The sequence below is a fragment of the Clostridium brassicae genome (assembly GCF_026738875.1).
In the GTDB taxonomy this organism is placed as follows: Bacteria; Bacillota; Clostridia; order Clostridiales; family Clostridiaceae; genus Clostridium_H; species Clostridium_H brassicae.
Map to the genome: position 1 here is coordinate 1 of NZ_JAPQFJ010000016.1, position 99,740 is coordinate 99,740.

Annotated in this window: 96 protein-coding genes, 1 pseudogene and 1 riboswitch; of the genes and pseudogenes, 33 read left to right on the forward strand and 64 right to left on the reverse strand. The window is 26.8% G+C overall.

What is annotated here, in order from left to right:
* The first annotated feature begins 457 nt into the window (after positions 1-457).
* Entirely contained in the window at positions 458-871 is a 414-nt protein-coding gene (locus tag OW729_RS14190) for a DUF2935 domain-containing protein (protein ID WP_268062204.1), read from the forward strand.
* A gap of 432 nt (positions 872-1,303) precedes the next feature.
* Here the strand turns inward: OW729_RS14190 and OW729_RS14195 are convergent, their stop codons facing one another.
* Positions 1,304-1,507, reverse strand: coding sequence for a helix-turn-helix transcriptional regulator (locus tag OW729_RS14195; RefSeq protein WP_268062205.1), 204 nt, complete (start codon positions 1,505-1,507; stop codon positions 1,304-1,306).
* Between the two features lie 778 nt (positions 1,508-2,285).
* Between OW729_RS14195 and OW729_RS14200 the strand changes: the two genes are divergently transcribed.
* The 3 genes from OW729_RS14200 to OW729_RS14210 all read left to right on the forward strand — a co-directional run bounded on the left by OW729_RS14200 (position 2,286) and on the right by OW729_RS14210 (position 5,530).
* A complete protein-coding gene (locus OW729_RS14200; RefSeq protein WP_268062206.1) occupies positions 2,286-2,657 on the forward strand; it encodes a BlaI/MecI/CopY family transcriptional regulator in 372 nt (123 codons plus the stop codon).
* Position 2,658: 1 nt separating this feature from the next.
* Positions 2,659-4,143, forward strand: coding sequence for a M56 family metallopeptidase (locus OW729_RS14205; protein ID WP_268062207.1), 1,485 nt, complete (start codon positions 2,659-2,661; stop codon positions 4,141-4,143).
* A 109-nt stretch (positions 4,144-4,252) separates the two neighbouring features.
* Positions 4,253-5,530, forward strand: a complete 1,278-nt coding sequence (locus tag OW729_RS14210; protein WP_268062208.1) for a S8/S53 family peptidase — start codon at positions 4,253-4,255, stop codon at positions 5,528-5,530.
* A 290-nt stretch (positions 5,531-5,820) separates the two neighbouring features.
* On the opposite strand, the gene OW729_RS14215 is transcribed toward OW729_RS14210, so the two are convergent.
* The 14 genes from OW729_RS14215 to OW729_RS14280 all read right to left on the reverse strand — a co-directional run bounded on the left by OW729_RS14215 (position 5,821) and on the right by OW729_RS14280 (position 22,079).
* Entirely contained in the window at positions 5,821-7,395 is a 1,575-nt protein-coding gene (locus OW729_RS14215) for an ABC-F family ATP-binding cassette domain-containing protein (RefSeq protein WP_268062209.1), read from the reverse strand.
* 187 nt (positions 7,396-7,582) lie between these two features.
* A complete protein-coding gene (locus OW729_RS14220) occupies positions 7,583-7,816 on the reverse strand; it encodes a hypothetical protein (RefSeq protein ID WP_268062210.1) in 234 nt (77 codons plus the stop codon).
* A 71-nt stretch (positions 7,817-7,887) separates the two neighbouring features.
* Entirely contained in the window at positions 7,888-9,063 is a 1,176-nt protein-coding gene (locus OW729_RS14225) for an alanyl-tRNA editing protein (protein ID WP_268062211.1), read from the reverse strand.
* A 329-nt stretch (positions 9,064-9,392) separates the two neighbouring features.
* Complete coding sequence (locus OW729_RS14230; protein WP_268062212.1) at positions 9,393-10,760, reverse strand: MATE family efflux transporter; 1,368 nt, start codon at positions 10,758-10,760, stop codon at positions 9,393-9,395.
* 137 nt (positions 10,761-10,897) lie between these two features.
* Complete coding sequence (locus OW729_RS14235; protein ID WP_268062213.1) at positions 10,898-11,332, reverse strand: MarR family winged helix-turn-helix transcriptional regulator; 435 nt, start codon at positions 11,330-11,332, stop codon at positions 10,898-10,900.
* 168 nt (positions 11,333-11,500) lie between these two features.
* Complete coding sequence (locus tag OW729_RS14240; protein ID WP_268062214.1) at positions 11,501-13,636, reverse strand: HAMP domain-containing sensor histidine kinase; 2,136 nt, start codon at positions 13,634-13,636, stop codon at positions 11,501-11,503.
* Positions 13,614-14,306 carry a response regulator transcription factor gene (locus OW729_RS14245; RefSeq protein WP_268062215.1) on the reverse strand — a complete coding sequence of 231 codons (693 nt, stop codon included), beginning with the start codon at positions 14,304-14,306 and terminating at the stop codon, positions 13,614-13,616. Before OW729_RS14245 ends, OW729_RS14240 begins: the two co-directional genes overlap by 23 nt.
* Before the next feature lie 367 nt (positions 14,307-14,673).
* Positions 14,674-15,894: a hypothetical protein gene (locus OW729_RS14250; RefSeq protein WP_268062216.1), complete on the reverse strand. Its 1,221-nt coding sequence runs from the start codon at positions 15,892-15,894 to the stop codon at positions 14,674-14,676.
* An 81-nt stretch (positions 15,895-15,975) separates the two neighbouring features.
* A complete protein-coding gene (locus tag OW729_RS14255; protein WP_268062217.1) occupies positions 15,976-17,172 on the reverse strand; it encodes a hypothetical protein in 1,197 nt (398 codons plus the stop codon).
* A complete protein-coding gene (locus OW729_RS14260; RefSeq protein WP_268062218.1) occupies positions 17,162-18,034 on the reverse strand; it encodes an ATP-binding cassette domain-containing protein in 873 nt (290 codons plus the stop codon). The genes OW729_RS14255 and OW729_RS14260 overlap by 11 nt, the downstream gene beginning before the upstream one ends.
* Positions 18,035-18,147: 113 nt before the next feature.
* Positions 18,148-18,708, reverse strand: a complete 561-nt coding sequence (locus OW729_RS14265) for a hypothetical protein (protein WP_268062219.1) — start codon at positions 18,706-18,708, stop codon at positions 18,148-18,150.
* A gap of 388 nt (positions 18,709-19,096) precedes the next feature.
* Positions 19,097-20,245 (reverse strand): HD domain-containing phosphohydrolase, encoded by a 1,149-nt coding sequence (locus OW729_RS14270; RefSeq protein WP_268062220.1) that lies wholly within the window; start codon positions 20,243-20,245, stop codon positions 19,097-19,099.
* Positions 20,246-20,770: 525 nt separating this feature from the next.
* Positions 20,771-21,688 carry a glucosaminidase domain-containing protein gene (locus OW729_RS14275; RefSeq protein ID WP_268062221.1) on the reverse strand — a complete coding sequence of 306 codons (918 nt, stop codon included), beginning with the start codon at positions 21,686-21,688 and terminating at the stop codon, positions 20,771-20,773.
* Between the two features lie 85 nt (positions 21,689-21,773).
* Entirely contained in the window at positions 21,774-22,079 is a 306-nt protein-coding gene (locus OW729_RS14280; protein ID WP_268062222.1) for a DUF4491 family protein, read from the reverse strand.
* Positions 22,080-22,424: 345 nt separating this feature from the next.
* Between OW729_RS14280 and OW729_RS14285 the strand changes: the two genes are divergently transcribed.
* Positions 22,425-23,783 (forward strand): YjiH family protein, encoded by a 1,359-nt coding sequence (locus OW729_RS14285; protein WP_268062223.1) that lies wholly within the window; start codon positions 22,425-22,427, stop codon positions 23,781-23,783.
* A gap of 135 nt (positions 23,784-23,918) precedes the next feature.
* On the opposite strand, the gene OW729_RS14290 is transcribed toward OW729_RS14285, so the two are convergent.
* The 5 genes from OW729_RS14290 to OW729_RS14310 form a co-directional block, all read right to left on the reverse strand.
* Positions 23,919-24,257 (reverse strand): arsenate reductase family protein, encoded by a 339-nt coding sequence (locus tag OW729_RS14290; protein ID WP_268062224.1) that lies wholly within the window; start codon positions 24,255-24,257, stop codon positions 23,919-23,921.
* Between the two features lie 236 nt (positions 24,258-24,493).
* A complete protein-coding gene (locus OW729_RS14295) occupies positions 24,494-24,742 on the reverse strand; it encodes a GIY-YIG nuclease family protein (RefSeq protein ID WP_268062225.1) in 249 nt (82 codons plus the stop codon).
* 252 nt (positions 24,743-24,994) lie between these two features.
* Positions 24,995-26,719, reverse strand: coding sequence for a methyl-accepting chemotaxis protein (locus OW729_RS14300; protein ID WP_268062226.1), 1,725 nt, complete (start codon positions 26,717-26,719; stop codon positions 24,995-24,997).
* A gap of 262 nt (positions 26,720-26,981) precedes the next feature.
* Positions 26,982-28,031 (reverse strand): YncE family protein, encoded by a 1,050-nt coding sequence (locus OW729_RS14305; RefSeq protein ID WP_268062227.1) that lies wholly within the window; start codon positions 28,029-28,031, stop codon positions 26,982-26,984.
* A 149-nt stretch (positions 28,032-28,180) separates the two neighbouring features.
* Positions 28,181-28,951, reverse strand: coding sequence for a hypothetical protein (locus tag OW729_RS14310; protein ID WP_268062228.1), 771 nt, complete (start codon positions 28,949-28,951; stop codon positions 28,181-28,183).
* Positions 28,952-29,124: 173 nt separating this feature from the next.
* Between OW729_RS14310 and OW729_RS14315 the strand changes: the two genes are divergently transcribed.
* Together OW729_RS14315 and OW729_RS14320 are read left to right on the forward strand one after the other, a co-directional pair.
* The gene (locus OW729_RS14315) at positions 29,125-29,712 is read left to right on the forward strand and encodes a 3'-5' exonuclease (RefSeq protein ID WP_268062229.1); all 588 of its coding nucleotides are present in this window, start codon (positions 29,125-29,127) and stop codon (positions 29,710-29,712) included.
* An 87-nt stretch (positions 29,713-29,799) separates the two neighbouring features.
* Positions 29,800-29,925: riboswitch (cyclic di-AMP (ydaO/yuaA leader) on the forward strand.
* A 4-nt stretch (positions 29,926-29,929) separates the two neighbouring features.
* Positions 29,930-30,715 (forward strand): cell wall hydrolase, encoded by a 786-nt coding sequence (locus OW729_RS14320; protein ID WP_268062230.1) that lies wholly within the window; start codon positions 29,930-29,932, stop codon positions 30,713-30,715.
* Between the two features lie 173 nt (positions 30,716-30,888).
* Here OW729_RS14320 and OW729_RS14325 read toward each other — a convergent pair whose 3' ends face one another.
* Positions 30,889-32,334 carry a serine protease gene (locus OW729_RS14325; protein ID WP_268062231.1) on the reverse strand — a complete coding sequence of 482 codons (1,446 nt, stop codon included), beginning with the start codon at positions 32,332-32,334 and terminating at the stop codon, positions 30,889-30,891.
* A gap of 343 nt (positions 32,335-32,677) precedes the next feature.
* Here OW729_RS14325 and OW729_RS14330 point away from each other — a divergent pair, with 343 nt between their 5' ends.
* A complete protein-coding gene (locus OW729_RS14330) occupies positions 32,678-33,466 on the forward strand; it encodes a response regulator (protein WP_268062232.1) in 789 nt (262 codons plus the stop codon).
* Between the two features lie 202 nt (positions 33,467-33,668).
* On the forward strand, positions 33,669-34,955 hold the full coding sequence (locus OW729_RS14335) for a methyl-accepting chemotaxis protein (protein WP_268062233.1): 1,287 nt from the start codon (positions 33,669-33,671) through the stop codon (positions 34,953-34,955).
* Positions 34,956-34,982: 27 nt separating this feature from the next.
* Here the strand turns inward: OW729_RS14335 and OW729_RS14340 are convergent, their stop codons facing one another.
* The 5 genes from OW729_RS14340 to OW729_RS14360 all read right to left on the reverse strand — a co-directional run bounded on the left by OW729_RS14340 (position 34,983) and on the right by OW729_RS14360 (position 40,809).
* Entirely contained in the window at positions 34,983-36,170 is a 1,188-nt protein-coding gene (locus tag OW729_RS14340; RefSeq protein ID WP_268062234.1) for a coenzyme F420-0:L-glutamate ligase, read from the reverse strand.
* Positions 36,171-36,515: 345 nt separating this feature from the next.
* On the reverse strand, positions 36,516-37,064 hold the full coding sequence (locus OW729_RS14345) for a TetR/AcrR family transcriptional regulator (RefSeq protein WP_268062235.1): 549 nt from the start codon (positions 37,062-37,064) through the stop codon (positions 36,516-36,518).
* A 21-nt stretch (positions 37,065-37,085) separates the two neighbouring features.
* Positions 37,086-38,258 carry an MFS transporter gene (locus tag OW729_RS14350; protein ID WP_268062236.1) on the reverse strand — a complete coding sequence of 391 codons (1,173 nt, stop codon included), beginning with the start codon at positions 38,256-38,258 and terminating at the stop codon, positions 37,086-37,088.
* Positions 38,259-38,503: 245 nt separating this feature from the next.
* Positions 38,504-39,385, reverse strand: a complete 882-nt coding sequence (locus OW729_RS14355) for a M23 family metallopeptidase (protein ID WP_268062237.1) — start codon at positions 39,383-39,385, stop codon at positions 38,504-38,506.
* 206 nt (positions 39,386-39,591) lie between these two features.
* Positions 39,592-40,809: an MFS transporter gene (locus OW729_RS14360; protein WP_268062238.1), complete on the reverse strand. Its 1,218-nt coding sequence runs from the start codon at positions 40,807-40,809 to the stop codon at positions 39,592-39,594.
* A gap of 146 nt (positions 40,810-40,955) precedes the next feature.
* Between OW729_RS14360 and OW729_RS14365 the strand changes: the two genes are divergently transcribed.
* Positions 40,956-41,645: a Crp/Fnr family transcriptional regulator gene (locus OW729_RS14365; RefSeq protein ID WP_268062239.1), complete on the forward strand. Its 690-nt coding sequence runs from the start codon at positions 40,956-40,958 to the stop codon at positions 41,643-41,645.
* Between the two features lie 253 nt (positions 41,646-41,898).
* Here OW729_RS14365 and OW729_RS14370 read toward each other — a convergent pair whose 3' ends face one another.
* Together OW729_RS14370 and OW729_RS14375 are read right to left on the reverse strand one after the other, a co-directional pair.
* The gene (locus OW729_RS14370) at positions 41,899-42,639 is read right to left on the reverse strand and encodes a FlxA-like family protein (protein WP_268062240.1); all 741 of its coding nucleotides are present in this window, start codon (positions 42,637-42,639) and stop codon (positions 41,899-41,901) included.
* A gap of 121 nt (positions 42,640-42,760) precedes the next feature.
* The gene (locus tag OW729_RS14375) at positions 42,761-43,204 is read right to left on the reverse strand and encodes a GNAT family N-acetyltransferase (RefSeq protein ID WP_268062241.1); all 444 of its coding nucleotides are present in this window, start codon (positions 43,202-43,204) and stop codon (positions 42,761-42,763) included.
* A 273-nt stretch (positions 43,205-43,477) separates the two neighbouring features.
* Between OW729_RS14375 and OW729_RS14380 the strand changes: the two genes are divergently transcribed.
* The 9 genes from OW729_RS14380 (at position 43,478) to OW729_RS14420 (ending at position 50,473) form a co-directional block, all read left to right on the forward strand.
* A complete protein-coding gene (locus OW729_RS14380; protein ID WP_268062242.1) occupies positions 43,478-44,392 on the forward strand; it encodes a class I SAM-dependent methyltransferase in 915 nt (304 codons plus the stop codon).
* 167 nt (positions 44,393-44,559) lie between these two features.
* On the forward strand, positions 44,560-45,543 hold the full coding sequence (locus tag OW729_RS14385; protein WP_268062243.1) for a radical SAM/SPASM domain-containing protein: 984 nt from the start codon (positions 44,560-44,562) through the stop codon (positions 45,541-45,543).
* A gap of 15 nt (positions 45,544-45,558) precedes the next feature.
* Positions 45,559-46,092, forward strand: a complete 534-nt coding sequence (locus tag OW729_RS14390; protein ID WP_268062244.1) for an MptD family putative ECF transporter S component — start codon at positions 45,559-45,561, stop codon at positions 46,090-46,092.
* The gene (locus OW729_RS14395; protein ID WP_268062245.1) at positions 46,085-46,507 is read left to right on the forward strand and encodes a staygreen family protein; all 423 of its coding nucleotides are present in this window, start codon (positions 46,085-46,087) and stop codon (positions 46,505-46,507) included. The genes OW729_RS14390 and OW729_RS14395 overlap by 8 nt, the downstream gene beginning before the upstream one ends.
* Positions 46,508-46,810: 303 nt before the next feature.
* Complete coding sequence (locus OW729_RS14400; protein ID WP_268062246.1) at positions 46,811-47,254, forward strand: GNAT family N-acetyltransferase; 444 nt, start codon at positions 46,811-46,813, stop codon at positions 47,252-47,254.
* Between the two features lie 302 nt (positions 47,255-47,556).
* Positions 47,557-48,633, forward strand: a complete 1,077-nt coding sequence (locus OW729_RS14405) for a VanZ family protein (protein WP_268062247.1) — start codon at positions 47,557-47,559, stop codon at positions 48,631-48,633.
* Between the two features lie 239 nt (positions 48,634-48,872).
* Positions 48,873-49,076, forward strand: coding sequence for a hypothetical protein (locus OW729_RS14410; protein ID WP_326498382.1), 204 nt, complete (start codon positions 48,873-48,875; stop codon positions 49,074-49,076).
* Positions 49,077-49,236: 160 nt separating this feature from the next.
* A complete protein-coding gene (locus OW729_RS14415; protein ID WP_268062249.1) occupies positions 49,237-49,581 on the forward strand; it encodes a YxeA family protein in 345 nt (114 codons plus the stop codon).
* 295 nt (positions 49,582-49,876) lie between these two features.
* Complete coding sequence (locus tag OW729_RS14420; RefSeq protein ID WP_268062250.1) at positions 49,877-50,473, forward strand: sugar O-acetyltransferase; 597 nt, start codon at positions 49,877-49,879, stop codon at positions 50,471-50,473.
* A 139-nt stretch (positions 50,474-50,612) separates the two neighbouring features.
* Here the strand turns inward: OW729_RS14420 and OW729_RS14425 are convergent, their stop codons facing one another.
* Positions 50,613-51,926 (reverse strand): esterase/lipase family protein, encoded by a 1,314-nt coding sequence (locus OW729_RS14425; protein WP_268062251.1) that lies wholly within the window; start codon positions 51,924-51,926, stop codon positions 50,613-50,615.
* Positions 51,927-53,017: 1,091 nt separating this feature from the next.
* Between OW729_RS14425 and OW729_RS14430 the strand changes: the two genes are divergently transcribed.
* Positions 53,018-53,659: a lactate utilization protein gene (locus OW729_RS14430; protein WP_268062252.1), complete on the forward strand. Its 642-nt coding sequence runs from the start codon at positions 53,018-53,020 to the stop codon at positions 53,657-53,659.
* Between the two features lie 156 nt (positions 53,660-53,815).
* On the opposite strand, the gene OW729_RS14435 is transcribed toward OW729_RS14430, so the two are convergent.
* From OW729_RS14435 to OW729_RS14445, 3 genes are read right to left on the reverse strand one after another with little or no spacing between them, the layout of a single operon-like run.
* Positions 53,816-54,877, reverse strand: coding sequence for an ABC transporter permease (locus tag OW729_RS14435; RefSeq protein WP_268062253.1), 1,062 nt, complete (start codon positions 54,875-54,877; stop codon positions 53,816-53,818).
* Positions 54,861-55,757, reverse strand: coding sequence for an ABC transporter ATP-binding protein (locus OW729_RS14440; protein ID WP_268062254.1), 897 nt, complete (start codon positions 55,755-55,757; stop codon positions 54,861-54,863). The genes OW729_RS14435 and OW729_RS14440 overlap by 17 nt, the downstream gene beginning before the upstream one ends.
* Before the next feature lie 5 nt (positions 55,758-55,762).
* Positions 55,763-56,143 (reverse strand): GntR family transcriptional regulator, encoded by a 381-nt coding sequence (locus OW729_RS14445; protein WP_268062255.1) that lies wholly within the window; start codon positions 56,141-56,143, stop codon positions 55,763-55,765.
* A gap of 581 nt (positions 56,144-56,724) precedes the next feature.
* Between OW729_RS14445 and OW729_RS14450 the strand changes: the two genes are divergently transcribed.
* Positions 56,725-57,141 carry a YjdF family protein gene (locus OW729_RS14450; protein WP_268062256.1) on the forward strand — a complete coding sequence of 139 codons (417 nt, stop codon included), beginning with the start codon at positions 56,725-56,727 and terminating at the stop codon, positions 57,139-57,141.
* A 204-nt stretch (positions 57,142-57,345) separates the two neighbouring features.
* Here OW729_RS14450 and nagB read toward each other — a convergent pair whose 3' ends face one another.
* The 4 genes from nagB to OW729_RS14470 all read right to left on the reverse strand — a co-directional run bounded on the left by nagB (position 57,346) and on the right by OW729_RS14470 (position 60,990).
* Positions 57,346-58,080 carry a glucosamine-6-phosphate deaminase gene (nagB, locus tag OW729_RS14455; RefSeq protein ID WP_268062257.1) on the reverse strand — a complete coding sequence of 245 codons (735 nt, stop codon included), beginning with the start codon at positions 58,078-58,080 and terminating at the stop codon, positions 57,346-57,348.
* An 81-nt stretch (positions 58,081-58,161) separates the two neighbouring features.
* Positions 58,162-59,304 carry an N-acetylglucosamine-6-phosphate deacetylase gene (gene nagA, locus OW729_RS14460; RefSeq protein WP_268062258.1) on the reverse strand — a complete coding sequence of 381 codons (1,143 nt, stop codon included), beginning with the start codon at positions 59,302-59,304 and terminating at the stop codon, positions 58,162-58,164.
* Between the two features lie 22 nt (positions 59,305-59,326).
* Complete coding sequence (gene murQ / locus OW729_RS14465; RefSeq protein ID WP_268062259.1) at positions 59,327-60,199, reverse strand: N-acetylmuramic acid 6-phosphate etherase; 873 nt, start codon at positions 60,197-60,199, stop codon at positions 59,327-59,329.
* A 56-nt stretch (positions 60,200-60,255) separates the two neighbouring features.
* Complete coding sequence (locus OW729_RS14470; RefSeq protein ID WP_268062260.1) at positions 60,256-60,990, reverse strand: GntR family transcriptional regulator; 735 nt, start codon at positions 60,988-60,990, stop codon at positions 60,256-60,258.
* Between the two features lie 332 nt (positions 60,991-61,322).
* Here OW729_RS14470 and glcT point away from each other — a divergent pair, with 332 nt between their 5' ends.
* Positions 61,323-62,180, forward strand: a complete 858-nt coding sequence (glcT, locus tag OW729_RS14475; RefSeq protein ID WP_268062261.1) for a glucose PTS transporter transcription antiterminator GlcT — start codon at positions 61,323-61,325, stop codon at positions 62,178-62,180.
* Positions 62,181-62,475: 295 nt separating this feature from the next.
* Here the strand turns inward: glcT and OW729_RS14480 are convergent, their stop codons facing one another.
* The gene (locus OW729_RS14480; RefSeq protein ID WP_268062262.1) at positions 62,476-62,967 is read right to left on the reverse strand and encodes a PTS sugar transporter subunit IIA; all 492 of its coding nucleotides are present in this window, start codon (positions 62,965-62,967) and stop codon (positions 62,476-62,478) included.
* A gap of 531 nt (positions 62,968-63,498) precedes the next feature.
* Here OW729_RS14480 and OW729_RS14485 point away from each other — a divergent pair.
* Both OW729_RS14485 and OW729_RS14490 read left to right on the forward strand, forming a co-directional pair.
* The gene (locus OW729_RS14485; RefSeq protein ID WP_268062263.1) at positions 63,499-64,050 is read left to right on the forward strand and encodes a PTS transporter subunit EIIC; all 552 of its coding nucleotides are present in this window, start codon (positions 63,499-63,501) and stop codon (positions 64,048-64,050) included.
* 56 nt (positions 64,051-64,106) lie between these two features.
* Positions 64,107-65,561 (forward strand): PTS transporter subunit EIIC, encoded by a 1,455-nt coding sequence (locus OW729_RS14490; RefSeq protein WP_268062264.1) that lies wholly within the window; start codon positions 64,107-64,109, stop codon positions 65,559-65,561.
* A 188-nt stretch (positions 65,562-65,749) separates the two neighbouring features.
* On the opposite strand, the gene queC is transcribed toward OW729_RS14490, so the two are convergent.
* The 6 genes from queC to OW729_RS14520 all read right to left on the reverse strand — a co-directional run bounded on the left by queC (position 65,750) and on the right by OW729_RS14520 (position 70,092).
* Positions 65,750-66,406: a 7-cyano-7-deazaguanine synthase QueC gene (gene queC, locus OW729_RS14495; protein WP_268062265.1), complete on the reverse strand. Its 657-nt coding sequence runs from the start codon at positions 66,404-66,406 to the stop codon at positions 65,750-65,752.
* 222 nt (positions 66,407-66,628) lie between these two features.
* Entirely contained in the window at positions 66,629-67,216 is a 588-nt protein-coding gene (gene folE / locus OW729_RS14500; protein WP_268062266.1) for a GTP cyclohydrolase I FolE, read from the reverse strand.
* A 1-nt stretch (position 67,217) separates the two neighbouring features.
* On the reverse strand, positions 67,218-67,883 hold the full coding sequence (queE, locus tag OW729_RS14505) for a putative 7-carboxy-7-deazaguanine synthase QueE (RefSeq protein ID WP_268062267.1): 666 nt from the start codon (positions 67,881-67,883) through the stop codon (positions 67,218-67,220).
* Between the two features lies 1 nt (position 67,884).
* Positions 67,885-68,316, reverse strand: a complete 432-nt coding sequence (queD, locus tag OW729_RS14510) for a 6-carboxytetrahydropterin synthase QueD (protein WP_268062268.1) — start codon at positions 68,314-68,316, stop codon at positions 67,885-67,887.
* Positions 68,317-68,332: 16 nt separating this feature from the next.
* Complete coding sequence (locus OW729_RS14515; protein ID WP_268062269.1) at positions 68,333-69,094, reverse strand: acyl-CoA dehydratase activase; 762 nt, start codon at positions 69,092-69,094, stop codon at positions 68,333-68,335.
* Positions 69,088-70,092: a 2-hydroxyacyl-CoA dehydratase family protein gene (locus tag OW729_RS14520; protein WP_268062270.1), complete on the reverse strand. Its 1,005-nt coding sequence runs from the start codon at positions 70,090-70,092 to the stop codon at positions 69,088-69,090. Before OW729_RS14520 ends, OW729_RS14515 begins: the two co-directional genes overlap by 7 nt.
* Positions 70,093-70,607: 515 nt before the next feature.
* On the opposite strand from OW729_RS14520, the gene OW729_RS14525 reads away from it, so the two are divergent.
* Together OW729_RS14525 and OW729_RS14530 are read left to right on the forward strand one after the other, a co-directional pair.
* A complete protein-coding gene (locus OW729_RS14525) occupies positions 70,608-71,591 on the forward strand; it encodes a DUF5050 domain-containing protein (protein ID WP_268062271.1) in 984 nt (327 codons plus the stop codon).
* A gap of 106 nt (positions 71,592-71,697) precedes the next feature.
* Positions 71,698-72,102, forward strand: coding sequence for a secondary thiamine-phosphate synthase enzyme YjbQ (locus OW729_RS14530; RefSeq protein ID WP_268062272.1), 405 nt, complete (start codon positions 71,698-71,700; stop codon positions 72,100-72,102).
* Between the two features lie 9 nt (positions 72,103-72,111).
* Here OW729_RS14530 and OW729_RS14535 read toward each other — a convergent pair whose 3' ends face one another.
* Entirely contained in the window at positions 72,112-72,504 is a 393-nt protein-coding gene (locus OW729_RS14535; RefSeq protein WP_268062273.1) for a zinc ribbon domain-containing protein, read from the reverse strand.
* A 453-nt stretch (positions 72,505-72,957) separates the two neighbouring features.
* Between OW729_RS14535 and OW729_RS14540 the strand changes: the two genes are divergently transcribed.
* The 5 genes from OW729_RS14540 (at position 72,958) to OW729_RS14560 (ending at position 78,136) form a co-directional block, all read left to right on the forward strand.
* Positions 72,958-74,202, forward strand: a complete 1,245-nt coding sequence (locus OW729_RS14540; protein ID WP_268062274.1) for a hypothetical protein — start codon at positions 72,958-72,960, stop codon at positions 74,200-74,202.
* A 176-nt stretch (positions 74,203-74,378) separates the two neighbouring features.
* Entirely contained in the window at positions 74,379-75,104 is a 726-nt protein-coding gene (locus OW729_RS14545; RefSeq protein ID WP_268062275.1) for an ABC transporter ATP-binding protein, read from the forward strand.
* Entirely contained in the window at positions 75,091-75,843 is a 753-nt protein-coding gene (locus OW729_RS14550) for an ABC transporter permease (protein ID WP_268062276.1), read from the forward strand. The genes OW729_RS14545 and OW729_RS14550 overlap by 14 nt, the downstream gene beginning before the upstream one ends.
* 8 nt (positions 75,844-75,851) lie before the next feature.
* Positions 75,852-77,279, forward strand: a complete 1,428-nt coding sequence (locus tag OW729_RS14555; RefSeq protein WP_268062277.1) for a sensor histidine kinase — start codon at positions 75,852-75,854, stop codon at positions 77,277-77,279.
* A 161-nt stretch (positions 77,280-77,440) separates the two neighbouring features.
* Positions 77,441-78,136: a response regulator transcription factor gene (locus OW729_RS14560; protein WP_268062278.1), complete on the forward strand. Its 696-nt coding sequence runs from the start codon at positions 77,441-77,443 to the stop codon at positions 78,134-78,136.
* A 185-nt stretch (positions 78,137-78,321) separates the two neighbouring features.
* Here the strand turns inward: OW729_RS14560 and OW729_RS19500 are convergent, their stop codons facing one another.
* Positions 78,322-78,879, reverse strand: a complete 558-nt coding sequence (locus OW729_RS19500) for a CZB domain-containing protein (RefSeq protein WP_407647688.1) — start codon at positions 78,877-78,879, stop codon at positions 78,322-78,324.
* Positions 78,880-79,626 (reverse strand): annotated as a pseudogene (locus tag OW729_RS19505) (methyl-accepting chemotaxis protein); the annotation flags it as partial.
* A gap of 665 nt (positions 79,627-80,291) precedes the next feature.
* Here OW729_RS19505 and OW729_RS14570 point away from each other — a divergent pair.
* Positions 80,292-81,308 carry a lysylphosphatidylglycerol synthase transmembrane domain-containing protein gene (locus tag OW729_RS14570; protein WP_268062280.1) on the forward strand — a complete coding sequence of 339 codons (1,017 nt, stop codon included), beginning with the start codon at positions 80,292-80,294 and terminating at the stop codon, positions 81,306-81,308.
* Positions 81,309-81,523: 215 nt separating this feature from the next.
* Here OW729_RS14570 and OW729_RS14575 read toward each other — a convergent pair whose 3' ends face one another.
* From OW729_RS14575 to OW729_RS14615, 9 genes are all read right to left on the reverse strand, one after another.
* The gene (locus tag OW729_RS14575; RefSeq protein WP_268062281.1) at positions 81,524-82,438 is read right to left on the reverse strand and encodes an AEC family transporter; all 915 of its coding nucleotides are present in this window, start codon (positions 82,436-82,438) and stop codon (positions 81,524-81,526) included.
* 311 nt (positions 82,439-82,749) lie between these two features.
* Positions 82,750-83,172 (reverse strand): GNAT family N-acetyltransferase, encoded by a 423-nt coding sequence (locus OW729_RS14580; protein ID WP_268062282.1) that lies wholly within the window; start codon positions 83,170-83,172, stop codon positions 82,750-82,752.
* A 76-nt stretch (positions 83,173-83,248) separates the two neighbouring features.
* Entirely contained in the window at positions 83,249-83,458 is a 210-nt protein-coding gene (locus OW729_RS14585; protein ID WP_268062283.1) for a hypothetical protein, read from the reverse strand.
* A gap of 278 nt (positions 83,459-83,736) precedes the next feature.
* Entirely contained in the window at positions 83,737-85,656 is a 1,920-nt protein-coding gene (locus OW729_RS14590) for a CotH kinase family protein (protein WP_407647686.1), read from the reverse strand.
* A gap of 29 nt (positions 85,657-85,685) precedes the next feature.
* Positions 85,686-86,375 (reverse strand): DUF4956 domain-containing protein, encoded by a 690-nt coding sequence (locus OW729_RS14595; RefSeq protein ID WP_268062285.1) that lies wholly within the window; start codon positions 86,373-86,375, stop codon positions 85,686-85,688.
* Between the two features lie 15 nt (positions 86,376-86,390).
* A complete protein-coding gene (locus OW729_RS14600; RefSeq protein ID WP_268062286.1) occupies positions 86,391-87,077 on the reverse strand; it encodes a polyphosphate polymerase domain-containing protein in 687 nt (228 codons plus the stop codon).
* 384 nt (positions 87,078-87,461) lie between these two features.
* Positions 87,462-88,724, reverse strand: coding sequence for a sensor histidine kinase (locus tag OW729_RS14605; RefSeq protein WP_268062287.1), 1,263 nt, complete (start codon positions 88,722-88,724; stop codon positions 87,462-87,464).
* 3 nt (positions 88,725-88,727) lie between these two features.
* The gene (locus tag OW729_RS14610; RefSeq protein ID WP_268062288.1) at positions 88,728-89,411 is read right to left on the reverse strand and encodes a response regulator transcription factor; all 684 of its coding nucleotides are present in this window, start codon (positions 89,409-89,411) and stop codon (positions 88,728-88,730) included.
* 503 nt (positions 89,412-89,914) lie between these two features.
* A complete protein-coding gene (locus OW729_RS14615; protein ID WP_268062289.1) occupies positions 89,915-90,259 on the reverse strand; it encodes a hypothetical protein in 345 nt (114 codons plus the stop codon).
* Positions 90,260-90,349: 90 nt separating this feature from the next.
* Between OW729_RS14615 and OW729_RS14620 the strand changes: the two genes are divergently transcribed.
* Complete coding sequence (locus tag OW729_RS14620; protein WP_268062290.1) at positions 90,350-91,000, forward strand: hypothetical protein; 651 nt, start codon at positions 90,350-90,352, stop codon at positions 90,998-91,000.
* A gap of 120 nt (positions 91,001-91,120) precedes the next feature.
* On the opposite strand, the gene OW729_RS14625 is transcribed toward OW729_RS14620, so the two are convergent.
* The 9 genes from OW729_RS14625 to OW729_RS14665 form a co-directional block, all read right to left on the reverse strand.
* Positions 91,121-91,807, reverse strand: a complete 687-nt coding sequence (locus tag OW729_RS14625; protein WP_268062291.1) for a DUF1287 domain-containing protein — start codon at positions 91,805-91,807, stop codon at positions 91,121-91,123.
* 226 nt (positions 91,808-92,033) lie between these two features.
* A complete protein-coding gene (locus OW729_RS14630) occupies positions 92,034-92,621 on the reverse strand; it encodes an undecaprenyl-diphosphatase (protein ID WP_268062292.1) in 588 nt (195 codons plus the stop codon).
* Between the two features lie 446 nt (positions 92,622-93,067).
* A complete protein-coding gene (locus tag OW729_RS14635) occupies positions 93,068-94,348 on the reverse strand; it encodes a hypothetical protein (protein ID WP_268062293.1) in 1,281 nt (426 codons plus the stop codon).
* A gap of 224 nt (positions 94,349-94,572) precedes the next feature.
* Complete coding sequence (locus tag OW729_RS14640) at positions 94,573-95,733, reverse strand: amidohydrolase (RefSeq protein WP_268062294.1); 1,161 nt, start codon at positions 95,731-95,733, stop codon at positions 94,573-94,575.
* A 243-nt stretch (positions 95,734-95,976) separates the two neighbouring features.
* Positions 95,977-96,969 carry a helix-turn-helix domain-containing protein gene (locus OW729_RS14645; protein ID WP_268062295.1) on the reverse strand — a complete coding sequence of 331 codons (993 nt, stop codon included), beginning with the start codon at positions 96,967-96,969 and terminating at the stop codon, positions 95,977-95,979.
* A gap of 311 nt (positions 96,970-97,280) precedes the next feature.
* Positions 97,281-98,207: an MBL fold metallo-hydrolase gene (locus OW729_RS14650; protein WP_268062296.1), complete on the reverse strand. Its 927-nt coding sequence runs from the start codon at positions 98,205-98,207 to the stop codon at positions 97,281-97,283.
* Between the two features lie 43 nt (positions 98,208-98,250).
* On the reverse strand, positions 98,251-98,457 hold the full coding sequence (locus OW729_RS14655) for a helix-turn-helix transcriptional regulator (protein WP_268062297.1): 207 nt from the start codon (positions 98,455-98,457) through the stop codon (positions 98,251-98,253).
* A gap of 2 nt (positions 98,458-98,459) precedes the next feature.
* The gene (locus tag OW729_RS14660; protein ID WP_268062298.1) at positions 98,460-98,780 is read right to left on the reverse strand and encodes a DUF6442 family protein; all 321 of its coding nucleotides are present in this window, start codon (positions 98,778-98,780) and stop codon (positions 98,460-98,462) included.
* 249 nt (positions 98,781-99,029) lie between these two features.
* The gene (locus OW729_RS14665; RefSeq protein WP_268062299.1) at positions 99,030-99,335 is read right to left on the reverse strand and encodes a hypothetical protein; all 306 of its coding nucleotides are present in this window, start codon (positions 99,333-99,335) and stop codon (positions 99,030-99,032) included.
* Positions 99,336-99,740: the final 405 nt, after the last annotated feature.

The following is a 99,740-nucleotide window of genomic DNA, read 5'->3' on the forward strand; positions in this document are numbered from 1 at the left end:
TTGAGAAACATTGTAAAATGCAGGCTCATCGCCTTAAAACCGATGTTGCGTAGCAATAAAAAAGCACCAGATTTTTCTGGTGCTAATAATTAAACTATTTTAGGACATTTTCAAAAACAGTTGACATTAAAATAAAATAGGTCTTTTTTCTTTAATTTTAATAAAAACTGAATCCATTTTAAATCTTGCTCAAAATATTTTCTATTTCCACTTTTATCCCGTTCAATATTTTTTATAAGCCCTATTTTTCATAATATCTAAGCGTATCAGAACTAATACCTAACACTTGTAATCTTTGCAAAATGTTCATTAATATCCTTTCTTTAAATTTAATATATCACTTGGAATTAACTCCAAGTCAATAATTTTTATATGTTTTATTTATTATTTTTATTAGTATCAAATCCAAACAAGAAATCATAACTTATAATTGTAGAACTTTTAGGAGGATTAATATATGTATTGTTTTACTTGTGCCAATAGCATGACTTGTATTTTTAATGAGCTTCTGCTTTGGAGTGAAATCTCTAGCGAACATCCTATTTTTATTAAAACAGTTGGAGAACTTACTAAAAAAAATCTTTCCAAAAGTACATTAAATAAATTAATGGATATTAATAAGATGTTCTCAGACTTAAGGAATAAAGCAGAGATATTAAGTAATGAACAATTTAATTATATGACTTATTTTAAAACAAAACAGCTTTTAAGTGAATTTCTCTTACATGACAAACATTTCTTAGAATTACTTCCTGAAATTCAATCCTATGGCAAAGAGGATAAAGTATGGCAAACGTTGTTAGAACATATTACTCATGAGCAAAAATTTATGTATCAATTAATAAGTAATCTTAATTTACAATTGAGATAAACTTATAGACAATATAAAAATATGTGACTTAATGAATAACGGCAGAGGTATTGCTTTTCTAAATATATGTAGTTATCCATTAAACCTTCAATACGTAAAGAAGTACTAAAGACGTATTCTTCTAAAAATGCTACTCTCATTATGGAACGTCCATGTCCCAGTTCGGCTGTCGGAGTCCATTTCAACAATTGCACACTTTTAGAATTCTACTTCTTAAGTACTTCTAATTGCTACTTCAAAGTTTAACTGCATAACTACATATGTAAGGAAAGCTTATTCCTCTACTTTAGTTCTTTATAAGTAATCTAATTAAAAATGTATATTAGTGAGAGTTAAAAAGACTCTATTACATCTGCATATAAGGTATATTTCTGACCTTTATACAAATGATAATTAGAGGTATATTCAATTACATATACTTCTTCTATAATATTAATCTTCGAATTCAAATAACTCCTCTATCGTTGCGTGAAACACTTTTGCAATATCCATTCCCATTTTTAGTGATGGATTATATCTTCCATTTTCCAAATGAACTATGGTTTCTCGCCTTACTCCTATTAATTCAGCTAATTCACTTTGTTTCATTCCTACATTTTCTCTATATTCTTTTATTTTAGTTTTTAATTTTGCCATTTTCACATCACCCTAGCATTAAGGGTACAAAATATAATACTCCTCAAAATAGTAAGAATAGCTAATTCACCAACTATACCATATCATATAACTCTAAGAATTTCTTGATCACATTCATCAAATATATCTCGTTTCTTTTTAATAATAATTAAGCAGACAAAAATATATCCCAGTATAGCATATTGCAAATATGTATATGTAGGTTTATAATCTTCCCTTACACACATCCAATAAAAACTACTAATAATAATGCTGGTACAATTTTTGCCAACATCCAAACTTTCAAACTAATTTTTTTTACTTTTCGTAGTTAAATTTTTTACTTTTAATCTATTGCTAAATTTAAATATTATGATTTAATATAAAAAAGCTCGAACCCCTAATAATTAAAGGATTGAATCTTTATCTAATTTAGTATTCTTTTTTTTGTGGAACCACATATTTTAGTTGTCCACTCTTCCCATACCTTTCCACAAAAATTTTTTCACTATCAAACAAAAGTAATTTATATATTTTATCTCATTTTTTTAATGGCTCATTAAGTTGTGAATAAAAATCAATCCTTAATTTTCTTAGATATGTATCTAATATTTCTAAATGTTTTTCCGTATCCTATACCTCTCCCATATAATCTAATAATCTTTAAAATATTATATAATTAAATTGGATAAGATTACAATAAATATCACTTCCTTAATTTACAAAAATTATTGACAAACATATATTATATATGTAATATTAAACTATAAATTACGATTGTAATCTAAGGAGTGTTAATATGGTAAATATACCCAAGATATCTGAAGCAGAATGGGAAGTTATGAAAGTGATATGGAATAACAGTCCTTGTAGCGCCAATTATGTTATAGAAAATTTAGAAAGCAAAATGGATTGGAAACCAAAAACTATAAAAACATTAATAAGCAGATTAGTAAAAAAAGAAGTATTAGCCTTTGAAATAGAAGGAAGATCATATAATTATTATCCTTTAGTAAAAAAAGAAGATTGCATAAAAGAAGAAAGTAAGTCTTTTTTGCACAGAGTATTTAACGGAGTAACTAAAGATATGGTGTTAAATTTTATAGAAGATGATGACCTTACAGATGAAGATATAGAGGATTTGAAAAAGATTTTAGAAAAGAGAAAATAATATGGATAAATTAGTATTTTATATGTTTTTAGCTTTTAAACTAATTATAGAACTATCAATTTTCTCTATTATACCTATAATATTTATAATTATAATAAACAAACTTTTAAATAAAAAAATTCCTGTAAAATTTCAATACATACTTTATATTTTCATATTAATAAGATTAGCTTTGCCCATAATGCCTAAAAGCTCTTTAAGCCTATATAATGGTGCAGAAGTACTGTCCACATTAAGTCATAAAAATACTGTAGTGGATATGATAAAAAATGAAAATAACTCCAAAAGTTATTATAGCAGCTTAAGTTATTATAGAAACATAGATGGAAGCTTTAAACAACCTAATAATATGAGCTTTTCTTATACTATAAAGAATTCTCGCTCTTATGTAAAATACCTATTTATATTATGGTATTTAGTGGTATCCACTTTAATAGCACATAATATATTAAACCATATAAAGTTTTATAAAAAAATAAAGTATATTAAAAGAGTAGATGATCAAAAGGTAATATCAACTTTATTAGAATGCAGTAATTTTCTTAAAATTAAATCAAACTTTAAACTACTAGAATTAAGCTTTATAAGCAGTCCTGCTATACTTGGATTAAAAAATCCTATAATATTAATTCCAAAAGGATTGTTATCAAAAGTTACAAAAAAAGATTTAAGAAATATATTGCTTCATGAATTATGCCACTATAAAAGAAAAGATATTATAATTTTATATTTAGCTAAAATCATTTGTGTATTGTACTGGTTTAATCCTTTAATTTGGTATACTATGGGTAAATTAAAGAAAACCTTAGAATTAAGTTGCGACGAAATGGTACTTTCCTATATAAATGCCGAAGAAAAATTAAGCTATGGATATACTATAATAAATCTTTTATCTTATTCAAAAAATAATTTAAAAGTATCTTTACCATTAAATATGGTAGAAAATAAAAAAGAAATTGCTAAAAGAATATCTTTTATACGTGATTTTAAAAAGAAGGGATTATACGCTACAGCCATATCTTTAATTATAGTGATTTTAACTGGTGCTATTATGTTAACGGAACGCAATGAAACAGTTTCTGCAGCTATAGACAAAGATATATCTTCTAATTATGTAATAGATGAAGAAGGAAAAATTAGAAAAATAGATAATATAAATATTCCATTTATTAAAGATGACAATATCTTAGGTAAATGGATCCCCGTGGATTTCATAGAAGATATTGGGGATTTTATCCCATATAAGAGAAGTTGCAAAGCCAACTTACACCTTAAGGATTTAGAGTTTTTCCAAAATGGAAAAACAAGCATAACTCACTGGAATTGGTCAAAAGATTTACTTATAGATTCCTATGATAAAACGGCTAGTAAGTATTGTATAAAAAATATAAATAATAATGAATATATGTTTTTACAATGGAAAAGTGGAGATTATACATTTAGAAATATGCAACCATTTTATTATGTATTAAAAAAAGTTAAGTAATATTTTTCTTATTAGAGCTATCACCTTTAGTAGCTCTAATAAGAAATTTTATATCTTAAAGATTACATTTGTAATCTCATTGTAAAGTTAAATTTTAAGGAGGATTATTATGTGGAATCGCATTAAAAAATTTAGTGTTAAAAAGAAAGTGTGTTTTTCAATTATTATTATTTTAGCTTTATTTTTAGTATTTGCTTTTACTTTCCCACTAGCGAAATATAAGGATTGTAAAGTAAACGGAAATAGTGGACTAGCTAGAGTACCTAAAGCTGATGATTACAAAAGAGGAAAACTTAAAGAACTTCCAAAATATGATGGAAACCCGAGAAAAATGTTTCAAGTTGATTTAAGAGGTTATGATTTATCTGAACTAGACATTAAAAATAATTTAAAAGATTTAATGTATGCAAGTTTTGATAGTAAAACAAAGTGGCCTTCTACCCTTCCAAAAGGATTTGATACAAATACTATTATGGAATATGGAAAAAATCCTGGCTTGAATTTAAGAAAACTTCACCAAAAAGGCATTACAGGTAAAGGAGTTAGCATAGCTATTATTGATGGAACTCTTTTAACTGGCCATAAAGAATATAAGGATAGATTAAAATTTTATGAAGAAAGCCATCACGATGTGGAAAGTAGTGCCGATATGCATGGAGTAGCTGTTAGCTCTATTGCAGTAGGAAAAACTGTAGGCGTTGCGCCGGAAGCAGATTTATACTACATTGCAGAAACCGATTATTCTAAATATACTCTAAGTAGCTTTGTAACTGGATTATCTTTTGATTTTACTTATTTGGCAAGATCTATAGATAGAATTATAGAAGTAAATAAAACTTTACCTAAAGAAAAAAAGATAAGAGCTATTTCCATGTCTATAGGATGGGGCAAAGGGCAAAAGGGCTTTAAAGAAGTAGATGCAGCAGTAAAAAGAGCTAAAGATGAAGGTATATTAGTGGTTTCTACGGTTTTTGAACAATATTATAATATTGATTTTCGAGGTCTTGGAAGAAATAGCATGAAAAATCCAGAGGACTTTAAAAACTATGAACCAGGTATGTGCTGGAGTGATTTATTTTTTAAACATAATGAAAAATTTAATCCATCGGAATTTATTATGGTGCCAATGGATAGTAGATGCATTGCTTCCCCTACAGGAACATCAGATTATGTATTCTATAAACAGGGTGGAATAAGCTGGACTGCTCCTTATATAGCAGCTTTATATGCTTTGTGCTGCCAAGTAAATCCTGATATAACTCCAGATGAATTTTTAAATGCCGTAGTAGATACAGGTAACGTAGTACAAATAAAAAAAGATAATAAAAAATATAATTTAGGCACAATAGTAAACCCAGAAAAACTTATAGAAAAGGTTCGTAAATAGGTAATTGATATTTATTTATGTATAATGCTATTATTGCATTAATATAATGAGGATTATTATGTGGAAGTAAAGTAAATGGTACTAGTGGAATAGCTATAGTACTATCTATATTAGATTAAGCTTATTAAAAAATAAAACAAATCTATACTGTTTTGAATTCAGAACCCACCCTAAACTTACTCAATAAGGAGATATACAAAATATAAATCAGTTAACTCTAAATCTACCTCTTCTAATCTTATTTTAAAAGAAAAGTCGCTTATAAGTGCGACTTTTCCTTTAAATACTATTTATATATTTTTTGTGGAACCACATATTTTAGTTGTCCACTCTTCGCAATTCCAAATATCAGTTACAACGTCTCTATAGAATTCTGGTTCGTGGCATACCAATAAGATACTTCCTTTATATTCTTTTAAAGCTCTTTTTAATTCTTCCTTAGCTTCAACATCTAAATGATTAGTAGGCTCATCTAATATTAGTATATTAGTTTCTCTATTCATAAGCTTACATAATCTAACCTTAGCTTGCTCTCCACCACTTAAAACACAAACTTTACTTTCAATATGTTTTGTAGTCAGTCCACACTTAGCTAATGCTGCCCTTACCTCATATTGGGCTGCTGAAGGAAATTCTGTCCAATATTCTTCAATACAAGTATTATAATTTGTTTCTTTTATTTCTTGCTCAAAATATCCTATAAGCTGATATTCACCAAGTTCTACGTCCCCACTTAACGGAGTTATATCCCCCATCAAACTTTTTAAAAGTGTTGTCTTTCCAAGTCCATTAGCTCCGACTAAAGCAATTTTTTGCCCTCTTTCCATAGTTAAGTTTAATGGTTTAGAAAGTGGTTCATCATATCCTATAACTAAACCTCTAGCTTCAAATATAAGTTTACTAGATGTTCTACCTTTTTTAAATTCAAATTCTGGTTTTGGCTTCTCAGCTGAGAGTTCTATTATATCCATTTTGTCTAATTTTTTTTGTCTAGCCCGAGCCATTCCAGTAGTTGCAACTCTTGCCTTATTTCTTGCTATAAAATCTTCAAGTTTTGCTATTTCTTGTTGTTGTCTTTCATAAGCAGCTTCAAGTTGTTTTTTATTAGCCTCATAAATTCTCATAAAATTGTTATAATCACCAACATATCTTGTAAGCTGTCTATCTTCTACATGATAAATTAAATTTATAACACTATTTAAAAAAGGTATATCATGAGATATTAATATAAAAGCATTATCATAATTTTGAAGAAATCTTTTAAGCCATTCGATATGCTGCTCATCTAAATAGTTAGTAGGCTCATCTAATAATAAAATATCTGGTTTTTGCAAAAGTAATTTTGCAAGTAATACCTTTGTTCTTTGACCACCACTTAAGTCAGTTACATCTTTATCTAAGCCTATATCTTTAAGCCCTAATCCTCCTGCAATTTCTTCAACTTTCGCATCTATAATATAAAAGTCATTATTATCAAGGATATCTTGAATATTTCCCATTTCATCTAATAGTTTCTCTAATTCTTCTGGTGATGCTTCAGCCATTTTATCTGTTATATCCAACATTTCTTTTTCTAAATCAAATAGATATTTAAATGCTTCTCTTAATATATCTCTTATAGTCTTTCCTTTTTCCAACTGAGTATGCTGATCCATATATCCAACATTTACTCTATTACTCCATTCAATCTTTCCTTCATCTGGCATAAGTTTTCCTGTTATTATATTCATAAAGGTAGATTTACCTTCTCCATTTGCACCTATTAATCCAATATGTTCTCCTTTTAGAAGTCTAAAAGAAACATCTTCAAATATAGCCCTATCTCCAAATCCATGGCTCATATTCTTAACAGTTAGTATACTCATATGGTTTTCTTCCCCCTAGTAAAAAATACTGCTTTAATAAAAACGCACCATTAATTATACAATGTTTTCGAACTTTATACCATATGAAATTTGTTATTTATTTTTATATAGTTAGTCTATTTTTATTTTAAGTCTATTTTAAATAAGTATTAGCCTTAATATTGATTCTATGTTTTTTTACACAATCTTATTTTTTTGAATTTTTGTTTTTTGAATTTCCATTTGTTGTATTGCCATTTTGCATATTAGATTGTTCAGATGATAATTGAGCTGCTATTACTAATAAAGCAGCGCCTATAGATGTTATAAAATTTCCTAAAACATTTATTTCATTTGCAGAAAGATTTTCAGCTAATGCTGCAGCAATTAATCCAGATGCAATAGCCAGTTGTTGTGCGCTAGATGAATTTTTACAAGACATAGCACCATCCCACTTCAAAATTCTTCTATTACATATTAGTATATGAATTTTTTATGTATTGTGATAATTATCTAATGTATGCCTTTTATCATTTTATATAGAAATGTTGAAAATTCCTCTAAGTCTTTTATATCACAAAAAGACCCTTGGGCTTTTTCATTTCTTCCTCCACCTTTACCGTTAAACTTCTTAATATGTTCTTTAAAAACTTTTCCACAGCTTAATTCAATATCACTATTATTAATAAATAATATGTTTTTTTCCTTTAGTGAACTTAATACAACGATATAGGGCTCATTTTGTAAAGCTTCTCCTATATATTTTACTTCCTCAAAACTTTTGTCTTCATAGCTTTTAAAAATATATCCTTCTTTTGAAGACTCCATTAATTTTAAAGCTTCTTCTTGTGCTAACTTATTATTTAGATAAGATACCCCTCTTTTTAAATTAAATATCTCTTCAAATTGTTTATCTATATTTTTTATTACACTTTTTTCGTCTGTAGAAAATTTTCTGCATAATATATCTACTATATTATGCTTAAATTTAAAATCCTCATATGCTCTTTTCCCACATTTTAAGTATAATCTACTCATTCCTTTATACTTTTCTACTTTAAGTATTTTTACAATACCTATTTCTCCAGTTCTTAATACATGAGTTCCGCAACAAGGGCAACAGTCCATATTTTTTGCTTCTACTATCCTTATATCCCCTTCTACATCTATTTTCTTTCTTGAAGGTACTTTATCTAAACTTTCTTTATCTACAAAATAAGTTAAAAAGGGCTCATTCATATATATATAATTATTAACTTCTTTTTCTATTTCTTCTACCATACTATCTTTAAAAGGATATATATCTATGTCTATAGTTACATAATCTTCTCCCAAGTGGAACCCTTTATTATTACCCCTGTATAGTTTATGTATAACCCCTGATAAAAGATGTTCTCCAGAATGTTGCTGCATAAAATCAAATCTTCTTTCAAAATCTATACTACATTCTACATTTCTACCTTTAACTTCTTCTTCAACTACATGATATATTACATCATTTTTTTCATAGACATATGTAACCTTAACCCCATCTATATATCCTATATCTGAAGGCTGACCTCCTCCCTCTGGATAAAATGGTGTTTTATCTAAAACCACTAATAATCTATCATCTTCTCTTATTACATCTACTACCTGAGCTTCACATTCCTTTAAATAAGGATCTACATAATAAAGCTTTTCTGTCATATCTTCGAACCCCTCTCTAATTAAAAATTTATATTAAAATATATAACCACTTTAGCCTAAATTACCCTATTTAATATAATAACATAAATTTAAATGCCATTGGACAATCTAATATCTACTAATAAAATAACTCCGCTAACAAATATCATTTTATACTTTATACTTTTCACTTATATTCTCTCCCAAAAAGCAACTTTATCATGTTTGCTAAATTACTTATTCTACAGCCTATATTTTTCTTTTAAATTCTATTATTATCCTTTTAAAAAATAAAAAAGAGATAAACTCTTATTTTTAAAGAATTTATCTCTTTTTTAAATGTATTTACCTTAAGCTCCCATACAGGGTGCATTATCTAATTCACTAACATCTAACTTTTTAACTTCCTTTTTAAACATAAATGCTGTTATAAAAAATGCAATAGTATCTGATATTGGAGCAGCTATCCAAACGCCAGTTATTCCTAAATGTTTAGGTAAAATTAGTAGTAATGGAATTAAAACTAACACTTGTCTCAACATAGCAAGAAGCATAGAAATCTTAGCTTTCCCTATTGCTTGGAAATAGTTAGATCCTATTATTTGATATCCTATAATAGGAAGCATACATAAGAATACTTTAATTCCATGAGATCCTATAGCTATCAAATTAGGTTCCTTATTAAATATTGAAATTATATTTTCAGGAAATAGTTGAATTATAACATCTGATACTATTCCAATAATTACAGCTCCACTAACAGCCAATTTTAGAGTCTTTTTAACTCTAGAATACAATTTAGCTCCATAATTATATCCTATAATAGGTTGAGCTGCTTGTGTTACAGATATTATAGACATTATTATGAGCATAGAAATACTATTTATAACCCCCATTGCTCCTATAGCAGAATCTCCACTATATGTTATAAGCTGCTTGTTTAATAAAATATTCACAGCACCACCAGCAACTTGAATAGCAAAAGGTGCCATACCAATTGACACAATTCCTTTTACTATTTTTAAATCTAATTTTAAATTTTCTTTTTTTAGTTTTAATACACTTTTCTTGCTTCTAAAATGGGAAATTACCCATATGGTATTTGCTGTTTGTGAAATAACAGTAGCTATAGCCGCCCCTTTTACACCCATGTGAAAAACAAATATAAATATTGGATCTAAAATTATATTTAAAGCAGCACCTATTATCATAGTAATCATAGCAATATTAGCATTTCCTTCAGAACGAATAGAGTTATTTAATCCAAATCCTAAATTCTGAACAATAGTACCCAATAAAATGATAGATAAATACTCATCTGCGTATTGAATCGTGTTTTTACTAGCTCCAAAAGCCTTGAGCAATGGATTTTTTATTATAAAGCATAAAATACTTACTACTATTGATGAAATAATAATCAATACAAATGTATTTCCCAAAACTTTATCCGCATTTTCTTTATTTTTTTTCCCTAAATTTAGAGATTCTAAAACGCTACCTCCAATACCCATAAGCATTCCAAAGCCAGCAATAACTATCATAATAGGAAATGTAATACTAAGCCCAGCTAATGCTAAGTCTCCCACTCCTCTTCCTATATATACTCTATCTACAATATTGTATAAGGCATTTACTAAATTTCCTATAACAGCAGGAATAAAAAATTTTAATAATAACTTTCCTATCTTCTCTTCTCTCAATTGTATTGTTTTATCCATACACAAACCCCTTTCTCTTACAATCTAAATTAACAGAATGTTGTTTTTACATTCTATTAAATCATCTTTTAGTAACTTTAATCTGTTTTTAAATGTTTAGCTATCTAAATATATATGCATAGCTATGTAATTCTGTGTTATTTTTCAAGATTGTTTAACATTCTTATTAAAAAAGATATCAATGTATTTTTTTCATCTTCTGAGAATCCCTCTGTCAATTCTTGCTCCATGTCAAGTACAATACCCCAGGTCTCTTTTTCTATTTCCCTCCCTTTTGAAGTTAAAAAAATCAGATTGTTTCTAGCATCCTTCTCATCTGTCCTTTTTTCAACTAACCCTTTTTCAGATAAAATCCCAATAAGTTTAGTTAAAGATGAAGGCTTAATATCAACTTGATTTAGTATTTCATTTTGTATAATTCCATCCTTATCCCACAAACACCTCATTGCCTTTATTTGAGAACATGTTATATTATAGTTGTCTAATTTTTTATCATATTTAACACGGAACTTATGCGCTATTTGATGCATTAAATAGCCTGGTAGTTTATTTTTGTCTAAACCTGATTTCAATTTCATCACCTCATATCTATAAAACAAATTATGTAGCTATCTAATTATTAATTAACAATCTGTATCATACACCATATTAAAAAAAAATTCAACACCTCTTATATATTTTTTTAACTAATATAAGGGATGTTGTTAAAATATAAAAAACAAATTAAATCTATTTTTTTACTAACTCTTATTAAATTCTAAACTTACTTTAAATAGGTCACCATCTACTTCAATGTTCATATTTCCTCCTTGAAGTTCAACAATGCTTTTCGCAATTGCAAGGCCTAAACCAGAACCCTCTGTGTTTCTAGATTTATCTCCTCTTTTAAATCTTTCAAAAATTTCTTCTACATCAAAATCCATTTCATATGCAGAAATATTTTTCATAACAATTCTTACTTTATTATCTTCTTCCTCTAGGTTAATGTATACTCTGGTATTATCCATTGAATATTTCAAAATATTTCCTATTAAATTTTCAAACACTCTCCAAGTTCTTTTACCATCTAAATTCATATATATATTCTTCTTAGGAAGCTTAATTCTAAATTTTAAAGAAGAATTATTAATCTTATCATTAAATTCTCCCATAGCTTGTCTTAGTATAGCAACTATATCTACTCTTTGTATGTTAAGTTCTACTGAACCACTTGCTATTTTGGATGCCTCAAAAAGATCATCTATAAGTGTCTTAAGTCTTTGAGATTTTTTATCTAATACTTTAATATAAGCTTCTCTATCTTCATTAGATAATTCCTCTTTTCTCAATAAATCTATATAATTTATTATAGATGTAAGAGGTGTCTTTAAATCATGCGATACATTAGTAATTAGTTCTGATTTAAGTCTTTCACTTTTCACTTGACTTTCAACAGATTTTTTAAATCCATCTTTCATATTATTAATATTATCAGCTAATTTTGAAAGTTCTCCTTTTGCTTTATTATCTATTGTATAATCTAAATTTCCTAAAACTATTTCATTAGTTCCTTTTATTATTTTATTTAGCAATGCTACTTTTTTTAGGATATATTGAGGTACAAAAAAAATATATATTATTATATATACTATAGATACTAAAAATATAAATCCTGGCCCTTTATAAAAATTAATTGCAGCTATGCATAAAAAAAATCCCATTAATATAGTCATAATAAATATCTTACTTACTTTAATCATTACATTTTTAACTAAAAAACATTCTTTAATAACTATCCCAAATTTACAAATCAAACTTTCTTGTAACTGAACCTTTCTTTCTTTTGGATATCTTATCAATATTAACACTGTTTTTATATTGATTAATAAATAAAAAATATAGATTGCCACTATAGTAAGTTTTTTAACATGATCTATACCTATAGGCAAATAAAAAAAGTTAATATTCCTTTGATAAGCTAACAGTATAAATGAAAAAATTACCAATATAAAGATTTTCAAATCAAATGGCACCTTTTTATATAAATTTTCCAATTTATCTATAATTGGCATTTCATATTTCTTGTTTTTTATTAAGTATGCTAATATAGTTGCACCAATAACAAATGAAAAAACACATATTATTCCTTCTTTAATTAACCTTTGTCTAATAGCATTATAATATCTATAATCCTTCTCTATCTGACTATTCCCATTTATATCCTTTAAAATTATAAAATCCCCTTCAAGGTTACTACTTTTAAACCATTCATTAATAGATAACATGTACTCATCTTTAATGTTATTAATTGGAAAGCTTATATTATATAAAGCCTTATCCTTTATATAGTTTTGTATATTATATCCACTTGGCAAGTTAGTATATATTTTTCCATTTCTTCTATCTTTAATATAGTATCTTATAAAATTCTGTGAATCTATATACTTTTTTATTTTTTCATAACTATCACTAGCTTTTGTTTTAATATTCTTTATATTTTCTAGTTTAGTTTCTTCTAATTTCTTATTCTTTTCATTAATTAATGTATCTATATCATTACCTTGTTTTTGAGCTTGTTCTATTTTGTTTTGATATTGTTTTTCAATTTCATGTAATTTGTTTTGAAGTTCAATTTCATGATTTTCTGCTATTACCTGTATTTCTTTATTATCACTTTTAATATCAAAGTTTTGCAGATAATCAATAGAGTATTTCACATTTTCTGAATACTTTTCTAGCTGATATTTAAAATTATAACTATCAAAATATGCATTTTTTTCAAGAAAATGTTTCTTTCCTATGAAATCAATAGTTGATATAAATGAAAGCGAAAGAATATATATCCCAGCAACAAAAATTGTTATATATAAATATTTACTTTTCGATTTTATATCCAATTCCCCACACCACCTTTAAGTATTCTGGTTCCTTGGGGTTAATCTCTATCTTTTCTCTTATTCTTCTTATGTGAACTGCAATAGTATTTTCCCCATTATAAAAAGGCTCTTTCCACACTTTTTCATATATTTCTTCTATAGAAAATACTCTTCCCTTATTCTCCATTAGAAGTTTTAATATCTTATATTCTGTATGTGTAAGACTCACCTCTTCTCCATCTATTATTACCGTCTTAGTATTTTTGTTTAAAACAAGACCTCTTACAACTATTTCATCTTCACTTTCTTTATAATTTCCTAATCTCACATATCTTCTTAACTGTGACTTAACTCTTGCTACTAATTCTAATGGGTTAAACGGCTTTGTAATATAGTCATCTGCCCCTATATTAAGACCAAGTATTTTGTCTGTATCTTCTGATTTAGCTGAAAGCATTATTATTGGAATATTTTTATTTTCCCTTATTTTAAAAGTAGCTTTAATTCCATCCATTCTTGGCATCATAATATCCATTAGTATAAGGTGGATTTCTTCTTCTTCTAAGATACTTAGTGCCTCTATACCATCTTTTGACTTAAATACTTTTACGCCTTCATTTTTTAAATATATTTCTATAGCTTCTCTTATTTCTTCCTCATCATCTACCACTAAAACATTATATTTTGTCACTCCCGCCACTTCCTTTCTGTAATATTATATCATTTTTTTTTAGGACTAAAAAAATAATTGTTTGTGAAATTAAAAATAAAATAGGAATTATAATAATGCATAGGTTTAATCAGGTAATATCAAATGTAAATAAAATAGTCGTATTTAAAGACGGCTATATAGACGATATAGGGACCCTTGATGAATTACTAAAACATAAAGGTATATATTATGAGTTATATTCAATCCAAAATAAGATATAAGGAATAGGGTTAAAACTTATAAAAAGTATAAAACATTTATAACGTCAAATGGAAAATGGCTAGAGTTAATTACAAACCCAACATTTTTAATATACATAGATGCTGGGTTTGTTTTTGATATAATGCTAACTAGTTAGTTGAATTTTTTTGTTTATTCTTCTTGAAAATAGAATAGGAGAAAATATTATACCAATAATGAAATAGATTATTGCAATAACCATAATTATACATGAACTAAGTACTTTACTAGATCCCAATTGATAAATAAATAGGTTGTCTATAAAATAAAGAGGACTAATTCCATTTATAGGCTGAACATATATATATCTTTGAATAGCTATCGATACTAATGAACTACTTCTTAAAAATATTGGGGAAATCATCAAGAATGAAGATATTATCAATGACGTATATGTTTCTTGTATCATAGAATTGATAAGGGCTCCAATAAAAGCTATAGATAATATACATATCCATGCAATTATCAAATAATAAATAAACATTTCTCCAATAGACCAATTATATATAAATGTAAAAAATTGTGGCAAAATTTGTATTTGAGAGTTCCAACCAGTAATACCAATCGTTCCAAATACAATAGATGTAGTAATAGCAGTGCATAGTATAAATTCTAAAGACAAATAGGTTATCATTGCCAAGTTCTTTTGAAATCCTATGCTTATAAGTTTTTTTCTGCCTGCAGAATTTAATATAATGTCCATATTATTTTCTTTTTCGAATGAGAAAAGCCTGTTAGATATTAGAATTGCAGACAATATTATTACTATATATACAAATAGTAAGGATTTAATCAAAATCGTCCACTGATCAACAAATTCAAGACTATATGGTTTACTTATATTATCTGCTTTATTTAGTACTTCTTCTCTTTCGTTTGTTGAAATAAATCCATTACCCAATAAATCCATTTTTTCTTTTACTCTTTCTATATTTCTAGTATAAAAGTCATTAGCATTTGATATCCTAGTAACATCAAATGTATTTTCTCCATAAGGCGTATAGGCATCTGTTAAAAGTGAAAGAATTTTCGGATATTTATCCTCCATCTTAAAATATGCTTTGTTCCCTTTCGGTTGTTCTTTATAAAAAGTAAGAGCTTTATTTAATTTATCTGTACTTAAATTTCCAGAAACTTTTTCTAACTGTTTTTTTTGGTATTTAAGCCCCTTTAAGCCGCTTATTATAACTTCTTCTCCAGTTGAATAGTCGCAACTTGTATACTGATGTATAAATAAAATAGGCATACATATTGCAAATAATAGAGCTAAAACAAAAGAAATTAATACAGCTGTAGTTTTATAAAACTTCTTCATTTCATAAAACATAATTTACCTCCTTTTTAAGTCAAGTATAATTTTATTAGTACCTGTATTTAATTGATTATGTTTCAATGATAAGGAATATATTTATGTGTTTTTTATTCTCTTGCTGAATAAACGAGGGGATATGAATATACAGATACCTAAAATTATTATAGAGATAATAATAATAGCTGTTATGGTAAGTGTATGGAAAAATAAAAACTTAAATACTTGAAGGGATATTAAATTCCTACGTATAAAAAATCCATTTATTGGTTGTATTTTAAAAAACTTTGTTATAATAACTGGGAACATATTCAATCTCACAATAATAGTTGGAATAAACGTCACAAGAAATCCAATCACTAATGTGATATAAGATTTTTGAGTAAAGGCATTTAACGCTGCAACGAAAGTTCCTATTGCTATAATACTAATCCAACCAGTGAATACAGACAATAAGTATGCTTGGCCAAAAGTTAAATGATATATAGAAGTAAAATATTTAATTTGAATTTGACTATTCCAAGCACTGATCCCAGTGTTTGAAAATACTACAATGGATATTATAAGTACACTTACTAAAAATTCAACTGTTAAAAAAGTAAGTAATGCTTTTATCTTGTTTGTTCCAATATTTCTAAGAGTTCTATCCCCAAGAGAAACCAATAAAATATCCATATTTTTGTCTTTTTCATAAGAAAATAGGCGGGAACCTATGACAATGGCGGAAATTGCAATTATCATAAAGCAAATTGTCAAAGATGGATATACTTTAACCCATTGATTGCTAAAATCAATAATAAATGGTTTGTCAATAGTTTTTGCTTTTTCAAAAATAATATTTTTTTCCCAAGTTTCATAGGTATTTTCTGAATCATTTAATTTTTTAGTAATTAATTTTATATTTCTATTGTAAAAATCATTTGCATTATTCAGTTTATGAAATTTATCTCCTTCTTTTGTATCACTAACTGTATAGGCAGTATCAATCAAAGAAAAAATTCCTGGATACTTAATATCTGTTTTTATATATGCTGCATTACCTGCTGGCATTGACTTATAGTATTTTAAAACTTTATTAAGTTTATCTGTTGTAAGAATTCCTTTAGAATTATTATATCGTTCTTTTGTTAAATGAATTGCAGCTTTACCTTGAATATAATTTGTATTGTCTATAGATTTCATTTCAGAAAAGCTCTTAATTGGCGCAATTGATACAGCTATTGACACTAAAATAACCACCAAAATTAAAATTTTTATATAAAATTCACTTGTAAATTTTTTAAGTTCATTTAACATTGGATTGTGCCTCCTTTTTAAAATTAAAAAGATATATGTCATTTAAAGTAGGAACTACATTAATAGCATTAGAAACAGGAGGCTCCCCACCAATAACACGTGCTTTTATTTTCCCACCATCATCATAAATCATTGAAATAGTACAATTCTTTAAGTGTTTATGTAACTCCATTTCATTTTGAAAGCTTACTTCCCACACTAGGTTATTACAGCGATTAACTAATTCTTTTTCAGTTCCACTCATTACAAAGTTACCATCTTTCAAGATAAATATTTCTTTTGCTATAAATTCCAAATCACTAACAATATGAGTAGAAATTAATATGGTTTGTTCATGACTAAGCTCTGAAATATAGTTTTTAAATCTTATTCTTTCTGTTGGATCCAAACCTGTTGTAGGTTCATCAAGCATTACAATTTTGGGATTTAGCAAAAAGGCTTGAGCAAGACCTACTCTTCTTAGTTGACCTCCAGATAAAGTTTTCAATTTCTTATGTTTTAAATCTGTCAAACCGAACAAATCTAGTTTTTTATCAATTTCTTTATTAATGAGATGTTGTGCAAGATTAGATTTGATATGTCCTAAATATGCCAAAAATTCCTGTACAGTCATATGTGGATAACCGCTAAAACTTTGTGGTAAAAACCCTAATAAAATTTCATTTATATCCTCAAGATTGGGATAGAGTACCTTGCCTTTATAATCTGTTAAAAAACCGCTAATTACTTTAAATAGAGTGGTTTTTCCAACACCATTAGCTCCTAAAAATCCATAAATACCATTTTCTAATTCAAGGTTAATATTATCCAGTACTACATTTTTTCCATAATATTTTGTAACATTCAGTAATTTTAAACCCATTATCATATCCTCCTTGTATACTGATATTTTTTGTTTTTCAGCGAAAACATTATATTACAAAGTGATGACTTATTTAATTTTACAATTATTGTTATTTAACAAACTATTTACTATTATACTGGTCTCATAAAAAAGCTAAAAGCATCCTTTCTATTTCCGTTAGCTTCATCTATAATATTCATGTTTCTAATATGATATATTTTATTTTTGTAATCTTTTGCTTGATTATCACATATATAGGCATAATCATAATTCCCCTCTTTTACCCATCCCATAAATATATATGTGTGAGTAGGAAGACCGTATTTATTACCTCGATTATCTGTTGAAAAACATATATCTCCTGGTTTTAATTTTTTATAATTTCTTTCTTTTACCCACCCTTTTCCTTTTAAAAAAGGAATAAAATTAGCTACACTAGCCATATTTTTGGGGATTTCATAATTATTTTTTCTTAATACTTCTGATACAAAATAAACACAAGAATTTTCAGATTTCCCATTATGGAGTTTTATTGCATCTGAGAATGCTATAGTTCTATTTTTTTTATCACTTAAAAAAGTATGGACACTTTTTCTTAAATGTGAGTTTTCTTCTCCTGGAGTTGGTAAAATCTCAATTAAAATAAACACTGCTAAAATAACTATTATTATAAATGAAATCCTCTTCTTCACATGTATACCTCCCTTATAAAATTAGATTTAATTTTCTAAAATAATGAACATCTATGCCTTATATTGCCTATCTATAAAAGATTATACAAAAAAATATTTACAAATAACTTACCATAATTCTTACAAATTTCTTAAGATAGTAGTGAAACTTAAATATATAATTTTTAAAACAAATATAAATACATAATAAAAAATTTATATTAAACTAACATAAAAAACACACTGAATAAGTTTATTCAGTGCTCAGACTTGTAGACAAAAGGTGCTGTCAAATTAAAAAATTTACATACATATACTGTTTTGAAAGTTTAAATTCAACACAATATATTGTAGAATTTATTATTAATTCGTCAGCACCTAATCATATCTAACCTACTAAGTTTTGAAACTAGATTTCTTCTTTAAATTTGTCATAAGTTTCTAAAATATCTTTTTTCCCAATTATCAAAGCCTCTACTACATCAGAATCAAAATGTTTTCCACTTTCTTCAACTACTATATTTATAGCTTCTTCCACATCCATAGCCATTTTATAAGGTCTTTTAGATGAAAGAGCATCAAGAACATCAGCTACTGATACAATTCTAGCTGCTAAAGGTATATATTGTCCATATAAGCCATAAGGGTACCCAGTTCCATCAAATTTTTCATGATGAGCTATTGCAATATCAATAGCCATTTTGAAAAAATCTTTAGCTCTTCCAGATAAAGACGTACTTGCTTTATATAATACATCTGCTCCTATAATTGTGTGTGTTTTTATAACATCAAATTCTTCTGGTGTCAGCTTGCCTTGCTTCAATAATATTCCATCTGGTATTCCAACTTTACCTATATCATGCATAGCACTCGAATGGTATATATCAATAATATATTTATTGTTAATAATGTTTTTATATTTCTCATTGTTACTTAAGTTTAGTGCAAGTATTTTAGAGATTTCTTGAATTCTTTCAATATGCTTCCCAGTAACGTTGTCTTTTGATTCTACAAGTTTTGCAAAGCCTTTTACACAAGCTATTATCAACCCATCATCTAAAATACATTTTTCCAGGGATACCACAATACAATTTGCAATAATCTCACCAAGCACTATATCTTTTTCAGAATAAGCATTAGAGTGACTACTATAAAAAATAATGACTCCCTTACATATTTCATTACTAATAATTGGAATATATAGATTTGATTGTACTTTATCTAAATCATCTTCAAAATTTGATTCCCTCATATTAAAACTAATATCATTTTTTATATCCATGTTAATTATCTTAGATTTTTTGTTTTTTATTATATCTTTTAAATAAGATTTATATAAATTTGACTTAAACCCATACTCAACTGTGGATTTATTTTTACATATAACATAATTTGAATAATCATCTTTGTTGTCGGTAAATAAAATCACACATATCTTATCAAAGGAAATGCAATCATCAAATGTGTTGTATATAATTTCTACTATATTCTTCATATCCTGTTCCATATTAGCTTTTTCAATTAGAAAAGAGATCTTTTTTAGTAATATTTCAACCATCTATAAACACTTCCTACTTTAAATACTTTATATCTTATCATTTGTATGTATTAAGAAAGTTTATTATAGATAGATATTATTCTAAATGTATTCTATTTTGTAGTCATAGTCATAGTTATAGTTTAATATACATTATGAATAGCTTGTCCCTATAAAATCACATTCAATTGTGATAAAGAATACTTTTTATATACTTTTAAACTTCGTATATCAACTGTATATTCCCACTAACATTTTACTTATGAATAGATTGAAACTACTCTCTACATAATGTTTTCTTTACTTCGTATGCAAACTGAAGTCAAAAATCCTATTTGCCCTATATATAATATGCATGTTTTAATAAATTAGTTCCTTATATTTTTATTTCTATTGCGTACTTGTTCGTACTTATACTATTGTTTATTTTCTCATAATAAATTTCAATGTACTATTTATAATAAAAAACCCCATGAAATAGATTTTTTAATCATCTACTCCATAGGGTGCACTTTAGAATTTTAAAACTTAAGAAGTTTTTTATTACTACTTAATTTGCTTAATTATATCATATATTTTTATGATCTCTTGCCCGTAATTATTCCCAGGAACAGCCCATCTGCCATTTAAATCTTCCCAGTTAGGAGCAACACCTAACAATCCACATTCTTTTAATATAAAATATCTAGGGTCTACACATTCACTTTTTAATTCTTCTGTGGTTGCATAACCTTTTAAGTGTTGTATTTGAGCTTTCACACCTTCTCTCGCTTCTTTAAACCAAGCCCCCTTTCCTACAGGACTATTATTAAGAGCACCTATTCCTGCATAATTATTCTGTTCTGGAAGAACTTGTCCACCGTATTTAAAGTAACCAGTTTCTTTAATACTTTGACAAAAAGCTATATCTCCTCTTACTCCCTCAATTTCACCTTCTTCTAAGAAGATTTTAGCTAGCTGATATATATCAACAGATAATTTTGGAGTAGGATTATGGTTTAATACAAACTTGGCCATCTGTTCTGCTGATAACTCTTCTTTTCCTATAATTGAATTTATTATTTTACTTTCTTCTGAGAATTTTTTTATTTTAAATTTCATCATTTTTAAATCTTTCATTTTTTTACCTTTTACCGAAGCTATATTATTACTTATTATTAATAAATAACTTTCGTTATTTTTATATCCATCTAGGGGTGCTTTTATTTTAACAGTTTGTCCATTGTCTAATAACACAAACTCCAATCCACCTACTAAATTATCATTAGAATCTTTTACTACTATATTTTCATTATTAATTGTTTCTGGATCAACTGGCTGATTAAATTTAATTACCCATTCTTTTTTATAATCTATATCTTCACTTATTTCATCTGCATAACAATAAGTGTTTTTAAATATAAATATTGCTGTAAATAATAGTGAATAAATTATGATTTTTTTTAGTTTAAAGTGTTTCTTCATTTTTCCACTCCTAAAGTATAATATTTTTAGTCTATATATTAAATTTTAAATTAAAATAAATAGTTATATTAAATTTAAAATAATTTTACAAATTACTTTTGTCTATATCGCTTTTATCATTTTTTTTAGGAAACCATCCTTTCTTTACTCTTTCTTCCTGTTCAAATATTTCATGAATACTCCAAAGCCATGAAAATCCTGCTACTCCTAATGCAGCAGATATTAATTGGTTGTTTACATATAGTGATGCTAAAATAAATGTAATTCCTAGGATCAAAAAAACTGGCCATATTTTTTTACTAAAATAGTACTCACCTTTGATAACTATAGGATGAAATATTCCTATTATTAAAAATGAAATAACCCCTATCATAATTCCATGAAAATTCAAAACGTATCCTCTCCTCTTCTATAGCTGAAAATTACTATAAGATATATTCTTCTATTATGTTAAAAATCCTTCTTTAATACTAAAAATAAACTATAAAATTAAAATTTTCCTCTTCATTTTATAGTTTATTTTAAAATTTACACCTTGATAAGGTTATATTTATACATTATAATCAATAATGTTGCATAAAAAGGATTCTTGCTTTTAAGTGGAGTTTTTACTTTATCTGAAAGCTATTAACAAAATTCTAAGAAGTGTTACTCCTTAGAATGTGGTATCCTTTAGAGAAAATCGTTATCCAGAGTATATTGGATAAATATTTACTATGTTAAAAGGAGCTTTAATATGAGAAAACGGACATTATTTAAATATTCATGGAAAAATTTACTTAAATTTTTACTTCCTTCTTTATTAGGAATTTTATTTTTTATAACCCCTATTTCATACCAAGGAGAAATCACTATACCTATTGCAGTCCTTGCAAAATCTGTTCAGAATCTCCTTTTAAAAAATTTACCAGGAATTATGACAATTATTATATCTATTACTTTTTTAGGTACAACAATAACTAAATTATTTAAACCTAAAACAATTTTAGATAATAAATTTTTATATACATTATTTAATGTATCATCAATGTGGTTTATTAGTAGAATTGTGGGCTTTGTATTTGCAATTTCTACATTTTTTAAGATAGGTCCAGAATTTATTTGGTCACAAGATACAGGTGGTTTATTATTAAATGATCTTCTACCAATATTATTTTCAGTATTTCTTTTTGCAGGAATGCTTCTTCCACTGCTTTTAGACTTTGGTTTATTAGAATTTTTTGGAGCAATATTTACAAAAATAATGAGACCTATTTTTTCATTACCTGGACGTTCTTCGATAGATTGTATAGCCTCATGGCTTGGTGATGGAACAATTGGAGTAATGCTTACTAGCAAGCAATATGAAGAAGGATATTATACTAAAAGAGAAGCAGCGGTTATTGGGACAACCTTCTCAGCAGTTTCAATAACCTTTAGCCTTGTGGTTATATCCCAAGTGAATCTAGCGCACCTTTTTATACCTTTTTATTTAACTATAACTATTGCAGGATTATGTGCTGCTATAATAATTCCACGTATTCCTCCTCTTTCTAGAAAGCCAGACACATATTATAATGGTATAAAAAAGGAATCTTCAGAAATAATTCCGGATGGTTATACTCCTTTTCAATGGGGATTAACTAAAGCTATGGAAAGAGCTAGTGAGAATAATAGTCTTCGTAACTTTATAACACAAGGAGTTCAAAATATACTTGATATGTGGTTAGGAGTTGCACCTGTTGTTATGGCTATGGGAACAACTGCCCTTATATTGGCTAAATATACCCCTGTATTTCAATGGATGGGATTGCCTTTTATACCTATATTAAAACTTTTACAGATACCAGAAGCAAGAGAAGCTTCCCAAACTCTTATTGTTGGTTTTGCAGACATGTTTCTTCCATCTGTTATTGGAGCTACAATAAAAAGTGAACTAACAAGATTTGTAATAGCTTGCGTTTCTGTTACACAGCTAATTTATATGTCAGAGGTAGGCGGTCTTTTACTTGGATCGAAAATAGATGTTTCTATAAAGGATTTACTAATAATATTTCTTCAACGAACAATTGTCACATTACCTATAGTAGCATTTATAGCTCATATAATATTCTAAAAAGTTAGGTTGTTGAATAATCCATAAGTAAAAATGAATTATTCAACAACCTTTTTATTTACTGATAAAGCTATAATTTAAATTTATAATATACTTATAATGAAACATCATACTAAGACAAATATATTATTTTAATTACTCCCATTCTTTCCAAACTTCAGGCTTATATCCTACAGTAGCTTGTTTACCGTTTCTTACTATAGGAGTATTATATAATTTAGAATTTTCTAAAAGCAAATCCTCTTTTATGCTGGCCTCTCTAATATGTTGAAGATTTAGCTTTGTGTATTCTTTAGATTTATTATTTATTAGTTCAGACAAACCTACTGAAGATTTAACGCTTTGTAATTCTCTTTTACTTAATCCCTTTTCATTTAAATCAATAAATTGGTATTTAATTCGTCTCTCTTTAAAATATCTTTCAGCTTTTTTTGTATCAAAGCATTTTTTAATTCCGAAAATTTGAATATTCATTATTATATTTTCTCCTTTTATTAACTACTTTAATGGACAATTCTTATTATAACATTGTAGTTGTTTAAATAAAAATATTCAAATTTAAAATAGTATACTATTTTCCTCTTCAAATACAACCTTAATATATAGGCAAGGAACTTGCATGAAGTTATGTACTTATTAAATTATGCAACCTTCTAAAGTATAAGAAATGCTTTTATAGGTTAACTAAAAGTGAAAAAAGCTAAAACTTTTTAAATTCCTAAGGTTTCAATAAGTTTTAGCTTTTGTATTCTGGATAATTTTTTAATTTGATATTCTCTTTGCATAGCCTCTTCTTTTGTTTTAAATTTTTCAAAATATTTTAATACTACAGGGCGTCTACATCTTGTATATTTAGCACCTTTTCCTTCATTATGTTGTTTAATTCTTCTTTCAATATCTGTTGTCCATCCCGTATAAAGAGTTCCATCTTTACATTTTACAATATAAATATAAGCCATATGTAGTACCTTCCCCCACCTTATATGTATCTGTAACTTTAAAACTGTATAATTATGTCCAAATTTACTATTACATATTTTATTATACTTAGCATCTTAAAAATTCTCTTCTACTATATTTTGTAGCATATTATTCCGATTCTATTTAAAAAACTTCAAAACAATAAAGAATAAAATTTCTTAATGTGTTCCAAATTAAGAGGTTCTATTCTTTATTAATTTTAGCATATATTTAAAATTTAGTGTAATTTATTAAATTTTAGACGACTCATTAATATTCATTAATTTAAAATTATTAACCTTGTTCATCATTTCTTTAGACATATCACTTAAAGAATGTACTGTTGCTGCCAACTCTTCTGCCGATGCCCCCATTTCTTCAGATGATGCTGCTATCTCCTCCGCTGATGCTGATACTTCTTCAGATACTGAAGATATATCTTCTACTTTTTGCAAAATAACATTCTTTTCTTCATTTATATTATTAGCCAAGTAGTTTATCTCCTTAACTTCTGGTACAATATTGTCAATTGCTTTAGTTATATTTTTAAATGAGCTTATAGTAGTATCAATTACTTTAATTTGAGTATTCAATTCTAAATTCATAGTATTTGAGTTATCTATAATAATATTTGTATCTTGTGATATATTATTTATTAAAACATTTATGTTTTCCGCTGAAACCTTGCTCTGCTCTGCAAGTTTTCTAATTTCCTCAGCAACTACAGCAAACCCTTTTCCAGATTCCCCTGCTCTTGCAGCTTCAATAGCTGCATTTAATGCTAATAAATTAGTTTGGTCTGCAATACTATCTATGAGGCCTGTTATTTCATTAATTTTATCTATATTTTCTCCAAAACTATTTATTTTATCTCCAAAATTTTTAGAAGAATTACTTACTTCTGTTATAGATTGAATCAGGTGATGCATTTTTTCATTACCTTCACCTGTCATAGAATTAATACCATCAAAAGTTGAATAAACATCTTCTATTGACTTAACCATCTTCTCTAAATTATCTCCAAATTTATTTAACACTTCTGTAATATCAAATAGATTTTCTGACTGTGTCCCTACCCCTGTAGCAACATCTTGAATAGCAGTAGCTACACCTTGTGAAGAATTAGCTGTTTCTTCTGAAGCAGTAGAAACATTTTCAGAGGTATCCTCAATATTTTCAGCCATTTCTTTAACACTTAGAAGCATTATATTAAAAGATTCTTGCATTAATTTTACCGAATGTGATAACTCACCTATTTCATCATGCCTTTTTACTAGGTTATCTGGAATCTGTAAAGATAAGTTTCCTTCAGCCATAAAGCCTAAATATTTTATAGCCTCTCCAAGATGTTTTGTTATATTGGTTGTAATTAATGATGCAATTATAAATACTAAAACCCCTATTACTAAAGTAACTCCTAAAATTGTATACATCATTGTACTTATCTGTTTATTTACATCACTTTGATTAATTCCAACAAAAAACATTCCTATATTTTTACCATTATTATCTTTTATTGGAATATATATAACTTCATATGGCTGGTCTAAAACTTTAGCTTGTCCTGTGTATTCTTGTCCATCTTTTAATACCTTTTGTGCAACTTCTTCAGAAACTTTAGTGCCTACCGCTCTTTTACCTTCATTTTGTACAGTTGTAGATATTCTCACATCATTTAAAAATATGGTTACCTCATTATTTGTCTTTTCTTTTATCATATCTACAAATTCAGTATCATTATTAAATAATTTTTCACCTTTATATAAATTTCCTTCTTCTATTCTCCAATCACCTTTGTATTTTTCATTAATTAAGTTTAATGCCAATTCTCCATTAGAATTTAAACTCTTATTATTGGTATTTTTAACTAATTTGTTAACGTTATAAAGTGTAGCTATAAGTATAGCTATAAGTAAGAATATAATTGTAAATATTGACATTAACGATATCTTACCTTTTATTTTTAATTTTCTCACACAACCACTCCCCTGTTGTCTAATTTTTTGTTATTATATTTATTTATCGACATTTTTTTATGTTTATAAATAATGTTTTCTAAGAAAATATAATATATTTAAAATTAATTTTCCTTAAAATGTAATTAAATCAATTTTACAACATTATAATAAACTAAATTATTCTATAGATACAATTAATTATATTCTAATTTTATTAAAATAAATATTCTACTTTTTGTCTATAAAAATTAGGTAGAGCCTAAATTTTTAGGCTCTAAATTTAATTTCTGTTTATTACAACAGAAATTGGTTTATTTATTGGTATTTCATTACATATTACATTATTATTAATAATGTATATCCTTCCATCCCTCCAATTTGAAACTACCATTTTTTCTTCATATAAATCAATATCTTCAGGACACTCTACCTGAGCAAGTTGAGTAACGATTTTATTACTTGAAGAATCAATTATAGATATTCCCTTACCCTGTAATGAGTCAAAATCTTGATGTAAAACATAAATGTATTCTTTTTCGGCTTTGTTACTTATAAAAATTTTATATGGATACTCATATGGAAGCTTAATTTTCTTTATCACTTTTCCTTTATTTAAGTCAATAACAAATAAAATATTATCTTTAGATTTTTGATTCACAGCATAAATTAAGTTGTTTTTTCCACATTTTATAGAAGAAAACTTAATTGGTGTTGGTATCGTCTTTATAATTGAATTGGTCTTTAAATTAAATATATCTAACTTATGCGCTTTTTCTTTTAAAGAATAAGAACTAACAACCATATTATTATTTGTAGTAAATGTAATATCTTCAACATGGTTATTATACATAATAGTATTTTCTTCTTTATCTAACAATGTGTTAATAACAGTTATACAATTCTCCTTTTGTTTGGTTACTTTTGTTTTATGAGTAACATAAGCTTTATTGTTATATTTATTATATCTTATTAAAAGAGGAAGATCATAACTTAATTTTATGTACTTACTAAATTCTCCATTATGTAACACAGCTATTTCTTCTTTATGCTCCCCATAACAAATTGGCACATATACCTTATTATTACTTACTTCCTTCATATCTAGTGCACCTTCAACATTATATTTTTTTACTGTGGTAGATTTCTCATTGGATAAATAATAAACAGTGTCACCACTAGAAAGAATATATATCCCCTTATTTAGATTTGAACTTTCACTTGTACTATTTAAATTAGTTTTTTTGCAGTTTAAAAAATACCTTCCTCCTAGTATCACACATAAAATAATACATAATATGCTTAAGATTACAAGAAATTTTTTCTTATTCATATTTTTCCCTCTTTATATATTTCATTATATATGAGCTTTCAATACTTTAGGTATTTAAATATACTCTACAAACAGTCTCTATTCCATTTTATCTAAAATTTTGGATTCCAAGTTTTATATAAATCTTGGAATCCCTTATCACTATCTGCTTAATCAGCTTCAACAAATACTTCTACATTGTTAGAATTAGATATATCATCTGGAGAACACATTGGACCTTTATCTGCATCAATATCTAAATCAAAGAATTTTTTATACCCTTTCCATGGCAACAATGTGCAATACCATGTATCATTATCATCTAAATTCTTAGGTGATAAAAATGAATATTTACATTTTCCAACGAATTGTCTTAGCCAAACTATCATATCGCTTTTTTTAGTTTCAATGTTGCCCCCGGTAATTTTTGCTTTCACTCCTTTAGCTTTGTCATATTTATTTCTATACCAAGATTTAGGTTCATATATAACTCCTTCTCCATTTCCAGAATCCTTTCTTTGTGCTGATATAAAACTTCCTACCTCTTCATCAAATATTGCTCCATGTCTCCAATAACCATAATAACAAAAACCATCATGTACCAAAATAATATCTCCATTTCTAAAATTATCATAACTTATATCATTAGTTCCACGTTCATGCTTTGACCCACTACTTCGCAGAATATCTGCTTCATCTAATTGTTTAATATCTTCAACTTCTTTTTCATTACCTTTTGATTCATTTAAATTAGCAAACTCTTCAAAACTCATCAGTTTATCTGCATATTTTTTATAATACTCATCCATATCTCTTTGTATTGATTCATGTATTTCTTTTTGAGATTTTTTTAGATTTTGATTACTTTCTTTGGCGACTACAAATTGAGTACTTGACATAAACAATAAGCATGACACTGCCACTGCTACTGTTTTTCTCATATTTAATTTGCACTCCTTATAAAATTATATATATATCATATATATGTATTTTTTACACTCTAAATTACATAATTCTCATCACATAAATTGATCAATGTAGACTTTAAACAAGTAAATATACTATAATATAGGTATATTGTATAAATGATGTAATAAAGGAGACGCTATTTTTTATGAAAAAAATTTTTATAGATACGGAAACTACTGGTATAGAACCTGGAGAAATCGTACAATTAACTTATTGCGTTTGTGATACAAATTCACAAGGAGAAGAAAAAGTTTGTTTTTCAAAAAACTTCTTTTTTAATGTGGATTATATTGAACCCTCTGCTCAACGGGTTCATGGTTTTAGTGTGGAAAAACTAAAAAATTTATCTAATGGAAAAACCTTTAAAGATGTAGCTCTAGAGGTAAGTAACGATTTAAAAGATGGAGTTTTTATTGCTCATAATGTAAATTTTGATAAAAAGTTTGTTGTTGCTGAATTCAATAAATTAAATAATATAGATTGGAATCCTAAAGATTTCTTTTGTACCATGGAGTATTTTAAACCCATAGTAAAAGCTAAAACTAAAACAGGTAGGATAAAAAATCCTAGACTGGAAGAAACAATTGATTTTCTAGAAATAAATAAAAAAACTGTATTAAATGGTGCTAAAAGACTTTTTAATTGTGATGATGTAGACTTCCATGACGCTAGATATGATGTAGCCGCACTTGTATCTTGCTATTATAGAGCTAAAAAACTAGGATATAAATAATATTAATTTAACCATATTTAATCTATATATCCATAAATATTATATGGACAAGCTTTTAATTCCTCTGTTAAAATGGCACTAAATTGCAAATAAATTATGCCGAATCTTCTTAAGAAGTACCGGGGATATTTTTTTGGGGTGAATCTCTTTTAGAGTAGGGTACCTCTAACCCAAACCCGTCAACTAACCTGGGAGGCAAAATGGAGGAATTAAACTAATGACAAAATTTAAATATTTAAAAACATTTTTATCTGCACTAAGTTTATGTGCAGCTCTATCTACCACAGCCTTTGCAGGAGACTATACTGTAGTTTCTGGAGACTCTCTGTATAAAATAGGAACTCTTTTCAATACCTCAGCGAATAATATAATGGGATCTAATAATCTTAAAGGAACTACTATTTATCCTGGACAAATTTTAAAAGTTCCTTGCGATACCTATACTGTAAAAAGTGGTGATAGTCTATATTTAATTGCTAAAAGATATGGTATAAATTTAAGTGATCTAAGAAAGGCCAATAATAAATGGAATAATATCATTTATATTGGACAAAAACTAAACTTACCAAAAATAAATTCTACTGCTGGGACAAGCTCAAATTCTAAACAACCTACAGAATCAAAACCTATTGTAAATTATACTGAAGCTGATTTAGATCTATTATCAAGACTTGTAACAGCGGAGGCACAAGGTCAACCTTACAATGCTCAAGTCGCTGTGGCATCGGTAGTATTAAATAGGGTGAAGAGTTCTCAATTTCCTAACACTATTTCATCTGTAATTTATCAGAAAATCAATGGATACTATCAATTTACCCCTGTTAAAAATGGTTGGATAAACAAAGCAGCTACTTCTACTGCTAAAAAAGCAGCTAAAGAAGCTTTGTATGGTGCTGACCCAAGTAAAACTGCATTATTTTACTTTGATGATAGTGCTACTAACGAATGGCTATGGTCAAAGCCTATAACAGCTAGAATTGGCAACATGGTTTTTGTAAAATAATCTCTAAAAAACAATAATAGTTATGTTTAAAAAATCAAGAGTTAATATAATTTCAAACTACAATTCTAAATGAGAATTGTAGTTTGTTACTATAATAAGCTAACAAATTAAAATATATCCTTAAATTTATTAATTAAGATATAACATTATAACTACTAAAAGCAGTATTACAACTATCCTAGCTTTTCCTTATTCAATATGTTTCCACAAAAATTTTTTATATGCTTTGCTGTAACAGCCATATTCAAATTTTGACCATCTAGTCCAGATGTTGTTATTCCTACTAAGTTACCATATAAATCAATTAATGCTCCTCCTGAACTTCCTGGAGAAATAGGAGCAGTTATTTGTACCATTTCCATGAAATCAAATTTACGGAATCCTGATACTATGCCATCAGAAATTGTATTGAATAGCCCTAATGGACTTCCTATTGCTATAATTTTCTGACCTCTTACTAAATCTTTTATATTTAATTTAATAGGCTTTTCTATCTTATCTACTTTTATTAAAGCTAGATCATAATCTGAATGACATTTTATAATATTGTATGACATATATTCATTAGTATCATTTTCAAAAACTACTCCATAAAATACTCCTTTATTTAGAACATGAAAATTTGTTATGATAAATCCATTGTGATTTATTACAACTCCCGAGCCTTTACCTACTAATTCTTCATTCTCATTATATACATTTATCATTACTACTGATTGAGCCAAATTAGCAAGCTCTTGATAACTTTTTTCTATCTTTTCTTCTATGTTTTTTTTAGATATTTTTGTTTCTTTCTTAATATTGTCATGTTTATCTTTTGGTTTAATTATACTATTTTCTTTTAAAATACAATTTTTTTTAATTTCAATATTATCAAATGATATTTCTATTAAACTACTGCTTGTCTTGCTATTTCTTATGACATTTGAAAAGTTATTTATTTGAGGAACTTTATAATCTATATCTTCTTTAGGATTTATATATACGATATCACATCCTAATTTAGAAAGTAAAATTAGAAAATATATTTCATGTTCTTTTATATCCCCATAGAACATAACCTTATTTCTTATATTAACATCACATTTATTTTCAAAAAAATGTTTAAGATATTTATTCATCCATAATAATAATTTTATTCCAAAATTTTTTCTTGCAGTTTTGCTTTTGTCTTTATTGTTTACATCATACAAATCCATTATTTCTTTAAAAGCAAGTTTTTTAGTAAATTCTAAACACTCATTTTTTATTTCATATCCCATATTAAATTGAAATAATTTATATAGTTTTATGTAATTTTCATTTTCTAATTCATCATATTTTTCCATGATTTTTTTTGCACTTTCTATCTCATTTATTTCTAAAATTTGCTTTATCCCTTTTGTAAAATTAATATAACTTGCTTCAGTTGATTGTAAATGCATATCTAATTCTTTTAACTTATCAATATAATCACATTTTTCACAATCTATTCCTATATATCTACAAAAAATAATATCCTTAGTAAAACTTCCTTTTGCAGTATTCATTCTTTTAACATTAAAAATATCTTCTATATTCTCAAAAATATTTTTTGTTCTTATCACATTGGTTTTTAGTGATTTTATTTTCACAATCATCTTACTCACTCCGAAAATATCTTTATTTTTGATTTATTTTAAATAAATACTTTCTTATATATTCATTTAAGTTTTTTATTTGCTCTATTTTAATATTTATTGAAAACACTTATAAATATTATTCTATTAAATCAGATAATTCTTTTATCGTAATTTTTGTATAAAAGTTGAATTTCTTAGTACTTCAGCCTACTTTATTATTATAAAAAACAAAATTATATAAATAACATTCCACAAATAATATTTATTTAGTTTTATAAAGACATAGAAAATAAATCCGATAATATATGAAATTGGTATAAATAAACCAATGTAAAAATCAATATTTTTAGGGGGAATCCACATGTATACAGTTCTTCACATAGAACAAAGCGACTTTTTTTGTAAAATGATAAAAAACATATTAAAAGAAAAAGATTATGATTATATATCTACAGACAGCTTTAGTGAGGCTTACCAATTACTAAATGAATACAAAATAGATCTTATAATAACTTCTCTTTATGGAAAAGGAGATAGTATAGAGGATTTTATAAAAAATGTAAATTATACTACTGACGCTGAAATCCCTATATTTGTAGTTACTAGCAATAATGTTGATGATCAAAAAAAGAATCTTCTTAATTTAGGAATAAGTGATTATATACTAAAAGACGACCTAGAAAAAGAAATAACTAAACATATAGATACAGTATTTAGAGATGATTTATATATGCAAACCTTAAAAAAAATGAAAGTAGCCATTATAGATGATAATGCTTTTGAGTCTACCATTGAAAAAGACATACTTACAAAATATGGTGTAGAGCATATAGATTCTTATAAATCAGGCAAACAACTATTTCAAAGCAATAAAAAATATGATATATATTTGATTGATATGGTTTTAGAAAATGAATTCGGTAAAAATTTAATAAGGCAAATTAGAAGAAATAACATTAATTCCTCCATAATAGCGGTTACAGTATTAAATAATCCTAAAACTTTATCTAGTATTTTAGATTGTGGAGCAGACGATTTTATAACTAAACCTGTAGAAGAACACTTATTTGTGTCAAAGCTAAAGTCTAATATTAGAATTTATACTTTGAATAAAAAGATAAAAGATGTTTTAAAAGAAATGAAGAAATAATTTCGTAAAGGATTTTATTTTTCTAATATTATTTTTGATTTTATAGAAAAATCGTATATTTTACATAAAATAACTCTATTTACTAGGTACTTAGAGTTATTTTATATCTACAGAAAATTATAAAATTATTTTTTTATATTTCGATAATTAATATGTGGCAAATAAATTTTACTATACTAATTTTAAAAGAAAGGATCATACTATGGAACAATCTTACAACCAACTAAAGAAAGAAAATAAAGTAAAAAAATATGTACTCACTACAATGCTCACTGTAATTCCCTCAACTCTCATCATAGGTATAATTACTGGATATTTATTATCTATTGATGGATATAAATTTGCTTTAAATGTAACTTTCTATGTATTATCAGGTATTATTATTGGATTTTCATCTGTAACCAAAAACGTAAAAAAATTCATAAAACCATCTATTTTAGTAAGTGAATTTGCTGAAAATCTGGATAAAAATGATTTTACATATAGAATTGAAACCCTTAATAAATCAACTGAAGCAGAATACTTATTAAGCTTAAATAATATAATGGAAAAATTACAATTTTTGATTACTGAAATAAAAGAATTAAGTAAAACTGTATACAATGTATCTGAAGATAATGTGCATCTTTTTAATAACTCACTAGAAGTTACAAATAATCTTACATCATCTGTATCAAATTTATCTAATAGTTCTGTAGAACAAACCTCTTCAATAAAACATTGTAATGACTTATTATCTGATATAGATGAGGGACTACGTAATATTTCGAAAAATATGAATGACTCTAAAGAACTGACAGAAAAAACAATACTTACAATTAACACTACAGAAGAAAATATGCAAATTCAAAGTAAAAATATGAATGAAACTAAATTAAAATCTATTAATGCTACTAAATCTATTAAAAGTCTTGAGGCAAAATCAAACGAAATAGGAAAAATAGTAGAAGTTATAAGTGCCATTGCAAATCAAACAAATTTACTAGCACTAAATGCTTCTATTGAAGCCGCTAGAGCAGGAGAACATGGTAAAGGATTTGCTGTTGTAGCTGATGAAGTACGAAAATTGGCTGAACAATCATCTGAGTCAGCTCAGAAAATAGATGAATTAATTTTGCATGTTCAATTAGGTATCAATGAAACCGCCAAAGAAATAAATAGCGTAGAAAAAGTAGTTGATGAGCAAGGTTATTCTTTAAATGAAACATTAGATGCATTTAAAAAAATATCGGATGTTGTAAATATTCTAATATCAAATGTAAACAATGTTGCTAATTCATCTTCTAAATTAAGTACTAATTGTGCTAAAACTGTTAGCGAAATGGGTAATATATCCCTTATTTCTGAAACTTACGCTGATAGCATTCAAGAAGTATGTTCTACAATGGAAGAACAATGTACAATAATAAAAAAAGTAAAAGAATCCGAAGATACATTAATTGATTTGGTAAAAAATTTAGATGAAACTATAGAAAAATATAAAATATAAATTATAATAGAACAGAGTAGCAAATTGCTACTCTGTTGCATAATTATCAAAATATCCTTGAATTAATACTATTGGTGTTCCTTTATCTCCACTTCCACTAGTTAAATCACATAAGCTTCCTAAAAGATCTGTAAGTTGTCTTGGAGTTGTTCCTAATTTTTCTCCTTCAGAAACTTGATTGTTTTCCTTCTCCATTATCTTTTTCTTCATAGCTTCTGCTCTTTTCTCACCTTTTAAATCTTTAAGTTCATTGTCTGCAATGTACTTTAATTTTATTTCATTAGGTGTTCCAGATAGTCCTGATGTGTACCCTGGAGATACTACTGGATCTGCAAGTTCCCATATTTTACCCACAGGATCTTTAAAAGCACCATCACCATAAACCATTACTTCTACATGTTTACCTGTTTTTTCTTGCATTTTCTTTTGAATCTTTTCTACAAATTTATCGCAATCCCTAGGAAATAATTTTAATTTGGTATCAGTAGCCATATTAGATCCTAAAAGACCATATTGTGGATTAAATCCACTTCCATTTATAGATTCATTTAGTACCTCGTCTATTCCATATACATTTTCAGCTCCAGCATTCTTTAATAATCTTTTTGTTCTATGTCTTTCATGGATATTAGCCACTAAAACGTTCTTAGTATAATTTAATGCTACTCTTGGATCATTAGCAAGGATTATTTCTATATTATCATTAATTGCAATATCTTTATACATTTGAACATAGTCTATTCCTGTAAATGGATGTAGTACCTTTTCCCCAAATATTTTTCTATACTCTTTTTCAGTTAAAACATCTGTATATGGGTTAATTCCAGCTTCATCCATTTTATCTATATCTATTAAATGATTTCCAACTTCATCAGATGGATAATTTAATAATAAATATATTTTCTTACCTGTTTTAGCTAAGCCTTTTAAGATTAAAGAAAATCTATTTCTACTTAATATAGGAAACACTACTGCAAAATCATCTTGGAATTTTTTATTAACATCTATTGCAATATCATCAATAGAAATATAATTTCCTTGTGATCTTGCAACTAAAGATTCTGTTATACCTATTACATCTCTATCATTAATTGTAAATTTTTCAGAATTCATTGATTTTAAAACTGACTCTACTACAATATCAACTAAATTGTCTCCTTCTTTTACTATAGGAGCTCTTACTCCTCTAACTGTAGTACCTACTGTTCTTGGCATCTATACATCTCTCCTTTTAAATATCCATACATTTGAACCTTTAATTTATTTTATATTATCAGAAAATAAATACAAATATTTTTAATAAAGTAGGCATTAATGTACGCTTTTTTCATAACTCCAAAGTTATTATAGCACTTACAGTTTACGTTTGGTAGATTTATTCAAAAAAAATTCTTAAATTATCCATATATTCTTCATACAAGTAAAAAATGAAGATACATCTATATAACAAATGTATCTTTATAAATTTAAAATTTAAAATTCCTAAATCATACAATTTCCTAACCTATATAAGTATTGAATAATTTATGATATTATTTTTGATAATAGAGACTCTTTAAATTATAATATAATCCCATAAAGTATTATATTTATAACTTCATTAATTGCTTCTTTGAAAGTAATTTTATTGTCACTTAAAAATTTATAATCTAAAAATGTATCACAAACACTATCGAGAACCCTACTTAAAATCAAGAAATTTACATCTGCTTTAATAACACCATCTGATGCTCCTTCTTTTAAAAGCCTATATAAAATATCCAATTTAAATTTCTTCAATTCTTCTACTTTAACCCATTGTTCAGGGTAAAATTTGCGTGTTTCATCTATTATACTAACAGGCAATTTAAACTTATGATATGAATAAATTATTGAATTTAAATTATCTAAAAGACTATTTTCTTTTTTTAACTGCTTTAAAACATTCTTTTTATCACTTTCAATTATGCTATTAAAAAATTGGTTAATAATTTCATCCTTGCTAGAAAAATATTTATATATAGTTTTTTTGCTAATTTTAAGTTCTATTGCAATTTCATCAAGAGTAAATTTTTTCAAACCATATAATTGTATTTTTTGTGAAGCAGTTTCTAATATTTTATCTTTCATTTTTAATTTTCTCCTCGTTATTTATTGAACATGTTTAAAGTTACAATTGAAAATAGTGATTATACCTAAAATGGAAATTAAAATCATTAATATTAATGTAATAAATTCAGATTTACACCATAATACTCCTGTCATTACAGAACCTATAAAAGAACCGATATACTGGAAGCTGTTAATTATTCCATTAGCAGTCCCCCTATTACTTTCTTCCGCAATATTATTTGCATTTGATGAGATTATGGTACTTAAACATATATATCCTATCATAAAAAGTATACTTCCAATCAAAATAAAAACAAATGATGATTTTTTAAAATAAAAACATATTCCAATTAAAGTTGTAGTAAAAGATGTTATAAGTATTTGACGACTATATCCTCTTTCAACAAACTTTACAGATATCCTCATACAAATCACAGCAATAATTACAGCAGGTAAAAATACTTTCCACATCCCATTTATTCCTGTTATTTTGTCAAGATATATTGGTACAAAATAAAAAACTGATACCATGATAAAGTTATTAAAAAAAGCTGCTAAGTTTAATTTCACAAAATCTTTGTTCTTTAATAATATTTTTATTCCTTTCTTTATGTCTGATTTGCTTGCTAATACCGTATTAGATCTTTCCTCCTTTATAAAAAATAAAATATAAATTAAGCATAAAAAAATTAAAATAGCACAAATCAAAAACATTTGTTTTAATGATAAAAATTTATGAATTATTGGACCTACTCCAAAAGAAACTACTGCTGAAAAACCAATTATAACTCCCAAAACACTTAATGCTCTTACTCTTTTTGTTTCTGGTACTGCTCCTCCAATCCATGAATATCCTACACCAATTATAGCCCCACTTCCTTGCAATGCTCTTGCAAATATAAAAGTATAAATATCTTTAGAAAAATACGCTATAATCAAGCCTAATATTACTTGTAAAAGCCCTACTAACATTACTTTTTTATTACCGATTTTATCACTTAAAATACCATAAGGTATTTGAAACATTGCTTGCGTAAGCCCAAATATCCCCAAGGCTACTCCTGCTAATGCAGGGGTGTTGTTAATAAGTGTTTTACTATATGTAGAAATAAAAGGCATAACTAGTGTCATAGCCATTTGTCTTATACCAAGCGCTAAGCTTAACATTATTATTAAAAAATACTCTTCTTTTGTAAACACATTTTTTTTCATTTTCAACCTCCATTCTTATACTCAAGAAACTAAAATAGTTTTTTTAGTTTCCATTGTAGTTAACTATTTTGTTTTTGTCAATATAAAAAACGTAAATAGATTTATTATTTGATATAAATCTATTTACGCTCTCTAAATTATAAACTCGTTAAAATTTTTTTAAATATGCAATATAAAACTTTCCAAAATTAAAAGATGTAATTCTTATAGAAAATTAGTATTAACTACATTTGTGTTTATAATCTTTACTTTTTAGGAGTTATAACTGTTCCCTTCTCTGGCATTGCTTTACCATTAATATCTTTAAAATAAAGAGGCAATCCTTCTGCAAAAGTTGGATGAATAGTTTTTGTAGGGTCTTGACGTTGATGATGAATATGCAAATGAGGTTCGGATGTAGAACCTGAGTTTCCAACTTTTCCAATAACATCTCCCTCTTTTACATGGTCACCCACTTTTACAGGTACACTATCCTTCTTTAGATGATTTAATAACAAAAATGTTCCTGTTTCATCTATCTTTATATAAACGTGGTTTCCTTCCATAGATATAAAATTCTCTGTATTAGGTAATATATCATTTTCCTCATCATAAGCAGCAATAATAGTTCCTGAAACTGGTGCTACAACCTCTTTATCATAGATTCCAAAATCATTAAGATTTTTACTGTCTATATTTGATGGTTCCATAACTAAATCATATGCCCATCTTTCAGATGCCCATATAACATGAGGGACGTTGATTTCTATGGTATCTCCTCCCCAACCAACAGTTGCTTTTTCATTTAATGGCCATCTTACTGTAATTGAAGGTGTTACCTTGTTAATATCAGCAGGGTATCTCACCTTTAAAACATTAAATAACATAAGTATAGGAAATGCTAACAATACAGATAATATTAGAGAAATTATTTTTTGTGTGACTTTTTTCTTTTTTACTAAACATATACATAATAAAATTAGATTAACCAATATCAATATAGCACCAATTGGTGCCATAAAAAGTTTTACTAATACCCAAGATATAGCTCCTGATATACCATGAATAAAGAATATACATCCCCATAAAGCAATTAAAATGACAATCATTATATAATTCAGTATTTTATTAAATTTTTCAGCTTTCATGTTAACCCCTTTCATTCTTCTTAATGTTTATTTGTTTCTTCTTTTGTTTGGTAAGTATTACAATAACTTATTTATGTAATTAAAGCTCTTTTATAGTAGCACAATCTTCATATATTTTCTTTAAAATTTTCTTAATTTTTTCATAATAAAATTTTCTTATTACATTTTTAATAATATATATTTAGTTAAAAAAATAATATCAACCATCATTGGTTGATATTATTTGTAGTACTATTACCCTTTTTTAAGACAATAGTTTTATTGTAAACTATATTTAATTTAAATATAAGAAAAGCTATTCCTAATGCAATACCTGCACAAGTATATATAGTTCTATATCCGAATTTCACAACAATAAATCCCCACAATATTGAACCTATTCCGTAACCACTATCCAGTAGAGCATAATAAATGGCATTTGCTACTCCCCTTTTGTCTTTACTTACTGTATTTAAAATCATTAAATTAATTATAGGTAATAGCGATCCCATCATGATACCACATAAAAATCCCAATATAATTAATACACGCATTGCCTTTACCATAGCCATTCCCCAAATAGAAACTGCAAATATTAACAATCCAACTGAAACTACAATATTAAATCCAAATCTATCAACTATTTGATTTATAAACAATCTTGATGCTAATATGCCTAGTGCATTTATTGTAAAAAAGAGTCCTATATTACTAAATCCAAGTTCTATTCCATATAAAGCTGTAAAAGATAATATTGTACTTTCTGCAACTGCCGCTAAAAAAAGAATTAAAGCTGGTACTACTATCTCTTTACTAATGCCACTACTTACATTACTCTTCTCAGTTTTATCTTTTTTTGAATCTATATCAATATTTTTCTCATATGATAAGAAAAAGGCTATTATCATAGTAACTATAGCAACTGCAAATGTTGTAATGAATAGCAAGTTAAACTTATCATATTCTTTTCCAACTATATTAAGTGCCATAGAAGGTCCTATTGCCGTAGTAATTGTTATACCAACTCCTGAATACCCTATACCTTCAAGCATTCTTGATTGTGGAGTAACATCAGTAACAATTGTAGCTACAGCAGTAGAAGAAATACCAAATCCGAATCCTTGAATCACCCTAAATATCACAAGTAAAGATATTTCATTTGTAAAAGCATATGCTATAGTTGATAAAGCAGTAATAACTACACCTAATATCAATATTTTTTTTCTTCCCAGTTTATCTAATAACTTTCCTGCAAACAGTCTTATTATTAAAGCCGCTAGTGTAAATGCTCCTGTCATTATTCCTGCATATGTGTCAGTACCTGTAATTTTCTTAGCATATATAGATATAGTAGATAATAATAAATTACAAGTTAAATTTACTCCTATAGTAATAATTAGTGCCAATATAAAATATCTGTTCCATAGTTTTTCCTTAGCTGCCATTATTCAATTTCCTCCTATTAAATAATTCTTGGCTCTTAATAAAGTTTGCTTAAATTATTTAGATTAAATTTTACATTTAACCTTGAAAACAAATTGTAGTTTAGGCTACAATCTATTTATAAAGTTTTAATGAGAGGAAATTTTATATGTTTAAAACTCATAAATATTTGCCCAGTTCTTCAATAAGTATTAATTCTGATTTTTATAAAATATTTGAAGAGGCTGGTATAATACAAAGATATAGTAAAAATGAAATGATATATTTTCAAGAAGATGTGGCTGAAAGTTTTTATTTAATTAAATCCGGTCGTGTTAGAATTTTTCTCATTTCACCAGAAGGAACAGAACTTACTATTGAAATATTGAGAAAAGGAAAATTATTTGGAGAATCCTCCTACTTTAGTTATGGCTCAAGATTAACATCCGTTAGTGCTGCAACAGATGTAGAGTTAATTTCAGTGAGTTTAGAAAATTTGTACCCTTATCTAACTAAATATCCAGAATTAATGATTCAAATGTTTCATCTTATGTCATTAACAATGAAGAACTTATCAACCCAAGTTAATAGTATGGCCTTCTTACCAGCTGATAAAAAACTTGCTGAATTACTCTTAAGATTAGGCGTACATTTTAAGAAAAATAAAAATGATGAATCTTATATTATTGATTATTCTCACGAAGAAATTGCACAACTTATTGGCAGCTGTAGAGTAACCGTTACTAAAATACTAAATTCTTTTCAAGAAAAAGGATTAGTCTCTTTAGGATATAAAAAAGTTAAAGTTATAGATGAGAAAAATTTAAAGCGAATATATATAGATGATTTTCCAATATAAGTAATATGAAGCTAAACTCCACTTTAAAATTAATATCTAGTATTCAGCGTAATAACATCATTTACTTGATCATATTAAAAACTCAAGTTTTACTAGCAATAAACATTGGGAAAAGTACAATACTAATAAGTATTCATTATATAACAATATAATAAAAAATACCGTAAAATTCACTACTGAATACTACGGTATTTTTATAAGTTCCACACTTATAATTACAAAATTAATTTTTAATATACTTAGATATAAATTTTTAAGCAAAAGTATTTATTGAAATTCTTTTATTTTGTTTAGATGTATTTTGAGATGTTAAATCATTTATAGCAGTTTTTTGCTCTCTTATCTTCTTATTTTCCTCATATTGTTTTTTTATTTTATCAGTATCTTTAGATATTTCATTATTCTCATTTTTAATACTACTTGATTGTTTAACGTTTTTATTTATCTTAGTTGATTGTTTATGAAGTTCTGAATCTATAGCATTAGCACGTGCATCACATTCACTTGCTTTGCTTCTCTTCTTTTCTATTATTTTTTGCGCATTATTAAATTTATCTCTTTCGGCATCTAATTTTGCTTCACCTCTTAGAGTATTAGCTGATGATCTAAGTGATGATTTCAAACTAACTGACTTCTTAATATTGTTATATGCATTTGCATTATCTAATATTAAAGAATCACTATTTGCATTATTAGTATTGTTATTAATTGATTGATCAGGTACTTTATTAGTATTGTTATTGGAAATTTTATTAACTTGTTCCATTTGCTTTTGTTGGATTTGTGAATCAATTTGTTCCATTTGCTCTTGTAGTGGTTTAATTAGCTCATCTTTAGCCTTTTGTGACATATTCCCCCCTTTTATCTTCTCAATTTGTTCTACAATTTGTGATTTCTGTTTTTCAAGCGCTTTAACCTCATTATTAACAGCACTATTATTTTGTTGATTTATATTATTGTTCCTTACTCCATTAGAATAAATAGAATTTACCATAATTTCACACCTCCTCTTTAGTATATCGTCTATTAAATTACGAACTTAATAAATAGTAATTTTTTCCTTTAATAATACCACATAATACCTTTTTTAATAATACTACAGCTATTCCATTCATTTAAAAATGTTTTTTTAGGTAGATCATATCAACAAGTTGTACACCACATTCATAAATTGGATGATCATAATTATCTGTAAAGAAATTTTTGATACGATGAGAGATTGTAAATCCACACCTCTCATAAAAGGGAACTGTTAGTGGACTATCGCCGGTACCAACAATCATAGTCTTACACTTGTCCTTGTAATATTTAAAAATGTATTCTATCAGTTGCTTACCATAGCCTTGTCCTTGATATTCTTCGTATGTGGCTATATTTTTTAATTCATAGACACTGTCATGCTCTTGCGTAACAACACAAATAGCTTTCAAATCATTGTCATATAGAGCAAACATCTCTCCGCGTTCTAAGTATCTATCAATCATATCTTCTTGTTCATCTGCTAACAAAAGCAAATCAAGAAATTGTTTTTTTTCAGTCATAATCTGTTTAACTTTCATTAACTCACCACCTAAACTAATATAAACAATCTTAATTATACATTATAAACAAGCAAAAACTTAAACTGGAAACCACCAAAAGCATTAAGCAGTTTTCGAGAACCACCTAATGCTTTATTTTTTTATTTATATTAACTATATTATTTTTCTCATTCATCATTGACAAGATTAAAAGTAAATCGTATAATATATAAACAAATCCTAATTAAATATTATATCATATATTTATATATTTGTCAATAGAATTTTAAAATTTTTAAGGAGGAATTTATAATGAAAAATAATAAACCAAGTACTACAGCTTTAATAACAGCCTATGGAAGGGCCTATCACTCTATAAATGAATCACCAAAAATCTTTGATGATTTTCTTGCAAAACAGCTAATAACAAATGATGAATATGAAACTATTAGTAATATTTTAGCGGGAAGTATAAACTTTTCTGATTCAGACAAAGCAACATTTTGTAAGGATAAAGACTCTGCTTTAAAAGCCGTTATTCAAAATCAAATAGCACCTATTTCATTGTCACGTAGCAGATATACAGAAGATATGTTAAAACTTTCGATTAAACTTGGAGTAAAACAATATGTCATCTTAGGTGCAGGTTTTGATACTTTTGCCTTTCGTAATCCAAATTTATTAAATTATATTGATATTTTTGAATTGGATCATCCTTCTACACAAAATCTTAAATTAGAAAGAATCAAAATGGCTGGATGGGAAATTCCCAAAAATTTGCATTTTATACCTGTTGACTTCTCAAAAAATAATTTTGAAGAAACAATAAAAAATTCAGCTTTTAATGAAACTAAATTAAGTTTTTATAGTTGGCTTGGAGTAACTTACTATTTAAGTAAAGGTGAAATATTAAATACATTAAAAGGTATATCTAATATTTCACCAAATGGCAGCTCTCTTGCCTTTGACTATGCAGATTCTGATATATTTCAACCTAAAAAAACAACAAAACGTGTTCAAACCATGGTACATGCAGCTATTCAAAATGGAGAACCTATGAAAAGTTGCTATTCATGTAGTGAATTAGTTTTAGATTTAGAAAGGACAGGCTTTCAACTTTACGAACATTTGACACCTTTAGAAATTAATAATCGTTATTTTAAAGAAAGAAATGACGATTATCGTGCTTTTGAAAATATAAATTTTGCATTAGCAGTAAAAAAATAACTCACTCATCTCTTTATTATATAAAAATGTTATATAATAGTAATTATATAATTCACTCGTAAAACCAGTTATTATTTTGCTAACTAAATACAATAAAAAATTTACTTTTTAATTCTGTGTAGAAAAGCTTTGAATATACTATAAACAAAGAAAGGAAATGATATACAATGAATCATATATCATGGAATACAACTAAAAGATGCAATCTGTATTGTAAACATTGCTATAGAGAATGTGGCCCCAATGAATTAGATAGTGATGAACTATCCACTAAAGAAGGGAAAACACTTTTAGAAGAAATATATAAGGCTGGTTTTAGAATTATAGTATTCAGTGGTGGAGAGCCACTAATGAGAAACGATATTTTTGAATTAATTGAATATGCATCTTCTCTAGGAATGACTACTCTCATGGGTAGTAATGGTACATTGATAACAAAGGAATGTGCAGAAAAACTAAAAAATTATGGGCTAAAGTCTATTGCTATTAGCATAGATAGTTTAAACCCTATTAAGCATAACAATTTTAGAGGTTCATCGACTGCTTTCCAAAAAGCTTTAGAAGGAGCTCAAAATTGTATAGATGTTGGAATTAATGTTCAAATAAACTGCACTATTACTAAAGAAAATCTAAATGAACTAGATAAAATAATGAACTTTGCTTCTACTTTTGGTGCTTCTTCTTGTCATATGCTTTTTCTTGTACAAGTAGGTAGAGGAAAAAATTTAGGTGAAACATATCTAAATAAAGATGAGTATAAAAAAGCTATTCATACTATAATTGATAAAAACTTAGATATTCGGATTAAACCAACTTGCGCTCCCCAATATAAAGTTGAGTCATTGCTTAAAGGAATTAAGTCATATGGTGGAATAAGAGGATGTATTGCTGGAATAAGTTACTGTTCTATCCTTCCGAATGGTGATATCCATATATGCCCTTACGCTCCAGTTAAGGTAGCTAGTGTTCGTGAAGAATCTTTTGATAGTATATGGCATAATAATGATATTTTTTGTAAACTAAGAGATTTCAAAAATTATAAAGGTAAATGTGGAAACTGTAAATATATAAATATCTGTGGAGGCTGTAGAGCTAGAGCCTTTAATCACTCAGGGGATTGGCTAGATGAAGACCCATATTGTTTATTATAAAGGAGGTTAAAAAACATGAAGTGGAATATGACAATAAAAGATTTGACTACAATAGGTATATGCATTGCTATAGCTGTTGTACTTGGAAAAGTATTGGGGGTGTTACATAGCATACTTCCTCTTTCAAGAGGCATTATAAATGCACCATTCTATAGTTTCCTTATAACAGTTATGATATATAAAATAAGAAAGCCTGGCATAATGACAATGTTTGCTTTAGGTTATGGACTTATAATGATTCGTATATCTATTTTTATGAGTATAGCTATAATAATTGGCGGAATTTTAGCGGATATTGTAAATCTCTTGATTTTAAAAAATTATGATTCCAAGATTAAAATAGCCCTGTGTGCACCAATATATTCAGTAGGTGGTATCATAGGTACATTTTTTGTAGTTACATTCATGGTAAATAGTGCCAGATACCTATTTCAAGGTAACCTTGCACTATTAATAAGCATCATTTCTGTTTATATTGCTGGTTTAATTGGTTCATTTACTGCTATAAAAATAATGCCAGAAAGGTTAAGGGGTGTTAATAATGCATAAGTTAGAAGTTACTATAATAAATAATATACAAGATCCTTTGAAAAGAAAATATACACTTACACATTCTGATGAAACTGGAATAAGATATTTGTTTATAAACAACAAATTTACAGAAGAAAAATGCGATGTTTTAATGGATCAAGTTGTTGGTGAATGGAATTTAGTAAATAACAAATTTATATTCAAGGCCTCTTGTCCACTTAGTTGCGAAGCTAGTAAATATAGTGCAGATGAAAGGTATAAAATATTTAAAAGCCATATAACAAGAGCCCTTAAAGCAATCATTTGTGGAGACAAACCATATATTTTAGCTAATGACTATTTAACAGAATCAAAAATATATGTATTTTACATGTATAGTACAGAAAATTATATAGTTGAAGATTTAGGATTAGTATCTGAATACCTATATTGAACTAGATTTTTATAATCACAACATTTTTGTTTGAATTTTTAATTATATAAATTAATTTCAAATTTAGAAAAGACATGCTTTAAACGATAACTTTAGAAATTAATAACCGCTATTTTAAAGAAAGGAATGACGATTATCGTGCTTTTGAAAACATAAATTTTGCATTAGCGGTAAAACAGTAATACTCAATAGAATTATTATACACAAGCCAAGAATAGAGTTGATGTCCTTGGCTTAATTTACTTGTTTAATTATAATGTTATAATTATGATAATAAAACTTTAAAATTTGGAGGAATACATAGTGAACTGGAAACTAAAAAAATTTACAGATTTAAAACTTGAGGAAATATATAACATTTTACAGTTAAGAAATGAGGTATTTATTGTAGAACAAGAGTGTGCTTTTCAAGATTGTGATGGCAAAGACCAAGATGCATATCACCTATTTCTTGAAGACAATAGCAATGTTGTTGCATGCCTAAGAATCTTAAAAAAAGGTGTTTCATATGATCAAGTATCTATTGGTCGAGTAGTAGTGAGTAAAAACTATCGTGGTAAAAGTATTGCAAGAAAGATGATGTTAAAAGCAATTGATTTTATAAGACAAAACTTAAATGAAACAGAAATTAAAATTCAAGCACAATCATATTTATTCGATTTTTATGGAAGTCTTGGTTTCAAAAAAGTTTCAGAGGAATACTTAGAAGATAACATTCCTCATATAGATATGTTGTATAAAAGGTAATACATAATAATTTGAGTTAATACTATGCTTTTACTTTAGTAAATTCTTGAATTTAGTATATTTTTTTAAACAATTCTATATTTAGTATAAAAAACAAGATTAAATACGGTTACATTTTATTAAAAAATGGTTTCCAGTATCGTATTTTAATCTTGTTTTTTATTATACGATAATTTTTAATATATTTATTGAATTAGTATGAATTATAAATATGCTAATATAACAAATAATAAAGATATAGTATTCAAATACGATATATCTATTATGTAAACTTAACAATCATTTTAGTAAAGGAGCATTTTATGAAAACTTATCTATTTCCAATAAAAGTAGCACTAATATTTTTTCCTCTTTTAGCAGCTGCTCTATGTATTCCTTACGCTGTCTACAATTATAGAAAATATGGTAATATCAATAAATTAAAGACCTTTATTTTTTATACCTTTATATTTTATAGTATTACCGCGTTTTTTATGACAATACTCCCTTTACCACGTGTTGATAAACCTAGATTTTCTAAAGAAAATTATATTCAACTAATTCCATTTAATTTTATAAACGATTTTTTAAGTAAAACTAAAGTTGTCTGGAATAATCCTAAAACCTATTTACATGTTTTTTCAGAACCTGCTTTTATGCAAGCATTTTTTAACGCTATTTTACTATTGCCTTTAGGAATATATCTTAGATATTACTTTAAAAAAACTATAAAACAAACAATAATTATATCTTTCTTAGTTTCACTATTTTTTGAAATTACTCAGTTAACTGGTATATATGGAATTTATAAATATCCATACAGACTATTCGATGTAGATGATCTTATTCTAAATACATTTGGTGGATTAATCGGATATCTCATAGAACCTTTGTTTAGTATCATACTACCTGATATAAATAAACTTAAGATAAAAACTTTTACAACTGACAAATATTCTGCTTATCCTAAACGTATCCTAGCATTTTTTATAGATTGGACGCTGTGCTTTTTATTTTTTGATCCTGAAAATATATTTATATTTGTAATAGTAACTTTTTTATATTTTATATTAATCCCTTACCTAACAAATGGGTTTACTATAGCTAAAAAATTATTAAAAATGAGATTAAGAGGAGAACATGATAAATTAACGTTTATTGAAATTTTCAAACGTTATGGTATATTAATGTATTGCTATTTTATGCCGAATTACATATTAAATTCAGCTCAAAATTACTTACAATCTTTAGAAAAATATGATTTTCTAATAATAGTTTTTATATTACAGATTTTTTTAGTTCTATTTGGTTTTATACATTTATTAAGCCACATAATAAAAAAAGATCCTATACTTCTTCATGACAAAATAAGTGGTGTTAAAAATATAGATATATCTTAAAATAAAGCTACAGTTTAGTAATTTATTGATAAGGAAAAGGAAGCTTACACTAGCTTGTTTACATTCTTTTAAAACAAAGCCTAAAATAAAGAAGAGATTTTCTAATGGTAATTTTTATTGTAGGAAATCTCTTTTGTTTATCTTACAAAAATGTAAGCACAATGTAAGATGAATGAATGGAACCGTATATGACTTTATGATATATTAATTACATCAATCGACTATTGGAGGTTCTTATGATGCAAAATAGTTTATTTTTAATTAGTATAGGTATTTTATTTATTGGTTTTCTTTTTTTAGGAATGAGTGGTTTTAGCTTTAAATGGAGGGCTTTTACAAATAAACCTGCTTGGAATGGAAATACTCTACCATTTCTAGTTATAGGATCTATATTTTCTGTAACAGGCTTAATATTGGTATATGTATTTTACCCATTTAAGTAAAACTTAAATAATTATAAAATTACATAGCTAAGTGCTATTTTAATAAATGAGAAGATTGTATAATTAGAATTTTAAAATTTACATGAAACTATATAATTTTGTCATTATGCAATTTTCTAAAATAATAAATTAATAATCAACTAAAAAAGGAGTATATAATATGAAAAAAATTATTGGATTTATAGTAGCTTTATTAATAATAGGGGGAGGATTTTTTGCCCTTAGAACTAATAAAATAACAACCTTTGGTTCTACCAAATATTATGTTAAAACCACAGATCAGTATACAACTGAACATGTAGTAGATTTTGATAGATATCGTTACAAAATAAATGGCTATGACAAAAATGGAAATGAAAAACTCTTAGAGGTTACTACTAATAAGGTTCTTAAAGTAGATAGATACCTAAAAGTATATGTAAAAGATAATGTAGTAAAAAGTTATGAAGAAGTACAAAAAGATGATCTACCTGAAAAAGTAAAAGAAATATATAAGATAAAATAAAGAAAGAATTCTCCAATTTACTTATTTGTATTATTGGAGATTTTTTATTATTTTCATAAATTTTATAATATAATAGTTATCGTTTCTCTATCTAAATATACTGTTTATACAATAATAGCCTATTAATTCTATCACTTTGTAAGTTATAGAATTAATAGGCTATTATATTTTAATAAATATTATGTATAAAACCTCCAATATCTACTTTATATGTATTATAATATAAATAACTTTAATTTAGCACACACTCATTAATATAAGTAAATTTAATTATATAGCAGAGAGGAGATAACTTATGACAGAAAAAGAAAAAATGTTAAATGGAAAACCATATAAATCATTTGGTGAAGAGCTATTTAAAGAACGTCAGTATGCAAAAGATTTGATATTTGAATTCAACTCTTTACATCCTAGTAAAATAGAAAAACGAAATGAAATCATAAAAAAATTATTTGGTAGTACTAGAGATGATTTTTTTATAGAACCACCATTTAGATGTGACTATGGTTACAATATTTCCATTGGGGAAAATTTTTATACCAATTACAATTGCACCATATTAGATTGTGCTAAAGTTACAATTGGTGACAATGTTATGTTCGCACCAAACGTAAGTCTTTTTACTGCAGGCCACCCTATTCATTTTGAACCACGTAATGAAGGAATTGAATATGCTTTTCCAATTACTATAGGCAATAACGTATGGCTAGGTGGTGGCGTTATAGTAAATCCAGGTATTACTATTGGAGATAATGTAGTAATTGGTTCTGGTAGTGTTATAACAAAAGATATCCCTTCTAATTCAATAGCTGTAGGTAATCCTTGTAAAGTAATAAGCAAAATTACTGATGAAGATAAACAATACTACTTTAAAAATTTTAAAATTGAATAATTAGTACAAAAGAACCTGTGCAAGAATAAGGCACAAGTTCTTTATTATTACTTTAATTTTGTTATTAAGATATTTGTCAAACTACAATATACAACAATAACTTAAATAATTATTTTAAGAAAATATATAAAAGTTATAATTATTTTTCTAGTGAATTTAATTGCTTACAAAGATTTAAATACCATCCTTGAACATTAGCAAAACGTCCTATTATATCTTCATGATCCATATTCATAAGTGTAGGCATTGCATTCCACTTACCTTTTTCAGGAGTACCATCATAATCAATAATAACATCATTTGACCCTAATTTAGGTCCATTTTCGCTTATAGAATTTACATAGCCATCATTTGGCCACCAACTTTTATCTATAACAGGTTTCCCTGCTTCATTACGAGTATATTTGCCCATTGTAAAAGCATTTGGGTAAAACATCTTATTCATTACTCCTGGTTGTGGGATATGATGTCCAGTAAGAATTGCTTCTTTTGTTGCACAAACTGTCCAAGAGAAATAATAAACATCTGGTTGAGCTTTTACCCATTTATTAAGTTCTTCTGATCCATATGTTGTTAAATCATATGATGAAATATCTTTTGTATGTGTCCATATATCACTATTTAAAACACGTGATACATATTTTAAATTAGATTCATTTTTTTTCTTTTGTAATCCCCATTGATCTAATTTAAAATCAAATATAGATTTTGTAAGTGAGCTACTACCTGTTGTTGATGCTAATACTCCAAAGGCAGAACTTGCAAAATCAACCATAGGATTTCCATCAGCAGCTGTTGTTCCATTATTTGGTGTTGCAATAGTTGTTACACTGTGAATCCAGTGTTTTCCTCCTTTAAATAATGGCGAAAGATTATTTTGTGCATAATCTCTTTCTTCTTTACAACCTTCACTTAATAACTGTGTAAGCGTACGAATAGTTTGTCCACCCATACTATGTCCAACTAAGTGAATTTTATTAGTATCACTTATTTTTTTATATAACCCTGGATACATTCTACCATATCGTGCATGTCCATATTTTTCTGCATGAGCTGCACCATAATCTACTCTTCCACCTACTATATAGGCATAGAGTTCACAAGCTCTATCCCAATTACTAGATACAGGGCCTACTGTTGCTGTATAAACTTCGTATCCTGCATCACGCATCTTTTCTTGAAGGTCATTAGTACCTCCCCAATACTTAAATCCTGCTACTTCATCTCTTCCCCAACCCATAAATCCATGAACTAGCACTATTGGATAATTATTAGATTCTAAAGTTGCATGTAAATTAGATGATTTTAATGTCTTTATAGTATCTGATGATTTTGATAAAACTGGTGAATTTTTTGTAATATCAGCAGCATTAGCCCTTATCGGAAAAGTGGTTATAATCATAGCTACTGCTAATAATGGAATTCCTAATAATTTAGTTAAATATTTTTTCATCTCCACACCCCTATATAATATTTTTGACATAATAATTCTTATTTGAGAAAATTGCATATTTTTAGCCATTGAATGCTTAGTAAGAAGAGTTAAATCAGCATCAAAGATGTGATTGTAATTTAAAATAACATTCAAATGCAAATAATTTGCGTTCAGAAGGCATATGTAAAACTAAAACAATTGCTCTTTTAATATTATAGTATCTAGCTGTACTATGAACTTTTAATAAAAATCGATAAATCTTATCCCTAATTTTAGATAATGGTACAATTTTCTCATTTATTAAATACATTAAAAATTAAAATATAGTTATTCTGATAAAATCTCTTTAACACTTTAAAATTTAAATCTCTTTTATTATCAATAAATTTTGAATTCCCCCCCTTTTTATAAAGTATTAACTATTTAATATGATAAATTTTAACATTAATAAAACATCTTTAAGACTTAGTTAAACGTTTACTTATCAGCATACTTATTTCTCATATGTTTATAAATTATTAACTGTTTAATATGATAAACTTTAACATTAATAAAACGTCGTTAAATCTCAGTTAAACGTTTACTTATAAGCACACTTATCTCACCATGTTTATTAATTGTTTGATTTATCAATTATCAATAGAATAGTTAACTTAATTTTTTTAGAATAATTATATTTAATTTTTAAATATATTTTAATCGGTGATTAATTTAATTCAAAATTTATATATTATAAATTACATATAAAAACTTAAAATTTATTTAATTATATTCCTATTTTTCTTAATTTTCAATATTTTTTGTATATTTTTTAAAACGTGGATATTTTTCCATGTATAATACAACTTTCAAGGCTTTAACAGTTTTAGATATATAACTTGCCTTACCATTACATCCACGACTTATGGTGACAAAAATAAATTCACTAAGGTTCTTTCGCTAAGGAGTTGTTAAATATAGAATATATTTTTCAATATTTAACTTACTAGTTAACATTTTATAAATAAATTATATATGTATGTAATTAATTGTGATATTTTATAAGCTAATATATAATTTATAATGTAAAAATATTAATCGAAAATTTTTGTTGGAAAGGATAAATTTATATGACTAAAAACGTTTTATGGTATATAGAAAAACAATTGGATCGAACTATAGCTAATCTAAGAAAACGTAATATAGCAGGCTTTTTTGTCAAAGATACTAATGATTTAATAAAACTCTTGAAAGAACTTATAGATGAAAAATCTATAGTAGGTGTAGGGGATTCTATGACACTTTTTGAAACAGGAGTTATAGATTTTCTTCGTGAAGGGAATTATACTTTTTTAGATAAGTATAAAAATGGTATCACAAGTGAAGAAAAAAAACAAATTTACATACAGAACTTCTCTTGTGATACTTTTATGTGTAGTACAAATGCATTAACTGAAAATGGAGAACTTTATAATATTGATGGTAATGGAAGTAGAGTTGCCCCTATGATATATGGTCCTAAACAAGTTATCTTAGTAGCTGGAATAAATAAGATTGTTAAAGATATAGAAGAGGCAGAAAAAAGAGTTCGAAATTATTCTGCTCCAATCGATGCAAAAAGATTAGGTAAAAATACCCCATGTACTACTTTAGGCTATTGTATCGACTGCCAAAGCCCCAATAGAATATGTAATGACTTTACAATTATTAAAGGACAGTTTGTTAAAGACAGAATCAAAGTAATAATTGTAGGAAAACAGCTAGGTTATTAATTTTTTATTTTGTAATATTTTTAAAGCATAATACTTAACTATCTTATAATATAAATATTTTGTTTATTTTATATTGAATTTTAAAAGCAACTAACAGCATAATTAAACAAAAGGAATTAATAAGTTTATATCATAACCTATTAATTCCTTAAATCACTATCTGCTAAACAATTTTATCATTAATTTTGATATATAATATCCTATAGCTGCACCTAAAAATAATGTTATATATATTCTTAGTCTGTTTCCTGTATAAACATCTCCGAATATCACTGAGACCACTATACCACACCATATTGCTACTCCTAAATTAAATATCTTTTCAGCTGGTTTAAATATTATTAATTGATTTATTTTCTCTACCTTAAGCCTATTATATATTATAACTGATAAAAGACTAAATACCATTATTAAGAATATCATCACTAAAATTTTAACACCGAAACTCTCATATCCATATTTATAATTAGAATATGTCCATTCTCCATTTTTGAAAACTTTATCCATTGGTATGTTTTGGTAATTAGCTATATCATATATATTTAAGTTAGGATAGAAATTTGTTAATTTCCAAAGCTTAGGATATATGCTATATCTTAATGTTGATTCTACTAACTCTAACAAATATTTTACTAATACATATGGAGTGATAAGAATTATTGGTGCTGTTATAGTTGCTATCAAGTATTGTCCTACTATAGTTTGAATAAAAACTAAAAATATAAAAAATAACAAACACATTAGTAGATTTATGAAATAAAATTTAGGTATATCTGAATAATTGCTTCCTATATATGCTTTATTTTTAATATAAAACAAAGTCATTATTATAAAGTTAACTAAGAATGGTATAATTATTGATAAAAAACCTACTTTAATTTTAGATAATATCATTTCTTTTCTTTTAAACGGCATGGAGTATAATAACTCAAAGGTAGAATTTTGCTTTTCCCCTTTAAATAATAGTACTGTAAGCAATGCTACTAAAATTAAACTAATCATATATCCATCTTTATTATGTCCTATCAAATATCCATTAAACCACATTTTATTAGGTACAAATTTTTCGTCTATAGCCATACGATATTTTTGCAAACTAATTAAAGTAAAGGCTTCCATTGTTTTAAAGTAAAATAAATTTATAGTCATAATAATACTAATCCACTTACTAGTTCTCCAATCTTTATAAAATAAAGCATTATTATATAGCTTTTTCATCTTCTTTTCCTCCTTCTATGGAGTATATAAACATATCTTCTAAGCTTAAATCTATTTCTTCTATAAACGTTGCTTCTAAATTTAGTAGTTTTTCTTGTAATTCTTCTGAATAATTATTTGTTATTAAATAGTTTATTCTCCCGATTTTCTCAACTGCAATTATTTCACACCAATTTTTTATTTCTTCTGCCTTATTTTCATCTTTAAATAACACTTGCAGCTTTTTTATATGTTCTTTCATATCATCTATCTTATTTATATATTTTATTTCGCCTTTTTCCATAATAGCTACTGAATCACATATTCTCTCTAAGTCATCTAAATTATGACTAGCCATAAATATTGTCATTTCTCTTTGTGATACTTCTTCTACTAAAATATTCATTAATTTTCTTTTTATTATAGGATCTAATCCTGAAGTAGGTTCATCTAATATTAGTATTTCTGGATATATACTTAAATTTAACATTAATGAAACTCTCATCTTCATACCCTTCGAAAGTTCTCTTCCCCTCTTGTTTTCTGGTATCTTAAATATTTTATTAAGTTCTTTAAATCTTTCATAGGAAAATCTATCATAAGTTAGGCTATAAAATTTCTCAAGTTCTTTTACTTTAAATGATGAATAATACTGTGTTTCAGCTGCTACATAACCTATTTTTTGCTTCACTTCAGGATTTTCAAAAATAGATTGTCCATCCACTGTTATTTCTCCTTCATCTTGTTTGTATATACCTAACATACATTTTATAAGTGTAGTTTTTCCTACCCCGTTTTCTCCTATAACACCAAATATACTACCTTTTTCTATGTCTATATTGATATTATTTAAAATTTTTTTATTTCCTAATGTTTTTGAAACATTATTTATAGTTATCACATAAATCACCTCTTCCCATCTAAATCTTCATAAATCTCATCTATTAATTTTATAAAATTTTCTTTGTCTACTCCCATATACTGTGCTTCTATCAAGAGTTGCTTTAATTCCTTCTTTAAAAAGTTCATCTTTTCCTCATCCTTTCTAGGGCTAAAATCTGATATATAAGTTCCCTTCCCCCTTAAAACTTCTATAACTCTTGCTCTTTCCAATTCTTTATATGCTTTACTAACTGTATTAGGATTTGTAGTTAGCATCACTGCTAATTCCCTTACAGATGGCAATTTATCTCCAGGTTTTAATATTCCTCTTATAACATTTTCTTTTATTCCATCTATTATTTGCTCATATATTGGCTTGCTACTTCTACTATCTATATTTATCATTTTTTCACCACCTTTTTTAGAATTTTTAGTAAAAATACTTTTCTTTGATTGATATAAATATAGTTTTTGGTTTTATGTAAAAATGTTTACTAATACTTTTTAACTTTAATATTGTGTCTAGCGTTACTAATACTAAGTACTCAATAGATTAGAGATAAATATCACCGCATTCTTAGATAAAAACAAAATGTGTATCATGTGTATTATGTGTACTACAATAAATAGTACACATATAATATACTAAAATTACCACCTTATGTCAATACAATTATTTCAATATTTTGTATTTAGCTCATAGTTTTTCTCATAATGGATTTTTATTTCACTATGTTTCTAAAAAAGAATTTTTTAATATTAACTAATAAAACTTTTATACATCACTATAATTTAAAATTGATATAATGTTAGACCCTACAATATATTATACAAATGCTCTTTTTTTATGTATAATACATAATGAAGATAAAAACACAGTTTCGGTTGGTAGTCCGAACCTATCTATTTTTATAGATAGCAGTAACCTTCCCTCCTGGGGTCGTCCGTTCTTAATTTACATTTTTACAAAACAGGAGGAAACAAATATGTATGTAAGTGTTAAATTAACTGTATTTTTTGAAAAGCCATTTTGGGTAGGTGTTTTCGAACGATATGAAGATGATCTTTTATCTGTTTGTAAAGTAGTTTTTGGTTCAGAGCCAAAGGATTATGAGGTATATGAATTTTTATTAAAAGAATATTATTGTCTAAACTTCAGTAATCCTATACTCAATGAGGAATCTAAAAAAACAAAATTAAATCCTAAAAAACTTCAAAGAAATATAAAAAAAGAGACTCAGAATAAGAAAATTGGAACCAAATCACAACTAGCTATGAAACTACAACAGGAAACAAATAAAACAGAGAGAAAAAAGAAATCAAAAGAACAAAAATACCAAGAAAAAGAAAAACAATTTGAACTAAAACAACAAAAGAAAAAACAAAAACATAGAGGTCATTAATGGATTTTTTATAAATAGCTAAAATAATTTTAAACGTAAGTCTATTTATTTACAACAATTATGAACTCGAACAATAAAAATAAGGAGGATAACCTCCTTATTTTTATAATGACAGCTTTAAAGATTTATATAAGACAACAAATCAGTCATAAATTTACTTATTTGTTGTTTTATTAATAATTTTGATTATATATTAAATCATAGTTACTCTAAATTTAATTTGCTAGCAGCTTCCTTATCTACAATAACGACAACATCTCTGTGTAATTGAAGAATAGATGCTGGCATATTAGGATTGATTTTTCCATTTATAGTTTCAAAAATAGCGTTAGCCTTCGAATTGCCACAAGCCAACAAAATTATTTTTTTTGAATGCATTATAGTCTTAATTCCCATACTAATAGCTTTTGTCGGAACTTCTTCTTTTGAATTAAAGAATCTTGAATTAGACTCTATAGTCTTTTCGTCTAAATTAACTAAATGAGTTTCTGATTCAAAACTTATATCGGGCTCATTAAACCCAATGTGTCCATTAACTCCAATACCAAGAACTTGTAAATCAATTCCACCAACTTCTACTATTCTTTTATCATAATTTTTACACTCTGATTCTATATTATCAACCATTCCATTAGGAATATTTATATTATTTTCATCAATATTTACATGATTAAATAAGTGATTCATCATATAATAATAATAACTTTGTGGGTTTTCTTTACTTAAACCATAGTATTCATCTAAATTAAAAGTTTTAACCTTAGAAAAATCTACTTCTTCGTTTTTATAAAGACTTATAATTTCCTCATACATTCCTACAGGAGTATCTCCAGTTGCCAATCCAAGAACACTATTTGGTTTTAAAATAACTTGACTTGCAACCATATTTGCTGCTTTCTTACTCATTTCTTCGTAATTATCTACTACTATAATTCTCATTAAAATACACCTCATCTAAATTAAATTTTCTTTTAACTAAATTAATAACAGATTATGTCTAGTAATCTAAATTAACATTGTCTATTTTTCATAAATAATATTTCCTTCAACAATTGTCATATTAATGTCAATATTGTCGTCGAAAATAACAATATCAGCATCTTTTCCTTTATCAAGACTTCCTTTTTTGTCATATATATTTATGTCTTTAGCTGGATTAATTGTTACCATAGATACAATTTCATACAAAGGAGCATTTATATTATCTTTCATATTTTTAATAGCATTATTTAAAGTTAAAATACTTCCTGCTAAAGTGTTATCTTCTAATCTAGCAGATCCATTCTTTACAATAACTTTATAACCACCTAGTTCCCATATGCCATCTTTCATACATCCTGCTCTCATAGAATCTGTAATCAGTATAACTTTATCTATACCCTTACCATTAACAAGAAGATTGATAGCACCTTTATGAACATGAATATTATCAGCTATAAGCTCACAAGATATATCGGTATTTAAAATAGCCCCTATTATTCCTGGTTTTCTATGATTTAAAGGAGTCATAGCATTGAAAGTATGAGTAGCACGACTTACTCCATTCTCTATAGCTTCTATAGCCTGTTCATATGTGGCATCTGAATGACCTATAGACAAAACTATATTTGTATTTTCCTTAACATCCTTTAAAAACTTAAAATCTTCATCTCTTTCTGGTGCAAAAGTAATAATTTTAATTACCTCTTCATATCCCTTAATAAAATCAAGGCTTGGCTTTATCATAAATTCTTCGTTTTGAGCACCTTTATATTTGGGATTGATAAAAGGTCCTTCTAAATGTGCGCCCAAAACCTTAGCTCCACCTAAATCCATATTCATAGCTTGTTTTATAACATCCAAAGCGGTATATATATTTTTTTTATCCATAGTCATGGTAGTTGGTAAAAATGATGTTACTCCTTTTTTTGCTATAGTATTACTTATAACCTTTATAGCATCTAATTCTCCATCCATAGTATCCTTTCCACCTGAACCATGTATGTGAAGATCTATAAACCCTGGTGAAACATACAATCCCTTAGCATCAATCACTTGATCGGCTTTATTTAAATTAGCGTCATCTACATCCAATATATCAACTATTTTTTTATCAAAAAATAAAATTTTATTTTCTAAAATTTTATTTTCTACTATAATCTTTCCATTAATTATAGCTTTCATATTTAATCCCCCCGTATTAAAATTAACCTTTTAAAGTCTCATAAACTCTACCACCATGTAATTTTAGTTTTTCTTGTGCTTCCTTAGTTGAAATTCCTATTTTAATCATAACTATAGCAGTTTTTGGATCATAGTTACATTCCATAAGAGTTCTTTCAACTTCTTCTAAGCTCTTATCAGTTGCTAACATAACTATTTCTCTAACCCTTTCTTTTAATTTGTTATTTATAGGTTTCACATTAACCATAAGGTTAGAATAAGTTTTTCCAAGCTTAATCATAGTAGTAGTACTTAACATATTCAAAATCATTTTTTGTGCAGTTCCTGCTTTCATTCTTGTAGATCCCATTATAACCTCCGGGCCAACATCTACAGCTATAGTTAGATCACATATATTTTTAAGACTTCCTTTTTTACTACACATAATACCTATAGTTCTACAACCCAACTCTTTTGCATATCTTATAGCACTATTTACATAAGGAGTATTACCACTTGCACTTATTCCAATTAAAACATCCTTATTGGTTATTTTTCTTATCTTTAGGTCCTCTATAGCCAATTCCTCATTATCTTCAGTATGTTCAAGCCATCCACTTATAGCTGCATCTCCACCTGATATAATACCTTGTACTAAAGAATCATCAACACCAAAAGTTGGTGGACACTCTGAAGCATCTATGACTCCAAGCTTTCCACTGGTTCCACTACCGATGTAGAACATTTTTCCACCTTCTCTTAATACATTAAAAATAATATTAACAGCAATAGCTATATTTTTTTCTTCTTCTTTTATAGCCTTTGATACTTTTTCATCTTCTTCATTTATTTTTCTTATTATCTCTAATGTAGTTAAACTATCTAAATCCATAGTATTTATATTTCTTCCACTCATAAGTTACCTTCTTTCCTTAAGATTAATATAATTCATCTTTAATAGAGATTAATCCTCTACTTTAAAATTATCTCGTATTTATATATATCACTTCTATAAATTGCTTTTGTGTGTTCTATAGGAACTCCATCTTTCATGTAAGTAGTTCTTCTAAACATCAACGCTAAAGCATTTTCATTTTGATTTAAAAGTTTAGATTCATATTCATTTAACATTATAGGTTCTATAGTTTGCTTAGCCTTTTCAGGAAAATAATTATACTTATTTTTAAAAGTTTCATACAATGATTTGCCTTCTATAGTTTCTCTATCCATATCTTCACATAAATTATGTGGTATCCATACAGTTTCTATAGCCACCGGCTCATCTTCACTCATTCTAAGTCTACTAATCTCGATAACTTCATTATCAACATCAATCATATTTAAAATGGATTTTATTCTCTTCGTGGCTTGTTTTATTTTAAAAGATAAAATTTTAGTTTCTGTCTTTACTCCCTTATCTTTCATTTCTTCAGTAAAGCTCTTTAGACCTGCTATTTCTTTATTTTCCTTGGGTTTAGCAACAAAAGTCCCCTTTCCTTGCTCTCTATACAATAATCCTTCATTGACTAAAGCCATTATTGCCTTATTTACTGTCATTCTACTGACACCTTGAATTTCACAAAGTTCTCTTTCTGTAGGAACAGCATCTCCAGGCTTTAATTCTTCATTTTCTATCATCTCTTGTAATATTTCTTTAATTTGATAATGGAGAGGTATCGGACTTTTTTTTGAAACAGTTTTCATCATATCACTAATCCCTTCTTGATTTATATAAAACCTATATCTTTAGTTTTTGTATTTTTAATATAAAAATTTTGTTTTATTTTTGCATTTAAATGGGAATTTTATTAGAATGTAGCTTTATTTGCAAAAGCTTAAACTTAATAATAAATATAACTTTCACTTCTATTCTTGACAATATTATATCATTATGTTGTTATGTTGTATATACCAATTTTTCTTGAAAAATACTCTGATTGATTTTATACTATATTATAAAGAGATTTTTAAACGTTAACAAAACTATAATATTTTATCGTTTTTAAATTAAAAAAATCGTATATTTTGGAGGAATTTCAATGAATAACTTACAAACAGATTGCTATCATGTTATAAAAGTATTTAATAATAATGTTTTATTAGTACATCAAAACGGAGAAGAAAAGATTCTGTTTAGTAAAGGAATTGGTTTTGGAAAACATCAAGGAGACATGCTTCCTACTGACACAAAAGCTGATAAAGTATTTACTATGCAAAACCAAAATAACTTTAATAGCTTTAAAAATTTAATTTCAAGTGTGGACAGTAATATTATTGGTTTATGTGAAGAAGTAATTTCCATGATTTCTGATGAGTTAAAAGAACCATTAAATGAAAAAATACATGTATCTTTAACTGATCATATATCTTATACTATAAAACGCCTTATGGAGAATAACATTATAGAAAATCCATTTTTAGTAGAAACAGAAACTCTATATAAGAGAGAATTTTCTATAGCAAAAAAAGCAGTAATGATGTTAGAAGAAAGACTTAATATAATGATTCCTGATGAAGAGGTGGGCTTTATAACTCTACACATCCATTCTGCAAGAAATGAAGGGAAACTATCTAATACAATAAAATATGCTTTTCTATCAAATACAATTATAGAATTTCTTGAAGATGAACTTAATATAGAAATAGACAAACAATCTTTAGATTATGCTAGATTTTTAACCCATATAAGATTTGCTATAGAAAGAATTTTAAACAATAATCCAATAAAAAATGACCTTATAGCTGCTATCAAAAAACAATATAAAGTTTCGTATAATTTAGCTGAAAGAGTAAGTGAAATAATAGAAAATGAGCTTTTCTTAAACGTTGTTGAAGACGAAACAGCCTACATTGCTATCCACATAGAAAAATTTAGAAATGCTCCTAAGAAAAATTAAATTTCTAATAAATTTTTTGGACTTTTTAAACAGTTAATTATTGATATACTTAATACTAATGATATATTACAAATTATTTATTCTGGTATAATTTTAAAATATAAATTTAACGATAAAAACTCCTCTTATAATAATAGGCGTAATATAACCATCTCTACAAATGGTTATATTACGCCTTCTTAATAAAATTCTATTTATATACTAAAAACAACCTTTCAAATTAAGGTTTCTTAATTTATTCTGTGCCTAAGCATTTCATATGGAGTAAAAACTCCACCTGATACCAAAATACTATTTATTTAAGCGTATACGTAAGTAAAGTGTCTTCCCCACTCTTAGCATTAAAACCTGTTTTATATTCAATGATTTTAACATCTTCAGGATTTGTTATTAAAACAGGAGTAATCAAAGAATATCCTTGAGATTTTATAAATTCTTCATCAATCTTAATAATAGGATCCCCTACTTTAACTTTATCTCCTTGTTCTGCTACTCTTTCGAATCCCTCACCTTGCAATTTAACAGTATCAATACCGATATGGACTAAAAGTTCAGTTCCATCGTCTAGGGTAATAGCAAAAGCGTGATTAGTTTTGAATATTAAAGTCAATATTCCATCTGCTGGAGCCAAAATAGCATTACCTTCACATTCTATAGCAACACCATCTCCTGCCAATTTAGTTGCAAATACTTTATCTGGTACTTCTGATAAATCTAATACTTTTCCTGCTACTGGAGCAACAATCTTATTTTCCTTGTTATTTTCCTTTTTAAAAAAACCAAACATTTTCAAACCTCCTAAGTATAAATAGTAGCTAATTTAAGTGCCATTTATATTTTTATAAAAACAAATAAAAAAAAGGCACAAGTTATAACTAACTTATGCCTGATTTAACAGTTACACGTTTAATACTTCTATTAGTATATAATTTAAATTAGCTCATGTCAATAATTAATATTTGTATATTTTTCAAAAATTAATAAAATTTTAAAAATACATTGACATTTGTATTTTAATCGATTACAATTAACTCATCGGCGTGCAACCAACGTTGGGCAAAAGCTGAAAAGGTTACTTATACCTTTTCGGCTTTTTTTATTGCACTTTTTTAACTAAATCCATATTAATGAGTATATTTATTTTTAAGAAATGCACTTTTGTTATAAATTCAAAAAATTTTTTATCAACTTCTATTCTTTTTGCACTACTTTTACTTAATAATAAATAGAAATTAATGCTAAAGGTGCATTTTCGTAAAAAATATCTATACAATTTAAATGGAAAAAATATCATCAAATATGTACAGGAGGTATGAACATGTCAAATAATAGTAATGTATCATCAAAATTTCAAGGACTAGGCAAAATGATTTTGGCTCCTATAGCTGTATTACTAATAGCTGCCTTACTTTTTATATTAGGCAAGCCTAATACTTTGGCTTCAAATGGTATTCCTTGGATATCTGCCGCAAGTTCTGCTGTTTTTGAGAACTTATCACTTATAATAGCTATAGCTATTTCTATAGGAATAGCAGAAGAAAACAATGGTGTTGCTGGATTATCTGCTACTGTTGGACACTTGGTAATTACAAAGGTTGCTTTAAGTTTTAATGAAAAAATTAATATGTTTATTTTACCTGGTATAATTGTAGGAATATTAGCCGGATTACTTTACAATAAGTATAAAGCTATTAAAGTTCCAGATTTTCTAGGTTTCTTTGGTGGAAAACGTTTTGTCCCAATTATAACTTCTTTAATCTGTTTGATTTTGGGTATTTTATTTGGATTTATATGGCCACCAATTCAAAATCTTGTAATGAATTTTGGTAATATGGCTGCATCCGTAAGTACTATTGGAGTATTTTTCTAAAAATATATATAAGTTAAATTGAAATATGTTATTAAATGTATTTAGGAGGTATAAACATGGCAAGTAACAGTAAAATTTTATCAAAACTTCAGAAGTTAGGAAAATCACTCATGACTCCTATAGCTGTATTGCCCGCAGCTGGCTTACTTCTTAGATTAGGACAGCCTGATGTTTGGGCTTGGCTTGGTACTTTACCAAAGGGTATTCCTTGGATGTCTTCAGCAGGTAGTGCTGTTTTTGATAACTTAGCAATTATATTCGCTATAGGTATTGCTGTAGGACTATCAGAAAAAAACAATGGTATCGCTGCATTATCTGCTACCATTGGTCACTTGATATTAGTAAAAGTTGCTGTAAGCTTTAATGATACAATCAATATGGGAGTTCTGTCTGGTATAATTGTGGGTATATTAACCGGATTATTATATAATAAATATAAAGATGTTAAAGTTCCAGATTATTTAAAAATCTTTGGAGATGAACGATTTGTCCCACTTATAACTTCTTTAATGTGTTTAGTTTTAGGTGTTTTATTTGGATTTATATGGCCACCAATCCAAGATGTTATAAACAACTTTGGTAACATGGTTGCAGCAGCAGGTGCTATTGGCGCATTTTTCTTTGCTTTATTTAACCGATTATTAATTCCATTTGGATTACATCATGTTCTAAATACAATATTTTGGTTTCAATTTGGTACATTTAAAAATCCAGCAGGTAAAGTTGTTAATGGTGATATATCTAGATTTTTCGCTGGAGACCCTACTGCCGGTACTTATATGACTGGATTCTTTGTAATAATGATGTTTGCACTTCCAGCAGCATGTTTAGCTATGATTAGCGCTGCTAGAAAAGAAAATAAAAAGGCCGTTTCAGGAATGTTATTAGGATTAGCTTTTACGTCATTCCTTACAGGTATTACTGAGCCAATAGAATTTTCATTTATGTTTATCGCACCTGTACTTTATGCATTCCATGCTTTGTTTACTGGTATAGCTCTAGCTGTCACTTCAATCTTAGGAATAAAATGTGGTTTTACTTTTTCCGCAGGTTTTATAGATTATGGACTTAACTTTGGTATATCAACTAAACCAATACTTATAATTCCATTAGGTTTAATATTTGCAGTAATCTATTATTTCTTATTCTTATTCTTTATAAAAAAATTCAACTTACCTACACCAGGAAGAGAATTAGATTCAGAGATTAATTCAAATATTAATTCACATACTAATGCTTCAACTTCTAAAAAAAGCGGAAGTTCTAAATTAGAAACTAAAGCTAAGGGTATACTTGAAGCTATAGGTAATTCAGAAAATATTCAATTTATAGATGCATGTGTAACTAGAATAAGACTTACTGTTTTTGATGGCAATAAAATAGATGAAACTAAGCTTAAACAGTTAGGTGCTAATGGAGTTATGAAACTTGACGATAAAAACTTCCAAATAGTAGTTGGTACCTCAGCTGATCCTTTAGTATCTCAAATGAAATCATTGATGAAACAATAAAATTTAAAATAAAATTCTAAAAACACCGTGCTAAAGCTTCGGAAATAATTTTTTCGAAGCTTTAGTACTTTAATACTTTATCGTATATTAAAAAACTAATTTTGTATTTTTAAAATGCAATATAAATAATCAATTTTTAAAATTTAAAAAAAGTATACCATCACTAGCAAACTGTATATCAGCATGTTTTATAAATAGGCCTTTTTAAACTCTAAATATCCATTTCTTCTTAGCTTACAAGCAGGACATTCTCCACACCCATTCCCTTTTATACCATTGTAACAAGTTAATGTTTCTTCTTTAATTATAGAAAGAACCCCTAAATCATGTGCCATTTTCCAAGTTTCAGCTTTATCAATCCACATTAAAGGAGTAAGAATTTCAAATTGGTAATCCATGGCTAAGTTTAATGTAACATTCAAAGATTTTATGAATACATCTCTACAATCGGGATATCCACTAAAATCACTTTGGGATACACCAGTTATAATAGCATTTATTTCTCTTTGCTTTGCAAATACTGCAACAAAAGTTAAAAACAGCATGTTTCTACCATCTACAAAAGAATTCGGCACACCATCTGTAGGAGAATCTTTATCCACTTTTATGTCTTGTCTAGTTAATGAATTAGGTGCTAGTTGGTTCAATAAATTCAAATCTAAAATATGATGTTCTATATTATATTTTAAACATATATCCTTTGCACACTGTAATTCTAATTTATGTTTTTGATTATAATCAAAAGATACTGCTATAACTTCTTTATATCTTCTCTTTGCCCAAAATAAACAAGTTGTACTATCTTGGCCACCACTAAAAACTACTATTGCTTTTTCTTTATTCATAACTATTTACCATCCTTTATCTATTTAAGTTGTTTATAATTTATAAATAAAATAAATTTCTTATTAAAAATATTGTATTTAAACAGCATTAAACTTAAATATTAGTAAAATTTGCTTTTAAAATGGCTTATACAATTACCTCAAATATGATTTTTTATATTTATCCGATGTTTAACCATCCTAATACTACATTCCAAATAGTTAGAGTTAAATATTACTATATTATTTATAAAGCATCATTAACTTATTATTTAAAATTGCATCAGTATTAAATCTACCTCTTAAAGTAGTTGATATTGTTTTACTCCCTGGCTTTTTTATTCCTCTGGTAGTCATACATCCATGTTCTCCTTCTATAATAACAGCTACATCATCAGATCCTGTTATTTTTTGCATGATTTCAGCTATATCCGTTCCTATTCTCTCTTGAAGCTGAAGTCTCCTCCCCACCATATCAGCTATTCTGGCAATTTTACTTAAACCAATGATTTTTTCCTTAGGAATATACGCTACTGCCACCTTCATGTTATACATTAATGCCAAATGGTGTTCACAATGACTAAATATTTCTATGTCTTTCATTAATACTATATCATTAGAGCTTTCTTCTACCGATAAATCATCTTCAAAAGTTTTATTAAACATCTCTGCAATTTCATCATTGGTATAGCACATTCCTTTAAATATTTCTTCATACATTTTCGCTACACGCTTAGGCGTATCTTTAAGTCCTTCCCTACTAGGATCATCTCCTAAAGCTATTAAAATCCCTTTTATATGTTCTTCAATTAATTTTGTGTCAATTGTCATACTATACCCCTCTCTTATTTGGATCCCAAATAACTTTGTGAAGTTGAATTTGAATATTAACATTATTCATTTTATTATCTTCCATAAATTCTACGATATTATCCATATTAATCTTTCCAAACACTGGACTAATATATAAATTAGTTTTATCTGCAAGTTTATATTTATCTATTATATATTTAGCTTTTTGTAAATCTTCCATAGTTCCTGATACAAATTTAACTGTATCTTTTTTAGTTAAATATTTGAAATTATCTAAGTTCATCTTATCTTCCATATTGCTTGAAGGTAACTTGTAATCCATAGTAAAGCTAGGTGGATTATCTAAATTTAAAAATCTATTTAATGAAACGCTGCCATTAGTTTCTACTTCCACATGAATCTCCTTATCTTTGGAAAGCATTTTTAATAACTCCATTATTCCCTCTTGTAAAAGAGGTTCTCCACCAGTTAAAGTTACATTTTTAATTTCTGTAGACTTTATATATTGGTATATATCTTCAGAAATCATCGATCTATAAAATACATCTTTTTTATTTGCCCAGCTTGTATCACAATAGCTACAATTCAAGTTACATCCTGCAAACCTTATAAACACTGCTAATTGCCCTGAAAGAGAACCTTCTCCATTTATACTTGTAAACTTTTCAACTACTTTAAATTCCATTTTACACTACCCCACTTTCCTCATATATAGCACTATTAGTAGGAGTTTCATAAACGGTAGCTCTTTTTACGTTATATCCCTTATTTTTCATAGCCTTAAAGAAAAATTTTGCAAAATTTTCAGCTGTTGGTCTAAAATTAACATTAATAACTTTAAATCCATCTTCAATAATACATTTTAAGGTTTCTCTACGCATAGTTCCCTCTTGTATGATTAATGCATGGTCATAGTAATCTACCATTTCTTTAAGATCTCTTTTTAAATCACCAAAATCTATTACCATTCCCTCAAGTTGTCCATTTTCTATAAGCTTTTCTGATTGTACTTCAATTTCTACCTTCCACCTATGCCCATGGATATTATTACATTTTCCTTCATATCCAGCAAGAAAATGAGCACTATCAAAGCTATGTTCTGATTTTAAAATGTACATGTAACTCCTCCTAAAATTACTTTAAAATATTACTTCCATAATAACAACATCCAATTGCTCCATTAAATTGAGGCTCTTCAATGGACACTATATCTTCATAATCATTTCTTAAATATTTTTTTATTGCTTGATTATTAGCAACTCCGCCAGTTAAAACTAGTTTTTTACCTTTAAATTTACTTAAAAGAGGTTGTAACCTTTTATATAAAGAATAATTTACCCCAGCACATAATTCTTTTATAGTTACACCTTCAGCTATTTTCCCAATTAACTCTGATTCAGAAAATACTGCACAAGTTGAATTTAGCTCTATAGGATTTTCATAATATTTACTCATTTCATAAAGAGGTATTTCAAGGACATTTGCCATATTTTCTAAATATCTACCACAGGAAGCAGCACATTTCTCATTGAGTTCTAAATCTGTAGTTATACCTTTTTCTACTTTAACAATTTTAACATCTTGTCCACCTACATCTAGAAGTATAAAATCCTTTAAACCAGTTTGGTACATTCCCCCATATACATGAGCTTTTATCTCATTTATTGGAGTGAACAGCTTTAAATCAGTATTGTTCCTCCCATAACCTGTAGATATAGCCTTATGCACTTTTCCTATATTAATCTTTTCTAAATCCACAATAACTTTGCCATCAAACTTGCAATAATCTCTATAAAAACTCATAGTACTTACTTTTTTCTTTTGTATTATCTTATTATTTTTCATTAAAACAATCTTTACTTCTCTACTCCCTAAATCTATACCTAAAACTAACATTTCGTACTCTCCTTTACATCCAATAACATATCAAGAAAAGCTTCTAACCTAAGTTTAGTTCTTGCATCCAAAGTATTTAATTTATCTCCCTCTATATTTAATATTGGAATATCCAAACTTTGTTTTAAAACTATATCTTCTACTGCTCTGTAACAAAAAGCTTGAGTGTAGTGAATTATAGCATCTAAATTTCTTTCTTCAATTTGCTTCTTTAGTTCTTTAATTCTAAATTCAATATTATAGGGATAAGTGTAATCATAATACTGGTGAAATATATTTATCCCCTCATCTACTCTAGGAAATGTAAATTCTCTTTGAACCTCATTGTATACAAAATGAGCATCAAATTTTTCTACAAATTGGTATATATCACTAGTCATAGGAGGAACTCCTATGTAACCTAATCTAAGTTTTTTATTTACTGGTTGTCTTTTCTTTATATTATTAATAACTTTTATTAATTCTGCTTCAAAGGAATCTATATCTCCATTAAAATCACTTAGACTCACTTGATATAGATGATTTTCAAAACCAGTAGCTTTGTTTTCTATATATGTTAACTCATCGATTTCCTTGGCTAATTTTCTAATTTCACTTAATCTTTCTCTAATAACTTCTACTTCTTCAAAAGTTACATTGAACATATTCATAAACTTTTTAATTTCATTTTCTACATCTCTTTTATCATGACTATGAGGAAAAGAAAAAGGATAAACTTTAATTCCTTTTAATTGAAGCACTTCAATAAGAGCCTTTGTATTAGAACAATCTCCTTCTATAACTCCAACTATTTCCTCAATATCATTTTCTAAACATGCTCCATATATCCCCTTTATCCAAGCACATAAACTTTTAGGAAAACCATCTCTTTCAGCTATATCTATATATTTTAAATAATCATCACAAGTTATAAAAATATTATTTAAATCTACTGGTGTATATCCAGCTGCAATTAGAACTTCTATTGGCACCGTAGTTGTTAATCCTATTTTTTTCATTATGTTTCCTCCTGATATTTTTATAAAAGTCTATGTTTTGATAAATTGTTGATTTCGCATAATTTAAAAACAACATTCTTTAAAAATAAAGCCTTATAAAATAAAAAAGGGCAAAATCTGCCCTTAAACAAAAAAACTACCTAAGCCGGTAGTTACGTCCTAGTTTTGTTTATAGACAGGATGGTTACGAACTGTCTTTATTCTATTATTTTATATTTTTATAGTTTACTATACATTGTTCACTAAGTCAAATCAGATATGAATATAAATAATTTATAAAATACTTAATTCAAACTAAAAATTGCAAAACAAATTTATACTTTTATTATTGCTAATAGTGTAAAAATTGATGTTTTATTTAATTTTCTGTAAAAACTTACGATTAATATAATAATACAATATAAATATTAGACTATATTGTAAAAATTTCATTTTTATAATAAAAAATAACTATTAATTTAATATAATTTATAACTACTACATATTAATTATTAATGGAAATGTGAGGGATTGTTATGGAGAGTTTAAATAAAGCAAATACAAAAATAAATAATTTACATAATTTAATTTCTACTTACGATAAAATAAATATAAATGTTTATATACAGACAGGGGAATATATCTATTATATTGATACCTCACAAGACTGTAAGCTATATAGAATTTTCAAATATGATGAAAAAAAGGAATTAATAGTAGATTACAAAGTAGAAAATATTGTAATAGTAAAAGATAATATATTTTATACTATAAAGCATCAAAAAAAGATTACACTAATTAAATGCAATCTAGAGGGAAAAGACACTTATATTGTATGTAAAGATTTATCTTCTACTAATGCATATTGTGTTTTTAATAAAACTATATACTATTGTGAAAATCATAATTTCAGAAGTTATATAAAATCTGTCCCATTGGATGGTGGCAATAGTTCTACAATACATGAATCTGTAGGATATATTTCTGACTTGTATTATTTTAAAAGTCATATATATTATAAAAGAAAGGATTACCCTTATGTAGGATCAGAAGTTTTAAAAAAAGTTAATTTAAACGATAAAATGAAAGATTCTGTTGTAGCAGCTTTCTATTCAAAAGTATATTTTTATAAAAATTATATGATATATAAAAATAAAAATTCTAGTTCAGTAATTATAAAAGATTTAGAAACAGGAAAAAAAATTTATGAAACAAGTCAATGTAATACTATATTAGGAGTATTTAATAATTATATGTTGTTCACTTATGAGGGCTTTACCGATATAGATGCTAAGTATGTGAAAAACATGCTATACATGCTTAATATAGAAACATTTAATGTTAACAAATTAACTGACTGCAATGTTTCTAAAGCTCAAATGATAGATGATTATGTATATTATAAAATTAAAGAAAAGGATTCTAAAATACATCGTCAAAACATAGATGGTGAAGATAGAAAAACTATTAACGTCTCAAATAAATATTTTCCTATAAAAGTATTTAGTAAGTTGTTTTAATTACTCTGTATTATTTATATCTTTTTAAATTAATACTATATTAATAGATATTACTAAAGCTATAGTAATATCTTTAAGAATTTAGTATGGAAAGAAGGAGTTTCTTGTGAATACTAATATTGCATATAAAATTAAAACTACAAAAACAGAAGAGTTTATAAACATAACACATCTTGTTAAAAAAACAGTTCAAGAAAGTGGAATTAAAAACGGAATGGCTATAGTGTTTTGTCCCCATACTACTGCTGGCATAACTATAAACGAAAATGCTGATCCTGATGTAGTAAGAGATATTATTGTTACATTGGATGGACTTATACCACCCAAAGGAAATTATAAACATTTCGAAGGAAATTCTCATGCTCATTTAAAAGCTTCATATATGGGCTCTAGTGCTACCATTATAATTGAAAAAGGTACTCTACTTACAGGAACGTGGCAAGGAATTTATTTTTGTGAGTTTGATGGACCTAGAAATAGAAATGTATATATAAAAATTATAGAAGGATAATTAATCCTTCTATTTAATCTTTGTGCCACAATAAGGACAATATTCAAATTTAGGTTCTACAACTTCACCGCAATGTTTACACCTAGTTTCTACTAAATAATCCTCTTTATTAGATTCTGTTTCAATAGGTTTCAAATCCCAATAAGTAACTTCTACATCTTCTCCCCTCTCAATTCTTTTCCCCTTCTCTTTATTAATTTCATATATTGAATTGCAACTACTACATAATACATAATATTTTTCATTCCACCTAAAAAGAGGTATAAAAAAGAAGTGAAAAAAGTTGAAAGTCTTTATAAGCTTTCCCCCTAATCCTTTGTCGCAATTTCTACAGTGTACATTATTTAAAACCTTTATCTCTTTTTGTTTATTATCTACACCAAATATTCCTATAAAAAACATAACTTCCTCCATTAATTACGTTAATTATACATTCAGGGAATTGAGTAATTTACAAACTTCATAGCTATATTCAAGTTTCTCCATTAGTTTTATTATATCATTTATTAAATAAAATTTCTCTTCCTCTCAACATTCTTTATGTTTTTCTAATCCCCTCTTGTTTAAAATATACATCTTCCATTAAAAGTAACTTCACTTTTTTTATTTAACATGAATATATAAAATTTAAAATTGTTATTTTAGGAGCAACTCCAAACATATTTTCCATAGTTTAACTAATATCAAGTAGTAATTTTTTTAAAAATAAATTATCATAGTACTATGCCTCTTGCTCAAAAGTTTAGAATTTGTTAAGAATTACTTTAGAAAAACTATAGCTAATTGATTTAATATAAGATTAAGGAAAGCTTTCCTATTAATGTTTAAATAAAATAATGAAGGAGTGATTATAAATTGAAACTAAAAAAGAAAACTGCCATGGCTATAAGTTTTACTGTTGGTATGTTGATGTTTGCCACAACTGTTCTAGCTGAGGTATCTTCTAAAAGTGGTTACGAACAAGGAAAAGATGCTTTGAAATATTCAGCAGCAAGTTTTGAAAATAAATACTCAAATTATACTATAGATTTCTCTATTACTTTAAAGGATAATGGGAAAATCATTATGTCCGAAAACAGATTAGGTAAATATGATGTCTCAAAGCATGCTAGTGAAAACACTGATACAGAAACTATAGGAAATAAAAAATCAAAATTCCATTGTTATTCAGATAAAAACACTAGAATTATTAAGAATTCTGATAAAGATATTTATAATGTAACTGAATTTAAAGTACCTGATTCTGGATATACTTTTGAAAATCCTTTTAAACGTGAAGGAGCATCTGATATTGAAAAAATCGCTGATGCTTTAGTAGGAAATTTAAAAGATTATGTTGTTGTTACAAATAAACCTGATGGAAGCAAAGAGTTATCTGGTTCAGTTAGCCAAACTCAAATACCTGCTCTTATTAATGCAGTAAGTTCTTATATGCTAAAAAATAAAGTTATATCAATTAACCGAAGAGATCCTTCTGAAAAAAATATTATGCCTTCAATTACTAAAGATATATATTTAAAAGAAGTTAAAGGTAAAATGCTTGTAGGTAAGAATGGCTTAATACAAAATGTTTTGGGTATAGGAACCCTTAATGGTAAGGATGATAAGGGTAAAGAACATAACTTAACTTTTGAACTACTTGTTAAAATATCTAATATAAATTCTACTGTTGTTAATAAACCTAATCTTTCAGGATCAAAAATTAAAAAAGTTATTCAAAATAATGAAGATGAATTTGCAAACCCTGAAAAATATATAGGTAAGTACAAAAATAATATAATTATAGAAAAAGACGGTAAGTTCCAAAAGATAGGCGAAAGATTATTAACCATTACTCATTCTGATACTAATTCTATTAAAGGGACATACCATGAACAATATTTAAAGGGCTATGAAAATTATGCTGAAAAAATGTCAGATATAAAATTTGATGCTAAATACGGAAGTAAAGAAAATGGTTTAAATGCAAACTTTAAAATAGAAGGTTTATCTCAGGGTGGCAATATAAGTATAGATATTCGTGGAACAAATATATCTTTCAATATACCACAAGATTCATATGAGACATATGATAGTCATTTTGTTAGAGTATTTGATTAACAAATAGTTTTTCGATTTTTTAAAACCACAGTTAATACTCTATCAATGTTATAGTATTAACTGTGGTAAACATGATTTAAAGTATAGTTATCTTAAGCTTCAGATAAAATTTTTAATATTTATCTGAAGCTTAAGTGTATTACATAATATATGTTTTTGTATAGGGGGAGTTTCTGTTGGACAAAGTTATTGAAATAAGTAATTTAAATAAAATGTACAAAAATGGTAGAGGTATAGTAGATATTAACCTAGAAATATATAAAGGTGATATTTTCGGATTTTTAGGTCCTAATGGAGCTGGGAAAACTACAACTATGAAAATCATGACAGGACTTATTAAACCAAATAGCGGAGATGTTAAAATTCTTGGACACAGTGTTATAGAAGAATTTGAAAAAGCTATGTCAAAGGTAGGATGTATTATTGAAACTGCAGAATCATATCAATACTTAACAGCCTATGAAAACCTTAAACAGTTTTCAAGATATTATAAAAATATTGATGATAAAAGAATCGAAGAAGTTTTAGAAATTACAGATATGATAAAATTTAAAAATGAAAAAACAAGAAAATTTTCTCTTGGAATGAAACAAAGACTGGGAATTGCAGCAGCAATTTTGTCTAAACCTGAGGTGGTCATTTTAGATGAACCCTTTAACGGATTAGATGTTGAAGGAATGATTGATATGAGAAATATCATAAAAAATTTAGCAGAAAAAGAAAAAACTACATTTTTTATATCAAGCCATCTTATTCATGATGTAGAACTTACTTGTAACAAAATAGGAATTTTATATAATGGAAAAATTCTCAATGTGGACACTACTAAAAATATATTAAATAATTATGCTTCACTTGAAAATTACTTTGTAAGCGAGGTGGGACGAAATGACAGAATTTAAAGCAGCTATAATTAACGAAATGGAAAAATTATATAAAAAGAAAAAAATTTTAGTTTCGGTAATAATATCCTTAATTTTTATTGTACTAGGTCAATTCGCTATTGTTGCATTGAGAAGTGGTTTTGGAATAAGAGGTACTTCTAGCTTAGAGTTTCCAATACTGGTACTTTCATTAGTAGTAAATACTATTTTGCCTTTGTTTACTGCCCTTGTTACTATAGATAGCTTCTCAGGTGAATTTTCTCATAATACAATGAAGATTGTAATTACAAGACCTGTTTCAAGATTAAAATTTTTTACTGCTAAATTAATCTCTATAATGACCTTTGTATTAGCTAACCTTTTATTTGTAATGATTATTTCAACTATTACAGGAGCTATTTTTAATGCAAATTCATTTACTTTTCAAGGAATACTTAAAATATTCTTATGTTATATAGTCACTATATTACCTATGCTAATTTTAGCACTTATGATTACTGTTTTTGCTAATATTTTAAGAAGTGGCACTAGCGTGTTTTTTCTATCCATACTTGTTTTTATTATCTTTAAAGGAATGGAAATTGTGTTTGTAAAATATTCTGGAATACTATTTACGTCAATGTTTAACTGGTATAATTTATGGATAATAGATGGTTTTCCATTTATGAAAATTTTTCGTGAATTTACGATGATGTTCAGTTATGGTATATTGTTTTTCACACTTGGATATTATTTATTTGATAAAAAGGAGTTTTAAAATAAAAAATGGACATAAAAAAAAGACTTATAATATCTAATACTATAATTGTTGTAGTCCCAATCGTTATTACAATAATAACGATACTGGGAATTTTGTTTGTTTCATTTAAAATTTCTGGAAATAAGACAAACTACGATATATATAAAGAACGTGTACTATTACAATCTGAACTTGTAACAATTAAAACTAATATATTAAAACAAAATATTGATGATGATAAACTTAATGATATCTTGTCACAACAACTTTCAAAAATAAATGGTAAATTTGTTATTATAAAACCATATAAAATTCTCTCTAATCCTTATGATATTAATAAAATTGAGATAGAAAAATGTATAGAATTATCAAAAGAAAATACCTTAGATAAAAAAATTTCAATTAATAATACTCCTTATATAATTGAAACTATAGAGTTAAATTCAAAAGAAGAATTGAGTAAAATTATAATATTGTTAGCGCCTATAGAAAAAGAAGTGAACTTCTTTAATAAATTTATTATTGCTACAATTTTGGTCTTTATAATATGTTTCATAATAACTAATATAATTATGTCTTATATTATTTCAAAAAGAATAATACAACCTATAAAACTTTTGAAAAAAGCTACATGTGAAATTAGTAATGGTAATTTAAACTGTAGTATTGCTGACGAAGGAGATCAAGAGATACAGGAATTGTGCCAAGGCTTCGAAGCTATGAGAGTACAACTTAAGGATTCTATAATTATGAAAATGAAGTATGATAATAATCGGAAAGAACTTGTATCTAGTATTTCACATGATTTGAAGACACCAATAACCTCAATAAAAGGCTATGTGGAAGGTATTTTAGATGGAGTTGCAAATACTCCAGAAAAAAAAGAACACTATTTAAAAACTATTTATTCTAAAGCAGAACATGTTGACCACATGATTGATGATTTACTTTTATATTCAAAACTTGACTTAAAACAAATTCCTTTTAATTTTACAAAAGTAAATATTGTGGAATATTTCAACTATTGTGTATCTGAAAACGAACATGAATTAAAAAAAGATAATATAACAATTTCCTTAAATAATGAACTGATAACATCTAAACTTGTCATACTAGATACAGAAAGAATGAGAAGGGTTATATTAAATATTATAGGGAATTCTCGAAAATACATGAATAAAACAAATGGTAAAATAGTTATAAACTTAAGAGAAACAACTTCAAGTATTATTATAGAAATAAGAGATAATGGTTCGGGTATAGACAAAAATGATGTAAACAAAATTTTTAATAGATTCTATAGAACCGATGCTGCAAGAAGTGGCGCAAAAGGCAGTGGCCTAGGACTTGCTATTGCAAAACAAATTGTACAAGGTCATAATGGTAACATTTGGGCAATTAGCCATGGTAATGAAGGTACAAGCATTATGATATCCCTAGAGAAATTTAATTAAATGAAAAGTTAATGAATCCTATAACCTGGATAACAATTGCTTTAATATAATAAATATAGAACATTTTAAAATTTAGACTTAATCTAAAAAATTAAACTAGTTTTAGATTTTATAATTAAAACAAACAGGGATAAAATAAATATGGAGGGAATTTTAGAAGTATGAAGAAAATATTAATAATTGAAGATGATCCAAGCATTGCTGAACTACAAAAAGATTATCTTGAGATTTCTGGATTTGAAGTAAAAGTTTGTGTAGATGGTGTATCTGGTTTAACAGAAATAAAAGAAAATAACTATGACTTAATAATCCTAGACATTATGTTACCTAAAATTGATGGATTTGACATATTAAAAATTATTCATGAAAATAAAGATATACCTGTTTTAGTGGTTTCTGCTAAAAAAGAAGAAATTGATAAAATAAAAGGATTAACCCTTGGTGCCGACGATTATATAACAAAACCTTTTAGTCCTGGAGAATTAGTTGCTAGAGTTAAATCTCATATTGAAAATTACGAAAGATTAAAAAATAAGTTTAACAATAAATCTAATAATAATATAGTGGTTATAAGAGGTCTTGAAATAAATAAAGACTCAAGACAAGTATTTATAAACGGTAAAGAAATTACTTTGGCACAGAAAGAATTTGAATTACTATATCATATGGCTAAATACCCTAATATAGTATTCAGCAAAGATGAACTATTTGAAAGCATTTGGGGACTTGATTCCCTAGGAGATAGCGCAACAGTTACAGTACATATTCGAAAAATAAGAGAGAAAATTGAATTCAATCCATCAGATCCTCAATATATTGAAACAGTTTGGGGAGTTGGTTATAGAATCAGAGTATAATTCTAAAAAGATAACCCCTAAAATATATTCACTACGACATATATTTAAGGGGTTTTTTATACTTAGATTTTTAATTTTAGGTTCTGTTTTAAAAGAGTGTAAACAACCTAGTGTAAATTCTTTTACCTAAGGCTATATTTTAAATTATACTTTGAATAAATTATATTATATTAATATGATTTATTCTATCCAAAAATTTTTACACCTTCATTAGTAAGTTCTTCTACTTCTATTTGAATTTTTTCTAGAATATTAATCATATTATTTGAAACTTCTTCTGCTTTATTGTAAAATTCCTCTGCTGATTTTTGATCATGTTTAGTAACTGCATTGATAACTTTATCACCCAAATTATGAAATTCATTATGAAGACTATCTATTTGATTCCATTCTTCTGAAATTCCATTATGATCTACTTGTATAGCATGATAAAAATGACCAAATGCACATTTCTTAGAATTTGTCTGAATTGGATATATACGCATCTCTCTTACAATTTTATTGAGCCCTTTTAACCAATCCTTATGAGATTTTTTAGCATTTGCAATGACATTTTCAAGTTCTTTGTTTGTAATTGCATGACTTCCCCCTTTAAGACCTTCAAACATATGACTTACAATTGTAGAGAGTTGTTCATCAATTTGTGATACTTTCTTAGCAAATTCAACACTTTCTATTGCATCTTTGTGTATAATTTCTGTCATATGGCTAAGTCTTTCAGCATCACTACTTGAAGTTTCCATTGCTTGATTAATCTCGTTAGCTGCAATATTTATACCTTGCATAGATTTATGAATATTTCCTACATCCATTATTACACCATTAAGCATTTCTACATTTTTACCAACAGTATCAGATACAGTTTCTATTTTTTCGCTCATTTCTCCAGTAGAATCTAAAGTCCTATCTAAACTGTCTTTTCCATCTTGTGCAGCAACATGAATGCGATTTACAAATTGACTCATTCCTTCTAAGTTCTTTTTAGTATCATCAGCTAACTTTCTAACTTCTTGGGCTACAACTGCAAATCCAAGCCCATGTTCACCCGCCCTAGCTGCTTCTATTGCTGCATTCAATGCTAATAAATTTGTTTGATCAGCTATAGATTGAACACTGTCTACTATCTTTCCAACCTCTGCTGCAAGATCTACTAATTGTTGAATTTTCACACTCATAGAACCTGTGTCCTCTACAACATTTTCTTTAAGTGATTGTACTTCTTTAAGCAGATTTATACTTTCATCATTTTTTTGTACTAATAATTCTGATTGCTTAGCTAAACTATCCAAAGTTTCTGAAGTTTGTTCTATTGATTCATTTACATTATTCATACTTGCTGTTGTCTCTTCAACAATGGCAAGGTTAGATTGACTTAAATGTGACATTTTTTCAGCAAAATCCATTAATTGATATGAAATATGAGACATGCCAACATCAAAATTACTTAAAGAACTAACTATATTTAATATTTCTTTAGCTGCTTTTGACATTTGTTCTTCATTTTTAAGTAATTTTTGAAATTGTGTTAATAGTTTAGTGTGAATTCCATAGTCTATATTAGGACTATTCACCTCATTACCTTTTAATGAGTCTTCTACATATTTCAAAATACATTCTGCCTCATGGCACGGTTTATTTAAATTTTTTCCAAACACAAAATCTCCCCCTAGTCAAAACTACTATTACAAAGTAAAAATAGTTAATATTATTAAGCTTAGTACTTCTTTCGACTTATTTCTTATTTTACATATTTTATAGCATTCTATCAAGGATTAAATATATTTCCACCAACTACTACATTATAATTTTATATTTAAAATATATGTAATAAGATATGTTTTAAATATACACGATAATAATTATCATGTTTAAACATGAATTCACCTCATTTTAGGTAATTTTATGATTGAACAGAGAGAGTATATCGACCAATCAAAAACACTTAAGGATATAATAATAAAGTCTACTCATCAAAATATTGATTGTGCTTAACTTAACTGTGCTTTACAATAATTCGTAATTTTTTAATATACTGCTTTAAAGGAAACTATTTAATATATATAATAATTGACAATTTGTATAGGAAGTATTTTAGAAGTACATATTATATTAATAAAACATTATTAATCATACTAAAAATTTAGGAGTACTATAAATGAAAAATAAAGTATTCAATTCAATTGTAGTAATAGTTTCTGCCTGCATTTTTTTATCGTTTTTTCTTTTTACTAAAGGGTTAGACTCCTTGATTAGAGAAATTAAAACACTAAATAAATCATGGATACTATTGGCTATTATCCTAATGCTTCTATTTTGGTTTTTTGAAACACTTGTCTTATATATAATAACTAAAACATTCTATACTACAAATAATTTACTGATAAAATCATTCAAATTTGAAATGATTGGGCAATTTTTTGGTGCTATAACGCCACTTGCATCGGGGAGTCATCCTGCTCAACTATATGCAATGGCCGAAAGTAAGATACCTGGAGGAATAGCAGGTACTGTTTTAATGATAAAATTTATAATACACCAAGCTGTAAATATAGCCATCTTAGCCGTAGCATTTTTGCTTAAATTTAATTATTTTAATTCAAGAGTTAAGTACTTTATATATCTTTGTATTGCAGGATTTGCTATTCATATAATAATGATGGCGCTTGCTATATTATTATCAATTAATAGTAAAGCAACTAAAAATATATTATTATTTATTTTAAAAGTATTTAAGAAATTTAGACTAATAAAAAGTGTTGAATGTACTTATAAAAACATGGAATATGAATTAAAAAATTTCCACAGCAATGCATCCTTAATAACTAAAAATGTAAAGATGTGCATCTATGCTTCCTTTTTTACATTCATTCAGTGGATAGTTTTTTTTATCATACCTTATTGTATTTATAGAAGTTTTGGTTTCAATTCGGCTGATATATTAACCATGATCACTGCCCAAATTTTTTTAATAAATTTCATGGCCGCTCTCCCTATTCCTGGTGCAGAAGGCGGTGCAGAAGCTGGGTTTTATTTAATCTATAGTTTGTTTTTTAAATCAGACACAATTATAACAGCCATTTTTATATGGAGATTATTAACTTATTATTCATCAATAGCTATAGGTAGTATATTTACTTTAGCACAACCAAATTCAAAAAATAAAGTCCATTGAATAATATTATATTTAATGGACTTTATTCTTTATGATAAAACTTTTTTATTTCTTCACTAGCGATTTATACTTAAGTTCAACATATTACTCCTCTATTATTGATAATTAGAGGCCACACTTAAATTGTTAAATTAGCTATAATTCTAGCTACAAACTCAACATTTTTTAAAACATAATCTATTTTTATATACTTTTCATAACAAGATATTAAACCTTTATCTAACAAGGGAAATAACTATAGGGATTGTTATTACTGATATTATAGTACTTAAAAAAGTGCATTTTGCAGCAAAATCAACATTGCTTTCATAGCTTTCTGCAAATACTACTGTAAGTGAAGCTGGAGGCATAGCTTCTATGATGACACATATCTCCATAAGAAACTTGTCCACCTTTAAAACACTTAACATAACATAAATTACTGCTGGTAGTATTATAAGTCTTGATATAACAGGATAGTACGCCTTTATCCCTATAAATATATCTTTAACTTTAATACTTGCCAAAGCAACACCTGTTATCATCATAGCAATAGGTGCTGTCATATTTCCAACCATTTCTATACTCCTATGTATTGGATATGGTAATTTAATTGAAAATAAAAACATTATAAGTCCTATAAAAATAGATATAAGTGCAGGACTGAATAATTGTTTTAATAAGTCTGTAGAGCCTTTCTTTTTAGAAAACAATCTTATACCATAAGTCCACAATAAAACATTATAAGGTATACTAAAAATAGACGCATAGAATATGGCTATATTTCCATACACTCCTTGAAGTACAGGATATCCTATAAAACCACAATTAGAGAATAAAGTTAAAAATTTTAGTATATTCTGTTCATCATTGTCATAGTGCTTTGTGTACATTATCTTTCCTAATATAAGTAATACTATATGTATAAGAGTTGAATATATAATCACTCTCCCTATATTTCCAAGCATTTCTCTAGAAAACTTAAAACTAAAAGATATTAGTATTAAGCAAGGATTTGTTATATTTATTAATATATCTGAAAGTCCTTTATTTACATCATCATTAATATATCCTCTTTTTTTTGCATAAAACCCTACTAGTATTAATATTGTAAGTATAGTAACTTGATTAACAGCATTTAAATCAAACATATTTCATCTCCATTATCATATTTTTGTATTAATTTTTTATAATACTAATTTAAATTATAATACATTTAATCTTAAACTATAATTTATAAGATTGTATATTTTTCCTATGAAAAAAACCCTAAGAGTTCTACCTCTCAAGGCTGTTTTATCTACATATGCACTCTACATTAAATCAAAATTTTTGTAGTACACAAATCTACACTTATATATTCTTTTCTATAAAAATTATATAAACTTTAAATAATTTAAAAGCAAACATGAAAACAAATAAAATAAATTTAATAGTAACTTCTAAGAAACATTATATTTATTTATTCAATAAAGCCCTTTATTTGCATTTTTTCTGTATTATGAAATAGTGCCATTCCCGTTTTCATTTTTTTAAAGTTCAATTTTTCATAAAAAAATTCTTTTCCAGGTGAAGCATATAATATAAAATTGCATTGAGGAATACATTTTACAATGCTATCAATAATTGTTGCACCTATCTTTTTCCCTTGATATTCAGGTAATACTGCTATATCATAAATTGCAGCTTGGTAAGCTCCATCTGAAATTGCACGACCAAACCCAATTAACTTATCATCATCAAAAGCAAATACAACAACATAACTATTTTCAAAAGCTTTCTTATGTACTTCCCCTTCAAAATATGCCATTCCAACTTTTTTCAATATTTCAGACACATAATTCCAATCTATATTTAAACAATTGTATTGAAGTTTTAGATTCATATCTTTTCTCCTATTTTAATTATTTAATATAATAAATAATTATTTGCTTATATTATGTGTATGTTTAATTAATCCTTTATTTATGAACTTTAAAACACTTTTGTATAATAGTATAAATTACTACATATGTAATCATCCATGTTCCAAAATCTATAATAAGTTTTGGTATATTAAAAAACTCCCTAAAAAACGAATATTGAAAGTTAGTTAATTTAAATATTCCTCTTGTTACTATATAAGACATTATGAATGTTATTACTCTCACTGAACGCTGACTAACTCTCAAAATTGCCCCTCCCCTACTCATTAAACTTACCTATATATAAAACTACTCTAATAGGATATATTACAATATACTTTTGGAATCATAATATAAGACAAAAACTCCTACTGAAACCAACCCTCCTGTTTACCCTATATAAGTATAACTTCTTTAAAATTACTTCATTTTCAAGTTTGTATACATGTAAATATTATATTATAAAAAAAATCATGTCAAGCATGGCATTAATTTAATTTATTGTATAAACCTTATTATGCAAAAATAGAACCCATAACAAGGTTCTATTTTCTTCTTTTAAATTTTCTTACAAATATCAGCCCACCTAATAAAACTATTAAAGATACTCCAATCTCAACAATATTGCTTTTACTTAGACGGAACACACCACTATTATTTTTACCAGCTATATTCCTATTTCCCATGGGAGGTTTTCCACCATCTGCTCCTCCATTTTTTAATGTGCTTATCATATTTTCATCTACACCTAGTTCTTTTAGTCTTTGTTTTTGTTGAGAAGTTAATTCTTCTATATTAGTGTTTTGTATAATATCCATGGCAGCTTTCATATTTTCTTGTGAAGGCATTGCTCCCATATTATTAGGATTATTATCTTCTTTATTCTCTTTATTTTCACCACCATCTTTTCCTTTCTTATCGTGGCTCATACCACCTAATTCTGATAAATTTAATGTGGTACTAATGCTGCCATAGGTAGTTGATGGCTGTGTTCCCTCTAATTGAGCTTGAATGCTTTTAGTTCTATCTTTACCAAATACACTTAGCTGAGAAAGGGATTTTTTATAAGCTTCATAATTATAAAAAGCTGTAGCATCTTTTTTTACATAGTCACTAATAAGGTTATCTAATGAATTTATTCTTTCTTCAAACTTTCCATTATTAAAATATTCATCAACAAGTTTTTTTAGATAATCATGATAAATTTTCTTATACTCATCTACTTCAAGTAATTTTCCTATTAAAGGAGCATCTTCTAAGTTTCCTGTAACTGGAGTGTCAATTGGAAAATTTATGGCTTTTTTACTATCATTCATATTGAATCCTGCAAAAGACATATTTAAGTCCCAAGGAAGAATTTGAAATACTCCATCTTTTTCATAAAGATAATAGTTATGATACATACCTCCTGAATAACTATCCAAATTTACTAAAAAAGTATTTACAGCAAAATATGCTAAAACCTCTTTAACATCTATATACTTTTCAATGTTTTTTCCATTATTAAGGTTTTTAATCATATCTATTACCTTGTCAAAATCTTTATCTGTTGTTGTTTTAAATACTTTACTTTCCTTTATAGTTGAATAACTTGACTGCTTATCGTCTATATATTTAAGATTGCTTCCTCCCGTACCACCTTTGTTAAACCCTATATTCCCTGGCTGATTTTGTTTTTGATCTAGTTTTTCTTTATTTTCAGCTATATTCTCTTCCGCTTTTTCTTTATTTTCACCTGTATTCTTTTCTGCTGCGTTCTCATTAGGTGCTTGTTTTGGAATATCTCCCATAGGTGGTTTTTCACCATTAGCTACTCCATCTCCAGCTTTACCCATACCATTCATTTCCATAGAATCAGGCTTATATAAATTACCCTCTAAACTACCAAACTCTTTTTCTACAAATCTTTCGTCAATAACTTCAACTGCCAAGTATAATCCCCACTCTTTACCATTGACACTTATATTTGTATAAGTATATTCCGGTGTAGATACACCAAGTAAAGAAAACACATCATAAGAAATGTATTCTTTCATGTAAGTTGCATCAGATATTATATTGTTAAGAGCTAATGCCCTAATACCATGATACGTCTGTCCATCAACATATTGTCCAAAATCAATTTTTAAACTAAAACGATCAGTTTTATCATCTGAAGCTACCATAGAAAGACTAGAATTACCCTTAGGCCTAATTCCTACATTATGAAAGGTCTCTCCATTTATTGTTATATTCCCACTACGATACTCTTCTTTAGTAGCATTATCTAATAACCATTTCCAATCTGCTGAATTGATTTCAATCTTTACATCTGTCACTTTCTCCTTATTTAATACCTCTTTAATAGTAGAATTATTATTAGATAATTTGCTTGTTGGCTTAATAAATATAGCTGAAACCATAAAAACAACTGCTAGTAACATAGCTATTATTGAAATACGGCCCATATATTTTTCATGAATCAAATTGTTCACCTCCCTTGAGTCAATTTGATTTATGCCATATAATCACCATTGTAGCTAACTAAAACTACATTAGAGACCCCTTTTATTTTAGAAACCTCATTTACAAAACCTGTAGTTTCGTCTTTAATACCAACTTCTACTGTTACTTCGATTCCATTAACAGGTGAAACTGTTTTAGATTTCACAATATATTTACTAACTTTCTTAGCTACTAATTCTATAGCACTATTTTCACAAGTATCATCTTCGCAATTTATTATTAGGATATAAGGATTATCCTTACTTTTCTTATTAACAAATAGAACCATTACAACTCCTATAAAAATAGATCCTAAAATAGCAAGAGGAATGAGCCCTGCTCCAACTACTATCCCTGAACTGATTGCCCAAAATAGAAAAGCTATATCTAAAGGCTCTTTTACAGCGCTTCTAAAACGAACTATAGAAAGGGCACCAACCATACCAAGAGATAGAACTACATTAGATGTAATTGCTAAAATAATTAGTGTAGTAATTAAATTAAGTGCCATTAAAGAAACACCAAAACTAGCTGAATACATGACGCCTTTAAAAGTCTTTTTATATACTTGCATTATAAATAATCCAATAGCAAAGGATAACAATAACGCTATAACTATATCTATAAAAGATACTGAACTTATTTTTTCAACAAAACTTGATTTAAAAATGTCTCCAAAATTAATTGTTTGATTTTCCATTTTCATACCTCCTAATTAACCGTATATTCTTGCAGCTGCATATTTTGATATAGACTGAGCTGGTCTATCATTAGTCTGAATTATATCTTGTATTATTGCTGGTAAAAATTCATCGTACTTTACCTCTAACACAATATATCTATTATCTACTGAATTTATAGTTGGCAAATCTTTATCAAATAAGTTTTTACTATGAATTCCAGTTCTAATGTTTTTATCAAAGGTTATACGAACATTTCCTACTGGATAAACATAAGCTTCTCTTGTGTAGTCAACTATAGTCTTAGGTCTTAATAAATCCCACTTCATTTTAGAGTACAATTCAACAAAAAGTCCTTTATTAGAAACTTTTAAAAAATCGATATCCCTATTGAGAATTCTTTTGCATTCATTCTTTGAAATAGATTCACTTATTTTGTTACACAATCCATTAATTTTAGATTTTTTTTCCAACCTAATAAAAGAATGATCATCGTTATAGAATCTTATACGAAACTTTTCCCTTTTATTTATACCATTTATTTTTTCCATAAGGACCTTGTCTCTTATATTGTCAAAATAAAGACTTCTAATTCTATATTCTCTATCAGCATTAGAATTTTTATCTATTCTCATAATCTGCATCAACCTACTTCTTATACTGAAATAGTCTGATATGTTTATATAATGCTTTATTTCATTTCTAAATTTTAAATCCTTCATAGTTCTCACCTCCCGTCTCTTACTTTCTTAATTATATATAAGAAATCTTAACATTAGCTTAACGCTTTTTTAACTTACAGCTTTCTAAAATTTTAATTTCATAAATAAACAGGGTTCTTGATTTCAGGTGGAGTTTTTAGCCTATCTGAAATTTAGAAACCGTTATCCAGGGTCGTGTCATCCTTTACTCCCACTTTAAAGAAAAGCAGGGAGTCCAAATCTTCGATTTGGTGCGAATCGCTTTCACAGAGTGCGATGTGAGTATTAGGATGGTTAGACATCGGATAAAATAGACTATCTCAAAACAAAAGACACAATATATTGATTAAACTTTAAATCAATATATTGTGTCTTAAATTCATTTTGAAGCAGCCTTAACTAAGACTATTTCATTATTTTAGATACAATCAATTCAAAATCAGTACCTTTTCCAACTTGAGAAGAAAATTTCACTGTAAAGCCAAGAGTTTTTGAGATAGATTTCAATAAACTCAGACCAACCCCGCTTCCAGCAATATTAGAAGATCTTATATTAGCACTTCTAAAGAATCTATCAAAAATTCTTAACTGATCTTCTTTTTTGATTCCAATACCTGTATCACAAACTCTAATTTTAATAAATTTATTTAAATCTTCAAAAGATAAAGTTATTTTTCCTTCTTCTGGTGTATATTTAAAAGCGTTTTCAAGCAATATTATTACTGCTCTCTTCATTTTATGATAATCCCATTTTACCATTAAGTCACTGTGAGGATTAATAACCTTAAATTCTTTATTCTGCATTTCAGCTAAATCAATATAAAATTCGCTAATATCATCTGTAAAATCTTTCAAACTGACATCTTCTATCTTAATACTAACACCTAGATCTTCTTTAGTTAACAATAGTAAATCACTATTTAGCTTTTCAAGCCCTCTTATCTCACTCATCATTTTAGATATATGCTCAAAATTATCCTCAATAGTTTCTCCCCAAGCATTAGCCAAAAGTTCAAGCTTTCCTTTAATTATGGCAAGCGGAGTCCTCATTTCATGTGATGCATCTTGAACAAAAAACACTTGTTTATCATAAGCTTTTCTAACAGGTTTTACAATTCTATTAGCTAGAAAGGTTGCTAAGACCACTGATACTATTAAGAGTACTACTAAACTTAATATTATAGAATTATTAAGCTGTTCCATAGATTGTGTTTCTGAATCAACATTAGCCAATAATAAAATTTTATATCCTATATTATTAAAGATAAGTCCTCTAAATTTATAATCGTTATATTCTATTTGTGTTATAACATCTTCAGATAAGGAACTAGTCTCTGGAACATTATTTTTGTCAAAATAAGGATTAGGACTAATAAACTCTACACTTTCTCCTGAGTATATCATTACAATTATTCTTGGATTAATTGGCGGGGGCTTCATCCCTCTGTCTTTTTCAAATACACTTTTATTATCTTTTATGCTAATTGATATAATATCTTTCAACATAGATTTTTGTTTAAAAATTTCTCTGTCTACATTTTCAAATACTTTGGAATTATACACCAAAGCGGTTGTAATTGAAAAGATGACTAAACATAAAAAAACTATAGCTGTACTTAAAATAGTTATCTTTTTTTTAGTGTAATAAAAAATATCTTTTTTAACCATAACTTAATCCTCTAAATTTTCATTTAACAAATATCCCATTCCTCGCTTAGTAATCAGATATTTGTCATAATCATATGTGGCTAAGATTTTTCTTAATCTACTCATATATACCTCAATTATTTCTGTTGAAGCATCACTATCATAACCACAAACATTATCAAAAATTTGTTCTTTAAAAAGCAAAACTCCTTTATTAATCATTAAATATTGAAGTAAAGTATATAATTTTTCATTAAGTTCTAACTTTTCATCTTTTATATAAGCAGCTTTAGTTTTCATATCAATATACAGATCTTTAAATTCTATTAGGTTAGGTTTCTTTATCTTACCCATACTTTTTAAAATTGCATTAATTCTAGCCTTAAGTTCTTCTAAGAAAAATGGTTTTGTCAAATAGTCATTGGCTCCTAAATTAAAAGCTTTAAGCTTATCACCTAGTTCTTCTTTTGCAGTGAGCACTATAACTCCAGTATTCAACCCCTTTTTAGACATATAATTTAAAATAGACATACCATCAACTTCTGGCAACATGAGGTCAAGAATGACTATATCATAACTTCCTGCATTTAGATATTCAATAGCATCTTCTCCGTTATAAACTGCTTCTATGTTCATATCTAATTTTAGGTACTCTACTATATTTTCGCTGATCTTTAAATTATCTTCTACAAGTAAGACCTTTACCATGCTATATCACCTCGATTTTTAATCATTATACTAAATGTTCCTTAATAATAGCTTAATGATTAGCTTACCATTTTTTATTTTTAGCTCCTGTTTTAAAATAAGATTATTTTTTATACTTTTTTAAACTTCCTTTAGTATTTCTAAGGCTATGTCTAAATTACTGAGCTCATTATAATAAAATTTTATTATAATATAGCTATTTTTAATATATAATCAATCTATATATTAATATATAATCCTTAATCTAATTATATAATAAACTACTATTTTAAAAAAATCCCATAATTTCAAAACTGTATAAATAGATAAATGCTTTATTATTTACTACTTTGAAAAATTTCTCCTTTTAAGGTTATAATAATCTCAAAATATAGTATATACTACATTAAACATATTATATTTGCTTATTAATATATTTATTTTACTAAAAAACAATAAGAAAGCTATAAGCTAGATGATTTAACATCTAAGTTCATAGCTCTCTTTTTAAATTTAAAATCTATTTAAGCCAACCTTTTTTTAACACTTCCATATCCAACAAAGCTTAAAATTATCATTGGAATAACAAATATAATATACATTATAAATAACACTCCACCAACACAATAAAGTATTGCACCTACTAATGCAAAACCTGATTTATTAAATATTGCTCCAATTGTATTGAATATTGCAGCTAAAATTACACAAATCATATGTGGTGCGACTAATGCTGTTGCTATAGCACCCCCCACAGCTTCAGATCCTGAATTTGCTCCAAGTACTGAACCACCAAAATGAATAACTAAATAAATTGAATATATAATTCCTAGTATTGATGATATAATTAATGCTTTACTTTTTTTCATATTAACTCCCTGTACTTTTTAACCATAAAAAGCCCTTAAATGCATCTTCTACACTCAAGGATTCTAATCCTTCAATCAATATTATCAAACATGATGTCAAATGTAGAAAATCCAAATAAGACTTATGCTTTCGCCAATAAACTTAAAAATGGGATTATAAAAAGAAGTTCTAAGGATGTGGCTGTTATCCCAGCTTATAACTACTATGCTAAAAAACTATGCGTAGAAAAAGGTGAAAACTATTTTGCAGATAAATATGTTGTTGAATTATCCCCAGATAATAATCAATTGTATATGAACTGGAAATACTATCCTTCATTTCGTGTGTTAGATCGTCAAAATTTACTAAAAAACATTTCTGTATTTATCATGCTATTTATTTATATTTCAATTGTTTGCTTTACAGCAGTATGGATTATTTCATATACCAGAAGTGTAACCATTGCTATTAATAACAAAACTTTATTTAACGACTTAAAAAGACTTGGTGCAAATAATAAGTATATTGAAAAATGTATAAAAGTACAGCTAAAAAAAGTATTCACTATTCCCACTATAGTTGGAAGTGTTGGAATTTCCCTATTCTTCCTTCTTATATTGTATGGAAATAGTGGAGATATCTCTGCCAGTGAATATACTGCACTTCAGATTAATTTAGGAGTCATTCTTCTATCTAGCTTGTTTATGTACTTAGTTTACAAGTTATCTTTCAGAAAAGTTAAAAAGATAGTTGAAATTTAATATTATATTTATACAACTTAACGATAAAAAACTTATCCAATAGCTATGCTCATGGATAAGTTTTTTTATATGTTCATTTAAACTATACATATTAAAGTTACTTAACTTATCTTGAAATATTTAATGGATATATTCAAACCTATAGTGACCTGTAATTCCTTTTAATTTATACCACCTAATTAAAACATTCTCTTCTCGCACAGGCTGCGCTGAGTTATGAATCAAGAAAGGAATACCATGAGCATTTCGTTTGTCAGATATGATTCCTATGTGGGTGTAGTTTTTTCCGAATATAACAATATCTCCAGGCTGCCATTCTTCAATTTTATATGGGCTTAAAGTACATGATTTCGCATTACGGTCAAAAAAGACTTTCAAATTTGGTACTCTTCTAAAATCAATATTGTTATCTGGTTTACCATTAACTCTTGGATACTTAGATAAATTATTTTTTATATCTTCATCCACCATGTCCTTTAAAGAATATCCTGCATTTTTAAATGCCCTCCATACTACATCACTACAAACCCCTTCATTATCTGGAGGATATCCACCTGCATAATACTGACTTTTATATTTTGGCTTTTTTTCTGCATCCCTTCTCGCACCTAATAATATATCTGTATAATCATCAATACCATTTTTGTTACAATCCTTCTTACTATGTATGGTTTCAATACCAAAGTCTTCAGCTTTATATATCCTTTGAGGAAGCAGACTTAGATATGAAAGTATGCCATAACCAAATGCAAATATTACTATTAAAATTGATATTATTATAAACTTTTTTTTACATTTTATTTTCATAATAATACCTTTCATTTATTTAATAAACTTAAAATAGACAATTGTCTTTATGTTATATATGTCTATTTTTTATAATACATTGGTGAAAATTAGTTTCCTATTTTATCATAAGTTCAACATTAGGACTATTTATCCACTCTATTTTACTATCTAATGAATTTAATATTCTTTATATTGTTATGTTTAAAAAACATAAGCTTAAATTTTTGCTCATGTTTTTTAGATATTAAGCTTCATTGTATAATTTTTTAAAACCAAACCTTATTGCTGCTTTCTTTTCAACTATTTCATATAAATTTTCAACTTTATCTCTTAATTTTAGGTTGTAAATATAATTTGCTACAAAAACAACTATATATGCTCCTATAACATCCATAGGATAATGGTTTCCGACATACACTCTTGAAAATCCTACAATTATTGATAATACAAAAAACATTCTACTAAGTAATTTATTATGCTTTTTAAGTCCTAATGCTATACTCATTGTTCCTATTGAATGATCACTTGGGAAAGACGCATCCTCTGCATGAGGCAATAACAAATTCACCTTATTATGAACAAAAGGTCTTTCCTCAAAATATATATGACCAACTATAAAGCTTAAAGCCAAGTTTATTATGGTAATAACAAAAGTACTAACAACACTTTTCCTATAATCAGAGTTTTCTTTTATAACTCCTAAGATAAATACTACCCCAACAACCATCACAAATATATAAGGCATGTATTTTGAAAAGAAAATCATTATCCAATCTAAAGCTTCATTCTTATTTGCTAGGTTATTTATTAACCTAAAAAGTTCCATATTCATTTTTAATTATCCTTTCGCTCTTGTATGTTTTAATATTTTTTGTTGTAAAATTGTTCTTCCTATTAAAACTCTTCTATGTTTTTATTAGTTATTGATAAAGCTATGAATTTCCATGTATTATTATATCTATAAACTTATCCAAATACAACTTCAGCTCTCTTAAAAGAATCTTTTAATTAAATCTAAATATTTTTTATTTTTGATTAATACACTATTGTAATTATTTTATAATAAAAACACTTGCCAAATATTACAAAAGTGTGACATCCATATAATGTTTTATCCCATGTCTACTAGCGCTAACACTCCAATCACACTTCGTAAAAGCGATTCAAAGCAAATAAAAATAAAAAGAGTACCAAACTAAGTAAGTACTCTTAAACACAATTATATTTACTTTATGAAGATATATTATTTAAATTATAACTTTATTTTTATAATATGATTTAAAACTTAGAATCGATTATATTTCCACTAAGACCATTTATATAGCAATATTTTTTTGTATCATTATCTATTTTCAGTTTATCTAAAAAGCTATTCCAATCACTTACTTGTTGATCTATTATACTATTTGCAAATTGAACTTTATTATCATATGGTGATTCAGATTCATATGAATTTCTTACAAGTAAAGACCTTAGAAGTGTATTTAAACTATTAGAATACTCAATACCAAATTGTTGTATGTTAGTATTATAAAGTTTTGAGAAAGAATCGAATGAATCAATTACTTTTCCCTTTAAACCGCTAAAAGAAGTTCCACCTATTGCATTATTATAACGTGAAAAATTAATAATCTTCTTAGCAATATTTTGTGAAATTGCATTTGATACTGTTTTCTTTACTTCACTGGATATATTACAATTTTCTAACATAATATCACCTTTAAGTTTCATTTGTCCAAGGTATGCTCCTAAAACTTCTGGCGAATTAGTATATATTCCTCCACCTAAAGCATTTATTACCTTACCAACTGCCTTAATATCGCTATAACTCATATCTTCAATTTTATTACAATTATTAATTGAATTTAAACTTGAAAGACTATCAAGTTTAGTAGTGAAATTTTCTAATCCATCTCCATAATTATTTAATACTTGTTTCCATTCTTCCGAGTTTTGTGTTTTTATATTTTCAAATATCTTTTTCTCATTTTTTATTACATCAATAATATGACTTTGAAATTCTTTCACATTAAAATTTTGTTGATTGTTTTTACTCTCAGGGGACGCTGTATATGAAAATTCTTCATTAAGCCAACCTAGATCTCCATTTAAAAAATTGCCTATTCCTTTTGCAAATGCTTCAGACAACTTATTTATAGCTTCATTAGAAACTTTATCTAATTCACCAAGTTTTTCTTCCAATTCTTTTCCTGAATATTTTTCTTTAATTATGTCTTCATAAAAACTTTTTTTTGCCACAAAGTTAGTTATAAATTGTGGATCTGTAAAAGTATAATCTTTATAAATATCTACAGGTGATACCTCATAATTTTCGTCTAAAGCTATTTTACTAGAATTAGGAGATGAGTATAAACCTGCCCGATAATTTTCTGCTACATCAGACTTTATTTTTTCTGCATATAGCTTTCTTCTATTTTCCAATAATTCTTCTTCTGTTACACTGGATATCTTCATTTTTTGCGTTTTAAATATTTTATTTATTTCTATTTTACAGTTGTTCACATTAGGAAAACATGTTTTATTTACATGAATCACCATATTTAACTCCTTTCGCTTTAATTAAATTTAATAATTATATATTAAAATACATTACCTATTTATATAATTATCGTAATTTTTCTTAACATGTTTATACCTTTACTGGTTTATATATACAAATAAGTTAATAATCTTATAAATTATCAAAAAAAATTATAGGTAGAATTGTCCACCTATAATTAGGTACTCTTAATCACTACTATATTTATTTATAACTCAAAATCCTATTTACTTAAAAAGTCAACTGCAAATTGTGCATATAATGCGGTTCCTCTTTGTAAAGCATCTTCATCTATGTTAAATTTATCACTGTGATTTGAATACCATAATCCCTTCTCCTTATTTCCTCCTCCTATAAATGCATAAGCAGCAGGAACATGTTGACCATAGAAACAGAAATCATCGCAAGTTGTCATTTTTTCCATTGATATAAGTCCATCTTCTCCATATAATTTTTCTACTGAATCATGACCAATTTTAGCTATATTAGCATCATTGATTGTTGGAATTGTTGCATAAATATATTCTAATTCAGCCTTTGCTCTATAAACTTCTGCAGTATTTTCAATTACTCTTCTCATTTTTTCTTCAAGTTGATTTCTAAGTTTAAGATTAAACACTCTTGGTGAACCTTCCATGACAACTTCATCAGGAATTATGTTAAATCTATCTCCACCTTTTATTGTCCCTATACTTATAACTACAGGTTCAAGTGGATTTGTTTCTCTGCTTACAATTGATTGTAAATTCATAACTATAGCTGATGCTGTAACAATTGCATCTACCCCGCTGTGTGGCTGCGAGCCATGAGCAGGCACTCCTTTTACTTTAATTTTGAATATATCTCCTGATGACATTCTAGGACCTTTTTCAATATTAATTTTAGGCGATTCCATATTTCCCCAAATATGCATCCCTAATATACCATTTACACCATCAAGTGCACCATTTTTTATCATATATTTTGCACCTTCTGCAATTTCTTCAGATGGTTGAAAAATAAATCTTACATCTCCTTCTAATTTATCCTTTATTTCAGATAATACCTTTGCAGCCCCAAGTAACATAGCTACATGACAATCATGTCCACATGCATGCATAAATTTATTATTTGATTTAAATGGAAGACCTGTATTTTCTTCAATTGAAAGAGCATCTATATCTGCTCTTAGTCCTACCATTTTTCCTGTTTTTTTGCCATTTAGTGTTCCTATAATACCGGTTCTATCAAAAGTTTTTGTTTTTATTCCCATTGATTCTAATTCTTCTTCTATCCTTTTGGTTGTCCAAACTTCGCCCCAACTTGGCTCAGGATTTTTATGGAATTCTCTTCTCATTTTTATAATGTAATCCTCATATTTTTCTGTTAAAACCATTATATCCATTCAAATTGCCCCCTTTAAAATAGAAATTTTTGGTCTTCTTAGTATCAATTATCTCTTACCTATGATGCTTATAACATTAGTGCCATTATACATTAAATAAAGTATACATAACTTTAAAAATCACGTATATATAATTTTATAAAAATCCATAAAGCGCAGTAAGTGAAACTGTAAATGCCATTTTCTTCGAAATACCAAGGACTTTCCCAATTGACATAGGGAGTATTGCAAGCCCTATAACACCTAGTATTTATATATATTTACTTTTCTATATTGTAATGGAGTCATTTTATTATAGCTTTTAAATAAACTTGAAAACTTACTTGGATTTTCATATCCTATTTCATTTACAATTTGCAAAATTGACATATCTGTATTTTTTAATAAATATTTAGCTTTTTCAATTCTTACCTTCTTTATATATTCATAAACTGTATCTCCGGTATTATTTTTAAAAATTTGCTGTAATTTATATATACTTATATTTAAATTATTAGCTAATTCCTTAACGGATAGAGAGTTTTCAAACTTTTTATTTATTATATCTTTAGCTTTTATTATAATCTCTGTTTCATATTTTTTCGAATTTGTTGGATCTTGCATATGGGATTTTTCTTGAAGAAAGGTTGCTAAAAACTCTATTGCCTTAATCTTTAATTTCATATAGTCTAACATATTATTTATTGAAATAAGTTCTATTTGTTCTGCTATTTTTTTTATTTCATAACTAGCTCTTTCAATTTTTAGTATATCATTCTCAAATATACCATTTATATACATTTGCCAATCTGTTATCATTTTATCTTCCCATATAGGATTCACAATATTTTTAATAGTATTAAAATTCATATGAATAGATACAGTTTTGCAATTATTATATTCAAATTTAAAATAATCTACATCATTTAATACTTTATACATAAAAATATCTCCTGCTTTAATCATGCATTCTGCATTATCAGGTAAAGTTAAAATATTTATATTTCCACTATAGCAATAACCTACCTCTAAAATATCGCCACTAAGTCCTCTATTATCAAAATTCATCTCAGTTTTGTCAGCTTTAAGTCTAGAGACTTCTAATCCCTCTTCTATTTTCATTCTAATGAAATTTCCCATCCCGAATTGTTTGTCAATAACGTATTTTTTGCCTAGCAATTCATCTGATATTTTATAATTTAATTCTTCTTCAATATACTTATAATACATATCTGAAATACATTTTGGTGTATTCAAAATCAAATCACCTCCCATATTCACCATAAAAAAGTCGTACATTAATTTTAAATGATTTTCATTTTCAATATATGTAAATTATATTATCCTTTATTCCGAAAAGCAACATATCTATTATATTGTATATATAGATAAATCTATCTTCAATTAATTTTAAGCAAATAAAAAATAGCTTAATGTAAATATAATAAGCTATTTTTGTTATAAAACAATAAAGTCATTGTATACTAATATTTCTATTTTAAACAAAACTTAAGTATTATGCTGACTATATACTGGATAAATTTTCATTTTATAATAAAACATTTTAATTAACATGAGATTTTTACATTGTTATAAGAACATTTCTTTATGTATTTTAAAGAACCATCTTCAATGATTGATTCTATCATTTCTATTTCAATCAGATATTCTATATAAGATTTTACTATTGTCTCCATTATAGAATATTTATATATACTCTTCACACTAATATTCCAATTTTTAATAGCACATTTTACAATTTGCTCCATCGTCATAGAATCATTTATAAGATTATATAAATTTTGGGCTATGTTTTTGTAGAAATCCATATTATCTGTAACAAGATTTGTAATATCATCATATATTCCTTTATGTGCTACTATATATTTACTGCATTTTAAAGAATAAAGCTTCTCTTTACTTTTTAAATCTTCTTTAAGCATAAAAACATATGGCATTTTAGCATCTTTCATAACTTCATAACTTATTAAAGCATCTGCTACATATGCAACATTATCAGGGGTAACTATACATATATGCGCTGGACTATGTCCTGGTGTATGAAGAATTTCAAATTTGATGCCACATACATATATACTATTTTGGTTATCTGAAATCATAATATCTGTTTTACAAACCATATGTCCAAAATGTTCTTTTACATAAGGTAATGTATAACTGCTACTTCTGTAAAGTTTAAGATTAATTAATGAACTACATTCAAGTGCTTCATAAGTTGGCATAACAATAGTACTATTATACTTATTTTTGAGGTGTTTAACATTTCCTATATGATCTATATGAGCGTGACTACATACTATAGCAGCTACATTTAAATTGTTTTCTTCTAAAATTTTGTCTATTCCTTTTCGTTCACCTTCTGCCAATCCTGAATCTAACATAATTATTTCTTCATCGTTAATTTTATAAAATGGTATATAGGTTCTTCCAGTATCAATACAAAATGTACTTCCTTTAACTTTTTTTATTTTCATAGTCCTTTCTCCTACTCTTTAGTTTATATAAATTCTGCTAATTTTACTCAAAGTAAAACAAATCTTCAAATTTTTTGTCCAAAGCAATGCAAAGAACAAACGCAAGCTTCGCAGTAGGACAAAATTGGCCAGTTTCTATTGAACTTATTGTTTGTCTAGAAACACCAACAATTTCAGCTAAATCACCTTGTGTTAAATTTTTTTCTGCCCTCGCAACTTTTAATCTATTTTTTAATACTAAGGTTTCCATGCTTATCCAACTCCATTAATAAAAAAATCTATCAAATATATAATACCTGCAATTAACATCATAATACCTGCAATTAAATACAATTTACTTTCTGGTTTATTCTTATACTTATAAAGAATAGAAACCGCAAATTGAACTCCAAAAATACCCATTAATTCACCATGTGGCATTTTATGAATTTGTTTCCAAAGAATAACTACTAATAATATAGCATTTCCTATTAATAACGCATAGTTTTGTGATTTTATTGATATTAGTTTATTTCTTTCATCTTGCCACAAATTTTCACGTTTACTTTTTTCTAAAATTTCTTCTTTTTTCATACATTAATAAACTCCTCTCAATATATGTACTTATGGTACTCCTCTCTTTTTATTTTGTCAAGTATACATGTCATTAATATAATATAACTTTACATTTGATCAAGTAAACTTAAATTAATTATAAGTTTATTTGTCAACAATTAAACATTAATAAAAACACCCTAAGATTTTTCTTAGGGTGCAATTAATAATGTTTAGTTTAAAAAACTATTTACAATTAAATAATCTATTTGGTCTAAGATATATTACTTATATTATTCCAAATATTTTGTTTACCGTTTTATTTGATCTAGTTGAAGCATCTAATATTTTTTCATAAAGAGAATTATTGCTATATCCCTGTTTTAAATATTTATTTTCATAATATTCAAAGGGCAAATTACAGTTATTAGTATCTAAATATTTCGCAAGCTTTCTATCTTTCATTAACTTTCTAGCTTGAGTTCTATATTTATTTCTTAAAAAATGAGCTTGAATAGCCTGCTGTTTTATTGATAGAGATTTATCTATCTTATTAATAATATTTTTATCATGATAATTATACCATATTCTCACTTCTAGATTACTTAATTTTCCTATTGAATGTTTGTGTTCTATAAAATCATTTGCTGTTAAAACCTTTTTAACCTTTCTTTATATCATTTATATCCTTAATATAGTATACTCTATATCTCCATATTTATCAAATAGGGTTAATCCATTACGAAAACTAGAACAAATTCCATTATTGATTTTAGATTTTATCTTAATAAGTATTTTTTAAAGACAACAGCACAAAATATTAAATATAGATTAAAAATATTAACAAATTTGATTAATAACCATTCAAATAATTAATTACCTAAGTTTTGTACAAACAAAACTTTATTAGTTTCCATATTATAGTTTCCAAAAAATAAATAGTGGATAATACCAAGCCTTGAAGTATAATTTTCTTGCTACAGAAAAATTAAGAAAGGC

What these genes read in the sequence shown, in the direction of transcription:
- OW729_RS14190 (WP_268062204.1), top strand. Translation starts at nt 458, where the DNA reads ATGTATTGTTTTACTTGTGCCAATAGCATGACTTGTATTTTTAATGAG.
- OW729_RS14195 (WP_268062205.1), bottom strand. Translation starts at nt 1,507, where the DNA reads ATGGCAAAATTAAAAACTAAAATAAAAGAATATAGAGAAAATGTAGGA.
- OW729_RS14200 (WP_268062206.1), top strand. Translation starts at nt 2,286, where the DNA reads ATGGTAAATATACCCAAGATATCTGAAGCAGAATGGGAAGTTATGAAA.
- OW729_RS14205 (WP_268062207.1), top strand. Translation starts at nt 2,659, where the DNA reads ATGGATAAATTAGTATTTTATATGTTTTTAGCTTTTAAACTAATTATA.
- OW729_RS14210 (WP_268062208.1), top strand. Translation starts at nt 4,253, where the DNA reads ATGTGGAATCGCATTAAAAAATTTAGTGTTAAAAAGAAAGTGTGTTTT.
- OW729_RS14215 (WP_268062209.1), bottom strand. Translation starts at nt 7,395, where the DNA reads ATGAGTATACTAACTGTTAAGAATATGAGCCATGGATTTGGAGATAGG.
- OW729_RS14220 (WP_268062210.1), bottom strand. Translation starts at nt 7,816, where the DNA reads ATGTCTTGTAAAAATTCATCTAGCGCACAACAACTGGCTATTGCATCT.
- OW729_RS14225 (WP_268062211.1), bottom strand. Translation starts at nt 9,063, where the DNA reads ATGACAGAAAAGCTTTATTATGTAGATCCTTATTTAAAGGAATGTGAA.
- OW729_RS14230 (WP_268062212.1), bottom strand. Translation starts at nt 10,760, where the DNA reads ATGGATAAAACAATACAATTGAGAGAAGAGAAGATAGGAAAGTTATTA.
- OW729_RS14250 (WP_268062216.1), bottom strand. Translation starts at nt 15,894, where the DNA reads ATGTTTTATGAAATGAAGAAGTTTTATAAAACTACAGCTGTATTAATT.
- OW729_RS14255 (WP_268062217.1), bottom strand. Translation starts at nt 17,172, where the DNA reads ATGTTAAATGAACTTAAAAAATTTACAAGTGAATTTTATATAAAAATT.
- OW729_RS14260 (WP_268062218.1), bottom strand. Translation starts at nt 18,034, where the DNA reads ATGGGTTTAAAATTACTGAATGTTACAAAATATTATGGAAAAAATGTA.
- OW729_RS14270 (WP_268062220.1), bottom strand. Translation starts at nt 20,245, where the DNA reads ATGGTTGAAATATTACTAAAAAAGATCTCTTTTCTAATTGAAAAAGCT.
- OW729_RS14275 (WP_268062221.1), bottom strand. Translation starts at nt 21,688, where the DNA reads ATGAAGAAACACTTTAAACTAAAAAAAATCATAATTTATTCACTATTA.
- OW729_RS14285 (WP_268062223.1), top strand. Translation starts at nt 22,425, where the DNA reads ATGAGAAAACGGACATTATTTAAATATTCATGGAAAAATTTACTTAAA.
- OW729_RS14290 (WP_268062224.1), bottom strand. Translation starts at nt 24,257, where the DNA reads ATGAATATTCAAATTTTCGGAATTAAAAAATGCTTTGATACAAAAAAA.
- OW729_RS14295 (WP_268062225.1), bottom strand. Translation starts at nt 24,742, where the DNA reads ATGGCTTATATTTATATTGTAAAATGTAAAGATGGAACTCTTTATACG.
- OW729_RS14305 (WP_268062227.1), bottom strand. Translation starts at nt 28,031, where the DNA reads ATGAATAAGAAAAAATTTCTTGTAATCTTAAGCATATTATGTATTATT.
- OW729_RS14310 (WP_268062228.1), bottom strand. Translation starts at nt 28,951, where the DNA reads ATGAGAAAAACAGTAGCAGTGGCAGTGTCATGCTTATTGTTTATGTCA.
- OW729_RS14315 (WP_268062229.1), top strand. Translation starts at nt 29,125, where the DNA reads ATGAAAAAAATTTTTATAGATACGGAAACTACTGGTATAGAACCTGGA.
- OW729_RS14320 (WP_268062230.1), top strand. Translation starts at nt 29,930, where the DNA reads ATGACAAAATTTAAATATTTAAAAACATTTTTATCTGCACTAAGTTTA.
- OW729_RS14325 (WP_268062231.1), bottom strand. Translation starts at nt 32,334, where the DNA reads ATGATTGTGAAAATAAAATCACTAAAAACCAATGTGATAAGAACAAAA.
- OW729_RS14330 (WP_268062232.1), top strand. Translation starts at nt 32,678, where the DNA reads ATGTATACAGTTCTTCACATAGAACAAAGCGACTTTTTTTGTAAAATG.
- OW729_RS14335 (WP_268062233.1), top strand. Translation starts at nt 33,669, where the DNA reads ATGGAACAATCTTACAACCAACTAAAGAAAGAAAATAAAGTAAAAAAA.
- OW729_RS14340 (WP_268062234.1), bottom strand. Translation starts at nt 36,170, where the DNA reads ATGCCAAGAACAGTAGGTACTACAGTTAGAGGAGTAAGAGCTCCTATA.
- OW729_RS14345 (WP_268062235.1), bottom strand. Translation starts at nt 37,064, where the DNA reads ATGAAAGATAAAATATTAGAAACTGCTTCACAAAAAATACAATTATAT.
- OW729_RS14350 (WP_268062236.1), bottom strand. Translation starts at nt 38,258, where the DNA reads ATGAAAAAAAATGTGTTTACAAAAGAAGAGTATTTTTTAATAATAATG.
- OW729_RS14355 (WP_268062237.1), bottom strand. Translation starts at nt 39,385, where the DNA reads ATGAAAGCTGAAAAATTTAATAAAATACTGAATTATATAATGATTGTC.
- OW729_RS14360 (WP_268062238.1), bottom strand. Translation starts at nt 40,809, where the DNA reads ATGGCAGCTAAGGAAAAACTATGGAACAGATATTTTATATTGGCACTA.
- OW729_RS14365 (WP_268062239.1), top strand. Translation starts at nt 40,956, where the DNA reads ATGTTTAAAACTCATAAATATTTGCCCAGTTCTTCAATAAGTATTAAT.
- OW729_RS14370 (WP_268062240.1), bottom strand. Translation starts at nt 42,639, where the DNA reads ATGGTAAATTCTATTTATTCTAATGGAGTAAGGAACAATAATATAAAT.
- OW729_RS14375 (WP_268062241.1), bottom strand. Translation starts at nt 43,204, where the DNA reads ATGAAAGTTAAACAGATTATGACTGAAAAAAAACAATTTCTTGATTTG.
- OW729_RS14380 (WP_268062242.1), top strand. Translation starts at nt 43,478, where the DNA reads ATGAAAAATAATAAACCAAGTACTACAGCTTTAATAACAGCCTATGGA.
- OW729_RS14385 (WP_268062243.1), top strand. Translation starts at nt 44,560, where the DNA reads ATGAATCATATATCATGGAATACAACTAAAAGATGCAATCTGTATTGT.
- OW729_RS14390 (WP_268062244.1), top strand. Translation starts at nt 45,559, where the DNA reads ATGAAGTGGAATATGACAATAAAAGATTTGACTACAATAGGTATATGC.
- OW729_RS14395 (WP_268062245.1), top strand. Translation starts at nt 46,085, where the DNA reads ATGCATAAGTTAGAAGTTACTATAATAAATAATATACAAGATCCTTTG.
- OW729_RS14405 (WP_268062247.1), top strand. Translation starts at nt 47,557, where the DNA reads ATGAAAACTTATCTATTTCCAATAAAAGTAGCACTAATATTTTTTCCT.
- OW729_RS14410 (WP_326498382.1), top strand. Translation starts at nt 48,873, where the DNA reads ATGCAAAATAGTTTATTTTTAATTAGTATAGGTATTTTATTTATTGGT.
- OW729_RS14415 (WP_268062249.1), top strand. Translation starts at nt 49,237, where the DNA reads ATGAAAAAAATTATTGGATTTATAGTAGCTTTATTAATAATAGGGGGA.
- OW729_RS14420 (WP_268062250.1), top strand. Translation starts at nt 49,877, where the DNA reads ATGACAGAAAAAGAAAAAATGTTAAATGGAAAACCATATAAATCATTT.
- OW729_RS14425 (WP_268062251.1), bottom strand. Translation starts at nt 51,926, where the DNA reads ATGAAAAAATATTTAACTAAATTATTAGGAATTCCATTATTAGCAGTA.
- OW729_RS14430 (WP_268062252.1), top strand. Translation starts at nt 53,018, where the DNA reads ATGACTAAAAACGTTTTATGGTATATAGAAAAACAATTGGATCGAACT.
- OW729_RS14435 (WP_268062253.1), bottom strand. Translation starts at nt 54,877, where the DNA reads ATGAAAAAGCTATATAATAATGCTTTATTTTATAAAGATTGGAGAACT.
- OW729_RS14445 (WP_268062255.1), bottom strand. Translation starts at nt 56,143, where the DNA reads ATGATAAATATAGATAGTAGAAGTAGCAAGCCAATATATGAGCAAATA.
- OW729_RS14450 (WP_268062256.1), top strand. Translation starts at nt 56,725, where the DNA reads ATGTATGTAAGTGTTAAATTAACTGTATTTTTTGAAAAGCCATTTTGG.
- nagB (WP_268062257.1), bottom strand. Translation starts at nt 58,080, where the DNA reads ATGAGAATTATAGTAGTAGATAATTACGAAGAAATGAGTAAGAAAGCA.
- nagA (WP_268062258.1), bottom strand. Translation starts at nt 59,304, where the DNA reads ATGAAAGCTATAATTAATGGAAAGATTATAGTAGAAAATAAAATTTTA.
- murQ (WP_268062259.1), bottom strand. Translation starts at nt 60,199, where the DNA reads ATGAGTGGAAGAAATATAAATACTATGGATTTAGATAGTTTAACTACA.
- OW729_RS14470 (WP_268062260.1), bottom strand. Translation starts at nt 60,990, where the DNA reads ATGATGAAAACTGTTTCAAAAAAAAGTCCGATACCTCTCCATTATCAA.
- glcT (WP_268062261.1), top strand. Translation starts at nt 61,323, where the DNA reads ATGAATAACTTACAAACAGATTGCTATCATGTTATAAAAGTATTTAAT.
- OW729_RS14480 (WP_268062262.1), bottom strand. Translation starts at nt 62,967, where the DNA reads ATGTTTGGTTTTTTTAAAAAGGAAAATAACAAGGAAAATAAGATTGTT.
- OW729_RS14485 (WP_268062263.1), top strand. Translation starts at nt 63,499, where the DNA reads ATGTCAAATAATAGTAATGTATCATCAAAATTTCAAGGACTAGGCAAA.
- OW729_RS14490 (WP_268062264.1), top strand. Translation starts at nt 64,107, where the DNA reads ATGGCAAGTAACAGTAAAATTTTATCAAAACTTCAGAAGTTAGGAAAA.
- queC (WP_268062265.1), bottom strand. Translation starts at nt 66,406, where the DNA reads ATGAATAAAGAAAAAGCAATAGTAGTTTTTAGTGGTGGCCAAGATAGT.
- folE (WP_268062266.1), bottom strand. Translation starts at nt 67,216, where the DNA reads ATGACAATTGACACAAAATTAATTGAAGAACATATAAAAGGGATTTTA.
- queE (WP_268062267.1), bottom strand. Translation starts at nt 67,883, where the DNA reads ATGGAATTTAAAGTAGTTGAAAAGTTTACAAGTATAAATGGAGAAGGT.
- queD (WP_268062268.1), bottom strand. Translation starts at nt 68,316, where the DNA reads ATGTACATTTTAAAATCAGAACATAGCTTTGATAGTGCTCATTTTCTT.
- OW729_RS14515 (WP_268062269.1), bottom strand. Translation starts at nt 69,094, where the DNA reads ATGTTAGTTTTAGGTATAGATTTAGGGAGTAGAGAAGTAAAGATTGTT.
- OW729_RS14520 (WP_268062270.1), bottom strand. Translation starts at nt 70,092, where the DNA reads ATGAAAAAAATAGGATTAACAACTACGGTGCCAATAGAAGTTCTAATT.
- OW729_RS14525 (WP_268062271.1), top strand. Translation starts at nt 70,608, where the DNA reads ATGGAGAGTTTAAATAAAGCAAATACAAAAATAAATAATTTACATAAT.
- OW729_RS14535 (WP_268062273.1), bottom strand. Translation starts at nt 72,504, where the DNA reads ATGTTTTTTATAGGAATATTTGGTGTAGATAATAAACAAAAAGAGATA.
- OW729_RS14550 (WP_268062276.1), top strand. Translation starts at nt 75,091, where the DNA reads ATGACAGAATTTAAAGCAGCTATAATTAACGAAATGGAAAAATTATAT.
- OW729_RS14555 (WP_268062277.1), top strand. Translation starts at nt 75,852, where the DNA reads ATGGACATAAAAAAAAGACTTATAATATCTAATACTATAATTGTTGTA.
- OW729_RS14560 (WP_268062278.1), top strand. Translation starts at nt 77,441, where the DNA reads ATGAAGAAAATATTAATAATTGAAGATGATCCAAGCATTGCTGAACTA.
- OW729_RS19500 (WP_407647688.1), bottom strand. Translation starts at nt 78,879, where the DNA reads ATGGAAACTTCAAGTAGTGATGCTGAAAGACTTAGCCATATGACAGAA.
- OW729_RS14570 (WP_268062280.1), top strand. Translation starts at nt 80,292, where the DNA reads ATGAAAAATAAAGTATTCAATTCAATTGTAGTAATAGTTTCTGCCTGC.
- OW729_RS14575 (WP_268062281.1), bottom strand. Translation starts at nt 82,438, where the DNA reads ATGTTTGATTTAAATGCTGTTAATCAAGTTACTATACTTACAATATTA.
- OW729_RS14580 (WP_268062282.1), bottom strand. Translation starts at nt 83,172, where the DNA reads ATGAATCTAAAACTTCAATACAATTGTTTAAATATAGATTGGAATTAT.
- OW729_RS14595 (WP_268062285.1), bottom strand. Translation starts at nt 86,375, where the DNA reads ATGGAAAATCAAACAATTAATTTTGGAGACATTTTTAAATCAAGTTTT.
- OW729_RS14600 (WP_268062286.1), bottom strand. Translation starts at nt 87,077, where the DNA reads ATGAAGGATTTAAAATTTAGAAATGAAATAAAGCATTATATAAACATA.
- OW729_RS14605 (WP_268062287.1), bottom strand. Translation starts at nt 88,724, where the DNA reads ATGGTTAAAAAAGATATTTTTTATTACACTAAAAAAAAGATAACTATT.
- OW729_RS14610 (WP_268062288.1), bottom strand. Translation starts at nt 89,411, where the DNA reads ATGGTAAAGGTCTTACTTGTAGAAGATAATTTAAAGATCAGCGAAAAT.
- OW729_RS14615 (WP_268062289.1), bottom strand. Translation starts at nt 90,259, where the DNA reads ATGAAAAAAAGTAAAGCATTAATTATATCATCAATACTAGGAATTATA.
- OW729_RS14620 (WP_268062290.1), top strand. Translation starts at nt 90,350, where the DNA reads ATGATGTCAAATGTAGAAAATCCAAATAAGACTTATGCTTTCGCCAAT.
- OW729_RS14625 (WP_268062291.1), bottom strand. Translation starts at nt 91,807, where the DNA reads ATGAAAATAAAATGTAAAAAAAAGTTTATAATAATATCAATTTTAATA.
- OW729_RS14630 (WP_268062292.1), bottom strand. Translation starts at nt 92,621, where the DNA reads ATGAATATGGAACTTTTTAGGTTAATAAATAACCTAGCAAATAAGAAT.
- OW729_RS14635 (WP_268062293.1), bottom strand. Translation starts at nt 94,348, where the DNA reads ATGGTGATTCATGTAAATAAAACATGTTTTCCTAATGTGAACAACTGT.
- OW729_RS14640 (WP_268062294.1), bottom strand. Translation starts at nt 95,733, where the DNA reads ATGGATATAATGGTTTTAACAGAAAAATATGAGGATTACATTATAAAA.
- OW729_RS14650 (WP_268062296.1), bottom strand. Translation starts at nt 98,207, where the DNA reads ATGAAAATAAAAAAAGTTAAAGGAAGTACATTTTGTATTGATACTGGA.
- OW729_RS14655 (WP_268062297.1), bottom strand. Translation starts at nt 98,457, where the DNA reads ATGGAAACCTTAGTATTAAAAAATAGATTAAAAGTTGCGAGGGCAGAA.
- OW729_RS14660 (WP_268062298.1), bottom strand. Translation starts at nt 98,780, where the DNA reads ATGAAAAAAGAAGAAATTTTAGAAAAAAGTAAACGTGAAAATTTGTGG.